The organism is Paenibacillus auburnensis (assembly GCF_927798115.1).
Classification (GTDB): Bacteria; Bacillota; Bacilli; order Paenibacillales; family Paenibacillaceae; genus Paenibacillus_AQ; species Paenibacillus_AQ auburnensis.
The window spans coordinates 288,358-403,700 of record NZ_CAKMMG010000002.1 but is presented as its reverse complement, the minus strand read 5'-3'; the positions used below and the strand labels follow the sequence as shown (position 1 = coordinate 403,700).

General features: G+C 51.9%; 94 protein-coding genes, 1 pseudogene, 2 riboswitches and 2 other annotated features (2 of these 99 only partly in view). Of the genes and pseudogenes, 75 read left to right on the top strand and 20 right to left on the bottom strand.

Annotated features, from left to right (window positions below; translation table 11 throughout):
* The 6 genes from L6H70_RS13640 to L6H70_RS13615 form a co-directional block, all read left to right on the top strand.
* Window positions 1–330 carry the end of a carbohydrate ABC transporter permease gene (locus L6H70_RS13640; protein WP_236334056.1) on the top strand. The gene continues 552 nt to the left of window position 1, outside the view, so only the last 330 of its 882 coding nucleotides appear in the window; its start codon lies beyond the left edge, outside the window; its stop codon occupies window positions 328–330.
* 3 nt (window positions 331–333) lie between these two features.
* Window positions 334–1,167, top strand: a complete 834-nt coding sequence (locus L6H70_RS13635) for a carbohydrate ABC transporter permease (RefSeq protein WP_236333884.1) — start codon at window positions 334–336, stop codon at window positions 1,165–1,167.
* Window positions 1,168–1,234: 67 nt separating this feature from the next.
* Window positions 1,235–2,257: a glycoside hydrolase family 130 protein gene (locus L6H70_RS13630; RefSeq protein ID WP_236333882.1), complete on the top strand. Its 1,023-nt coding sequence runs from the start codon at window positions 1,235–1,237 to the stop codon at window positions 2,255–2,257.
* 136 nt (window positions 2,258–2,393) lie between these two features.
* Window positions 2,394–3,353, top strand: coding sequence for an acetylxylan esterase (locus tag L6H70_RS13625; RefSeq protein WP_423802819.1), 960 nt, complete (start codon window positions 2,394–2,396; stop codon window positions 3,351–3,353).
* A gap of 46 nt (window positions 3,354–3,399) precedes the next feature.
* Entirely contained in the window at window positions 3,400–5,466 is a 2,067-nt protein-coding gene (locus L6H70_RS13620; RefSeq protein WP_236333880.1) for a methyl-accepting chemotaxis protein, read from the top strand.
* 199 nt (window positions 5,467–5,665) lie between these two features.
* Window positions 5,666–7,405 carry a peptidoglycan D,D-transpeptidase FtsI family protein gene (locus tag L6H70_RS13615; RefSeq protein ID WP_236333878.1) on the top strand — a complete coding sequence of 580 codons (1,740 nt, stop codon included), beginning with the start codon at window positions 5,666–5,668 and terminating at the stop codon, window positions 7,403–7,405.
* Here L6H70_RS13615 and L6H70_RS13610 read toward each other — a convergent pair.
* Entirely contained in the window at window positions 7,366–8,562 is a 1,197-nt protein-coding gene (locus tag L6H70_RS13610; RefSeq protein ID WP_236333876.1) for an AI-2E family transporter, read from the bottom strand. The genes L6H70_RS13615 and L6H70_RS13610 overlap by 40 nt on opposite strands.
* 297 nt (window positions 8,563–8,859) lie before the next feature.
* Between L6H70_RS13610 and L6H70_RS13605 the strand changes: the two genes are divergently transcribed.
* The 3 genes from L6H70_RS13605 to L6H70_RS13595 all read left to right on the top strand — a co-directional run bounded on the left by L6H70_RS13605 (window position 8,860) and on the right by L6H70_RS13595 (window position 12,274).
* Entirely contained in the window at window positions 8,860–10,242 is a 1,383-nt protein-coding gene (locus tag L6H70_RS13605) for a polysaccharide deacetylase family protein (protein WP_236333875.1), read from the top strand.
* Between the two features lie 191 nt (window positions 10,243–10,433).
* Window positions 10,434–11,027 carry a chloramphenicol phosphotransferase CPT family protein gene (locus L6H70_RS13600; protein WP_236333873.1) on the top strand — a complete coding sequence of 198 codons (594 nt, stop codon included), beginning with the start codon at window positions 10,434–10,436 and terminating at the stop codon, window positions 11,025–11,027.
* A gap of 74 nt (window positions 11,028–11,101) precedes the next feature.
* Window positions 11,102–11,340, top strand: a binding site (T-box leader).
* Between the two features lie 40 nt (window positions 11,341–11,380).
* On the top strand, window positions 11,381–12,274 hold the full coding sequence (locus L6H70_RS13595; RefSeq protein ID WP_236333871.1) for a GNAT family N-acetyltransferase: 894 nt from the start codon (window positions 11,381–11,383) through the stop codon (window positions 12,272–12,274).
* A gap of 128 nt (window positions 12,275–12,402) precedes the next feature.
* On the opposite strand, the gene ilvD is transcribed toward L6H70_RS13595, so the two are convergent.
* Window positions 12,403–14,088, bottom strand: a complete 1,686-nt coding sequence (gene ilvD / locus L6H70_RS13590) for a dihydroxy-acid dehydratase (protein WP_236333869.1) — start codon at window positions 14,086–14,088, stop codon at window positions 12,403–12,405.
* 408 nt (window positions 14,089–14,496) lie between these two features.
* On the opposite strand from ilvD, the pseudogene L6H70_RS13585 reads away from it, so the two are divergent.
* A pseudogene (locus L6H70_RS13585) lies at window positions 14,497–14,961 on the top strand (transcriptional regulator); the annotation flags it as partial.
* 91 nt (window positions 14,962–15,052) lie between these two features.
* Here L6H70_RS13585 and L6H70_RS13580 read toward each other — a convergent pair.
* A complete protein-coding gene (locus L6H70_RS13580) occupies window positions 15,053–16,093 on the bottom strand; it encodes an acyltransferase family protein (protein WP_236333868.1) in 1,041 nt (346 codons plus the stop codon).
* A 198-nt stretch (window positions 16,094–16,291) separates the two neighbouring features.
* Between L6H70_RS13580 and L6H70_RS13575 the strand changes: the two genes are divergently transcribed.
* The 4 genes from L6H70_RS13575 to mgrA all read left to right on the top strand — a co-directional run bounded on the left by L6H70_RS13575 (window position 16,292) and on the right by mgrA (window position 19,687).
* Window positions 16,292–17,032 (top strand): alpha/beta hydrolase, encoded by a 741-nt coding sequence (locus tag L6H70_RS13575; RefSeq protein ID WP_236333866.1) that lies wholly within the window; start codon window positions 16,292–16,294, stop codon window positions 17,030–17,032.
* A gap of 25 nt (window positions 17,033–17,057) precedes the next feature.
* Window positions 17,058–17,822: an HAD family hydrolase gene (locus L6H70_RS13570; RefSeq protein ID WP_236333864.1), complete on the top strand. Its 765-nt coding sequence runs from the start codon at window positions 17,058–17,060 to the stop codon at window positions 17,820–17,822.
* Window positions 17,823–17,854: 32 nt separating this feature from the next.
* Window positions 17,855–18,592, top strand: a complete 738-nt coding sequence (locus L6H70_RS13565; RefSeq protein WP_236333862.1) for an NAD-dependent protein deacylase — start codon at window positions 17,855–17,857, stop codon at window positions 18,590–18,592.
* Between the two features lie 90 nt (window positions 18,593–18,682).
* A complete protein-coding gene (mgrA, locus tag L6H70_RS13560) occupies window positions 18,683–19,687 on the top strand; it encodes an L-glyceraldehyde 3-phosphate reductase (protein WP_236333860.1) in 1,005 nt (334 codons plus the stop codon).
* 168 nt (window positions 19,688–19,855) lie between these two features.
* Here mgrA and L6H70_RS13555 read toward each other — a convergent pair whose 3' ends face one another.
* On the bottom strand, window positions 19,856–20,713 hold the full coding sequence (locus L6H70_RS13555) for an AraC family transcriptional regulator (protein WP_236333858.1): 858 nt from the start codon (window positions 20,711–20,713) through the stop codon (window positions 19,856–19,858).
* A 235-nt stretch (window positions 20,714–20,948) separates the two neighbouring features.
* Between L6H70_RS13555 and L6H70_RS13550 the strand changes: the two genes are divergently transcribed.
* The 13 genes from L6H70_RS13550 to pulA all read left to right on the top strand — a co-directional run bounded on the left by L6H70_RS13550 (window position 20,949) and on the right by pulA (window position 39,113).
* On the top strand, window positions 20,949–22,127 hold the full coding sequence (locus tag L6H70_RS13550) for a galactokinase (RefSeq protein WP_236333855.1): 1,179 nt from the start codon (window positions 20,949–20,951) through the stop codon (window positions 22,125–22,127).
* Window position 22,128: 1 nt separating this feature from the next.
* Window positions 22,129–23,115 (top strand): UDP-glucose 4-epimerase GalE, encoded by a 987-nt coding sequence (gene galE / locus L6H70_RS13545; RefSeq protein ID WP_236333853.1) that lies wholly within the window; start codon window positions 22,129–22,131, stop codon window positions 23,113–23,115.
* A gap of 38 nt (window positions 23,116–23,153) precedes the next feature.
* Complete coding sequence (locus L6H70_RS13540) at window positions 23,154–24,734, top strand: UDP-glucose--hexose-1-phosphate uridylyltransferase (RefSeq protein WP_236333851.1); 1,581 nt, start codon at window positions 23,154–23,156, stop codon at window positions 24,732–24,734.
* Window positions 24,735–24,890: 156 nt separating this feature from the next.
* Window positions 24,891–26,054, top strand: a complete 1,164-nt coding sequence (locus tag L6H70_RS13535) for an iron-containing alcohol dehydrogenase (RefSeq protein ID WP_236333849.1) — start codon at window positions 24,891–24,893, stop codon at window positions 26,052–26,054.
* A gap of 218 nt (window positions 26,055–26,272) precedes the next feature.
* Complete coding sequence (locus tag L6H70_RS13530) at window positions 26,273–26,809, top strand: NfeD family membrane protein (protein WP_236333848.1); 537 nt, start codon at window positions 26,273–26,275, stop codon at window positions 26,807–26,809.
* Window positions 26,809–28,344 (top strand): flotillin family protein, encoded by a 1,536-nt coding sequence (locus L6H70_RS13525; RefSeq protein WP_236333846.1) that lies wholly within the window; start codon window positions 26,809–26,811, stop codon window positions 28,342–28,344. The genes L6H70_RS13530 and L6H70_RS13525 overlap by 1 nt, the downstream gene beginning before the upstream one ends.
* Before the next feature lie 163 nt (window positions 28,345–28,507).
* On the top strand, window positions 28,508–29,218 hold the full coding sequence (locus tag L6H70_RS13520) for an ABC transporter ATP-binding protein (protein WP_236333844.1): 711 nt from the start codon (window positions 28,508–28,510) through the stop codon (window positions 29,216–29,218).
* Window positions 29,211–30,827: a hypothetical protein gene (locus L6H70_RS13515; RefSeq protein WP_236333842.1), complete on the top strand. Its 1,617-nt coding sequence runs from the start codon at window positions 29,211–29,213 to the stop codon at window positions 30,825–30,827. The genes L6H70_RS13520 and L6H70_RS13515 overlap by 8 nt, the downstream gene beginning before the upstream one ends.
* A gap of 133 nt (window positions 30,828–30,960) precedes the next feature.
* Window positions 30,961–31,830 carry a glucose PTS transporter transcription antiterminator GlcT gene (gene glcT, locus L6H70_RS13510; protein ID WP_236333840.1) on the top strand — a complete coding sequence of 290 codons (870 nt, stop codon included), beginning with the start codon at window positions 30,961–30,963 and terminating at the stop codon, window positions 31,828–31,830.
* A gap of 291 nt (window positions 31,831–32,121) precedes the next feature.
* The gene (ptsG, locus tag L6H70_RS13505; protein WP_236333838.1) at window positions 32,122–34,179 is read left to right on the top strand and encodes a glucose-specific PTS transporter subunit IIBC; all 2,058 of its coding nucleotides are present in this window, start codon (window positions 32,122–32,124) and stop codon (window positions 34,177–34,179) included.
* 113 nt (window positions 34,180–34,292) lie between these two features.
* A complete protein-coding gene (locus tag L6H70_RS13500; protein WP_054939643.1) occupies window positions 34,293–34,568 on the top strand; it encodes an HPr family phosphocarrier protein in 276 nt (91 codons plus the stop codon).
* The gene (ptsP, locus tag L6H70_RS13495; RefSeq protein ID WP_236333836.1) at window positions 34,561–36,273 is read left to right on the top strand and encodes a phosphoenolpyruvate--protein phosphotransferase; all 1,713 of its coding nucleotides are present in this window, start codon (window positions 34,561–34,563) and stop codon (window positions 36,271–36,273) included. Before L6H70_RS13500 ends, ptsP begins: the two co-directional genes overlap by 8 nt.
* 443 nt (window positions 36,274–36,716) lie before the next feature.
* Window positions 36,717–39,113, top strand: coding sequence for a type I pullulanase (gene pulA, locus L6H70_RS13490; protein ID WP_236333833.1), 2,397 nt, complete (start codon window positions 36,717–36,719; stop codon window positions 39,111–39,113).
* Between the two features lie 100 nt (window positions 39,114–39,213).
* Here the strand turns inward: pulA and L6H70_RS13485 are convergent, their stop codons facing one another.
* The 5 genes from L6H70_RS13485 to L6H70_RS13465 form a co-directional block, all read right to left on the bottom strand.
* Window positions 39,214–40,818 (bottom strand): sensor domain-containing diguanylate cyclase, encoded by a 1,605-nt coding sequence (locus L6H70_RS13485; RefSeq protein WP_236333831.1) that lies wholly within the window; start codon window positions 40,816–40,818, stop codon window positions 39,214–39,216.
* Window positions 40,819–41,296: 478 nt separating this feature from the next.
* Entirely contained in the window at window positions 41,297–42,469 is a 1,173-nt protein-coding gene (locus L6H70_RS13480) for an ABC transporter permease (RefSeq protein ID WP_236333829.1), read from the bottom strand.
* Entirely contained in the window at window positions 42,469–43,170 is a 702-nt protein-coding gene (locus L6H70_RS13475) for an ABC transporter ATP-binding protein (protein WP_279306755.1), read from the bottom strand. Before L6H70_RS13475 ends, L6H70_RS13480 begins: the two co-directional genes overlap by 1 nt.
* Complete coding sequence (locus L6H70_RS13470; RefSeq protein WP_236333827.1) at window positions 43,167–44,582, bottom strand: efflux RND transporter periplasmic adaptor subunit; 1,416 nt, start codon at window positions 44,580–44,582, stop codon at window positions 43,167–43,169. Before L6H70_RS13470 ends, L6H70_RS13475 begins: the two co-directional genes overlap by 4 nt.
* Window positions 44,583–44,632: 50 nt before the next feature.
* Complete coding sequence (locus tag L6H70_RS13465) at window positions 44,633–47,212, bottom strand: hypothetical protein (RefSeq protein ID WP_236333825.1); 2,580 nt, start codon at window positions 47,210–47,212, stop codon at window positions 44,633–44,635.
* Between the two features lie 269 nt (window positions 47,213–47,481).
* Window positions 47,482–47,752 (top strand) — a binding site (T-box leader).
* Between the two features lie 59 nt (window positions 47,753–47,811).
* Between L6H70_RS13465 and pheS the strand changes: the two genes are divergently transcribed.
* From pheS to L6H70_RS13415, 10 genes are all read left to right on the top strand, one after another.
* Window positions 47,812–48,846 (top strand): phenylalanine--tRNA ligase subunit alpha, encoded by a 1,035-nt coding sequence (gene pheS, locus L6H70_RS13460; RefSeq protein WP_206103924.1) that lies wholly within the window; start codon window positions 47,812–47,814, stop codon window positions 48,844–48,846.
* A gap of 44 nt (window positions 48,847–48,890) precedes the next feature.
* The gene (locus L6H70_RS13455; protein WP_236333823.1) at window positions 48,891–49,157 is read left to right on the top strand and encodes a hypothetical protein; all 267 of its coding nucleotides are present in this window, start codon (window positions 48,891–48,893) and stop codon (window positions 49,155–49,157) included.
* A gap of 21 nt (window positions 49,158–49,178) precedes the next feature.
* On the top strand, window positions 49,179–51,623 hold the full coding sequence (pheT, locus tag L6H70_RS13450) for a phenylalanine--tRNA ligase subunit beta (RefSeq protein ID WP_236333821.1): 2,445 nt from the start codon (window positions 49,179–49,181) through the stop codon (window positions 51,621–51,623).
* Between the two features lie 204 nt (window positions 51,624–51,827).
* Window positions 51,828–54,140, top strand: a complete 2,313-nt coding sequence (gene zapA, locus L6H70_RS13445; RefSeq protein WP_341482745.1) for a cell division protein ZapA — start codon at window positions 51,828–51,830, stop codon at window positions 54,138–54,140.
* Between the two features lie 124 nt (window positions 54,141–54,264).
* A complete protein-coding gene (locus tag L6H70_RS13440; protein WP_236333817.1) occupies window positions 54,265–55,248 on the top strand; it encodes a sugar-binding protein in 984 nt (327 codons plus the stop codon).
* A complete protein-coding gene (locus tag L6H70_RS13435; protein ID WP_236333816.1) occupies window positions 55,245–56,678 on the top strand; it encodes a sensor histidine kinase in 1,434 nt (477 codons plus the stop codon). The genes L6H70_RS13440 and L6H70_RS13435 overlap by 4 nt, the downstream gene beginning before the upstream one ends.
* Before the next feature lie 29 nt (window positions 56,679–56,707).
* Window positions 56,708–58,288, top strand: coding sequence for a helix-turn-helix domain-containing protein (locus L6H70_RS13430; RefSeq protein WP_236333814.1), 1,581 nt, complete (start codon window positions 56,708–56,710; stop codon window positions 58,286–58,288).
* Window positions 58,289–58,494: 206 nt separating this feature from the next.
* Entirely contained in the window at window positions 58,495–59,583 is a 1,089-nt protein-coding gene (xylF, locus tag L6H70_RS13425; protein WP_236333813.1) for a D-xylose ABC transporter substrate-binding protein, read from the top strand.
* A gap of 84 nt (window positions 59,584–59,667) precedes the next feature.
* Complete coding sequence (locus tag L6H70_RS13420; protein WP_236333810.1) at window positions 59,668–61,179, top strand: xylose ABC transporter ATP-binding protein; 1,512 nt, start codon at window positions 59,668–59,670, stop codon at window positions 61,177–61,179.
* Window positions 61,180–61,181: 2 nt separating this feature from the next.
* A complete protein-coding gene (locus tag L6H70_RS13415; protein ID WP_236333809.1) occupies window positions 61,182–62,375 on the top strand; it encodes a sugar ABC transporter permease in 1,194 nt (397 codons plus the stop codon).
* A gap of 88 nt (window positions 62,376–62,463) precedes the next feature.
* Here L6H70_RS13415 and L6H70_RS13410 read toward each other — a convergent pair whose 3' ends face one another.
* Window positions 62,464–62,847 carry a cupredoxin domain-containing protein gene (locus L6H70_RS13410; protein ID WP_236333806.1) on the bottom strand — a complete coding sequence of 128 codons (384 nt, stop codon included), beginning with the start codon at window positions 62,845–62,847 and terminating at the stop codon, window positions 62,464–62,466.
* Between the two features lie 234 nt (window positions 62,848–63,081).
* Between L6H70_RS13410 and L6H70_RS13405 the strand changes: the two genes are divergently transcribed.
* On the top strand, window positions 63,082–64,197 hold the full coding sequence (locus L6H70_RS13405; protein WP_236333804.1) for a GGDEF domain-containing protein: 1,116 nt from the start codon (window positions 63,082–63,084) through the stop codon (window positions 64,195–64,197).
* A gap of 83 nt (window positions 64,198–64,280) precedes the next feature.
* On the opposite strand, the gene L6H70_RS13400 is transcribed toward L6H70_RS13405, so the two are convergent.
* On the bottom strand, window positions 64,281–64,628 hold the full coding sequence (locus L6H70_RS13400; protein WP_236333803.1) for a phage holin family protein: 348 nt from the start codon (window positions 64,626–64,628) through the stop codon (window positions 64,281–64,283).
* A gap of 141 nt (window positions 64,629–64,769) precedes the next feature.
* Here L6H70_RS13400 and L6H70_RS13395 point away from each other — a divergent pair, with 141 nt between their 5' ends.
* The 6 genes from L6H70_RS13395 (at window position 64,770) to L6H70_RS13370 (ending at window position 71,916) form a co-directional block, all read left to right on the top strand.
* The gene (locus tag L6H70_RS13395; RefSeq protein ID WP_236333801.1) at window positions 64,770–67,133 is read left to right on the top strand and encodes an endonuclease MutS2; all 2,364 of its coding nucleotides are present in this window, start codon (window positions 64,770–64,772) and stop codon (window positions 67,131–67,133) included.
* A gap of 29 nt (window positions 67,134–67,162) precedes the next feature.
* On the top strand, window positions 67,163–67,582 hold the full coding sequence (locus L6H70_RS13390; protein ID WP_236333799.1) for a DUF350 domain-containing protein: 420 nt from the start codon (window positions 67,163–67,165) through the stop codon (window positions 67,580–67,582).
* A 132-nt stretch (window positions 67,583–67,714) separates the two neighbouring features.
* On the top strand, window positions 67,715–68,263 hold the full coding sequence (locus L6H70_RS13385) for a hypothetical protein (protein WP_236333797.1): 549 nt from the start codon (window positions 67,715–67,717) through the stop codon (window positions 68,261–68,263).
* Window positions 68,264–68,335: 72 nt separating this feature from the next.
* Window positions 68,336–69,547, top strand: coding sequence for an MFS transporter (locus L6H70_RS13380; RefSeq protein WP_236333795.1), 1,212 nt, complete (start codon window positions 68,336–68,338; stop codon window positions 69,545–69,547).
* A gap of 36 nt (window positions 69,548–69,583) precedes the next feature.
* Window positions 69,584–71,188, top strand: a complete 1,605-nt coding sequence (dcuS, locus tag L6H70_RS13375) for a DcuS/MalK family sensor histidine kinase (protein ID WP_236333793.1) — start codon at window positions 69,584–69,586, stop codon at window positions 71,186–71,188.
* Window positions 71,185–71,916 (top strand): response regulator, encoded by a 732-nt coding sequence (locus L6H70_RS13370; RefSeq protein WP_236333792.1) that lies wholly within the window; start codon window positions 71,185–71,187, stop codon window positions 71,914–71,916. The genes dcuS and L6H70_RS13370 overlap by 4 nt, the downstream gene beginning before the upstream one ends.
* Window positions 71,917–72,015: 99 nt before the next feature.
* Here the strand turns inward: L6H70_RS13370 and L6H70_RS13365 are convergent, their stop codons facing one another.
* Together L6H70_RS13365 and L6H70_RS13360 are read right to left on the bottom strand one after the other, a co-directional pair.
* Complete coding sequence (locus L6H70_RS13365) at window positions 72,016–73,713, bottom strand: methyl-accepting chemotaxis protein (protein ID WP_236333790.1); 1,698 nt, start codon at window positions 73,711–73,713, stop codon at window positions 72,016–72,018.
* Window positions 73,710–75,023 carry an ABC transporter substrate-binding protein gene (locus tag L6H70_RS13360; RefSeq protein WP_236333788.1) on the bottom strand — a complete coding sequence of 438 codons (1,314 nt, stop codon included), beginning with the start codon at window positions 75,021–75,023 and terminating at the stop codon, window positions 73,710–73,712. Before L6H70_RS13360 ends, L6H70_RS13365 begins: the two co-directional genes overlap by 4 nt.
* A 304-nt stretch (window positions 75,024–75,327) precedes the next feature.
* Between L6H70_RS13360 and L6H70_RS13355 the strand changes: the two genes are divergently transcribed.
* The gene (locus L6H70_RS13355) at window positions 75,328–76,881 is read left to right on the top strand and encodes a flavocytochrome c (RefSeq protein ID WP_236333786.1); all 1,554 of its coding nucleotides are present in this window, start codon (window positions 75,328–75,330) and stop codon (window positions 76,879–76,881) included.
* Window positions 76,882–76,967: 86 nt separating this feature from the next.
* Here L6H70_RS13355 and L6H70_RS13350 read toward each other — a convergent pair whose 3' ends face one another.
* Window positions 76,968–78,206 (bottom strand): NAD(P)/FAD-dependent oxidoreductase, encoded by a 1,239-nt coding sequence (locus L6H70_RS13350; protein ID WP_236333784.1) that lies wholly within the window; start codon window positions 78,204–78,206, stop codon window positions 76,968–76,970.
* Window positions 78,207–78,385: 179 nt separating this feature from the next.
* Here L6H70_RS13350 and L6H70_RS13345 point away from each other — a divergent pair, with 179 nt between their 5' ends.
* From L6H70_RS13345 to L6H70_RS13325, 5 genes are all read left to right on the top strand, one after another.
* Complete coding sequence (locus L6H70_RS13345) at window positions 78,386–78,619, top strand: hypothetical protein (RefSeq protein ID WP_236333782.1); 234 nt, start codon at window positions 78,386–78,388, stop codon at window positions 78,617–78,619.
* A 49-nt stretch (window positions 78,620–78,668) separates the two neighbouring features.
* Window positions 78,669–79,061: a spore coat protein gene (locus L6H70_RS13340; RefSeq protein WP_236333780.1), complete on the top strand. Its 393-nt coding sequence runs from the start codon at window positions 78,669–78,671 to the stop codon at window positions 79,059–79,061.
* Window positions 79,062–79,247: 186 nt separating this feature from the next.
* Window positions 79,248–79,748 carry an Lrp/AsnC family transcriptional regulator gene (locus tag L6H70_RS13335; RefSeq protein WP_054941998.1) on the top strand — a complete coding sequence of 167 codons (501 nt, stop codon included), beginning with the start codon at window positions 79,248–79,250 and terminating at the stop codon, window positions 79,746–79,748.
* 13 nt (window positions 79,749–79,761) lie between these two features.
* Complete coding sequence (locus L6H70_RS13330; RefSeq protein WP_279306754.1) at window positions 79,762–80,982, top strand: aminotransferase class I/II-fold pyridoxal phosphate-dependent enzyme; 1,221 nt, start codon at window positions 79,762–79,764, stop codon at window positions 80,980–80,982.
* Window positions 80,983–81,170: 188 nt separating this feature from the next.
* Window positions 81,171–81,422, top strand: coding sequence for an aspartyl-phosphate phosphatase Spo0E family protein (locus tag L6H70_RS13325; RefSeq protein ID WP_236333778.1), 252 nt, complete (start codon window positions 81,171–81,173; stop codon window positions 81,420–81,422).
* Between the two features lie 127 nt (window positions 81,423–81,549).
* On the opposite strand, the gene L6H70_RS13320 is transcribed toward L6H70_RS13325, so the two are convergent.
* Entirely contained in the window at window positions 81,550–82,257 is a 708-nt protein-coding gene (locus tag L6H70_RS13320; RefSeq protein ID WP_236333775.1) for a hypothetical protein, read from the bottom strand.
* Window positions 82,258–82,463: 206 nt separating this feature from the next.
* On the opposite strand from L6H70_RS13320, the gene L6H70_RS13315 reads away from it, so the two are divergent.
* The 4 genes from L6H70_RS13315 to L6H70_RS13300 are packed head-to-tail and all read left to right on the top strand — an operon-like array spanning window position 82,464 to window position 85,436.
* Window positions 82,464–83,027 (top strand): cob(I)yrinic acid a,c-diamide adenosyltransferase, encoded by a 564-nt coding sequence (locus L6H70_RS13315; RefSeq protein ID WP_236333772.1) that lies wholly within the window; start codon window positions 82,464–82,466, stop codon window positions 83,025–83,027.
* A gap of 1 nt (window position 83,028) precedes the next feature.
* On the top strand, window positions 83,029–84,084 hold the full coding sequence (locus tag L6H70_RS13310; protein ID WP_236333770.1) for an RluA family pseudouridine synthase: 1,056 nt from the start codon (window positions 83,029–83,031) through the stop codon (window positions 84,082–84,084).
* 22 nt (window positions 84,085–84,106) lie between these two features.
* Window positions 84,107–84,472: an arsenate reductase family protein gene (locus tag L6H70_RS13305; RefSeq protein WP_236333768.1), complete on the top strand. Its 366-nt coding sequence runs from the start codon at window positions 84,107–84,109 to the stop codon at window positions 84,470–84,472.
* Between the two features lie 28 nt (window positions 84,473–84,500).
* Window positions 84,501–85,436, top strand: coding sequence for a 5'-3' exonuclease (locus tag L6H70_RS13300; RefSeq protein ID WP_236333766.1), 936 nt, complete (start codon window positions 84,501–84,503; stop codon window positions 85,434–85,436).
* Between the two features lie 169 nt (window positions 85,437–85,605).
* On the opposite strand, the gene L6H70_RS13295 is transcribed toward L6H70_RS13300, so the two are convergent.
* Window positions 85,606–86,016 (bottom strand): peptide deformylase, encoded by a 411-nt coding sequence (locus L6H70_RS13295; RefSeq protein ID WP_279306753.1) that lies wholly within the window; start codon window positions 86,014–86,016, stop codon window positions 85,606–85,608.
* A gap of 253 nt (window positions 86,017–86,269) precedes the next feature.
* Here L6H70_RS13295 and L6H70_RS13290 point away from each other — a divergent pair, with 253 nt between their 5' ends.
* Together L6H70_RS13290 and L6H70_RS13285 are read left to right on the top strand one after the other, a co-directional pair.
* Window positions 86,270–87,766 (top strand): alpha-N-arabinofuranosidase, encoded by a 1,497-nt coding sequence (locus L6H70_RS13290; protein ID WP_236333763.1) that lies wholly within the window; start codon window positions 86,270–86,272, stop codon window positions 87,764–87,766.
* 14 nt (window positions 87,767–87,780) lie between these two features.
* Window positions 87,781–88,056: a DUF6171 family protein gene (locus L6H70_RS13285; protein ID WP_236333761.1), complete on the top strand. Its 276-nt coding sequence runs from the start codon at window positions 87,781–87,783 to the stop codon at window positions 88,054–88,056.
* A 132-nt stretch (window positions 88,057–88,188) separates the two neighbouring features.
* On the opposite strand, the gene L6H70_RS13280 is transcribed toward L6H70_RS13285, so the two are convergent.
* A complete protein-coding gene (locus L6H70_RS13280; protein ID WP_236333759.1) occupies window positions 88,189–89,130 on the bottom strand; it encodes an ArsR/SmtB family transcription factor in 942 nt (313 codons plus the stop codon).
* Window positions 89,131–89,264: 134 nt separating this feature from the next.
* A riboswitch (cobalamin riboswitch) is annotated at window positions 89,265–89,454 on the top strand.
* Between the two features lie 34 nt (window positions 89,455–89,488).
* Window positions 89,489–89,638 (bottom strand): hypothetical protein, encoded by a 150-nt coding sequence (locus tag L6H70_RS13275; protein ID WP_236333757.1) that lies wholly within the window; start codon window positions 89,636–89,638, stop codon window positions 89,489–89,491.
* Window positions 89,639–89,737: 99 nt separating this feature from the next.
* Between L6H70_RS13275 and cobJ the strand changes: the two genes are divergently transcribed.
* From cobJ to L6H70_RS13215, 12 genes are all read left to right on the top strand, one after another.
* Complete coding sequence (cobJ, locus tag L6H70_RS13270; protein ID WP_236333755.1) at window positions 89,738–91,705, top strand: precorrin-3B C(17)-methyltransferase; 1,968 nt, start codon at window positions 89,738–89,740, stop codon at window positions 91,703–91,705.
* Window positions 91,706–91,709: 4 nt separating this feature from the next.
* Window positions 91,710–92,516, top strand: a complete 807-nt coding sequence (cobK, locus tag L6H70_RS13265; RefSeq protein WP_236333753.1) for a precorrin-6A reductase — start codon at window positions 91,710–91,712, stop codon at window positions 92,514–92,516.
* A gap of 34 nt (window positions 92,517–92,550) precedes the next feature.
* The gene (locus tag L6H70_RS13260; protein WP_236334048.1) at window positions 92,551–93,210 is read left to right on the top strand and encodes a precorrin-8X methylmutase; all 660 of its coding nucleotides are present in this window, start codon (window positions 92,551–92,553) and stop codon (window positions 93,208–93,210) included.
* A gap of 31 nt (window positions 93,211–93,241) precedes the next feature.
* Complete coding sequence (locus L6H70_RS13255; protein WP_236333751.1) at window positions 93,242–94,369, top strand: cobalt-precorrin-5B (C(1))-methyltransferase; 1,128 nt, start codon at window positions 93,242–93,244, stop codon at window positions 94,367–94,369.
* Window positions 94,362–95,591 (top strand): precorrin-6y C5,15-methyltransferase (decarboxylating) subunit CbiE, encoded by a 1,230-nt coding sequence (gene cbiE / locus L6H70_RS13250; RefSeq protein WP_236333749.1) that lies wholly within the window; start codon window positions 94,362–94,364, stop codon window positions 95,589–95,591. The genes L6H70_RS13255 and cbiE overlap by 8 nt, the downstream gene beginning before the upstream one ends.
* Before the next feature lie 172 nt (window positions 95,592–95,763).
* On the top strand, window positions 95,764–96,474 hold the full coding sequence (cobI, locus tag L6H70_RS13245; RefSeq protein WP_236334046.1) for a precorrin-2 C(20)-methyltransferase: 711 nt from the start codon (window positions 95,764–95,766) through the stop codon (window positions 96,472–96,474).
* 5 nt (window positions 96,475–96,479) lie between these two features.
* Window positions 96,480–97,274: a precorrin-4 C(11)-methyltransferase gene (gene cobM, locus L6H70_RS13240; protein ID WP_236334044.1), complete on the top strand. Its 795-nt coding sequence runs from the start codon at window positions 96,480–96,482 to the stop codon at window positions 97,272–97,274.
* Window positions 97,267–98,361, top strand: coding sequence for a cobalt-precorrin 5A hydrolase (locus tag L6H70_RS13235; protein ID WP_236333747.1), 1,095 nt, complete (start codon window positions 97,267–97,269; stop codon window positions 98,359–98,361). Before cobM ends, L6H70_RS13235 begins: the two co-directional genes overlap by 8 nt.
* Window positions 98,362–98,408: 47 nt before the next feature.
* Window positions 98,409–99,923: a cobyrinic acid a,c-diamide synthase CobB gene (locus L6H70_RS13230; protein ID WP_236333745.1), complete on the top strand. Its 1,515-nt coding sequence runs from the start codon at window positions 98,409–98,411 to the stop codon at window positions 99,921–99,923.
* A 198-nt stretch (window positions 99,924–100,121) separates the two neighbouring features.
* Complete coding sequence (locus L6H70_RS13225) at window positions 100,122–101,003, top strand: ROK family protein (protein WP_236333743.1); 882 nt, start codon at window positions 100,122–100,124, stop codon at window positions 101,001–101,003.
* Window positions 101,004–101,216: 213 nt separating this feature from the next.
* Window positions 101,217–102,233 (top strand): HRDC domain-containing protein, encoded by a 1,017-nt coding sequence (locus L6H70_RS13220; protein ID WP_236333740.1) that lies wholly within the window; start codon window positions 101,217–101,219, stop codon window positions 102,231–102,233.
* An 89-nt stretch (window positions 102,234–102,322) separates the two neighbouring features.
* Window positions 102,323–103,264 carry a 1-phosphofructokinase family hexose kinase gene (locus L6H70_RS13215; protein ID WP_236333738.1) on the top strand — a complete coding sequence of 314 codons (942 nt, stop codon included), beginning with the start codon at window positions 102,323–102,325 and terminating at the stop codon, window positions 103,262–103,264.
* Window positions 103,265–103,380: 116 nt separating this feature from the next.
* Here L6H70_RS13215 and corA read toward each other — a convergent pair whose 3' ends face one another.
* Entirely contained in the window at window positions 103,381–104,316 is a 936-nt protein-coding gene (gene corA / locus L6H70_RS13210; RefSeq protein WP_206103960.1) for a magnesium/cobalt transporter CorA, read from the bottom strand.
* 397 nt (window positions 104,317–104,713) lie between these two features.
* A riboswitch (SAM riboswitch) is annotated at window positions 104,714–104,846 on the top strand.
* Window positions 104,847–104,954: 108 nt separating this feature from the next.
* Between corA and metA the strand changes: the two genes are divergently transcribed.
* The 4 genes from metA to L6H70_RS13190 all read left to right on the top strand — a co-directional run bounded on the left by metA (window position 104,955) and on the right by L6H70_RS13190 (window position 113,231).
* Window positions 104,955–105,872, top strand: coding sequence for a homoserine O-acetyltransferase MetA (gene metA, locus L6H70_RS13205; protein WP_236333736.1), 918 nt, complete (start codon window positions 104,955–104,957; stop codon window positions 105,870–105,872).
* A 47-nt stretch (window positions 105,873–105,919) separates the two neighbouring features.
* Window positions 105,920–107,104, top strand: coding sequence for a PLP-dependent transferase (locus tag L6H70_RS13200; protein WP_236333734.1), 1,185 nt, complete (start codon window positions 105,920–105,922; stop codon window positions 107,102–107,104).
* Window positions 107,105–107,290: 186 nt separating this feature from the next.
* Window positions 107,291–108,427 (top strand): cyclic dehypoxanthinyl futalosine synthase, encoded by a 1,137-nt coding sequence (gene mqnC / locus L6H70_RS13195; protein ID WP_236333732.1) that lies wholly within the window; start codon window positions 107,291–107,293, stop codon window positions 108,425–108,427.
* A 499-nt stretch (window positions 108,428–108,926) separates the two neighbouring features.
* Window positions 108,927–113,231, top strand: coding sequence for a bifunctional 2',3'-cyclic-nucleotide 2'-phosphodiesterase/3'-nucleotidase (locus tag L6H70_RS13190; protein ID WP_236333730.1), 4,305 nt, complete (start codon window positions 108,927–108,929; stop codon window positions 113,229–113,231).
* Between the two features lie 156 nt (window positions 113,232–113,387).
* Here the strand turns inward: L6H70_RS13190 and L6H70_RS13185 are convergent, their stop codons facing one another.
* Window positions 113,388–113,570 carry a transcriptional regulator gene (locus L6H70_RS13185; RefSeq protein WP_236333728.1) on the bottom strand — a complete coding sequence of 61 codons (183 nt, stop codon included), beginning with the start codon at window positions 113,568–113,570 and terminating at the stop codon, window positions 113,388–113,390.
* 191 nt (window positions 113,571–113,761) lie between these two features.
* On the opposite strand from L6H70_RS13185, the gene L6H70_RS13180 reads away from it, so the two are divergent.
* The 3 genes from L6H70_RS13180 to thrS form a co-directional block, all read left to right on the top strand.
* Window positions 113,762–114,604, top strand: coding sequence for an SPFH domain-containing protein (locus tag L6H70_RS13180; protein ID WP_236333725.1), 843 nt, complete (start codon window positions 113,762–113,764; stop codon window positions 114,602–114,604).
* Window positions 114,605–114,617: 13 nt separating this feature from the next.
* Window positions 114,618–114,791, top strand: a complete 174-nt coding sequence (locus L6H70_RS13175; RefSeq protein WP_236333723.1) for a type II toxin-antitoxin system antitoxin — start codon at window positions 114,618–114,620, stop codon at window positions 114,789–114,791.
* Between the two features lie 495 nt (window positions 114,792–115,286).
* Window positions 115,287–115,343, top strand: the beginning of a protein-coding gene (gene thrS / locus L6H70_RS13170) for a threonine--tRNA ligase (RefSeq protein ID WP_236333721.1). The gene runs 1,881 nt beyond the window's last position; the window shows 57 of its 1,938 coding nt (coding positions 1–57); the start codon lies at window positions 115,287–115,289; its stop codon lies off the right edge, out of view.

Sequence of the window (115,343 nt, the reverse complement as noted above, 5' to 3'; positions counted from 1 at the left end):
ATTTCTTCGATCGGCAGTGATATTTATGAGGCTTCGGAAATTGACGGCGCCAACCGCTGGCACCAGTTCAGACATATTATCATTCCAAGCATCAAAAAAATTCTGCAGCTCAATCTGATCCTCGCGGTGAGCGGAGCGATCGGTGTGTTCGAAATTCCGTACGTCATGACCGGGGGCTCTAATGGCAGCGGTACGTTTGTCATTCAGACCGTCGATGTGGCCTTCAAATACAGCAAGCTGGGTCTTGCTTCGGCGATGGCTGTGGTGCTGCTGGGTATCGTTGTTATTGTGACTATTCTGCAGCGTGTGCTGATTAAGGAGGAGAAGTAAGATATGCATACTTTTAAATACACCGCAGCTTCTTTCTTCAAATATCTTACCTTAGTCTTAGGCGCGCTCGCCGCACTGATTCCGATTCTGGTCGTCTTTTTCGCATCGCTCAAGACCAATGCGGAGTACGCCAGTACCGGCCCGCTTACCCTGCCGGAGAATTGGCTGAATTTCAGCAACTATACCAAGGCTTTTGTCGACGGCAATATGCTGCTCGGCTTCATGAACACCATTATCATCGTGCTTATTTCCATTGCCGGAGCTACGCTGACCGGATCAATGATGGCCTATATTCTGGCTCGCTTCAAATTCAAAGGCAGCAAGCTGCTGATGGGCGCTTTTCTGCTGGCAACCCTGATTCCGGGTGTAACCACCCAGGTCGCTACCTTCCAGATCATCAACTCGCTGGATTTGTTCAATACGCGCTGGGCGCCGATCCTGATGTATCTCGGTACCGACATTATCGCGGTTTATATTTTCATGCAGTTCCTGGATTCGATTTCTGAGTCGCTGGATGAATCGGCCATGCTGGACGGCGCATCGTACTGGACGATTTACTGGAGAATTATTTTGCCGCTGCTGAGTCCTGCGATTGTCACGGTCATTATCGTGAAGGGTGTCAACATCTACAATGACTTTTACACGCCTTTCCTATATATGCCAAAAAGCAGCCTCCAGGTCGTTTCCACCGCACTGTTCAAATTTAAAGGGCCTTACGGCTCGCAGTGGGAGGTTATCTGTGCCGCGATTATGATTGCGATCATTCCGACGCTGATTGCCTTCATCGCCTTGCAAAAGTACATCTATAACGGCTTTGCACAAGGCTCGGTAAAATAAGGCTGGTTATTTGATTAGGTAAAATTCACCGCAGCGTAGGCTGCACTATTTTGAGAGGAGCATAACTATGAAAGAAGTACAGCTAATCGGCAATCATCTGCCGAATATTCCCTGGCAGGACAGACCCGCAGGAAATGACAATCCGGTATGGAGACATAATGACAACCCGGTCATCAAACGCAATCCGGCCAAAGGCGTTGCGCGGATCTTTAACAGTGCCGTTATTGCCTATGAAGGCAGCTTCCTCGGCGTGTTCCGTGTAGAGGATAATACTACCCGCCCTCACCTTCGGATGGGCCATAGCGCAGACGGCCTGGAGTGGAAAATCGACGACGAGCCGATTCAGTTTACCGACGAAGAAGGCAAGCCTTACGCACCGCGTTATGCCTATGACCCTCGTCTTGTGAAAGTAGAAGATACCTATTACATCATTTGGTGCACGGATTTCTACGGTGCAGCCATCGGGGTAGCCAAAACCCAGGATTTCAAAACGTTCGTTAGCCTGGAAAATCCGTTCCTGCCGTTCAACCGGAATGGCGTATTGTTCCCTAAGAAGCTGAATGGCAATTTTGTAATGCTGTCCCGTCCGAGCGACAGCGGTCATACCCCGTTCGGTGACGTATTCCTGAGCGAAAGCCCAGATTTCGTCTACTGGGGCAAACACCGTCATGTTATGTCCAAAGGCGGTCAAGGCTGGTGGCAAAGTACGAAGATCGGCGGCGGCCCTGCACCGATTGAGACTACCGAAGGCTGGCTGATGTTCTATCACGGCGTAACCACAACCTGCAACGGCCTTGTGTACAGCATGGGTGCGGTGATTCTCGATAAGGACGAGCCGTCCAGAGTGAAATACCGCTCCAGAAACTTCGTGCTTACACCGGAAGAATGGTATGAGGAAAGAGGTTTCGTTAACAACGTGCTGTTCCCTTGTGCAGCACTTACCGACGCCGAAACCGGCCGCATCGCCATCTACTACGGCGCCGCTGACACCTATGTAGGTGTGGCCTATACCACCGTGCAGGAAATCGTTAACTATGTCATCGAAACCCATGAAGAAGTTGGCGACGACGCGGGTCCCGGCAAGATCTAGGACGGAATAGCTATTATCCGCAGCCGAGTTGCTGCACAGAGCGAAAACCCATTTACAATGGGTTTTTCGTTCTGTTCATCTTCCAAGCTTCATCTCCCATTTACCTAATCTAAAATTAACCCTAAGGAGAATCATCATGAACGAACGATCCCTGTCCCAATTACAAGCCTATAAAGGCATCAGCCCGAAGCCGGCTGATTTCGACCAATACTGGGAACGAGCGCTGTATGAGCTGGATGCCCAGCCGCTTGACTATGAACTGGTACCGGCCGAATTTACGAGCGAGCTGGCTGAATGTTTTCATCTGTATTTTAGAGGCGTAGGCGGAGCCAGAGTGCATTGTAAATATGTAAGACCGAAGAAGGCGGCCGGTGAGAAAGGGCCCGGAGTGGTCATGTTCCACGGTTACTCCTGCGACAGCGGTGACTGGCTGGAGAAGGTTGCTTATGCCGCTCACGGATTCAGTGTGCTGGCAATGGATTGCCGCGGTCAGGGCGGACTGTCCGAAGATAATCTGACAGTTCAGGGGACAACCATCCGCGGACACATTATCCGGGGGATTGATGACCCTGATCCGGACAACCTGTATTACCGCAATGTATTTCTTGATACCGTACAGACGGCGCGTATTCTGATGGCGATGCCGGAGGTGGATCCTGCACGTGTCGGTGCATCCGGACTGTCACAAGGAGGCGGACTTACAGTTGCCTGCGCTTCCCTGGAGCCCCGTATTGCGGTCGCTGTCCCGGTCTATCCGTTCCTCTCCGATTACAAGCGGGCTTGGGAAGCGAATATTACAACCTCCGCGTATGAGGAAATTAACTATTATTTCCGCTTCTTTGATCCGCATCATCTGCGGGAGGATGAGATTTTTAACCGCCTCGGGTACATTGATATTCAGAATCTGGCAGACCGGATACAAGGCAAGGTGTTATGGGTGACCGGACTCGTGGATACGATCTGTCCTCCTTCGACACAATTCGCTGCATACAACAAAATCACAGCACCGAAAGACCTAATGGTATATCATGAATACGGTCATGAGTATTTGCCATATCTTGCAGACCGGATGCTTCAGATGCTCATGACCTTGTAACGGGACTAACCCTTACAGGAATAATGTGGATCTGGCGGTGAGTTTTTTGAGTAAATCAAGAGCAAGCGGTAAAGGATTAACCTGGCTGCGCCCCTCCAAGTCGATAGGGATGCGGCTTTTTTTGGTGTTTTTCATTTCCACGATGGGAATCGTGCTGTCACTCGGCTATACTTCTTATTCCGTGGCCAAACAAACGATAGAGAACAATGCGCTGTTAGCTAACGAGCAGACGGTGAAGCAAACAGCAGAGAAGCTGGATGTAACTTTGCTGCGTTTTGAAGACAGGCTGGGAGAGCTGTTCTATAACAAGACTATTCGGCAGGCTGTGGAGTCCGGTACTGCATCCGGTGCAGACCAAGAGGAACGCCAAGCCGAAGCCGGCCGGATCCAGGCTGAACTGGACAGCTGGCTGGAAGCAGCGGGTAATATTCAAGCGGTTTATCTCGTCCCCCGGAATGAGAGTCTTTCTTCCTCTTCGGCAGGGGCTACGGATAGTGCCTTTATGGAGGGAATCCGGAAGAACAACTGGTTTAAGCAACTGCTGGAGAAGCCTCAGAGTCTATGGATTACTCAGGGGTTGAAGCAGGGAGCGGCTGATGGTGTCGTCCATTTTGCCCAATCGGTATCCGTTGATTCCGGCAAGGCGGACTATGTGGCGATTTGCGATATCCGGACGACAGAACTGGAAGACCTGCTGAGCAAAGTCAGTCTCGGGAAGGATTCCTACATTCAGCTGCTGACCGGCAAAGATGAGTTGATTGCTACTTCCCAGCATCAGGAGGCGGATTCTTATCTGCGTCTGGGCGGAACCCTGTTCAAAGGGGTAAGCCAAGCTTCAGGCTCTTTGCCAACCAAGGATGAAGAAGGCAAATCGATTCTGGCGGTGTATGGAACACTCGCGAGTTCGGGCTGGAGAGTGCTCGGTGTGGTACCTTCGGAGAATCTGACCAAGGATGCAGGACGTATCCTGAATACGACGTACATTGCCGTTGCTGCTGCAGCACTTATTGCCGTATTAATCGGTCTCTGGATGGTAAGGATGGTCTCAAGTCCTCTGGTCCGGCTTAAGAATCTGATGTTTCATGGTGCGGAAGGAGATCTGCGGGTACGTACCCAAGTGACTTCCCGGGATGAGATCGGCCAGTTGTCCGGTTCGTTCAATATTATGATGGAACGCATTAATGAGCTGGTTGTTCATACGAATGAGACAGCCCGTGAAGTGCTTGAGACTGCGGATGCCCTGGGAAGCGCATCACGCAAGACCGCCTCAGCGGCAAAGGATATTGCCTCGGCAACTGAGGAGATTGCCGGCGGCGCAGGCAGTTTAGCCTTGGAAGCAGACCGGGGAAATGAAATGACGGAGCAAATCTCCGGACGGATGAGCAACGTCATTGCCGCTGCTCATGAGATGAGCAGTACTGCGCATAGTGTTGGACAATCCAGTGAAGAAGGCATGGTTAAGCTGCAGGAGCTGCTGGACAGAACGGAGAGTACAGGGGAGATGACAGGCCGCCTTGTTGTGAAAGTGAATGAGCTCAAGGAAACCGCCTCCTCGGTAATTAAGGTTCTGGAAGTCATGCAGAACATTACGCAGCAGACCAATATATTATCACTTAACGCAACAATTGAAGCAGCGCGGGCAGGTGAAGCAGGCAGCGGCTTCATGGTGGTGGCGGACGAGATCCGCCAGCTGGCCGAGCAGTCCAAACGCTCCATCGCCGTGGTTGCTGAAATTACCGATACCATTATGAAGGATATGAATGAGACCGTAGCCGCACTGTCGGAAGTGGCACCGCTCTTCCAGGAGCAGAGGTCTTCCGTACAGCATACGAGCGAAATCTTCGTGTCTGTACAAGGACAGATGGATCGATTCATTGACAAGCTTGATTCCGTGTCGGATTCCATTGAGGGATTGAACCAGTCACAAAGGGTGCTGTCGGAGACGATTAGTAATGTCAGCTCCTTTGCCGAGGAATCCTCAGCAGCCTCCGAGGAGGTTGCTTCACTTAGCGGTGAGCAGCAGAATGTAAGTAATCATCTGGTCGAGCTGTCCTCCAAGCTGGAGAATGCTTCGCTGATCCTTAAAGAACGATTGTCTAAATTTAGAATGTAGCTCTGGTTAACGAATATTGGCCGCTCTTTCCTTCGGGACAGGGCGGCTTTTTATATTCATGCATTACATCCATGTAATTATTCTGTAAGGTGGGCATAATAAATGCCATGAGTCTTGACCAGCATATGTACCCGCAAATTCAGGAGGAATGGCATTGCATAAGCTTATTCATAAACGCATATTCTGGGGCTTGGTAATTATGTCGGCTTTCATTGGGATACTGATTATCAGGCTTGCCTGGGTTCAATTACTGCTGAAGGACCGTGAGGTTCCGGGAGCGGAGTACACGCTGGCCCAGATGGCCGAAATACAAAGTGAACGGGAAACCATACTCGACAGCGGCCGGGGACGCCTCTATGACCGCAGCGGGAAGCCGCTTGCCGGAGAGACGATATGGACCGCAGCGTTTTTTCCGAAAAATGAGCGGGAGGGTGGGGCGGCCGGTAAGGATTTGCGGCGCCTGGCCACAGTGCTGGATGTTACTTATAGTGAGCTGGAGAGCCGGATTACAGGGCTAAAAGAACCGCTGCTCTGGCCGGTCTCCGGAGGCAAAACTCCCAAGGCGCTGTCTCCCGCGCAGGCTGAAGAAGTGGAGAAGCTTGGCATCGACGGGGTCCGGGCACTGCCTTTTACCCGTAGATATGGGAATGCCGTTTCGGGCCGCCAATGGCTGGGCTATTTGTCTGAGGTTTCACCGGCGGCAGCGAAGAAATCACCCACCGGGCTTAGAGTTCCTTTGGCCGGAACAGACGGACTGGAGAAGACACTTGAACCGCTGCTGCAGGGGGTAGGACATACGGAGGCGTATGCGCAGGTGGATGCGCACGGAAACAAGCTTCCCGGCAGCGGAATTAAAGTCAGAGCTCCAGGCAATCCGTATTATCCGCTGTCAGTCTATACCACTATAGATAAAGGGCTTCAGGAGGGAATAGAGCGGCTGACGGCGGAATCGGGGGTAAAGGAAGGGGCGGTTGTTGTGCTGGACAGCCAAACCGGGGATATCGAGGCGATGGTGTCGCTGCCTTTTTACGATCCGGCGAAGATTTCACCTGAAGGCGGCGAATGGAACAACCGGGCGCTGCAGGCGGCGGTGCCCGGCTCGATCTTTAAGGTTGTCACCGCGGCTGCCGCCCTGGAGGCAGGGGTTACTTCTCCGGAGGAGAAGTTCTATTGCTCCGGGCAATTCGGCAAATACGGCCTGTCCTGTCCCCATGGCAAAGGACACGGCCCCCTTACGCTGGCGCAAGGGTTTGCCGTGTCCTGTAATACGGTTTTTGGGGCGCTGGCTGAGCGGCTAAGCGGAGCCCAGCTCCAGGCGGCAGCGCTGGCACTTGGCCTGGGGAGGGATATCGGCTGGCAGGCGGAGAATACGCTGGGCCAGCCGCTGCTCCGGCCGCTGGCTGGTGAGCAGCGGGGGACGATCTTCAGCACGCTGCTACTCGATGATGCGGGAGCCAGAGTGCAGACAGCCATAGGGCAGCGCGATGTAACGGTAACGCCGCTCCAGGCGGCGAACCTGGTCGTTACGCTGCTCCATAGCGGCGAGGTTAGAGCGCCGCGGATTCTGCAGCGGGTAGCGTTCAAGAACGGCCAGACGCTGCAGAATCTGCCGGCACATCTGGCTCCGGCCACTGCTGGAGCAATCTCGGCAAACACGTCCAAACTGCTGCTCTCTTGGATGCGCCTTGTAGTCACCGAAGGAACAGGGAAGCGGCTGCAGAACAGTAAATGGCCGGTGGCCGGCAAGTCAGGCACTGCTCAGACAATGGTCAAGGGGGTTCCCCGTAACAACCAGTGGTTTATCGGATACGGCCCGGTGGATCATCCCCGCTATGCGGTCTCTGTTGCGGTGGAGAATGTTGCCCCCGGCAGCGCTCATGCCGCGACTAAGCTGTTCGGTCAGATCTTTGATTTGCTGTCCGAATCTTCCGGAGCCTGAGTTTCTGTGGACGATTCACCAGGTACGGCTCCTCCGGCAGTAGAAGGCTCTGAAGCTGCGAACGGTGACACAATGAACTCTTCCTGGGGAAGATAAATCCAGCGCTGCAAATACCCCTGCTGGATCAGCTCTTTGATCAGAATAAGCAGGATAGGCGACAGAATCAGCCCGGCAACGCCGAAGGCTGACATGGAGAAAATCACGAATGCCAGCATCAGAAAGGCAGAGGATACACCGATGGAATTGCCAGTGATTTTCGGTTCCAGCAGCTGTCTGACAATAAGCACTACAGCGAGCAGTATTAAGAGGCCGATGGCAAGCGAAGTGTTGCCCACGATGAACAGATAGACGATCCAGGGTATCAGGATCGTGGATACACCCAGCAGCGGCAGTACATCGAATACGGCGCAGACCAGCGCCATGGTGATTTCATTTCCGGTTCGAAGAATGAACAGGCCGACCAGGACGATGACGAAGGTGATGCTGATCAGGATCAGCTGGGCCTTCAAATAGGAGCCGATCGCTTTAAATACATTTCCCTGGACAAAAGCGTAAGCTGTTTTGAACGTCTTGGGCATTTTGTCATGGGCAATTTTACGCCAGTCCTTAATCTCCATGCTGAGGAAGAATGCCAATATGATGGCGATACCGAAATTCCCCATAAACGAAGAGAAGGAACCGAGCACTCCGATCATATATTTAAAGAAAACGATCAGCCACTTGGAAAGAATATTGGTGGCGTCGGTGAAATAGCCGTTTATTTTGTCGGTCAGGTCAGCTGGCAGGGCATCAATCTGCTGCTGGAGATAGGTGGTGGCTTCTGTGAAATGCTGCTGCATGATTGCGGTATAACGCGGCAGACTATCCTGAAAGTGCAATGCCTGTGTGGCGATCAGCAGCCCGGCACCGAACAAAATACCAAGAAGGATGATCAGGAAGAGCAGAACGGAAATAGCTGAAGCGAAGGGTTTGGCCATTCCCTTCCGGTTCAGGAACCGGGCCAGTGGTTCGATCAGCAGGAAAACAAAAAAAGACAGGAATACTGGTGCAGCCAATTCGTACAGCTTGCTGAAAACGAGCATCACAAGATACACCGTCAGCACGACCAGCCCGATATCGAAGAATGTTCGCCAATATTTTTTGTACAGCGGCAGCATAGATGAACACGACTCCTTTTTCAAATAGCATAATTTAGCTGTTTTTACGTTGCTGCATATCAATGCGTTTCTTTTTAGAGAAAATGACAAAATTACCTTCCATTCATTGTACACGATTTTAATAAAAATGCGTCTTTTTCTTTGGCAGCTGTGTTAAAATAGGGGGTAACGTTTTTTGTGGGACTTCTGCCCGCTAAAAAACCGCGAGACTTCGTTCACACTACTTGGCCGTACCCTAATATCTGCTTGCAGACGTAAGACGAGCCAAAGTCAACTCTGGAAAAGCGGGGAATTTACATGCAGACTTTGCTGCTCTGGTTATTTTATATTTCTTCCTTCTATGCTTTCATTCCCGGAATGATCAGCAGGATTTTCGGCTATCGCGTATTTCGCAAAGGCATTGGGCGTACCGAATTCGCCCTGACTTTTGATGATGGTCCGGACCCGCGCTATACACCGCAATTGCTGGATCTTCTCAAACAGTATGATGCGAAGGCTACCTTCTTTGTCGTTGGGGCCCATGCGGAGCAGAATCCGGAGATTATCAAACGGATGTATGATGAAGGACATCTCATCGGTATTCATAACTATGTGCACAAGACGAATTGGCTGATGCGGCCTGCAACCGTCAAACAGCAAATTAAACGTACGGGTGACATTATTTACAGTATTACCGGAGAGCGGAGCACCTATTACCGTCCGCCTTGGGGGATAGTCAACCTGTTCGACTTCTCCAAGCGCAGACAGGTGCAGATCGTCTTGTGGTCGGCCATGTTCGGCGACTGGAAAGAGAAGCTAGGCGTAGAACGGCTGACCGAGAAGCTGCTCACCAAGCTGGGCCCGGGTGAAGTCATGCTGCTGCATGATTGCGGCACAACCCTGGGGGCTGACCCCAAAGCTCCTGAGCATATGCTGATTGCACTGGAGCGGATGCTAGAAGAGGCTAAAAAACGGGGGCTGCGCAGCATCAGGGTAGATGAAATGATTCAGCACATGCAGAATTCACCGATTCAGCAGCTATCCTTCAGCAAACGGCTGGTCGTTGGATTATGGCTGGTCTGGGAGCAATGTTTCCAGTTTATGTTCCGCATCAAGACCATTGCTCCGGCGGATCCGTTTCTGCATTACCGGCTGCGCAAGTATCAAGGGGATCCGGTGCAGATGGATAACGGTGAACGTCTGATAAAAGGTGACAAGATTATTGAGCTGCATATCGATAACAGGCAGTTGTTTGAGCTGGGTGTGCATTCCCGGTCATCGGCACAGCTTGCGATCCGTATGATTCGCCGTATGGAGAAGGATCTGCCGGTTCTTGCCGAAAGAATTGCCGAGGATATTGACCTGGCTGAGGCTAAAGCGCTGTACGGGGTAAGCATGCTTAACCGCGGTCCGGAGAAATTCGGATTCATGGTGCTTGACCTGCCGGACGGCTGGTTTGCCCGTTCGACCAAGTTCTATTTGAGCATTCTGCTGAGTGTCATTCATCCGGCAGGGGGGGCGCGGCTGAAAGTCCGCAGCGAGGTTCTCGTGCCGAAGATGATGCTGATGCCGGTATCGCAGCTGCTCGACCAGATGAACAAGCAGCGCCCGCAAAAACAGGTGAAGAGCCGTGAGCGCATTCTCGAAGAGGAGCAGCTGTCCCTGGAAGCTGAGCTGCCGGGAGTGACGGTTGTACATTAAACTTCAAGAAGTGAATCTCTATGCTATTATTATTTAATAACTGCTTGAACCCCATATAAGACAGATGCAGGACAGAGGCTCCTTGAGCCTCTGTCTTTTTTATGCGCTGTGTTAGTGATCAAAAGGAGTTGATAAGGCTGTGCAGCGCATCTTAATATAGTTGTATTATCTTATATGAGAGGGTGATTCGTTTGAACCAAGGGCTTATTGTGTTGTTGAACGGAACTTCAAGTTCGGGAAAGACTAGTATTTCTATGGAATTGAAAAACCAGAAAGAGATTCTTTTTCATCATTTGTCTATAGATGATTTTTTTGTTAATTACAATGATTTTATTGATACTAAATTTCCGGATATTGAACCTACAAGAGAAGTTGAAGATGTCGGGCGAATACTTTTTGATCCCATAAACTCACTGTACTATGCAACCATTAAATTGTTTTCGGAAATGGGTTTGAATGTAATCGTCGATACTGTAATCGATAATGACAAGCGGTTTAATGATTTCCTTGATCTGTTTTTCGATCATTCTATATTGTTTGTAGGTGTATTATGCTCGAAAGAAGAACTCGCGAGAAGAGAGCAAATCCGGGGAGACCGTAAGATTGGACTGGCAAATTCCCAGTACGATAAAATATATTCTTTTAATGAATATGACCTTGAAGTAAATACTGAAGAGTTGAGTCCAACAGAATGCGCCGGAAACATATTAAGCTTTATTAAATCGGATCAGGATTACTCTGCATTTAAGAAATTAAGTAGGAAAGTTACGAACAGGATTGTTTAATAATGGGAGCTGTTGTTGTTTGAGTAATTGACAGAATATTGCAAAAATCTTATATTGAGCGTAATTAATAATTACCAAATGCGAGGAAGAGGACAAGACAAGTAGATACGGATACGCCGTTCAGAGAACTGCCGGTTGGTGCAAGGCAGCGGATATCCGAATCCAAAAATCACCTCAGAGCAGGCCCCCGAATTATAGTAGATGGGCTCGGAATTCTACCGTTACATAAGAGCATCGTTGTTGGACGATGGCTAAGAGGGCGTTTATTATAACGTCAATGAGGGTGGTAACGCGGAGCAGCTCCGTCCCGAATGGGATGGAGTTTTTTTGCGTCTTCATACATTGGAAAAACGTTGAGCAGAAGAAAGGGTGAAAATATAATGCAATTCAGGTTGTATACGGATGTGCATGAGTTTTACACGGATACCTATGATGTGCTGATGCGTCATGAAGCGCAAAATTTAATTCCTCTTGGCAATATCATCATCGGGCATGAAGGAAAAGACAAAACAGACTGGCGTGACCCTGTAAATTGGCTTATGGCAACGATTTCGGATGCTAAGGGCGTACGGCTTACCGCCGTAATGACACCGCCACACAATATTACGCTTTATGCAACAGACAACAACATTAACCCGGAAGCTATAAACTGTCTGATAGATGGGCTGAAAGACTATGAAATTCCAGGTGTGACAACCGAAAAAAACTTGGGAGAATATTTTGCCAAAGAATATACCTTGCGCAAGGGAATGACTTTTACAACAACCATGAGCCAGCGTATATATGAACTTACGGCAGTAAACCCTGAACTTCAAAAGGTTGGTATCGTTCGATTGCTGGATGAAAAGGATATTCACTTTTTCCCATACTGGGCTGAAGCCTTTTATGCAGCGGGGAGTTATGGCAAAACAGAAATGTCCATTCCGCAGGATGCAGATCCTTACCTCTATCGAATCGCATCGAAAAAACTCTATATTTTAGAGGACAACGGGATTCCCGTTTCTATGGCAGGATTTACAAGGGTGATGCAGACGGCTATTGGCGTGGCGTTTGTATATACCCCTCCATATGAGCGCAGAAAGGGTTACGCTACTTCCATTGTGGCGCAAATAAGCCTACTTGCATTGAATAAAGGATTTACGAAGTGCGTCTTATATACGGACTTAGCAAATCCTACATCTAATAGCATCTATCAAAAGATTGGCTATAAGCCAGTTTGTGATTCGCTCCAGTTAAAATTTGAATAGAGATGTACCGCCGTTTTTACGTGAGCTATTTCTCGCTTGCTGTCGCTTTTGCAATTTCAGGTGGCATACTAAAAAGAGACCCGGACGCATTACGCGCCCGGGTCTCTTTATATGCGGAGAACTGAGAATTAGATCTTCAGCACGCCGCCTTTGCTTGCGTTGGTAACGAGCTTGGAATAACGGGCCAGGTAACCTTTTTTAACCTTCGGTTCGAAGCCTTTCCAGCCGGTGCGGCGGGTAGCCAGTGTTTCTTCATCGACCAGCAGCTCAATCTTGCGGTTGTTAAGATCCAGTTCGATGATGTCACCATCTTCAACGAAAGCGATCGGGCCGCCTTCTGCTGCTTCCGGCGAGATGTGGCCGATGCTGATCCCGCGGGATGCGCCGGAGAAACGTCCGTCAGTGATCAGGCCGACTTTGGCGCCGAGACCCATACCGACGATCTGGGAAGTAGGAGCGAGCATTTCCGGCATGCCGGGTCCGCCCTTCGGACCTTCGTAACGGATAACTACGACATGGCCTTCTTTAACCTTGCCGGTCGCAATGCCTTCAAGCGCCTGCTCCTGTGAATCGAAACAGATGGCAGGGCCTTTATGATAGCCGCCGACTGAGGCGTCAACCGCACCGACTTTGATGATGGAGCCTTCCGGTGCTAGGTTGCCGTACAATACTGCCAAACCGCCAACCTCGGAGTATGGCTGGTCGAGCGGATGAATAACGGTCGTATCAAGAATCTCGTGGCCGCGGACGTTCTCGGCCAATGTCTTGCCGGTAACGGTCATGCAATCGCCGAAGATAGCGCCCGGTTTCTTGAGCAGCTCGTTCAGTACGGCGCTTACGCCGCCTGCGCGGTCGACGTCTTCAATGAAGATATCGGAGGCTGGAGCGAGCTTGGCCAGGTAAGGTACGCGGTTAGCTACTTCGTTGATGCGTTCCAGCGGATAGTCGATTTCAGCTTCCTGAGCCAGTGCCAGGGTATGAAGCACGGTGTTTGTGGAGCCGCCCATCGCCATATCAAGGGCAAAGGCATTGTCCAGCGATTCCTTGGTTACGATATCGCGCGGTTTCAGATCCAGCTTGATCAGCTCCATCAGCTGGGTCGCTGATTTGCGGACAAAGTCTCTGCGTTCTTCGGCAACGGCCAGGATCGTGCCGTTACCCGGAAGGGCGAGGCCCATAGCTTCGGCCAGACAGTTCATGGAGTTCGCGGTAAACATACCGGAGCAGGAGCCGCAGGTAGGACAGCCGAATTGTTCTAATTCAAGCAGTTCAGCATCATTGATCTTACCGACCTGATGCGCGCCTACACCTTCGAATACAGAAGTAAGGGAAAGCTTTTTACCTTTGCTGTCTACGCCGGCTTTCATCGGTCCGCCGCTGACGAAGATGGTCGGGATGTTGACACGCAAAGCGCCCATCATCATGCCCGGTGTGATTTTATCACAGTTGGGAATGCAGACCATGCCGTCGAACCAGTGAGCGGAAACAACGGTTTCCAGGGCATCGGCGATGATCTCGCGGCTTGGCAGGGAGTAACGCATGCCGATGTGGCCCATGGCGATTCCGTCGTCTACACCGATGGTGTTGAACTCAAATGGCACACCGCCAGCTTCGCGGATGGCTTCCTTGACGATTTTGCCGAATTCCTGCAGATGCACATGACCCGGTACAATATCAATATAGGAGTTGCAGACCGCGATGAACGGTTTGCCGAAATCCTCCTCTTTTACTCCGGCGGCACGCAGCAAACTGCGGTGCGGAGCCCGGTCAAAGCCTTTTTTAATCATGTCTGAACGCATTTTCTTGGCTGCCATAATGAAAATTCCCTCCTGAATGTTTGGTAGTCTAAAAAATTGCAGAACGAATATAGTGTCGCATTAACGCATTGCAATCCCGAAATATGCGTGTCTGCGGTTTATAGAAAGAACGGGGTCCAGCTTCGGGTAGCAGAAGGAGGGCGGAGCCGTTTCTATAAAAAACAAGGTTTGTAGTAAACAAAGCTGGATGATCCTGCTGGAGGAAGCAGCCAGCTTTGTTATAAGAGAGTCTATCACAAAAGGCCTATTTTTTCTACCGGACAATGTGAAGTTTGTCGCACCGGGGGAACCGGGCAGCGGAATGTTGGAAAAAGGATTCTTCCGGCGTATAAGGGAAGTGAATGACAGAAGGTTATTTGGTAGCTCGAAGCTTCATATCATTTGTTACAAAAATATTGTAATAAACTGCCGGTGGATATCCCTGCGCGGGCACGGATAGAATCCCTTGAGCTATCTATGGAGATGTGCTCCGAAGCACCAAATTATGACCAGAATTGGCCCTCAGATATTTCAGTATGGGTAAATGGCGTAGAGATCGGCATGTGGACCAGCCCCGGCGATTTCGGTGACCGGCGCGGCAAGCTGAATCCAAACTGGTGGGTTGAAAGCTCTACCCAATACGGGTTCCTCAAAACATGGCGTGTGGACCAGGCGAAGACGACGCTGGATATGGAGAGCGTCTCTAATGTCGTCTTGGATGATCTTCTGATTAATCAGAGTCCCAAATTACGGCTGCGCATCGGCATTAAGCCCGATGCAGTTCATCAGGGCGGATTGAATCTGTTCGGCCGCCAGTTTGGCGATTATGAACAGAATATTATGATGCGTGTTAAATATACATTGGATCAGGACGGAGAATTTACGGCCTGAAATTACAAAAACGCCCTGCTTCGAGAGCGGATACTCACTCCTGAAGCAGGGCGTTCGTTTATTGAAAGGGGGAAGGTATAGCTAGGTATTGTCAGGGTGTACGGCGCAGGGCGGCGCGCTGCAGCGTGATCATCCAGTTCACAGACGGTTCAACCAGCGGGTGAAGCAGCCGTTTGACTGCCGGCTGGGCCAGCAGCACGGTGAAGAGTACGGCAGTAAGCAGTACAATAGCGGCCCCTGCAGCATTGCCGACATAGTCATAGATTCCGGAAGCGGCGGCAAGACGGACAACAAGGCCGTGAAGCAGGAAGACGTACAGCGTACGGCGGCCCCAGTCAGTCATCCGGCTCAGCCCGTAAGGCACGAGTCCCAGAAAGGCAAGCGAAGCAGTAATCTGCACAGCATACAGTGCAAGGCGGTACACACCTGCGTACCATTCCTCCGCTCCAAGCTGCATATAAGTCATGTTGCCATACAGCCAGCCGAGCGGAATATCCGGGCCCGATATAGCCAGAACAGCAAGGATTAGAAGGGAGGCTGCTGCTGCTGCGGCCTTAATATATTTCTGGTACAGCCTGGCGAAGGCGGCGAAGGAAAAATGATAGCCGATTACGAAATACGGCAAATATACAAAGGTGCGGCTGATGCTGAACCATACCCCGTCAACCTGTAAATATCCAACAGCAACTCCCGCAGCTACGGCGAAGGCGATTTGAGCGGTTTTGGACCATTTGCCCATGCCGAGCATCAGCAGACGCCAGCAGGCATGACTGGCCAGGAACCATAAGAGCAGATAAGGTGCGAATATAGAATGATGTATGCCGTTTACGTGAAAGAGGGAAACATCGAGAGCTGAATACAGGCTTTGAAAAATCAGGTACTGCATGCCGATCTGAAGCAGCACTTTGCGGCCTGCGGCCCCGTTCAGGCTCTGCTTCGCGAAATATCCGGTGACAAGCACGAACAGCGGCATATGAAAACTGAAGATCCACATATACAGCCCGTGCATGCCATTCATTCTGGTGATTAGAGGTTCGATAGCATTGCCGGCAAATACAGTGATGATAAGCATAAAACGCAGGTTGAGAAAAAAGGTTTCCCCACGCGCCTCCAGCGGATTTTCCCTTACCATAACCTAACCCCCAAAAGTTGATCTATAAAAAATAAATTAATTTAATTTTAAAATACATGATTTCAGGTTTTGATATTGTGAATTCAATCACAATAGAAAGCGCTATCAGGCGGATTAATTGTGGCGATCTGTTGAAGGTTGTTTGATTTCTTTGATTACTCTATAATTTTCTGTATGCAGTACACGGGAGTGAACCTATTGAAGAACTTAATATCCAGACGAAGAGTCCTCCTCTCACTTGCAGTGCTTCTGGTTGTCGCGGGACTGCTGCTGTGGAGATATTTAACCCCGTATGCCCCGGCTGAGAATGCCGAGTCTGCGCTGATCTCCGCAGGAGGAGTTACAGTAGAACAGAATGATAACTGGATTTCGTTTGAACCATCGGTAATATCGGGTACGGCAGTGATTTTCTATCCTGGCGCACTGGTTGAGGCCGAGGCTTATGCGCCGCTGGCCCACAAGATCGCTGCCGCAGGACATCCGTTTTACATAGCCAAAATGCCGCTCAATCTGGCGGTCATTAAGGGAGATGCCGCGGATGAAATGATCCGTTTGCATCCCAAGCAGTCTTTTGTGCTGGGCGGCCATTCTCTTGGCGGAGTAATGGCGTCGCGTTATGCTTCCGGGCATGCGGATCAGCTGGAAGGCGTGTTTTTCCTGGCCTCTTATCCGGATGAGAAGGGTAACCTGAAAGATACTACACTGTCAGTATTATCTGTGCTTGGAACGGAGGATAAGGTAGTCGACAGAGAAAATTACAATGAAGGCCGGGCTTATTTGCCGGGCAATACGGTATATTACTCCGTCACCGGCGGTAACCACGCCCAGTTTGGAAGCTACGGTCCCCAGAAGGGTGACGGGGAAGCGAAGATTACAGAAGAAGAGCAGCAGAACCGCACAGCGCGGGCGATGCTGGACTGGCTGGGTAATCTTCGTTAGCCAGTAACCTGAGAGGAGGCGGAGGATGCCGCTGCTGCATGTGAATGATTTATCTGTACCCTGCCAAGCCATTTTATTCGACAAGGACGGCACGCTGCTGGATCTACTTGCAACCTGGGGAACCTGGGCAGAGCTGGTCCTGAAGGGGCTGGGCAATCAGCTGGCGCTGATTGGAGACGGTGTCAGCAGTGATCTGTCCGGCGTACTAGGTACCCGGCATGATGCTTCCGGCCGGGTGATTGGCTACGATCCGGCCGGGCCGCTCTCCATGGCTACCGCCGAGGAGACTTACGGCATTTTGGCCTGGCATCTTTACAGCGCCGGGGTTCCCTGGAACGAGGCGGTAACGAGGGTCAGGGCCATTGCCAAAGAGGCGATGAACGAACTGCGGACCCGCCGCATTGCAGCGCCTTTGCCGGAACTGCTGCCATTCCTGCAGCAATGTGCCGCCGCCTCCTTAAAGCTTGGAGTCGTCACTTCGGACGGCTCCGGAACGACTGGCGAGCAGCTGGAGTGGATGGGGATTACCGGATACTTTCAGACTATAGTTACAAGGGACCGGGTTAGCCGCGGCAAGCCGGATCCCGAAATGGCTGAAACGGCTTGCCGTGAGCTTGGAATTCCACCGGAGTATACAGTCATCATCGGCGACAGCAATGCAGATATGCAGCTTGGCAAAGGAGCAGGCCTGCGGCTCTCCATCGGGATTTCCCCGGAGGGATCCGCCGGTCATTTACTGGATGCTGACACTGTGATTACCGGTTATCATCAGCTTCGCCTTACATGTTGAACTCTTGCTTAGAAAGGATGCGTGTGTAAACCATGGATCAATTGCAGACACTGGTTTCCTGGATCAAGGACAGCGGCAACATTGTATTTTTCGGAGGGGCAGGCACCTCCACCGAAAGCGGGATTCCGGATTTCCGCTCCGCAGCGGGCTTATATCAGACTGAGCATAACTCCCCGTATCCGCCTGAAGTGATGCTCAGCCGCAGATTTTTTATGTCCTCACCGGACGTTTTTTTTGATTTCTACCGCAGCAAAATGATCCACCCGGAGGCACCGCCGAACGGTGCCCACCTGCTGCTGGCAGAGCTGGAGCGCCAAGGCAGGCTGAAGGCGGTAATCACTCAGAATATCGACGGGCTGCATCAGCTTGCAGGAAGCCGCACTGTACTCGAGCTGCATGGCTCGATACACCGCAATCATTGCATGAGCTGCAGCCGGTTTTACGATCTGGATCAGATCATAGGGTCGGCTGAGCGGGTGCCTCGCTGTCCCGAATGCGGCGGCATCATTAAGCCCGATGTGGTGCTGTATGAGGAAGAGCTGAATCATGATGTGCTGTTAGGCTCCATCGCGGCAATAGCCGCTGCTGATCTGCTGATCATCGGCGGAACCTCACTTACCGTGCAGCCGGCAGCCAGTCTTGTCACGTATTTCCACGGACGGCATACCGTCCTGCTGAACGGTGAGCCGACTCCCTACGACCATCATGCGGATCTGATCATAACAGACCGGATTGGCGAAGTTATGGGGAGAATTCAAGAGCAGCTTTGAACGGTTTTTTAGGATGTGAGATTACAATGGAGGCGTACGGTTTAAAATAGGGTAATGCAGCACAGAGGAAACGAGAGGCAGGGATCAGCAATGGTATATGTGGCTAGCGATGAACGGTATGAAATTATGCGATACAACCGCTCGGGCAGATCGGGCCTCAAGCTTCCGGCCATATCACTTGGACTGTGGCATAACTTCGGCGGGATCGATGCCTATGAGAACGGCCGGGAAATGATTACACGCTCGTTTGATCTCGGGATTACCCATTTTGATCTGGCTAATAACTATGGTCCGCCTGCCGGTTCGGCAGAGGACTTATTCGGCAAAGTGCTTGCCCGTGATCTTTCTGCCTACCGTGATGAAATGGTGATCTCTACTAAGGCGGGATATTATATGTGGCCGGGACCTTACGGTGACTGGGGATCACGAAAATATATGCTGTCTAGCCTGGATCAGAGCCTGAAGCGGCTGGGGCTGGACTATGTCGATATTTTTTATTCGCACCGCCCGGATCCGCACACCCCGCTGGAAGAGACAATGGGAGCGCTTGATCATGCCGTGCGTACCGGGAAAGCGCTCTACGTTGGAATATCCAATTACACGGCGGAGCAGACCCTGGAGGCCATCCGGATTCTGAACGGGCTGGGCACGCCGCTGTTGATTCATCAGCCGAGATACTCCATGCTCGACCGCTGGATTGAAGGGGGCCTGCAGCAGGTGCTGGAGGAGAACGGAGTCGGCAGTATTGCCTTCACTCCGCTGGCCCAGGGGTTGTTAACCAATAAATATATGAACGGGATTCCCGAGGACTCCAGAGCCGCCGGCCCGTCCACTGCGCTGAGTGAAAGCCGGATCACGCCGGAGGTGCAGCGCAAAATCCGCGCACTCAATCAGCTGGCCGTCTCACGCGGCCAGAGTCTGGCACAGCTTGCTCTTCAGTGGACGCTCCGCGGCGGTAAGGTGACTTCGGCGCTGATCGGCGCCAGCCGGGTGACCCAGATTGAAGAGAATATCGCCGCCTTGTCCCATGCCGAATTCTCGCAGGAAGAACTGGACCGGATCGAAACGATTCTCAGAACAGAGAGTGAAGCCTGACGGTCTGGCTACTTTCTATAAATGGATAATCTGACATAGTAAAGCGGGGTAACCCCGGGCAGCCCGTTCCTGATAAGGAAACGGGCTGTTGCTCTGAATAAAGATAAAGCTCGTAGAAAAATATAGGAACCGGCCCCTTTATCGGCCTCACCCAAAGAGTGTGCAGGTCTATTTCTCTCCATGCCTGGCAGTTGCCAGGCGGTAGGACGTCGGGGATTGGCTGCAGAAACGTTTGAACTGGCGCGAGAAATACAGCGCATCGGTCAGGCCGACAGAAGCGGCAACCTGTTCGACCGACAGTTCCGGACGCTCGCGCAGCAGCTGGCGTGACTTCTCAATGCGCAGCTTGAGCAGGTAGGTTACAGGCGACAGGCCGGTCTCCTGCTTGAAAATCCGCGACAGGTAGGCGCGGTTATAGCCTAGGCTGCCGCACATTTGCTCAATGGACACCGGATGGGCATACTGGGAGGCCATGTAGTGGATCATTTGCTTTACTGTACGTTTGACCTGCGATTCCGCCCCCGCCAGCCGTGAGGAAGAGAGGTGCCGTTCAGCAGCTTCTCCGATAATCAGATACAGATAGCCGAGTGAAGTGAGATGGGCACTCTCCTTATTGGCATAGAAGGACTGCATCATCCCGGCTACAGCTCCGGGGATCACCGTGCCTTCTGCGGTGGTGAGCACCGGCTGCTGCGGCGAAAAGCCGGCCTGCAGCACAAGCTCATCCGCATCTGCTCCGGTAAATGCCGCCCAGCGGTAGCGCCAGGGCTGCTGCTGATCTGAGACGTAGCTGACGAGCTGGCCCGGGTGGATCAGGAAGCAGTCTCCCGGACCCAGCGCGTATTTGCGGTGCTCAGTGGTAAAGTGGCCGAAGCCGGATTCGATGAAATGGAGCAGATAATAATCGTAGATCTTCGGACCGGCCTGATGCACCGGCAGGGTCTGGCTTTCGCCGGCAAACAGTACATGCAGATTCTGTTTATCATAGTAAACGGGGTTTGAGCCTACGGAATAGGTATGTTCCACACTGACAAATCCTTTCTTTAAGTTAACGCTATCAATGCCCTATATGCGGGCGGAGGGGGAGAATGCTGCTTATCCTGACATTACAAAGTATAACGTGCGAAGTCACATTTATCCATACATTACACACATGATTGCATTATCAGGGCAAGTCTGATTTTATTATAATGTAAGCATAAAGAACGCATTAATATTCCAGCAAGCCAAGTGAGAACAGCGAAAGGGTGGAGTGGCATTAATGAGCATACAGGAACTTAACAGCAAATTTATCGAGAAGTACGGCGAAAGCACCGAGGAGGCGCGGGTATTTTATGCTCCGGGCCGTGTGAATCTTATCGGAGAGCATCTGGATTACAACGGTGGTTACGTGTTCCCGGCAGCACTGGACTTCGGCACTACCCTTATCGTGCGTCCGCGCAGCGACGGTAAGGTACGGTTCGCTTCCACGAACTTCCCTTATGAAGCTACTATCGACTACAGTGAAATCGGCAAGGCCAAAACCGGAGAATGGGTGGATTATCCAGTCGGTGTGCTGGTGGAGCTGGCGAAGAAGGATCTTCCACTCTCCGGCGGCTACGATCTGCTGTTCCACGGCGATATTCCGAACGGCTCCGGCCTTTCCTCTTCGGCTTCCATCGAAGTCGTGACCGGCTATGCCTTCCTGTCGCTGCTGGGCGGAGATACGGATACTGTAGAGATTGCCCTGCTGTCCCAGCGCGCTGAGAATCAGTACGTGGGTGTCAACTCGGGGATCATGGATCAGTTCGCAGTAGCCAACGGCAAACGCGACCATGCGATTCTCCTGATGTGCGACACGCTGGAATACAGCCTGGTGCCATTTGCAACCGGCGCTTATAAGCTGGTAATCGGCAATACGAACAAGAAGAGAGGGCTTGTAGACTCGAAGTACAACGAGCGCCGCAGCCAATGCGACGAAGCGCTGGCTATTCTCAAGCAGGAAGTGCCTTCCCTGTCCTATCTGGCAGAGCTTAAGCCCGAACAATTCGAGCTCCATCAGGATAAAATTGCTGACGAAACCGTCAGACGCCGCGCCCGCCATGTTGTGGAAGAGAACCAGCGTGTGCTTGATTCTGTGGAGGTGCTGAAGAACAACGACCTGAAGCAGTTCGGCCTGTTCATGAACGACTCCCACACTTCGCTCCGCGATCTGTATGAAGTGAGCTGCGAGGAGCTGGATGTTATGGTTGAAGAAGCACAGCGTATTCCCGGCACGCTCGGTTCCCGGATGACCGGCGCAGGGTTTGGCGGATGTACAGTATCGCTGGTGCATGAAGATGATGTGGAACGCTTTATCCGTGAAGTAGGCGAAGCTTATACAGCAAGAACCGGTCTTACCGGCGAATTCTATGTATGCGGCATCGGCAACGGTGTAGAAGAACTAGAAGGAGTGAAATAAGATGGCGATTCTAGTAACAGGCGGAGCAGGGTATATCGGATCTCACACAGTGGCGGAGCTGCTGGAGCGGGGCGAGGAAGTTGTAGTGATCGACAATCTGCTGACAGGGCACCGTGAGGCGCTGCTGGGCGGCAAGCTGTATGAGGGCGATCTGCGTGATAAGGAGCTGCTGGCGAAGCTGTTCTCCGAGAACAAAATTGAAGCGGTAATTCATTTTGCCGCCAGCTCGCTGGTCGGCGAGAGCATGAAAGACCCGGTTAAATACTACGATAACAATGTGTACGGCACCCAATGTCTGCTGGAAGCCATGCAGCATGCCGGTGTGGACAAAATCGTCTTCTCCTCGACGGCAGCAACCTACGGCGAACCGGAAAAGGTACCTATCGAAGAAAGCGACCGCACAGAGCCGGCGAATGTATACGGTGAAACCAAGCTGACCATGGAACGCATGATGGCCTGGTTCGACAAAGTACTCGGCATCAAATATGTGGCACTCCGCTACTTTAACGCTGCCGGGGCACATAACAGCGGCAAAATCGGCGAAGACCACCGTCCGGAGAGCCACCTGGTTCCGCTGGTGCTGCAAACAGCACTTGGCCAGCGCGAGAGCATTGCTGTCTTTGGAGATGACTATCCGACGGAGGACGGAACCTGCGTACGCGACTACATCCATGTCAGTGATCTGGCCGATGCCCATATCCGCGCGGTAACCTATCTGCGCAGCGGCAGTGCCAGCAATATTTTCAACCTTGGTAACGGTCTAGGTTTCTCGGTGAAGCAAGTGATTGAAGCTGCCAAGAAGGTGACAGGCCGGGATATTCCGGTTGTGGTTCAGGAACGCCGCGCCGGTGATCCGGCGGTGCTGGTGGCTTCCTCCGCAAAAGCACGTTCGGTTCTCGGCTGGAATCCGCAGCGTGCAGACATCGAAGATATCATTCAGAGCGCCTGGAACTGGCATTCTGCGAACCCTCAGGGGTACGGAGAATAATATACAGATTACGCTAGACCACATGAAGGAGAATTAACATGCCTAACGATAACCATGCCGCTCCCGCAGGGCAGCAGGCGCTGTATGCGATTGAACAGCTTGTCCTGTTCGCTTCGCACCACCAGCTGATCCAGCCGGCGGATGTCGATTACAGCCGCAATGAACTGCTCGACCAGTTCGGATTCAGCGAGCCTTATGCTCTGGAGTTCAACGAAGCTCCGCTGACCAGCCCGCAAGCACCGCTTGATGTGCTGATTGATTACGGCTTCGAAACCGGGCTGATTCCGGAGAACACCGATACGTACCGCGATCTGCTGGATGCCAAAATTATGGGGCTGCTGATGGCCCGGCCTTCGGAAGTTAATGCTGAGTTCTACAGCCTCGCTGCCGAGCAGGGCATAACTGCAGCTACAGACCGCTTTTACAAGCTGAGCATCGATTCCAACTATATCCGGATGGACCGTGTCGCCAAGAATGTCTACTGGCTGCAGGATTCGCCTTACGGTGACATTGAGATGACGATCAATCTGTCCAAGCCGGAGAAAAGTCCGAAGGAAATCGCCATGGCCCGGCTGCTGCCGCCGCCGGTCTATCCGAAATGCCAGCTCTGCCGCGAGAATGTCGGTTATGCCGGCCGGGTGAATCATCCGCCGCGTCAGAACTTGCGCATTATTCCGATGGAGCTGAACAACGAGAAATGGTTCTTCCAGTATTCACCGTATGTGTACTATAACGAGCATTGCATCGTCTTCCATCATGATCATGTGCCGATGAAGCTGACCAAGGATACGCTGAAGCGGCTGCTCTCCTTTGTAGAGTCATTCCCGCATTATTTCATCGGCTCCAATGCGGATCTGCCGATTGTCGGCGGGTCGATTCTGACCCACGATCATTTCCAGGGCGGACGGCATACCTTCCCGATCCAGAAAGCGCCCAAGGAGGACAGCTTCACTCACGCCTCTTATCCTGGGGTAAGCCTGAGCATCGTCAAATGGCCGATGTCGGTGCTGCGTCTGCACGGGGAAGACCCGGCAGTGCTTCTGGAATGCGGAAACGCGCTGTATGAAGCCTGGCAAGGCTACAGTGACCCTGAAGCCGATGTGCTGGCGTTCAGTGACGTAGATGGAGTGCAGACTCCGCATAATACGGTTACTCCTATTGTGCGCCGTGCAGAGGACGGAGGCTTCGAGATGGATCTGGTGCTGCGCAACAACCGGACCAGCGAGGAGTATCCTGAAGGAATCTTCCACCCGCACCGGGAGATGCACCATATCAAGAAGGAGAACATCGGCCTGATTGAGGTAATGGGGCTGGCGATTCTGCCGGGACGCCTGAAGGAAGAGCTTGATGCGGTTGCCGGCATTCTTGCCGGAGATCAGGCGCTGCAGCAGGCAGTGAAGAATGAAGAGGGCCACGCGCTGGCACTGCATGCCTCCTGGATCGACGAGCTTGTGGAACGCTTCGGCACAGGACTTGGCCGTGAGGAAGCTGTTAAGGTTGTACAGAATGAGGTGGGCATCAAGTTCACACATATTCTGGAGCATGCCGGAGTATACAAACGGACACCAGAAGGACAGGCTGCCTTCCGCCGGTTCGTCCAAAGCTTCGGTGCAGTATAAATAAAAAGTACAAACTCCTGATGAAATGTCCCGGCCCTTGCGGCCGGGGCATTTCTTATGTGACGGAGGAAGATTGCTGCGCCGATTTGTATGCGGCCCGCCGGAGGTTTATAATATACTATTGCATCCTATTATCTAAACTACGGAGGTACACATATGCGTAAATTTGATTTTTATAACCCTACCAAGCTGATATTTGGACAAGGAACATTGCAGGCGCTGCAAACGGAAGTGCCAAAATACGGAAAAAATGTCCTGCTGATGTACGGAGGCGGCAGCATCAAACGCAGCGGGCTCTACGATAATGTGCTTGCTGAGCTGAAGGCAATCGGAGCGGTCGTTACAGAATTGGCCGGAGTTGAACCTAATCCGCGCTTGTCCACTGTACATAAAGGCGTGGAGCTGTGCCGTGAGCACAATATTGAGCTGATTCTTGCTGTCGGCGGCGGAAGCGTACTGGACTGTGCCAAAGCTGTAGCGGTAGGAGCGAAATATGAAGGCGACATGTGGGACTTTGTAGAACGCAAGGCTGCTCCGCAAGGCGCACTGCCGCTGGGCACGGTGCTGACAATGGCAGCTACGGGTTCGGAAATGAATAATGGTTCGGTAATCACGAATGAAGTTACCAAAGAAAAAATGGGCTGGGGCAGTGTACATGCCTACCCGGCATTCTCTATTCTTGATCCTGAGAATACCTTCTCTCTACCGCGTGACCAGACCGTCTACGGCATGGTGGACATCATGTCCCATACGCTGGAGCATTATTTCCACACTGACGGTAACACGCCTGTACAGGACGGCTTCTGTGAGACGCTGCTGCGTACTGTCATTGAAACGGCTCCGAAGCTGATCGAGGACCTGAACAATTATGAGCTGCGTGAAACAATCATGTACTGCGGAACGATGGCGCTGAACGGTATGGTGAGCATGGGCTTTGCCGGTGACTGGGCTACGCATAACATTGAGCATGCTGTCTCTGCAGTGTACGATATTCCGCATGGCGGAGGATTGGCGATTCTTTTCCCGCAGTGGATGAAGTACAATCTCAGCACGAATCCAGCCCGCTTCCGCCAGCTTGCTGTGAACGTGTTCGGAATTGATCCTTCCGGCAAAACGGATGAAGAAGCAGGACTAGAGGGAATTGAAGCCCTGCGCAGCTTCTGGGATTCCATCGGCGCTCCGAAGACGCTCGGTGATTATGACATCGATGACAGCGAAATCGGCAGCATGGCCGATAAAGCAGTGCGGTTCGGGCCTTTTGGCAACTTCCGCAAGCTGCAGCGCGAGGATGTTGTGGAAATCTACAAAATGGCGCTATAAGAGCTGGAGACCTTCTTCCGCCAATAGCGGCGCATAATATCAAGGCAAGCCGTTCCGTAAAAGGAGCGGCTTGTTTTTTTGCCCATGAAATTTCAGGATTCCATCTTGCCGGAAGATCCAATTATGAGATAATAATCCAACTTTGTGAAACCAAGGACATGATTTGAACGTTTATAGTAGTATGACAGTCCGGAACTACGAGACGGGAGGAGTAAAATATGCAAACGCTGTATTTGGGCTGTTTGGCGCTTGGCGTAATTTTTACGGTGGTCAGCGTGCTGGTGGGGGATCTGATCGGGAATGCGTTGCACGGGATTTTTGATTTCGTCTCGTTCGATTTCCTGAATCCTGCCGTGCTGACAGGAGCAGTTACGGTATTCGGAGGAGCAGGAATACTGCTTACGCGCTACAGCGGGCTGGAAGATGGTGCAGTTCTTGCCTTGTCACTGCTGATAGCGGCGTTTATGGCGGTGGTCCTGTATCTCGCAGTGATCAAGCCAATGGATAAAAGCGAGATGTCCACGGGCTTCTCTATGAATGATCTGCCCGGTAAGATTGGGGAAATTACGGTCCCGGTTCCGGCGGCAGGCTATGGGGAGATCATGGTGAAGTTTGGCGCGGGCAATAGCCTGCATACGGCGGCAAGCTTTGAGCACCAGTCCCTCCCTGCCGGGATCAAGGTAGTTGTAGTGGAGGTCCGTGAAGGCGTTGCTTTTGTATCGGAATTTGAAGAGAGAAAAGGAGCGGATATGTGATGGTTGATATTCCTGATTATTTGTTAATTCCTGCAGTAGTTGTTGCTGTACTGTTTGTGCTGGGGATCGCATTCTGGGCCCGCTACAAGACAGTAGGACCTGATGAAGGGATGATTGTTACCGGTTCGTTTCTTGGCAGGAATCATATCTCCGATGACGGCTCCGGCCGCAAAATTAAAATTGTCCGCGGGGGAGGTGCCTTCATCCTCCCGGTGTTCCAAAAGGCAGAATTTATGTCGCTGCTCTCCCATAAGCTTGATGTGACAACCCCGGAAGTATACACCGAGCAAGGGGTTCCCGTTATTGCTGACGGCGTGGCGATTATTAAGGTGGGCAGCTCCACTGAGGATGTGGCAACAGCTGCCGAGCAGTTCATGGGGAAACCGATCGATGCGCTGAAAAGTGAAGCCCAGGAGGTGCTTGAGGGCCATCTGCGGGCTATTCTCGGTTCAATGACCGTAGAAGAGGTGTACCGAAACCGGGACCGTTTTGCCCAGGAGGTGCAGGGCGTCGCTGCGCGTGATCTGAAGAAAATGGGGCTGCAGATCGTCTCGTTCACGATTAAGGATGTGCGCGACAAGCACGGTTACCTTGAAGCACTCGGGAAGCCGCGGATTGCCGCTGTGAAGCGGGATGCGGAAATCGCTGAAGCGGAAGCGCTGCGGGATGCGCGGATCCAGAAGGCGAATGCGGAGGAGCAGGGACAAAAGGCTGAGCTGTTGCGTGATACGAACATCGCTGAAGCGTCGAAAGACAATCAGCTCAAAGTCGCTGCGTTTAAGCGAGACCAGGATACAGCCAAGGCGGAAGCCGACCAGGCGTATCACATTCAGGAAGCGCGTGCCAAGCAGACGGTGGTGGAAGAGCAGATGAAGGTCGAGCTGGTCCGCAAAGAGCGCGAAATTGATCTGCAGGCTAAGGAGATTCAGGTCCGCGAGAAGCAGTATGATGCGGAAGTGAAGAAAAAGGCGGAAGCTGACCGCTATGCGGTAGAGCAGGCGGCGGAAGCCGACAAGGCCAAGCGGATGCGCGAGGCGGATGCCCTGCAATACAGCATCGAAACCCAGGCTAGAGCGACATCCGAGCAGAAACGGCTGGAAGGCCAGGCGGTGGCTGATGCGGAGCTGGCCAAAGGTAAAGCGGAGTCCGAGGTTATCCGGCTGCGCGGTCTTGCCGAAGCAGAGGCTAAGGAGAAGCTGGCCGAAGCCTTCCAGAAGTTCGGTGAAGCCGCAGTCCTCGACATCATCGTCAAAATGCTGCCAGATCTGGCCGGCCGGATTGCCGAACCGCTGGCTTCCATCGATAAGCTTACAGTGGTGGATACAGGCAACGGCGAAGGAGCAGCCCGGGTCAGCAATTATGTGACCCAGCTGATGGCCACCGCTCCAGAAATGCTGAAGAGCGTCTCCGGCATTGATGTCGAGGCACTGATCAAAGGACTCACCAAGAAATCCGTGCCAGCACCTGCAGGCAGTATCATTCAAGCTGTGCCGCAGCCGCAAAGTCCGGCTGAGAGCAAAGAGTTAACCGAATAGCTGATACCATGAAGTGCTAATATAGGCGGAGGTGCCAGAATTTTTCTGCTGAGGCTCCTTATGAATCAGCACGTCTCCTGCAACAGCAGACGTGCTGATTCTTCTGTATTCAGGCACGCTGCAAACTTTGCGAGTAGAATCAGATCGATCGGAGGGGAACAGAGTGGAGCTGATACTGGATAATATAAGGAAGAGCTATAGCGATAAGCAAGTACTGAAAGGCATCGACTTTACTTTTGAAAAGGGTAAAATCTACGGCCTGCTGGGGCGTAACGGCGCAGGTAAAACCTCATTGTTCAACTGTCTGAGCGGAGAAACCCCGATGGACAGAGGAGGCGTATTTCTGCGGAGAGAGAATGTCAGCCTGCCGCTGCGCGAGGATGAAATCGGCTATGTCTTTTCCCTGCCCATTCTTCCAGAGTTTCTGACCGGCTATGAATTTGTGAAGTTCTATATGGATATCAACCGGGACAAGATAGAGCCGGGGAGAACCATCGGGGACTATTTTGATATCATCCGGTTTGAGGAGGAAGACCGCCACCGGCTGATCAAGGGCTATTCTCATGGTATGAAGAATAAAATTCAGATGCTCTGCTTCATTATCACCAGGCCGCCGCTGATTCTGCTGGATGAGCCTCTGACCTCGTTTGATGTCGTAGTGGCACTTGAGATTAAGAAGCTGCTGCGGGAAATGAAGCAGGACCATATTATTATCTTTTCCACCCATATTCTGCAGCTTGCCGCCGATCTGTGTGATGAGCTGGTTATTTTGAACCAAGGAGTGCTTCAGGAAATCCCCGCAGATACGCTGCACAGCCCGGAATTTGAGGAGCGGATCATCGCCCTGCTGAGGGACGGGGACGGCCATGATTAGTACGCTTAACAGTATTGTTGGGATCCGTGGGACCTCCGGCGCGAACCGGCTGATGTACTATTTTGGAAGAATACCTTTGCTCGGAAAGGTAATGGATGACAGCGTATATTCACGCCATGGGCTCAAAAAAACATTTACTGTAGTTGCGGTTATCCTGAACATTCTGTATGGCTTTCTGTCCAAGTTTGCTTATTTGGGACTGGTTGTGTTCTTGCCTGTTATGCTCGCCGGTAAAGAGCTTCCGCTGCCTCAGCAATACGATTTGTATCTCCACGTGGTGGTGGTGCTGAGCTTTGGGGTCAGTGCGGTTTCGAGTGCCGTTATTTTGGAGCCCAGGCGGGATAAATACATCTGTGTCAAACTGATGAGGCTGCCCGCCGATAAATACATGCATGCCATAATGACCCTTAGGGGGCTGACCTTTTTTATTTATTTTGTGCCGGCGATGATGGTCTTTGCGGGTGAGTATGGCGCGCCCCTCTGGCATGGTCTGCTGCTGTCCCTGCTGCTGACACTCTGGCGGACAGCCGCGGAAGCGCTGCATTTGTGGATTTTTGACCGCAAGGCAATCGTGCTGGTTAAACAGACGGCCCTGGTCTGGATTGTAATTGGAGCTGGCTATCTGCTTGCTTACGCGCCTCTCTACACAGGAAATGCCTTGCTGGATATGGACGCCATGTTATTTAATCTGCCGATGAGTCTGGCGCTGCTCTTATTAGGGACGATCTCGGCAGTTTATATTGCCAGATACCCGGGGTACCGGAACGCAGTCGATGCGGTGACCAAAATTGATGATCCGCTGCTTGATATGGGACGGATGATGAGAGAGGCAAACCAGAAACAAGTAGAGACCAAGGAGCAGGACTTCACGGCAGAGCAGCTTCGGCGTGATCAATTTGCGGGAAAGAACGGTTATGCTTACTTGAACGCGATCTTCTTTTCACGGCATCGGCGTTTTCTGGTGGAGCCTGTTAAACGGCGTTTGGTGATTATAGGGGCGCTTTTTGCCGCCGGGCTGCTGTTACAGTTCTCCACACCGGATTTGTTCGCGAAGCTGGCCCGTTATTTGATCGGTGGTTTGCCTGCATTTATTATCATTATGAATTTTTGTTCCATCGGGGAGAGGGTCTGTAAGGCGATGTTCTTCAACTGTGATCTTAGTTTGCTGCGTTACGGGTTTTACCGGGAGCGGTCGGCTATTCTCACTAATTTCCGCATTCGTCTGCTCCGCATCAGCGGGCTTAATCTGATTCCGGCTGTGGCCATCTGTCTGGCCTTGAATCTGCTGATTCTTTTGTCCGGAGAGACCTGGGGTGCGGCGGAAGCCCTTGCTGTCTGCGGAACGATTCTCGGGTTGTCATTGTTCTTCTCGGTGCATCATTTGTTTATGTACTATATCTTCCAGCCTTACAGTACAGAGCTGAATGTGAAGAATCCGTTCTTCAGCATCGTCAACAGCATTATCTTAGCGGCAGGGATCATTTGTATGCAGTTCCAGAGTACACCAGCGTATTTCGCCGTGACTGTACTACTGACAGCAGCAGCCTATATGGGGATTGCTCTTTTCCTGGTCTACAAATATTGCGGAAGAACCTTCCGTGTAAAATGACTGCTCTCCCGGCACTCTTCTAATAACCGATTCTTGATGTTATGATGGTAGCTCAAGTATAATCTACACATGCTGCTAGGATAGACAGGCTGCTCGAAGAAACAGGTATTCAGAAGTAAAAGAGGTGTCAGAATTGGGCAGCATAACAGTGGCCAAGGTTCTCAATAACAATGTAATTATTGCCCAGCACCCCCAATATGCCGAGGTCGTCGTGATTGGCAAGGGAATCGGGTTTAACCGTAAAAGCCGTGACAAGATCAATCTGTCCTCCGTGGAGAAGATGTTTATTCTCCGCAACCAGGAGGAACAGGAACAGTATAAGCAGCTGGTTCCCCAGGTAGACGAGAAGCTCATTGAGGTTGTGCAGGAAATCGTGCTGCATATTATTCAGAGCAGCAGTCAGCCGCTCAATGAACACATCCATATTGCACTTACAGATCATATTTCATTTGCCATTCGCCGTAATGAGCAGAATATCGCGATTCACAATCCTTTTCTGTATGAGACCAAAGAAATTTATCCGGAAGAATACAGGCTGGCGGAGTATGCGATAGAGAGGATTAACGAGATAATGGCGGTAACTTTGCCGGTGGATGAGATTGGTTTCGTTGCCCTGCATATTGTCAGTGCGCTCAGCAACCGGGATATCTCAGAGGTGAAGCAGCATTCGCTGCTGATCGGAGATTTAGTGAGCCTGGTGGAAGATAATTTGAATTACCGTGTTCCGCGTGATTCGCTGGATTATTCAAGGCTGGTCACCCATCTGCGTTTCGTGCTGGAAAGGCTGCGCCGCGGTGAAACAGTGCGGGAAACCTCCTCTCTGGACGGTCTGATGAAGCGTGAGTATCCGGAAATGTACATGCTTGCCTGGAAGCTGACCAAGGTCATTGAACAACGGGTCCGCATTCCGGTATATCCGGCAGAAGTAAGCTATCTGACGATTCATTTGCAGCGCCTGGCCCAGAAGAAAGAGGATGAGGCGGATATGGAGCAAGAGCGGTAAGCACTGATGCCACAAAGACTTTTTTTGGGGTTAATGTATAAAAATCATTTTATTCAAAATCATGCTTGCAACTTTAAATTATCGATGCTACAATGAACCCTGTTATCCATGAACAGAATACCAACGTGTAACTGATACGATCAGGCATGAGTGATTTACAGTATTTATGGTTGTAATCCCCTAAGTCGGGGTAATCTAACTTTAGTGTTAGAAGGCAACCTGTATGCTGTATTGCTCATGCCTTTTTTGGCGTTTTGTTTGGGAAGAAATTTGATTAAGGAAGTGACCTCAATGTTCAAAAAGTTGTTTGGCGTTTTGCAGAGAGTCGGTAAGGCTCTGATGCTTCCTGTAGCAATTCTGCCTGCGGCGGGTCTGCTGCTCGGAATCGGCAATATGCTGGTTAACCCTGACTTCCTTCAATATGTACCGGCATTGGAAAACGATGTGGTTCAAGCCATTGCTAATGTATTGATGAACTCAGGACAAATTGTCTTTAGTAACCTGTCACTCCTGTTTGCAGTCGGGGTAGCCATCGGGCTTGCCGGCGGTGAAGGGGTAGCCGGACTCGCAGCAATTATCGGTTTCCTGGTCATGAACGTGACGATGGGTACCGTGCTTGGAATCAATGAATGGGTGCTGAGCAAGCAGGACTTTGCTTATGCCAGCGTCCTGGGGATTCCAACCCTGCAGACCGGTGTGTTCGGCGGTATCCTCGTCGGGATACTGGCAGCGTCTATGTACAAGCGGTTCTTCCGCATTGAGCTGCCGTCGTACTTAGGCTTCTTTGCAGGAAAACGGTTTGTGCCGATTATGACGGCTGTAACCTCACTGATCCTCGGTCTTGCACTGACGATCATTTGGCCGCCAATCCAGCATGGCCTGAACTATGTGTCGCAGAGTATGATCAACACGAATCTGACGCTTTCGGCCTTCATTTTCGGGGTCATTGAGCGTTCCTTGATTCCTTTCGGTCTGCATCACATTTTCTACTCGCCATTCTGGTATGAATTCGGAAGCTACATTGATAAAGCCGGCAACTTGGTCCGCGGGGACCAGCGGATCTTCATGCAGCAGCTGCGTGACGGTGTAGAATTCACAGCGGGTACCTTCACAACTGGTAAATATCCGTTCATGATGTTCGGTCTGCCGGCAGCGGCACTGGCGATTTACCATGAAGCCAGACCCGAGCACAAAAAAGTTGTCGGAAGCTTGATGGTATCTGCAGCGCTCACTTCCTTCCTGACAGGGATTACGGAGCCGCTGGAATTCTCATTCCTGTTTGTTGCACCGCTGTTGTTTGCAGTACATGCGATTTTTGCCGGATTGTCCTTTATGACCATGCACATCCTGAATGTGAAGATCGGGATGACCTTCTCCGGCGGTTTCATCGACTATGTATTGTTCGGTATTATCCCGAACCGTACAGCTTGGTGGCTGGTTATTCCGGTAGGTCTGGTGATTGCTGTAATTTACTACTTCGGATTCCGCTTCGTTATCCGCAAGTTCAACCTCAAAACTCCGGGCCGTGAAGATCCTTCTGATGATGCGGACGAAACGGATGGAGCAACCGTCTCTACAAGCGGTGACGATCTGCCGCGCAATATTCTCTCTGCACTAGGCGGCAAAGAGAACATCACGCATCTGGATGCATGCATCACCCGTCTCCGGGTTGAGGTTAAGGATAAAGCGGGTGTCGATAAGAACCGTCTGAAGAAACTGGGCGCTTCTGGGGTGCTTGAAGTCGGAAACAACGTTCAGGCGATTTTCGGAACCCGTTCCGATACCATTAAATCGCAGATTCAGGATGTTATGAACGGCAGAACACCTTCTCCTGCCCCGGCTGCCCCGCAGCCTGAGCTTGAAAAAGCAGCAGGCGAACAAGGAACAGCGATCATTCCAGAGGACATTGTATCTCCGGTTAATGGCGAGCTGCTTGATATCACGCAGGTTCCTGACGCTGTCTTCTCGCAAAAAATGACAGGCGACGGCTTCGCCTTCCTGTCCAATGACGGCAAAATTGCTTCGCCGGTATACGGTAAAGTATTCAATGTATTCCCAAGCAAGCATGCGATCGGCATTATGTCCGACGGCGGCAAGGAAGTACTTGTACACATTGGCGTAAATACAGTGAAGCTGAAGGGTCAAGGATTTACGGTTCTTGTCGAAGAAGGCGACCTGGTGGCAGCCGGACAGCCGATTATGGAAGTGGATCTGGAGTATGTGAAAGCCAATGCGCCTTCCGTAATTTCACCGGTCATCTTCTCCAATCTGCCAGAAGGATCTACGGTTACCTTGAAAAAGCCGGGCAAGGTTGTTATCGGCGACAAGGATATCATCACGATTCAGTAAAATGTGCAATGGCGCAGCGCATCCATTATAATCTAGTGGAGGCGCTGCCCTCACTTATAAATATATGTGATTAATAACAATACCAAAATGAACAGAAAGCGAGTTGGATTATTATGCAAAAAACTTTCAAAATTATTGACGAAGATGGAATTCATGCACGTCCAGCAACTGCCCTGGTAAATACAGCTACTAAATTTAAAGGTACAGAAGCTTTTGCAGAAGCAAAAGGTAAAAAAGTAACTCTGAAATCCATTCTTGGTGTATTGTCCCTGGGTCTTGAAGCAGGTGACACCCTCAGCCTGATCACTGAAGGCAGCGAGGAAGCCGAAGCACTTAGCGCATTGCAAGATGTGATGATCAAAGAAGGGCTGGGAGAGATTCATGAGTAAAATTTCAGGAATCGCGGCTTCAGCAGGTATTGCAGTAGCCCGTGCATTTATCCTGGAACATCCGGATTATACGATTACGAAGTCTGCTGTAAGCGATGTGGAAACCGAACTGGCCAAACTGCAGGACGCCCTAGAGAAATCGAAGGGTGAGCTGCAGGCCATCAAGGAACGTACACTTGCTGAGCTTGGCGAGAAGAAAGCGGAGATTTTTGAATCTCACCTGCTGATTCTTGAAGACCCTGAGCTGATCAGCCCCGTAATGGATAAAATCCGTGAAGAAGCGGTTAATGCAGACTACGCTTTGAATGAAGTAGCTACGCAATTTGTAGAAATGTTTGAGAATATGAAAAGCGCGTACCTTCAGGAGCGCGCCGCCGACATGCGCGATGTAACCAAGCGTGTGCTGAACCATCTGCTCGGTATTCATTACGTGAGCCCTGCAGAGATCAATGAAGAAGTTATCGTTATTGCGCTGGATCTGACTCCATCGGATACAGCACAGCTGAACCGCAAATTCGTTAAAGGTTTCACAACGAATATCGGCGGCCGTACCTCTCACTCGGCGATTATGGCCCGTTCTTTGGAAATCCCGGCAGTTGTCGGCACCAAAAACGTTCTGTCCCTGGTTAAAGCTGGAGATCTGGTTATTGTCGACGGTTTGAGCGGCGATGTCTTGATTAACCCTAGCGATGCTGAAGTGGCAGAGTATAAAGCGAAGCAGGAAGCATACGATCTGCAGATTGCCGAGTGGAAGAAGCTCCGCGATGAAGCAACCGTATCTGCTGACGGCAAGCATGTAGAGCTGGCTGCCAATATCGGTACTCCTAATGATGTGACAGGTGTAATTGAGAACGGCGGCGAGGGCGTAGGCCTGTACCGTACGGAATTCCTTTACATGGGCCGCGATAAGCTTCCTTCTGAAGAAGTTCAATACAACGCTTACCGTACTGTACTCGAGAACATGAACGGCAAACCGGTTGTTGTGCGCACACTGGATATCGGCGGCGACAAGGAGCTGCCTTATCTGGAGCTTCCGAAGGAAATGAACCCGTTCCTCGGCTTCCGCGCTATCCGCCTGTGTCTGGACCGTCAGGATATTTTCCGCACCCAGCTGCGCGCTTTGCTGAGAGCAAGTGCCCACGGCGATCTGCGGATCATGTTCCCGATGATTGCCACACTGGGTGAATTCCGTGCAGCCCGCGATCTCCTTCTTGAGGAAAAAGCGAACCTGCGTGCAGAAGGCAAGGAAGTCTCCGACAATATCCAGCTGGGCATCATGGTAGAGATTCCTTCTACCGCTGTATTGGCTGACCAGTTCGCCAAGGAAGTTGATTTCTTCAGTATCGGAACAAATGACCTTATTCAATATACTATGGCTGCCGACCGTATGAATGAACAGGTATCGTACCTGTACCAGCCATACAACCCGGCGATCCTGCGTCTGGTCAAAATCGTGATCGACGCAGCGCATGCTGAAGGCAAATGGACCGGCATGTGCGGTGAAATGGCTGGTGACTCCACCGCCATTCCACTGCTGCTTGGACTGGGTCTTGATGAATTCAGCATGAGTGCTACTTCCATCCTGCCGGCACGCAGCCAGATTTCCAAGCTGTCCGCTGCGGACATGAAGGAAATGGCGGCTAAAGCGCTGCAGCTCGGCACTGCCGAGGAAGTTGCTGCACTTGTGCAGAGCAGCGTACAATAATTCGGTTCAAGAGCAAGATCCGTTTTGGCAAGTTCACTTTTCCAACTACTCTATGCCGGTCTCCTAACAGGAGGCCGGTTTTTTTATGACCGCTGAAATTAAGATATATACATCAATTTACAGTGGCTGTTTGACCAATAGCAGGTTATACTTTCTTAAGAATAGCAACTTTCCCTTTATTAGCTTAAGTGTGAACTCCCACTTACCGATATATGAAGTGTAGGATGCAGAATAGGCTGTTGGACCCAAACCTGTGAACATAGTGTTACATATACTATTTTGAGCCAAGTTATTTGGTTGAATCCGGAGTAAAGATACTCGATGCAACTCACTTGCAAAAAGGTGCAAGTATTATTTTTGAATGATGTGGAAATAGTTGGAATTAAGTTAGCAGATCCGTTTTCCGGCGTTTTTCACGGTGAACAGTGGGATGGTGATAATGTATGAGCAGCAATTATATAAATGCAGAGACCGAATTAGAAACTTATGCAGGCAATGACCTTGGATTGACCTATACCGCAGCATACAGCCAGTTCAAAGTATGGGTGCCGTCGGCCTTTACCGTATCGCTTGTGTTGTATGAAACCGGAGGGAACGGTAGTGCCAACGCATTCCTTAATAGCAGTGACAGCGGAAGAATCATTCCTATGCAGCGTGAGGCTGGCGGGGTTTGGCAGGCACGGATTTCCGGTAATCTGAAGGGCAAATATTATATGTACCGCGCCGTATTTGAAGATGGAACAATGCGCGAAGCCGCCGATCCTTATGCAACCGCTGTTTCTGCGAATGGCGTACGTTCAGCGATTGTAGATCTGCGGGATACCGACCCGGCGGCTTGGGATGGGGATAAGTCTCCGCAGCTGCAGCACCCTGCCGATGCTGTAATTTATGAGCTGCATGTGCGGGATTTCTCGGCCCATGAGAGCTCCGGCATGCTGAACAAAGGCAAATTTAAGGCGTTTACCGAAACCGGTCTGACGGATAAGGCCGGAAATGCGCTGGGTATAGACCATTTAGCTGAACTCGGAATTACTCATGTACATTTGCTGCCGGTATTTGATTTTCAGACGGTGGATGAACTGAAGGCTGACGGTGAAGCCTCCCGTGCGGAGTATCACACGGAGTATAACTGGGGTTATGACCCGCAGCATTATAACGTTCCGGAGGGCTCTTACAGCACGAATCCGAATGACCCGGGGACCCGAATCCGCGAGTTCAAGGAAATGGTGCAGGCGCTGCACAGCAAAGGGATCGCCGTGATTATGGATGTCGTGTATAACCATACCTATTCGGTGGAAAAAGGGCCATTTGAGCCGCTGATCCCTGATTATTTTTACCGACATGATTATTTAGGCAGATTGTCCAACGGTTCCGGCGTAGGCAATGAAATTGCCACGGAGCGGCCGATGGTCCGCAAATATATCAAGGATTCCCTGGCTTACTGGGCCTCTGAGTATCATATTGACGGGTTCCGCTTCGATCTGATGGGTCTGATGGACAGTGTAACGATCCGCGAGATCACCGAGGAATTACGGCTTAATATCAATCCGAACCTGCTGATTTACGGGGAACCCTGGACAGGCGGAGATTCGCCGCTGGCTACAAAGACCCTCAAAGGTGTGCAGCGCGGCAAAGGTTATGCTGTATTTAACGATAATTTCCGTTCGGCGATCAAAGGTGACAGTGACGGATGGGGCAAAGGATTCGTAACCGGTGAATACGGCAAGGAAGGTGCAGTGGCATCCGGAATAAAAGGCGCCATTCATGAATTCACCGACTCACCGGTGGAGACGGTCAATTATGTGACCGCTCATGATAATTTAAATCTCTGGGATAAGGTGCTTGCGTCACAGGGCTTACGGCAGGCGGCTAATCTGCCGGAGCTGGAGAACGGAGGGCTGAGAGGCGGGGGAGACGTTGAGGCGGCAGTCCATGCAGCTAATCCGTATTTCGGCATCGATCAGCACAATATTTTAGGCAATGAGACCGTCCGCCGCTCCTTGCTGGCCAATGGTCTGATTCTGACCTCGCAGGGGATTCCTTTTCTGCATGCCGGGGATGAAATTCTGCGCAGTAAATACGGTGATCATAACAGCTACCGCAGCCCAGATGCCATCAATGCCATACGCTGGGAGAATAAACAGACATTCATGCCTGTCTTCCAGTATTACAAGGGTCTGATTGAGCTGCGCCGCACGCACCCTGCCTTCCGCCTGCATGGACGCCAGGAAATCGAACGCTCGCTGGAATTCCTCCGCTGTGATAGCGGTGTAGTTGCTTATATGCTGAAGGATAATGCGGGCGGTGACGTGTGGAACAACATTATAGTTATATTTAATGCCAATCCGGAGCCGGTCACACAGAGTCTTCCTGACTCAACGGACTGCTGGAACGTAGTAGTTGACCATACCTACGCCGGAACTGAGGCGTTCCGCATCGTTACGGGTCATGAAGTGCAGCTTGAAGGGCTATCCATGATGGTGCTGTATGATGGATACGGAGAGCCCGCACCAAGGGCCAAGATCATTGAGGTACATTATGACCGTCCGGACGGCGATTACAGGGGCTGGAATCTATGGGTCTGGGGTACAGGTATCCAGGATGGCCAATGTGATTTCCGGCAAATGGAGAATGGACGCGCAGTAGCAAGGATTGAGGTGGTTCCGGGCACGGAATCAGTCGGCTATATTTTGCGGCTTAATGATTGGGAAGAGAAGGAAGCAGGCGGTGACCGGTTCATTGATTGCTCCGGAAGTGAAGAACTGATTAAGGTTCTGGTGAAGGACCGGCAGCAGATGGATGGCGGCGATACGGATGGGCCGCTGCAGCTGACCAGTTAAAATCGATATTGAAGTTGAAGATACAAAAGCAAGAGGCTGTGCTCTCCCTTAAAAGGTGGCACAGCCTCTTTGCATATATGAGATTGGGTATTCCTTGTATTTATTTGGATTGATCCGAAAATTCCTCATCCACCTGTTCATTATACATGTTGGCCTCGTTACCGCCGTGATTCTTGGAGCGGTACATCGCAAGATCCGCAGCCCGCAGCAGTTCATTGATGCTGCTTCCATGCTGGGGATAAAGGGCTACTCCGATGCTGGCCGAGGTGTGGAAGCTGGACCCTTTGCTGACGGACCAGGTTTTATTAAACAACTGCAGCAGCCGTTCTAGTATCTCATTCAGCGTCTCCGTACTTGTGAACCGGTGAAGCACCACTGCAAATTCGTCGCCGCCTATACGGAAGGCCTGACCGGAGCCCTTAACGGTCTGCTGTAGTTCACGGGAGAGCAGCTGCAGGAATTCATCACCGGCCAAGTGGCCAAGGGTGTCATTCAGCTGCTTGAACCGGTCGCAATCGAGCAGCGCCAGTGCAATATCCTGTCTGCGTTCCTCCGGCTGGTTAATGAGATTCTCCATGTACATTTTAAAGTGAGCCCGGTTCGGAATAGCTGTTAGATGGTCATAGAAGGCCAGCTTGTGCAGCCGTTCTTCATATTGCTTACGCTGTGTAATCTCTCGGGAAATGAGCATGAACTGGGCCGGAAAAACCTTGTTACCGCTGATAGGTGAGACTTTGGTCTCCAGCCATACCCAGTTTCCTGCAGAGGATCGCATACGCAGCTCTGAAATACGTGATGTCCCCTGTACGGCGCTCTTCAGCTTCGCCCAGGTAATCTCCGCTTCGCGGATATAGTTGGAGAGCGGTGCACCCTTCTCCGGAATATAGCCAAGCACACTTGCATGAGAAGGTGAAGCATACAGGATCAGACCGTTGGGATCGGTCAAAATAATGAAGTCCGACATGGTCTCCCCGATGATCTGGTAGAGCGATTTCTCCTCCAGCATTTCCTTCTGCATCGAGATCAGCCTACGGCTGAGATAAATGATGACCATGATTAGCAGGAACAATAATAGCGAGTATACGGCGAATAGAGTGCTCTTCTTCTCGCTAAATTCCACGGTGATCTGCTGGGCATAATTGTCGATCAGATTCTCCGCCTGGTCCAGATTACTGCGCGTTTCATTCAGCCGGGTATTGATAAGCTCTGCTGAGAATGCCTTCGGGTCCCAATCGCCTTGCACCCGCCGGGAAATAAGTTCCCTCCCGGTTTCTTTCCACAGTTTGAAGGAGCTCTCGAAGTTTACCAGCTTATCGTTTAATTCACTGAGCAGCAGCTCACTCTGCTTCATTCCCTTGTGAGGATTCTGCAAAGCGTTGATATTGTAGCTGGCCATGTTAAGACGCTGCTTGATTTGTGTGTTATTGTCTTCAAAATCTTGCGCGAACAGACTAAGCTGCTCACCCGAAACATCCGGATTCATTGCTCCATGGAGTGCGACTGCCCCCTGATAAAGATCCCGGTCAGCATTCAGAATCAGCTCCGAGTTCTGATAAACATCGCTGTATAAAGAATCTGAGAGTCTATTAATTGTTGAATTCAGATACAGTAAGGAGGCGATGCTGATTACTACCAGAAGAATTGAGATAGCAGCAAAGACAAGAATTAATCTGCGTGTGCTTTTAATATCGGATAAACCTGCCACTGTCATCCTCTCCCCGCATCAAACTTTGAGAAACGTCATTGCTGTGTGCAAGAAACATGCGGTACGGATCCACTGCGGAGCTTGGCCCTTCAGGGCTAGAGGAGGGGTCATTCAAAAGTTACAGGAAAGCAAAGCTTCCGTTACAATTTACGATTCTGCCCATCTGTCTAGGATTTCCCGCTTGTACTGCTAGGGTGGAATTGTTATCTATGTCTTTGAACAGCCACGTCAACGTTCGAAGGCCGGGATGCGGCAGTTTCCGGATATTCCGGGTCAGCAAACGCGGCAGAAGGAGGATGTAGACATATCTTACAACATACCTGAAAATTATGTATAAAACCCTGCAAATTATTTATATTCCAGCCCTTAAGTCCTATTACCCAACTTTTCTGTGAACGATACCCCAGACGGCATATAAAAAAATCCGCAACTCTCCAGATTGGAGATTTGCGGATTTCCATTACAATAATCGGATTCGTTATTCGTTGCGGAGCGCGTAAATGGGGCGCATTCTAGCCGCTTTGTTCGCAGGAATCATCCCGAAGACTACACCGATGATCAAAGAGAACGAAAAGGAAATCAGGACCATATTCCAGGATGTCGCCACATTCATAGTGGTGTAATTTCCGACGGCCCAGCTGGCTCCGAGGCCTAAGCCAACACCGATTAGACCGCCTACACCGCTTAGAACGACAGACTCGATCATGAACTGCATCAGAATGTTCTTTTTCTTAGCCCCGATCGCTTTGCGGATCCCGATTTCTCTTGTCCGTTCATTCACGGAGACAATCATAATGTTCATGATGCCTATGCCGCCGACAAACAGGGAAATACCGGCGATTCCACCGAGTGCCAGTGAAAGCGTATTGCTGGTCTCATTCACCGTCTCAAGCATTTCCTGGGAATCAAATACAGAATACGAATTTTCTGCACCGCTGAACTTGGCATCCAGGGCCGACTCCAGCTTCGTTTTGACATCCTCAACATTGTCATTGGAGGTCGTAGTGATCGTAATGGAGCGGACCCCTTTACTCTGCAGGAAACGTTCAGCAGTAGAGATCGGAATCAGAATTTTCTCATCACTGGAGCCGCCGCTGGTGCTGCCTTTGCTCTCCAGCAATCCAACAATTTTGAAGCTGGTTCCGTTAAGCTGGACTTTTTCACCGACAGGACTATCTGTACCAAACAGATCCTCAGCGGTGTCCGTACCAATCAGGGCAACCTTCTGACGGTACTCTGTATCAATATCCAGCAGGAAACGTCCGGACTGTACATGGAAATCCTGAACATCCTCATACGCGGGAATGATTCCTTCAACGGATACAGATACATTTTCTGTCCCATGCTTGGCAGTAACATTGCCGCTGATTACAGGAGAGACGTTCTCAACTCCTTCGATATCTCCAAGTGCCAACGCTTCTTCAAACGTCAGAGAGGTCGTCGCTCCGCGCCCCATAATGTTAACGGTCAATTGGTTGGTACCCAATGAACTTAATGATTCCGTAATTTGTGAAGTGGTTCCTTGGCCCACAGACACAAGTGCAATGACAGAAGAAACACCGATAATGATCCCGAGCATGGTCAGGAAAGCTCTGATTTTACTGCTGAGTATGCTCTTAAAGGCCATTTTCATGCTTTGATATAGCATCATTATCTGGCAATCCTCCGATCCTCGACGAGACTTCCATCCTGAATGCGGATAATCCGTTTTGCTTGTTCAGCAATTTCAAGATCATGCGTGATCAGAATAATGGTATGTCCCTGTTCGTTCAGTTCCTTGATCATCTGCAGGACTTCTTTCCCGGTTTTGGAGTCAAGGGCGCCGGTAGGTTCATCGGCCAGCAGGATCGGAGGTGTGCCGGCCAGGGCCCGGGCGATGGCTACGCGCTGTTGCTGGCCCCCCGACAGCTCCGCCGGACGGTGATCTATTCTTTCTTCAAGGCCGACCCTGATCAGTGCATTGCGGGCAATTTCTCTGCGTTCCCGGTGGGAAACCCCCCGGTAGATCAGGGGGAGCTCCACATTCTCTACCGCAGAAAGCTTTGGCAGCAGATTGAAGTTCTGAAAGATGAATCCGATTTTTTCATTGCGGATTTGTGCCAGCTTGTTATCAGACAATTTCCGGATTTCCTGACCGTCCAGGTAATAGTCCCCTTCATTAGCTACATCAAGACATCCTAGCATGTTCATCAATGTGGATTTACCGGAGCCGGAGGGACCGATAATGGCTACGAACTCCCCATGCTCAATCGTAAAGCTAAGGCCTTTGAGAATGGTCATTGTCTCTCCGGCCATTACATAGCTGTGAATCATATTCTCAACTTGTATCAGCGGCTGAGGCTTGCTGCTCATTGGCGCCCACCGCCAGTGCCGCCACCGGAAGGCGGTCCGCCGGTAAAGCCGCCGCCAGTGCTGAATCCGCCGGTGCCGAATCCGCCCATACCGCCCATTTGGTTCATCTGGGTCTGAGTGGAAGAGGAGGAGCCTGTGCTGATCACAGTCGGAATGATAACTTCATCACCTTCGGAAAGTCCGCTGACAATTTCGATATTGCTCTCATCATGAATACCGACAGTGACTTCTACTCTTTTCTGCCCGGATGCCGTGCTGGTGCCGCTTCGACCCCCTCCCGGGAACCCGCCGCCAGGCGCACCACTCGGAAAGGCGCCGCCTCTGGCCTGGCCGCTGCGGCCTTGCCAGCCGCCGGTAGAACCGTCACCCGTAGTCTGTCCGGCTGCAGACTCGCCGCTAGGGGCTTTACTGTCCGGAGCCTGCCCGCCTGCAGGAGCTTGTACTGCTGCGCTATCTGTGCCATTTGCACTGGTGTCTTCTGCTGTTGAAGGTACGTTAACGTAGTGTTTTCCATTGATTTCAGAAACAGCTTCAATAGGTACGGTCAACACATCGTTTTTCTTTTCAATCGTGATGGCCACCTCTGCTGACATTCCGACCAGTACGCCTGTCGAATCATTCAGACCTACAGTAACATCAAAGAGGGAGACCCCGTTGGAGGAAGTTCCTTCTTTGGCGATATCGATAACCTTACCCACAAATTCCTGATCTTCAAGGGCGTCCAGCGTAATTGCAGCTGTCTGCCCAAGCTTGATATTCGGGATATCCAGCTCATCTACTTGAACAGTTACGCTCAGATTCACATAATCGGTCATTGTAAACAACTCTGAGCCGTTTTGCGCCTGTTCGCCGTCAGTGATATTTACGGCTGTAATTGTACCGTCGATCGGGGCAGTTAACGGATCAGGAGGAAGCATATCCTCTTCAATCGTAGCAATGGAATCCTGCTGGTCGGCTATATCGCTTTCCGCTTTTTCAATCGCTGTTTTTGCCGATGCCAGCTCATCTTCTGTAGCATTGTTCATAGCCAGGGTTTTGTAATTCTCCTGTTTATCTTCCAGGGTGGTCTTCAAAGAGGCCAGTGTTTTCTCGGCTTCTTTCATCTTGTCGCTTAAATCGTTCGGCACAAAGGTAATCAGCACATCGCCTTTTTTGACGACATCGCCTTTGGCGACCATAACCTGATCGACTTCTCCGGCCTCTTTGGTACGGATACTTTCAGAATGAATAGCTGAGACGGAGCCTGAGCCCGAAACACTGTTTAGAATATTGCCCTTTGCAACAACCGCTGTGTTCAGCGGGGCCGCACTAGCCTCCTTGCTGCTGTCCGGCCACAGCACATAAGTCAAGATGCCTGCAACTGCCAAGACAACGATACTTGAAGCGATAATTACTGTTTTCTTCTTTTTCATTCCGATCCTCCATCTTGCTCAATATAAAAACCTGATATAATCTCACAAATTTAAGATGCGCTGTCTGTTGCAGTATCGCTGCTGTCTGTTTCTGTATCAGTATCTTTGTCATTTGTTGAGGCGGCCGGCTTAGTGACGGTAATATAATAGGTCTGACTGCCCAGCTCAATCCGCTGGCCCTGGAATTCATCGTAGAGCGTCAGGCTGTAACTTCCGCCACCCAGGGTTTGGAACAGGGAGCTTGCGATCGTCGTTGAGTACTGGCCGTTACTTCCGACAACCAGGTCGCTGCCGAGCGCCAGTGTTTTTTCATAGAATTGGCCAAAAGGATCAACGAAGCGCAGAACCAGCTTATGGCCGTAAGTGCCGGTCTGATAAGTAGAATCCTGAGACAGGCTATAATTGAATGAGAGTGTAAGATTGCTGCTGCCTGCGACCATGCTGCCCGCTGAGCTGTTAACCGCCAGGAAGTAAGGGAACATGGAAACCCCGCTTGCCAGATTGGTCTGAGCGGTTACCGTCTTGACATTCAAGGACAGGGCATTCGTATTCACATATCCGGTTGCTACCGTTCCGGCCGTAGTCAGCTTGCCGCCTGACACTCCCTGTCCGATGTACAGCTGAAGAGCGGAGGTATCCACCGTGGATGGAATATTCGCCCAGAAGGTGACCAGTGTTTTGCCCGATGCGCCCGTCGGCAGTTCCGACTGGTTGACGGTGGCTTCAAATGACTGTCCATCCGCGGTTCTGAAAGTTGCATACAGCCTGGTCAGATTCGTCTGGCGGGTTTCTGTACTGTTCATTTCCACTTCACTGTATACGGTCTTGGAGCTGCTGCCGGTATACACGGTGGTTAGACGTTCCTGGATGCTTGCTTTTTTGCCGGTTGTCGTGATATTGATGGCTGAGCCTGCCGCAAGCGGGGGAAGGCTCGTTACAGCTCCGTCAGTTGTACTTAAGGAAAAGAATTGTCCGGATGGTTCCTGCAAAATAATTTTCGTCTGGCTGTAATCAAGGGTGTACGGTACATGGGCCAGCACAGTGACCTGTGCACTTTCCCCCGGAGCAAGGATGGAGACGTCGTTGTCGACCACGGCTTGTGAAGAGGAGGTAAGGTCGTTCAGATCTGCCTTCAAAATACCGGTCAGCTTAGGCAGGGTGACTGTTTTGGAGGTGCTGTTTCGGATGCTGAGTTTAGCCTGAACCAAATCTTCATCGCCCCAGGGCAGACGCTGCAGAGACTGCAGGGAGACGGCGAAAGTGCCGTAATTATTGGTTACGCTGCTCTCCGAAGCCACATGGATATTGCCCTCCAGCTTGTAAGGGATTTTGAAATAGGCTACCGGGAGAACGATTGTGCTGGAATCTTCACTGCCGGTTGGAGGAATGACCTGAAGCTGCAAGTTATCCTGCGCCAGCTCAAGCGGTATGCTGGTGCTGAGTTCAATCAGCTTCTCTTCCAGCGGCTTCAGCGTAAGACTGTTAAAGGCTGTTGTAGTAATCGGGAAGGTATAACCCTCGGCAGATTTGACTGAAAGCTCGTAGGCTGGCAAAGTCACCGCCTTACTGCCCGTGTTTTTTACCCGGAACTGGTAAGTCCAGATTCCATTCTCATTCTCGGCATAGACGGCAGAAGATTTCAGCTGCATGTCAACCATATTGCTGTCGATGGAGACCTTCTTGATGGCACCGGCAGCAACTGTGAAGTCAGCCGTAACTGCTGCAGGCAGCGCATAGGAAACGACCGGAAGATTGAGCTTGAGGCCTTCGTCCAGCTTGGCAATCTGCAAGGTCATCTTGGTAACGTTTATATAGGCAGGGATTTCCGTAATGAAATACAGCGTCTTTTTCTCCTGCGGCTGAATCTTATATTCCGAGCTGCTCTCATCCAGTGTCAGTGTAAATACCGAGCCTCCGGAAGATTTGAGATACATGCTGTAGCCCGGATCAGTTAGCACCTTGGTACCCAGATTCGTCAGGCTGAGTCCTACTTTGGCATAAACCTTGCCGTTATATTTGTAAATTTGCAGCGAACTGGCCTGGCTTGTCACGGGAACGCTGTTCAGTTCGATCTTTTTGCTCTCAGCCTGAAGCGCAGACAGTGAATAATTAGCCGGAACGGTGAAGGTCCCGATGCGCTGTTCATAGTTGGCGCTGCTAAAATTCCAGCCGAACATGCTGATTTTGAGCCCTTTTACCGTAGCGGCTTTTCCGATATTAGCGTAGTATGTAATACTTTTTGTTTCTTTGCCGGCGATTTTTTTGACCGCGCTGTCTGCGGAAACGGGAGTCCCCTTGATTACGCTCCCTCCGGATGTCACCACTTTGGAGAAATAATCGACCAGATTGGCACTGGTGCTTGAGGTATTGGTGTAAGTAAGGGTATAGGTTAGAATGTTTCCGCTGTCCTGGGCGAATACCCCGATATCGCTGAGCTTCACGCTGAGTGATGCCCCGAGATTCATGGAGCTGAGCTTGGCAAGTGTTGAGATTTCCGTAGCGGCTGCGGCATTGGCAGCAGTTCCCCCCGCTGCAGCCGCATAGGCCGCAGTTCCGGCATATCCCGGGATCTGACTTACGGCAAATGTGCTGAGAAGTAACAGAACATAAGCCTTACTTCGTTTGTGCATGAATTTCCCTCCCTGTTTAAAAACCTCTGATATCCATAATCCATCCGGAAAATAAGATAGCCAGGCCTTCCTAATAAGGAAAAATATCAAGCGCCGCTGAACGTTAGCTGAAAAAAATTCCATAAAACCAGGCTGAAACTTAAAGGGAGATTAAAAACAGATAAAATTAGCCTAAAATCGGATCCGCTTGTCAAACTGGCGTTTTCTGCGTATAATGTGAAGACATATCTTCTGAAACTAATGATGTAAGATATTGAGTTCTCATGATCCGAAATGCAGTGATGGAGACGAGTACGCAGTGCCTGGCTTACAGGGAGGAGACGCCGGAGATTGAGAGCGTTTCTAAGAGAGCAGAGCTGCCGAAGTTCACTCCGGAGCAGTTCCCTGAATGTTTTGCTTAAGTAGGGGAAACCGGCCGCAGACCGTTATTTCTGTTAAAGTGAGATAGTCTTTACCGTACCGAAAGAGGGAATACCACTCTTAAGGGATCCGGTACAGCCTGTCTAACAAGGGTGGTACCACGGTCTTTTCGTCCCTTACCGGGAGGAAAGGCCTTTTTTTGTTGTACACTACGAAGATTGAAGGGGGCAGTGCATGCCATGAAAGAAAAGCTGGAAGCATTGAAGGTCGAGGCCTTGGCTAAGCTGCAGGAGGTTACCGATCCGCAGGTTCTGAATGATTTACGCGTGAAATACCTGGGCAAAAAGGGCGAGCTGACTGAGGTTCTGCGTGGAATGGGAGGTCTCAGTGCAGAGGAGCGTCCGGTGATCGGCCAGGTAGCGAATCTGGTGCGCAGCGCGATTGAAGAGATTATCAGCACGAAGCAGGAGGCATTCCAGCAGCAGGAGACGCTGGGCCGCCTGCAGGCGGAGAAAGTAGATGTTACGCTGCCGGGACGCAGTTTGCCTCAGGGCGGAATTCATCCCCTAAACCGGGTTGTCCAGGAGATCGAGGATATCTTCATCGGTATGGGCTACAAGGTCGCTGAGGGACCTGAGGTAGAGACAGATTATTATAACTTTGAAGCACTCAATCTGCCGAAGGACCATCCGGCGCGCGACATGCAGGATTCCTTCTACTTAACAGATGATCTGCTAATGCGCACCCAAACCTCCCCGGTGCAGGTCCGTACGATGCAGGCAATGAACGGAGAAGTTCCGGTCAAAATCATCTGTCCGGGCAAAGTGTACCGCCGCGATGATGACGATGCGACCCACTCCTTCCAGTTCCATCAGATCGAAGGCCTGGTCATCGGCAGCAATATCCGCATGAGTGACCTCAAAGGCACGCTGAACCAGTTCGTCAAAGAAATGTTCGGACCAAGCACGGGCATCCGTCTTCGTCCCAGCTTCTTCCCGTTCACAGAGCCAAGCGTTGAGGTGGATGTCAGCTGCTTCAAATGTGGCGGCGACGGCTGCCGTCTGTGCAAGCAGAGCGGCTGGCTGGAAATTCTCGGCGCAGGCATGGTGCATCCGAATGTACTGAGAATGGGCGGCTATGATCCGGAGAAATACAGCGGCTTTGCCTTTGGTATGGGCGTGGAGCGGATCGCGATGCTGAAGTACGGAATCGATGATATCCGTTATTTCTACACCAACGATATGGGCTTTGTGAAGCAGTTCAAGGGGATTTAGATTTTTGGCGGGTTAGTGGGCTGGTGGATGAAGGAGCGGCGGTTGTGGATGTTCTGTACCTGTTTTATTACCTGTTAAAAGGACCGGAGGGGAATTTTGGAACTGGAGGAGCGGTAGCGTCCGCCTTTGTCTTCGGATTTCTACCGCTTATAGCGGTTAAAATCAAGAAATCTGAAGACAACAGCGGCCGGAAGTCCAAAGATTCTCTGCAGGGACACTATGAACAGGGCTTTAAAAATGGGGATCAGAAGATCCATTCGCAGTCTTTTACATGCAGCATGCGAAACCGACAGGTAGATAAATACATCTGAAACAAAAGGAAGTGAGCGGACATGAAAGTATCAACCGGATGGCTGACCGATTATATATCTCTAGAGGGAGTAACCGCTGAAGAGCTGGCGGACAAAATCACCACCGCGGGCATCGAGATCGATGGTGTCGAGCGCCGCAACAAAGGACTGTCCGGGATTGTAACCGGATATGTGAAATCGAAAGAAAAACACCCGGATGCCGACAAGCTGAACGTGTGTATCGTAGATGCCGGACAAGGCGAAGATCTGCAGATCGTCTGCGGCGCGAAGAACGTGGCTGCGGGACAGAAGGTTCCCGTTGCACTGGTTGGTGCGAAGCTGCCGGGTCTGGAGATTAAGAAAGCCAAGCTGCGCGGCGTCTTGTCGCAGGGCATGATCTGTTCGGCCAAAGAGCTGGGTCTGAACGACAAGCTGCTGCCGAAAGAGCTCCAGGAAGGTATTCTCGTATTGCCTGAGAACACAGAGGTAGGCCAGGATATCACGAAGGTGCTGGGACTGAATGATGAGATCCTGGAATTTGACCTGACCCCTAACCGTTCCGACTGCCTCAGCATGATCGGTGCGGCGTATGAAGTCAGTGCGATTCTGGGACGCGACCTCAATCTGCCTGACCCGGCTGCGGAGCTGGTAGAGGCCGGCGGAACCGCTGCAGACTCGATTTCGGTTAAGATTGAAGATGAGGCTTTCTGCAGCCATTATGCAGTGCGCTATATCTCGGGAGTCAAGCCTGCTCCGTCACCGCTCTGGATTCAGAACCGTCTGATGGCCGCAGGTGTGCGTCCGATCAATAATATCGTGGATATCACCAACTATGTAATGCTTGAATACGGCCAGCCGCTGCATGCGTTTGACGGTGATCAAGTGGAGGGCGGCACGCTGGGTGTGCGCTTTGCCCGTGAAGGTGAAGTGCTGACTACGCTTGACGGCCAGGAGCGCAAGCTGGAGCCGCAAATGCTTGTCATTGCTGACGGCGTGAAGGCTGTGGGCTTGGCGGGAGTTATGGGCGGACTCGCTACCGAAGTAACGGGAGAAACCGTTAATATCGTACTCGAATCGGCCAAATTTGATGGCGGCACCGTCCGCAAGACTTCGCGCCAGCTGGGCCTGCGTTCCGAAGCTTCGCTGCGGTTCGAGAAGCAGGTGGATCCGAAGGCAGTGATTCCGGCACTCAACCGTGCCGCTGCCCTGATTGCCCGCTATGCCGACGGTACTGTACATGAAGGAATTGTGCAGGCAGGCAGCGATGCTGTTCCAGATAAGATTCTGACTTTGTCGCTTGAGAAGCTGAACAACTATCTCGGTACGGAGCTGTCGCTTCTGGAGGTGAAAACCTTGTTCGGACGCCTCCGCTTCAAATGCGGGGATGCGGCTCAAGGTGTTGTAGAGGTGCAGGTACCATCCCGGCGCGGAGATATAAGCTACGATGTGGACCTGATTGAAGAGATCGCCCGCCTGTACGGGTACGACAACATTCCGACAACATTGATTGAAGGCGTTACGACTCCGGGTGCACTGACCAGAAAACAGTCCGTGCGCCGTGAACTGCGCCGGATGCTCGCGCTTGGCGGCTATCAGGAAGTGATGGGCTATTCCTTCATTCAGCCGGAGCAGAGCAAGCTGTTCCCTGCGTTCTCGGAAGGCAGCCTGCCTGTGAAGCTGGCTATGCCGATGAGCGAAGAACGCAGTGTGCTCCGCACCAGCCTGCTGCCGCAGCTGCTGGATATTGCCCTGTATAATACGAACCGCCGGCAGAGTGATCTGGCCCTGTTCGAGATCGGTAATGTATTCTTCACCGATGAAGAGCAGCTTACCCGCCAGCCCCGGGAGCTTCCGGTACTCGGACTGCTGCTGAGCGGAAGCCGCACCGCCAAGCAGTGGAACATGACTGCGGAGCCTGTGGACTTCTTCGATCTAAAAGGCGCACTGGAAAGTGTATTTGCCTACCTGGGTCTAACCGGACGTGTGGTCTATGAAGGTGATGCGCCTCAAGACTATCACCCGGGCCGTTCCGCTTCCATCTATCTGCTGGCAGAAGATGGACGTACAAGAATCGGGACGATGGGCCAGCTTCATCCGGAGCTTCAGCGCAAGCTTGATCTGGAGGATACTTACGTAGCTGAACTGCTGCTGCAGCCGCTGTATGACAGTGCCCGGATCAGCCTGCAGTACAGTGAACTTCAGCGCTTCCCGGGAATGGAACGGGACATCGCGGTTGTTGTAGATTCTGCGGTTCCTGCGGGAAATCTGCTGACTTCGATCCGTGAAAACGGGGGAACGCTGCTGCAGAATGTGCAGGTATTCGACGTCTACACCGGCGGTAAGATGGAAAGCGGAAAGAAAAGCGTGGCCATCTCGCTGCTGTACCGCCATACGGAACATACACTGACCGATGAAGAAGTCTCAGAAGTGCATGAAAAGGTAGTCGCTGCACTTCAGCAAACTTTTGGTGCAGAATTAAGAAAGTAGCAGGAATTGTGCAAAGCCGCAGCGAATCCATTTAGAAACCGAGATTCGCTGCGGCTTTTCTTTTGGAGAAAAGTGCGGGGTTTCCGGTTGAATCGATAGAATGATGTCGTTTGTTTTGCCAAATGTTCAGGAATCACGCTACAATAGAAGCAGAGCAAACAGCTTAGAATCCGCACACATACAAAGGAGGGCACAACTGTGGCTATGGACCGGACCCGTGTCGCCGTGGAGATATATGGAACTTCCTATAAATTAGTCGGAAGCAGCACTGAATATATGAAGCAAGTTGCCCGTTATGTGGACGAGCATATGCATGCCATTTCAAAATCTCATTCCAGACTGGATACACCGCGGATTGCGGTGCTTGCAGCCGTACATATGGCGGAGCAGGCTATTCAGGTTCAAAATTTTAAGAACGAGTTAAATATGCTGACCGGCGAGCGCACAGAATTGCGCGTGGAGGTATCACGCCTGCTTGAAGTGCAGCGTGAACGGCAGGAAGAATATGAACGGCTAAGCGAATCGGCCAAAGCAGAAGCTGCAAGGCTGCTGGCTCAGGCCGAAGAGGAACGCAAGCGTCATTTGGACATTCAGGAGCAGGAGCGCAAAGCTCACGCCGCCCAACTGGAGGAAGCGGAGCAGGCAGCTGCTGCTGCGCGGGAGAAGCTTGCTGAAGAGCTGCAGGCCCGCGAGACGGAACTGCAGGCACTCCGGGCTACCTATGAGCAGGAGCAGGCTTCAGGCCGTGAAAGCCACAGGCAGGAGCTGGCAGCGCTTGAAGCGGCCCGTCTGCAGCAGCTGGAGGAACTGAAGGCTGCACATGCGCAGGAGGTGGAGAATCTCCGCGAATCGCTGCTCCGGGAGAAAGCGGAAACGTTATCCCAGCTTGAGCAGGAACTGGCGCAGACCCGGGAAACACTCGGAAACGAAGTGGTAGAGATCCGGACCTCACTCAGCAAGGAGCTTGCAGAGACGAAGGCAGCGCTTGATAAAGAGTTAAGCGCAGAACGGGAAGCGCTGCAGAAGGAGCAGGCCAAGACCAAGGAGCTCCGGCAGTCCCAGGGCACGCAGGAGCACCGGCATAAGCAGCAGCTCCAGGAACTGGAGAAGCAGCTTGCCGAGCTGCGCGGCGGTACAGGGCAGCTGCAGTCGCGGCTGCGTGCGGCCGAAGCTGGCCTTAAGGGTGAGCGCGATGCCCGGCTGACGCTTCTGTCGCAGTATGAAGCTGTGCTGGGCCGTGAGGAGCAGCTTACAGAGGAACTGCGTGCTGCCGGCGAGCAGGGGACGCTTTTGAATGAGCAGCTGGAAGAACTCCGCCAGCGTTACGATGAGGCACAGAGCGATGCCGCCGGCCTTAGAGATGCACTGCAGGAATCATCTGAACGGCTGAGCCTCACCGGGGAAGAGCTGAACGCGGCTAATGAGCTGAGTGAGCTGCTGAGCGGCGAGCTGGAAGAGCTGCGTCAGCGCTACGAGCTGACTCTAAGCGAGACGGCCGAGCTCCGCATGCTGGTGCAGGACAAGGAAGAGCTAGTCAGCCAGCTGCAAGCCGAGCTACAGACGGCTACCGAACTTGGAACGCTGCTACAGGAAGAGCTGGAGGAGCTGCGTCAACGTCTGGAGCAGTCCCAGGCGGAAGCTTCCGCCCTGCGCGGAGGACTTGATGAAGCGAGATCCGGTTTGAGCCGTGTTCAGGATGAGCTTACCCGCAAGGAAGAAGAAGCCCGTAACTGGCAGGAGCTTGCGGACAAGCATATGGAAGATATCAGCGAACTGGAAATGAATCTGCTGGAAGCAGAAGAGAAATCTTCTTCGCTGCAGCGCGAGATCGAAACCCTGCGCGGGCAGGCGGATGGCATGGTGCAGCAGCTGGACCGCGAAGCTTCCCTGCGTGCAGAAGCTGAGCTGGAATGCGCTGCACAGCGTGAAGAGTCGGCGGAGGCCCGGAAGGAGCTGGCTGCCCTGCGCGGCCGGTACGAGGACTTGATCGCACAATATGATGAGCTTCTGCAGGAGAGTGAACAGCTGCAGGAACGTTACGGATTGCTGGAGGCTGAAGGCGAGGAGGCGGCGCGGCGTCTTGAAGAGCTGTACGAAGCTGCCCGTGAAGCTGCGGCTACAGCGGAAGAGCAACGGGAAGCGATCCGGGAAGCGCGCGAGGTCGAGGCATCCTGGAAGCACCGGTACGACGAGCTGCAGCAGCGTGAGGCTCAGTGGAACGAGACGGAGGCTGCTCTGCGCGAGGAGATTGAAATCTGGCAGCAGGAAGCCGGAGAAGCAGAGGCGCAGGCTGAGTCTGCAAACCGGGCGCACAGCGAAGTGCAGCAGCAGCTTGGCGAGATCGGGGAAAACTACGAGCTGGCTCAGGGCCAGCTGCGTCTGATACAGGCCCAATTCGAGCTGCGCCAGGGCGAGCTGGATAAGCTGGCTCAGGAACATCGCAATCTTCAGGCGGAATATGCCAAGCTCCAGAGTGAATATAATGAATGGATTCAACTGATCGAACAGGATAGTTGAATGGCGGATGCAGTACAGAAACGGGTGCTACCCTCTAGGGGCGGCATCCGTTTTTGATGTAAGGATAAATTATTATTGCAACCGTTTTCAACCCTTGTTAGGATGTTGAATGAGGTGAATAACAATGGATAAGAAATGGCTTGGTGTTGTCATTGCTCTATTCCTGCTGCTGGCATATTTTTTTATCGGTTTCGCAGGCCATTCCTCCCGCATGGGGAGTATTGTCAGGGAGCTTAGCGGGCAACCCGGTGATGTGAATCCCGGCTATCATATCGTATTGATTGAACAGGAACGGTATCACCCCTATTGGGAGATGGTCGAGAAGGGTGCCAAAGAAGCCGCAGAGACATACGGGATAGATATTGAGTTCACCGGTCCGGTCCGCAATAACATGGAGGAGCAGATCAGCCTGCTGGAAAAAGCCATTGCAGCGCAGGTGGATGCGATTATTGTACAAGGACTGAATGATGAGAAATTCACGCCAGTGATCGATAAAGCCGTGAACCGCGGCATCCCGGTGATCACAATAGATACCGATGCTCCTGCCAGCAAGCGCCTGGCATATGTGGGAACCGACAATGCGGCAGCAGGTGAGATACTGGGACGAATGGTTGTCAAGGCAAGCGGAGGCAAAGGGAAAATCGGGGTGATTATTGGCAGCGATCTGGCCAAAAATCAGCTGCAGCGTCTGAACGGCTTAAGCCATGTAGTTAAGAAGTACAGCGGTCTGGAGATAGTGGATGTCCGGAGCTCTAATATATCCCATATGGAGGCGATCCAGCAGGCGGCCGAGATGCTGCAGCTGCACCCGGAAATCGATGTGATGGTCGGCACGAGTTCAACGGATGCGCTGGGGATTCTTCAAGTCTCCAAAAGACTGAAGCGGGAGCCTATGACGATCATAGGCTTTGACAATCAGGCGGATACACTCGCCGCTATCAGTAGAGGAGACATCAAGGCTACCGTGGCGCAGCAGCCATTTTTGATGGGAGAATTAGCTGTAAAGCTGCTAAATGAGCATTTCCAGGGGCGCACGCTGCAGTCTGAATATTTCACCGAGGTTAAGGTGCTGGACAGAAGTAATGTTCAGGAGGGGGAGAGCCTGTGAGTATCCGGAGAAAGCTGCTGATTTGCATTCCCCTGCTTGTACTGCTAATGAGCTCTGTTTCCTTTGTCTTGTTTGAGAGCGGGAAAAATGTCCAGGAAAGCTATCACCTGATGATAAACCGGATTTTATTGTATAAGGAAGTGTCCTCAGAGGTCGGGGAGAATATGCGTTCCTTGAACCGCTTCATCATGCAGGTGGATGCTGACAGCTATCCAGAAGTAGACAAGCATTTGAGTGCTGTACAGGAGCTGCGGAAGAAGCTTGACGGGGTAGAGACGATCGGGGGGAGCGAACTCCCGCTGATGAATTACCGCCACATCATTGATACCTTTCTGGAGCAGGCCGGGCAGATGATTGACGAGATAGACGATCAGGACTCCAAAACGCTGGCCGGTGCTTATATTGAGGCGGAGCAGACGGAAGGGTTCATCCGTGAGGAAGCGCAGGAACTGGTTGACCTGGAACTGGAGCAGTATAAGCCGATTTATGAGGAGATCATGTCCACGACGGGCAAGCTGAACCAGCTGGGGATTCTGTTGGTGATTACGGCAGCGGTGCTTAGCATATCTATGGCCATCTGGCTGTCCAGCAGTATTACGGGACCGATCCGCCGCCTGGTGGCAACGGCCAAGCAGATCTCGAAGGGCCGGATGGACACCAAGGCGCCGGAGAGTATCAACAACGATGAGATCAGTATTCTTTGCCGGGCCTTTAATGGAATGATCGATAATATCCAGCAGCTGATGGAGGAGAATATCAAGAGCGTGGAGAAGGACCGCCTGGTCAAGGAGCTGGAACTGAAAATGCTGCAGAGCCAGATCAATCCTCATTTTTTGTTCAATACGCTGAATTCTATCGCCAAGCTCGCGTATCTGGAAGGAGCGGCGAAAACAAGTGATCTGACCGTATCCGTATCACGTCTGCTCCGGTATAACCTTCAGAAGTTGGACCAGGCGGTACCTCTGCGTGAGGAAGTGGAGCATGTGACGGAATATATCAATATTCAGAAGGCGCGTTTCCGTGACCGGATTACCTTTGTGATGGATATTGACGAACAGGCATTAGGCGGAATGATTCCCTGTCTGACCCTGCAGCCGATTTTCGAGAATGCCTTTGTGCACGGACTGGAGGAAATGGAGGAAGGGGCTGTACTGTCGTTGTCGATCCGATATGACAGCGGACTCATGGAAATAGGGATCAGCGACAATGGTGCAGGCATGAACCCTGAGACTGTGGCAAGGCTGATGGGTTCGATCCGGGAGGAGGCACCGCGTTTCAGCGGAAAGGGGCAGTCTACCGGGCTTGGTACACATAATGTGTTTAAACGGCTTCATTTATTTTTTGACGGGGAACAGCAGATTGAGATCGACAGCAGCGAAGGAGTTGGGACAGCTGTACTGTTCAGGCTGCCTTGCCGGCCATCGGCTTAAGACTTAGGAATGACGAAAGGAGACTAACCATGTACAGTTTGCTGATAGCCGATGATGAGGCGCTGGAACGGGAAGGGCTGGAGCTGATGATTAGGCACCTTTTTCCCGATACCTTTGAGTTTCTGCATGCAGAGAACGGGCGGAAAGCGATACAGCTTGCGGAGGAACACCGGCCGGATATTGTCTTCATGGATATTAAAATGCCGGGTATACAGGGATTAGAGGCGGTGCGGCAAATACTCCACAAGCTCCCTTCAGCCAAAATTGTGATGATTACCGCCCATGATTATTTCTCCTATGCCAAGGAAGGGCTGCTGCTGGGAGTAAAGGATTATTTGCTGAAGCCTGCCAGACGCGAGGAAGTGGCTGATGTGCTGAAGCAGCTGATTACCGAGATTCAGGAGGAGAAGCGCCGCAGGCATGAGCAGCTTGAGCAGCAGGAAAGGCTTGCCCATCTGCTGCCGTTGGCTGAAAATGAGCTGACTCTTATGCTAATGCTGGAATATGTGCAGGAGATTGAGCTGGAACAGCTGGCCGGACTTCTGAACCTGCAATGGAGCAAGGGCTATGCTATGGTACTGTCGTTTCCCCGGCAGGCGAGTGGAGAATGGACGGATTTCCAGCTGGTGAAGCGTGAAATCTATGAGGCGGTTAAACAGCTGGTGAAGTCTGGTCTGGGCTGTCTTGCCGGTCCTTTAATCGGATATCAGATGGCTTTGTTTATTCCCTTGCCGCCGGGTAGGACCGGATACTCTCAGAGGGTGCTTTCCCTCGATTGGGGTGAACGGCTCCGAAGCCTCGCTGAGCAGCGTTTTGGACTGCCGTTAAATGTCGGCATCGGCTCGATCAGGGAAGGCTGGGACGGACTCAGCCGTTCCTACCGGGAGGCGGTACGTGTCTGTGCCGACAACAATGACCTTTTCAGTGTGCGGCATTATGATGATATCACCCAAAGCTCGGGCCAGACCGCCATATCTTTGGACGAGGAGAATAAGTTGATTGAGGCTCTGCTGCGGCGGGACAAGCAGGAGGCTATTGAGCGCTTTGTCAGGCTGTATACAACCTTCGGAGAGGCGGTGGAGCAATCTTTTTCAACGTTGCGGGGGGAGATTATCGGTCTGCTGCTGTTCCTGGCGAGGGCGGTTCAATCCAAGGCTGGAGCGGGGATCATTGCCGATTTGAACACTGTGGAGGATTCCCAGTCCCTGAAGCAAGGGGCAGAGCATTGGCTGGAAATGCTGATCGACAGCTTGAATGAAGAGCGGGAGTCCAGCCGTTCCCATGTGCACCAGCGGGCCCTGCTCTATATCAACCAGAATTATAAAGAGGACATTTCGATGGAGCAGGCGGCCGAGTATGTGAATCTGAGCCCGCATTATTTCAGCAAATTGTTCAGGCAGCAAGCCGGTGAAACCTTTATCGACTATCTGACACGGCTCAGGATTAATGAGGCGAAGCGGCTGATAGCCGGGGAGGAACTGAGCCTCAAGGGAATCTGCTATGAGGTAGGGTATAAGGACCCGAATTATTTCAGCCGTGTGTTTAAAAAAGCAGTCGGCATTACACCAAGCGAATTCAGGCAGCAGTACGGGAAGCAAAGTCCTTGCTAACACAGCGAGGACTTTTTTGTGCTGTATCCCCGCTTTTTCCTATGAAAAGAGGCCGGAAGAAATTCATTACAGCTAAGGATAACGGAATGCAGGCGGAAGGTAAAAAAATGCTGGGAATAGGTGCATCCGCTCCGGAAAATCCATGCTACTATTTTATTTGTAAGCGCAAACAAAAAAGTTGAGTCAGGAAAAGGGGCGAAGAATAAGTGGGGAAATACGGAAGAGTAATTTCAGCAGGATTGACTGCTATCGTACTGGCAGCTACCTTGTCAGGCTGCGGATTGGTCTCAAACGGAGATAATCAGGAAGCGGAGAAACCAGCCGGGGCGAAGGACGGGGATAAGATTGTCATCGGCATGTCGATGGATACGCTGAAAGAAGAACGCTGGCAGAAGGACCGGGATATTTTCACCAAGAAAGTTGAGGAGCTCGGCGGAGAAGTGAAAGTGCTGGCTGCCAACGGAGATGATGCGACCCAATTAAGCCAAGCTGAACAGCTGATTTCTCAAGGCGTGGATGTGCTTGTGGTCATAGCCCACAACGCCGAAGCTACGGCTCCCATTGTGGAAAAGGCCCATAAAGAAGGCATAAAGGTGATCGCTTATGACCGCTTGATCAATAATTCCGAAGTTGACTACTATATTTCTTTTGATAATGTGCGTGTCGGAGAATTTCAGGCTCAGGCTGTGATCGACCAGGCGCCAAAAGGAAATATAGTCTATATCGGGGGGGCGGATACCGACAATAATGCCCACATGTTCAAAGAAGGTGCCATGAATATTCTGAAGCCGCTGGAAGAAAAGGGCGATATTAAAATCGTTTATGACCAGTTCTCCAAGGACTGGAAGCCGGAAGAAGCCCTGAAAAATATGGAAAATGCGCTGACTGCGAACAATAACGACATTCAAGGCGTTGTTGCCGCGAATGACGGGACGGCCGGAGGATCGATCCAAGCGCTGACCGCTCAGGGAATGGCCGGAAAAATCCCGGTCTCCGGGCAGGACGCCGACCTTGCCGCTGTGCAGCGTATTGCTGAAGGCACACAGCTGATGACCGTGTATAAGCCGATCAACGCCATCGCGACTAAGGCTGCTGAAATGGCGGTTGCAGCTGCTAAAGGCGAGAGTATTTCGACAGAAAAATCAGTTAACAACGGTAAAATTGATGTTCCATCCATACTTCTGGATCCGATTGCAGTCAACAAGGACAATTTGGACGTGCTGATTAAGGACGGCTTCCATACGCTTGAGGAAGTATACAAAAATGTGCCTAAGGATCAGTGGCCTAAACAATAAGACAGCCTTTGCGGCACAGCGATGCGGAGCCCTAACATGCTCCGCATCGCTGCTGCTTAAGGACCGGAAGGAGGAACGGCAATCATGTATGTACTTGAAATGGCTGAGATCAGCAAGGAATTTCCCGGAGTTAAAGCACTGGACCATGTGAACTTCAAGGTGAAGCAGGGAGAAATCCATGCGCTTTGCGGTGAGAACGGCGCCGGTAAATCTACGCTGATGAAGGTCCTGAGCGGATTGTATCCGGCGGGTTCTTACGGCGGAGAAATCATTATAAGCGGCGAGAAGAAGGAATTTCACAAAATCACGGATGCCGAGAAGGCCGGCATTGCTATCATTCATCAGGAACTGGCGCTCGTCAAGGAGATGACTATAGGGGAGAATATTTTCCTCGGGGCTGAACCGACAAGACGGGGAGCGATCCAGTGGGATGAGCTGTACCATCAGGCTTCGCTTTGGCTGAAGAGAGTGGGACTCCATCATTCGCCGGATACGAAGATCGGAAATTTAGGAATTGGCCAGCAGCAGCTGGTGGAAATTGCGAAGGCGCTCTCCAAGCACACCAAGATTCTGATTCTGGATGAACCTACGGCAGCCTTGACGGAAAGTGAGGTGTCCATCCTGATGGGTATTCTGAATCAATTGCGGAGTGAGGGGGTAACATGCGTCTATATCTCCCACAAGATGCCAGAGGTATTTGCTTTGGCGGACTCCATCACAGTGCTGCGCGATGGCCGGACCGTAGCTACGCTTGATCGAAATGAAACGGATGATGACAAGGTTGTCTCTCTGATGGTTGGCCGGGAACTGACAGAACGTTATCCGCGGGTAGAGCATACACCCGGAGATGTGGTGCTCGAGGTTCGGAATTATAATGTATGGCATCCTGAAAAAAAACACCACAGGGTACTTCGCGACATTGAATTTACACTCCGTAAAGGGGAAATCCTCGGGATAGCCGGACTGATGGGGGCGGGACGCACAGAATTAGTCAGCAGCCTGTTCGGAGCCTACGGGGGCAGGGCTGAAGGAACCGTGCACATTGAAGGGAAGACAGTACGAATCCGCGCGATTGCAGAAGCCATTAAGGCGGGCATTGCCCTGGTCAGCGAAGACCGCAAGCGCCAGGGGCTCGTAATGGGGATGGATGTGAAAAGAAACACTACACTGGCTACATTGCACAAGGTCTCTAGACTCGGAGTCGTGAATGAGAATGAAGAAATCAGATGGGCGAGCCGGTATGTGCAGGAACTGAAGACGAAAACAGCTTCACTGGAAACGCCAGTGGGGACACTTTCTGGCGGGAATCAGCAAAAGGTCGTTATTGGCAAGTGGCTGATGTCCAGTCCGAAAATATTGATTATGGACGAACCTACTCGGGGAATTGATGTGGGAGCGAAATATGAAATATATAATTTGATGAATCAACTGGTAGAGCAGGGAGTGGCTATTATTATGATCTCATCGGAGCTGCCGGAGGTACTGGGAATGAGCGACAGAATTCTGGTGATGAGTGAAGGGCAGTTCGTTAGAGAATATGATTGGCGCGAAGCAACGCAAGAGAAGATCATGCTGGCCGCTACAGGAGGTAAATAGTTATGCAACTGCAAAAAGAGCTTCAGGAACATGGTGCGGCCCCTGCTGCGGCACAATCCCGCTTCAGTGTTTTATTCGGGAAAATGGATGTACGCGCGTATACGATGGTAGGAGCACTAATTTTGATTTGGGTGCTGTTCGGGATTTTAAATCCCACATTTTTAACTTCACGGAATCTATCGAATCTGTTTACACAAATGTCAGTCACCTCCATCCTGGCAATCGGCATGGTGCTTGTTATTGTAGCGGGGCATATTGATCTCTCTGTCGGTTCTATAGTCGGCTTGACCGGCGGCATGGCCGCTATCCTCAGCAACTGGCTGGAGCTTCCGGCTATTGTGGTAATCTTAGGCACGCTTGCCGCCGGTGCCGTACTCGGATTGCTTCAGGGCTGGCTGGTGGCCTATAAAATGATTCCCGCCTTCATCGTTACGCTGGGGGGAATGATGGTTTTCCGTGGCGTGCTTATGGGGGTGACGGAATCCATGACCATCCCTGTATCTGATCCAGTGCTGGCACTGCTCGGGAACGCTTATTTTGCCCGGGGGTTTGGCATCATTCTTGGAATTGTGGCAGTCGGCTTCCTGTTCTGGAGTACATTCAATAAACGGCGTTCCCGCAAGAAATATGATTTCGCCATCGCTCCTCTGAGTATTGATATCTTTAAGGTGGCTGGGCTATCCCTGCTTGTAGCGGTATTTGTAGCGGTGATGAACAATTACAAAGGCATTCCGTTTCCTATTATTTTTGTAATTGTACTGGCGGCGATTTTCTATTTTATCTCGACCAAAACAACGTTCGGCCGTCATATTTATGCGATTGGCGGTAATATTGAGGCCGCTCGTCTCTCCGGCATCAACATCAAGCGTAAGACCATGCTGATATTTGTGCTGAGCGGGCTGCTCGGGTCCATTGCGGCCATCGTGCTTACCTCACGTCTGGCTTCGGCAACCATCACTGCCGGCAACATGGCGGAGATGGATGCTATCGCCGCCTGCGTTATCGGAGGAACTTCATTGATGGGCGGAGCCGGGACAGTAATCGGAGCCATTATAGGGGCACTCGTGATGACTTCGCTTGATAACGGAATGTCGCTGATGGGCCTGGAATCGTTTTGGCAGTATGTGGTTAAAGGTTCGATTCTGGTGATTGCAGTATGGCTGGATATTTCCAACCGCAGCAAGGGTGTAAAGTAGCAGCTGTGGCTGTATAACGACGAAGCAAAGAGCCGGTAAGGGGATTGCCCCTTGCCGGCTCTTTGCTGTATTTTCCGAACGGCTTTCGTTATTCCACAATCACCTTGGCGCTCATGGAGCTGTGCCCGGAGCCGCACATAATTGCGCAGGTCATCTCAAAGGTCCCGGCTTCCTCGGGGGTAATCACCCTGGAGGAGGTTTTGCCATCTAATCTCAGCTCCAGCTCAGGAACCAGTATGCCGTGATTGCCTTCCTCATTCTTAAACACGATTTTGACAGGCACACCCTTTTTCAGATGATATTCCTTCTGGTCGAAGCTGTAATTTGTAGCCGTAATGATGAGTTCATCTTCTGCTGCGACAGTATTCTCAGCTGCTCCGTCAGGAGCCGTCGATGTTTCATTCCCCCCGCTGCAGGCAGACAGGATGAGCAGACATAGGATTGACAGTAATAAGGCAGGTCTTTTGAACATGATGATCCTCCTCCGGGTTTCGATAGACAGGCTAGAGTTATGACCCTAGCATAGCTTACTTTTTAAGTGAAGTCTTGAATAAACTTTATAAAAATTTATTAAAAGAGTTAATCGGCGGAGGAAAGTCGTTGTTTGTCGAAATTCGCAAAAAAATGGTGCAAAGATAATTTAAATTTATTATAATTAAAGCTACTATATATCGGTAAGAAGTAGGGGATTCACATTAATCTAGCAATGGATACACAAAATGCGGAGGTTTGGCACCGCAGAATATTAAGCGGCTATTGGATGCTGGTGTTTTTAATGCTGGCTGTCCAGTTCATCTTTATGCTGTCCGCGCGCATTCCTGAGGTGAAGTCGGTGCTTCTCCCGGGCCAAGGCCACTTATTTATTGCCTGCAACATAATGATCGTCATTGCAATGAGCCTCGCGGAAATGTGGCTGCGCACAACCGTCCAATTCCATAAGCAGGCTGTGGTCGGATGCGGTTTTGTTGTATCGTATTTGATGTATTTTGTACTGGAGCCTTTTGTAGACGGGGCTCAAATGACCCTCATGATGCCGATAATGATTTCGCTTATCTATTTCGACCAGAAGCTGCTCAAATGCTTGGGCGTGTTCAGCCTCTTGTTTTATGCTGCACTTTATTTCGGTTTGGAACGGACAGTGCTGGACAAGCCGCTGTTGGAATTTCTTCTGGTTGAATGTGTGTTTATAGTATTCGTAGTGATGGCTCAGGCGGTCATTGTCCGTGCCTGGGAGGTCCGTGAACATCTGGAGCAGTTGACCAAATCGGAGCAGGGACTCATGGTGGAACGGGCGATTTCGGATAAGCTGCTCAAAATAGAAGCCCTTACCGGCCTCTACAATCATAAAACCTTCCATGAATACCTGGATTCGCTGCTGGAGCAATGTGAGAGCAACGGGCTGCGTCTACAGCTGGCGCTTTTTGATATCGATAATTTTAAGCGTGTGAATGATACTTACGGACACTGGGTGGGCGATCTTGTGCTCAAAGAGGTTGCAGCCAAGGTTGCGGGGCAAATCGGCTTGAATGATTTTGCTGCCAGGTATGGCGGGGAGGAGTTCGCAGTCATCTTCACCGACAAAAGCTTTCAGGAAGCATACGCTGCTGCAGAAGACATGAGGCTGGCCATCAGCCAGATGGAACATCCTTACGCCGGAGGTAAGCCGATTACCGTCAGCATCGGACTCTGTGATTATCAGCTGGGTGACGGCAAGGAGCTGCTGTTCCGCAAAACGGATGATGCCCTGTATACAGCCAAACGAGGCGGCAAAAATAAGGTCGTTACCGCTTCCCAGGTGCACGGCAAGGTCACAATCGCGTAAAATAATACAACAAACCCCCTATTTCCGATATAATCCGGAGATAGGGGGTTTCATTGTCTGAACGCTGCTGAAGCAGGTCCAGGTTATTTGCCGGCTTCAAATGGGGTAGATACCGGCAGGAACAGGTCGATAATACCGATGACCAGAGCAGCCAGTAAGGCTCCCAGAATCGATACGCTGACACCGCTCACGACGAATTGCGCGATCCAGATGACCAGGGCGCTGACCAGGAAACCAACGATACCACGGCCGAAGGGAGTCGCTTTTTTGCCGAAGATCCCTTCGATCACCCAGCCAAGCAGTGCAATGACCAGAGCGAGGATCAGAGCGCTCCAGAACCCGCCAATCGTGAATTGCGGAACAATCCAACCGACAACGAGCAGTACAATCGCTGCTACCACGAAACGGACCACATGACCTAAAAATCTCATTGAATGAGCCTCCTTTGGCCTTCACATAAGAATATGTGCAGTTGTTATTATGGTCTCGCCCCCCAGTTTCTATGCCCAAATAGCGAAAATGGGCCGAATTAGGTATAATGTAAACATCTATGAAGGGAGCTGTGACGGTAATTGGACGACAAAATTTTGCATACGCTTGAATATCGCAAGATTTTAAATAAATTGATGCAATATACGCAGACCCCGATGGGAAAACTTGCGGCGGAAGAATTGAAGCCCTCCGGAGATTTTGAAGGCGTGAAGCGGCTGCTGCAGGCTACAGATGAGGCGGCAAATGTTGACCGGCTCAAGGGTATTCCTTCGTTTGGCGGGGTCAGCGATATTCGTCCTGCACTGAAACGTGCATCGATCGGCGGCATGCTGGGAACGCCGGAGCTGCTCTCCGTGGGCAATACGATCGGCGGAGCACGCAGAGTGAAGCGGTTTCTGGCCGCCATGCATGAGGATGAGAAAATTCATTCCCTGTTTGCCTTGAGCGACCTGCTCTCAGAACAGAAGCATGTAGAGGATGCCATCCGTTCATGTATTGATGAGGACGCTAATGTGCTTGATTCAGCCAGTCCGGAGCTGGCTTCAATCCGCCGGGAGCTGCGCGGCGGAGAGACCCGGATCCGCGAGAAGCTGGATTCAATGATCCGGTCTTCTTCCGTGGCCAAGATGCTCCAGGATCAGCTTGTGACGATCCGTGGTGACCGCTTTGTTATTCCGGTCAAAGCAGAATATCGTGCTCACTTTGGCGGAATTGTGCATGACCAGTCCGGCTCGGGAGCCACACTGTTCATTGAACCGGAGTCCATTGTGGCGATGAACAACAAGCTGCGCGAGACGCGGCTGCGCGAGGAACGGGAAATTGAGATTATTCTCCACAGGCTGACAGCAATGGTTGGCGATATTGCCGAAGAAATGGCTTACGACGTCGATATACTCGGGCAGCTGGACTTCATCTTCTCCAAGGCTCGTCTGGCCCGTGAGATGAAGGCAACCCAGCCGCGGATGAACGACCGCGGTTACCTTAAGCTGCGCAAGGGCCGGCATCCGCTGATCCCTGCTGAGCAGGTGGTGCCGCTGGATGTGGAGCTGGGCAATCAGTACAGCTCGATTATTGTTACCGGTCCGAATACCGGCGGTAAGACAGTAACGCTCAAGACGATTGGGCTACTGAGTCTGATGTCGATGTCCGGTTTGTTCATCCCGGCGGAGGAAGGCAGCCAGATGTGTGTATTTGATGCCATTTATGCCGATATTGGGGATGAACAGAGTATCGAGCAGAGTCTGAGTACCTTCTCCAGCCACATGACCAATATTATCTCTATCCTGAAGCGGATGACTCCGAAAAGTCTTATCCTGCTGGATGAGGTAGGCGCAGGAACTGACCCCGCTGAAGGCTCGGCGCTGGCTATTGCTATCCTGGAGCATATTCACCGGATCGAATGCCGGATGGTCGCCACGACACATTATAGTGAACTGAAGGCATATGCGTATGAACGTAAGGGTGTCATTAATGCGAGTATGGAATTTGATGTGCAGAGCTTAAGTCCCACCTACCGCCTGCTGATCGGCGTGCCGGGACGAAGCAATGCCTTTGCCATTGCTGAGCGGCTTGGACTGCCGAATGCGATTCTGGATCACGCGCGCGGCGAAGTGAAGGAAGAGGATTTACGCGTCGAGCATATGATTGCTTCGCTCGAAGAGAACCGGCTCACCGCAGAGAACGAACGTGAGCGGGCAGAGGTTATCCGCCGGGAAGCGGAGGAATTCCGCAAGCGGCAGCAGCAGGAGCTTGAGAAGCTGGAAAGCCAGCGTGATAAGCGGCTGGAGAAGGCGGAAAAGGATGCCACCGCCATTCTCGACAAGGCGCGCAAGGAAGCGGAGGAAATCATCAGTGATCTGCGCCGTCTGGCGATGGAGGAAGGAGCTTCCGTCAAGGAGCACAAGCTGATTGAAGCCCGACGCCGTTTGGATGAGGCAGAGCCGGCGCCGCGCAAGAAAACCGTATCCCGGAGCAGCAAGGCCCCGCGGCAGATACAGCCCGGCGATGAGGTAAAGCTGCCTAGCGTGAATCAGAAAGGCTATGTGGTTGAGCTGAGCGGGACTAAGGAAGCGCTCGTGCAGTTTGGCATAATGAAGATGAAGGTCAATGTAAGCGATCTGGAGTTTTTGGCATCTGCACCGGATAATCCGGCACCTGCACTCCGCCGTGCAACGACCGTCAAACGAACACGGGATGAGAATGTCCGCAGTGAGCTGGACCTTCGCGGCGCGAACCTGGAAGAAGCGATTATGGAAACGGACCGTTTCATCGACGAAGCGTTCCTAGGCAATCTTGGACAAATCTCGATTATCCATGGCAAAGGAACCGGAGTACTGCGGACAGGTATTCAGGAATATCTGCGTAAACATAAGCATGTCAAAAGCTACCGGCTAGGAAATTATAACGAGGGCGGCGCGGGTGTAACCGTGGCTGAACTGGAATAGCGGCGGAGCCCGGCAGAAAGAGGGGAACAATGCAAGGAAATATTGATCTTTTGCTGGATCATCCGCTGGGTGCACTGCTGGGCTACTTCACTGTGGCCATTCTCGGCCTGGTGATATTCCTGTCCTTCTTCGAAATGGTGACCAAGTACAACTGCTGGGAAGAGATTCGTAAGGGGAATATAGCGGTAGCGATGGCAACCGGCGGCAAAATATTCGGCATCTGTAATATTCTGCGCTTCAGCATCCAGGCTGGAGCCTCCATATATGAGACCATGAAATGGTCGCTTGTCGGTTTTTTATTGCTGCTGCTTGCGTATTTCCTGTTCGAATTTCTGACTCCCGTCTTTTCAATTGATGATGAAATTGCAGCAGATAACCGGGCGGTGGGACTTACAGCTATGCTGATCTCGGTTTCACTGTCCTATGTGATCGGCGCCGCTATATACTGACTTAGGAGTAGGAACTGATGAAAATTCTGATCCGGGTGCTATTTATCTCCGCCGTCGCTTTTATAACGGCAGGAATTATTTATTTAGTGGTGAACTGATTTTTAAATGTGAGGTAAGAAGGAGAACGTGAAGATGGAAACAACTGTATGCCCTTGGTGCCATACCGAAATTGTGTGGGACGAGGAATTCGGGCCTGAGGATACCTGCCCCCACTGCAACAATGAGCTTAGCGGATACCGTACGATCACGGTAGGCGTAGATGATCTTGAGGATGAAGAGCTGGAAGAAGATACACCGGATATCTCCGAAGAGGATGAACTCAGTGATGATAACCTGTGGGACGACGATGACAAAGAAAGCGTAGTGCCGATTTTCAACACCCTTGACCAGTTTGGGGACGACTATGATCTGAAAAAGTATGAACAGAGCGTAGCAGCAATCCTGGCTGCGCAGCTTGAGGCGCCGGAATGTCCGCAGTGCCATGAACTTTTGGTATTGTCCGGTACGCAAAAGGTAACCAGCTTTGAACCGTCGTCTCCGGAGGCACTGGGCGGACCTGTCCTGAAGGCGCCATTTTCGCTGAATCTGTATGTATGTCCTTCATGCTTCCATGTTCAGCAGAGTCTGGCGCAGGAAGACCGGGCGGGATTTGTGCGCAACCTGAGCAACGGAAACAAATAGGCATTGTTCATAATTCGCCCTCCTTCCGGGAACGATAAGCAAGATTGTTCAGAAGGCAAGGAGGGCGTCATATTGAAGAAAGCACCACAAAGTCAGGCGGTATTGCTGCTGGCGGTGAACGGATTGTATTTGCTGGCCAGTGCACTGGCAGGTACTTTTTTAAATGTATACTTGTGGAAAAGCCGTCAAGATTACGTCATGATCGGCTGGTTTGCGCTCAGCCAGCAGGTGGCGGTGGGCCTTAGCTTTTGGCTGGCCGGTAAGTGGGTGAAGGAACATAATAAAATGAATGCCCTGCGGCTGGGACTCGCCGTTTCGGGCTTTTTTTATTTGCTGGTGCTGTTGCTCGGCGGGAGGGCTTCCAGTTACATTTGGCCGTTAGGCCTGACCCTCGGAATATCCATCGGCGTATTTTGGCTCGCCTATAACATTATCTATTTTGAAATTACGGAAGCGGATAACCGGGATTTTTTTAATGGCTGGATCGGTCTGCTGGGTTCGCTCGCCGGGATCATCGGCCCGTTTCTCTCCGGGTGGATGATCTCCAGGCTGCAGGGGGAGCGCGGGTACAGAGTCGTGTTTATGCTCTCTCTGGGTATTTATGCAGTGGCGGCCGTCCTGAGCTTTTTTCTGAAGAAACGCAAAAGTGAAGGCGAATATCTGTGGCTGGAGCCGTGGAGGGAGCTGCGGCGTTCCGGCAGCCGCTGGCGGCCTGTCGCGGCTGCACTGTTCTTTCAAGGCTTAAGAGGGGGAGTCTTCGCATTTCTGATTGATCTTCTGGTCTACATCGCGGCGCAGACAGAGAGTAAGCTGGGACAATTTGCGCTGATTACATCAGCGGTGTCGCTCATCAGTTATTTCGCTGCAGGCAAATGGTTCAAGCCCCGCTACCGCTCTGCGGGTATGCTGGCCGGGGGGATTTTGCTGCTGGCTGTTATCGTGCCGCTTGTCTGGAAGGTAAGCTATGGGACATTGCTGGTGATGGGAATCGGAACCGCGCTCTTCATGCCGCTATATATGCTGCCGATGACTTCCATCAGCTTCGACCTGATGGGTGAATCAGCGGAGAGTGTGAGTAAGCGGGTCGAATTAGTGGTGCTCCGCGAGCTGAGCCTGATGAGCGGGCGGATGCTGGGGATGTTTGCTTTTATTGGGGTCTTGTCCGTTAACAGCTCCCAGCTGGCGATCATTGTACTGCTGCTTGTATTGGGGGCGGCGCCTTTAGGCAGCTGGGTCGTCCTCAGCCGCAAACTTCATCGCAGCCGTGCCGGCAATATGCAATAATTGAAGGAAGACAAGCTGGAGAGGGTTTTTGGATTCATGGCTAAAAAAAGATTGATCGGATTAAGAACTCAGGTGGCCTTTATGGGATCGGCTGTGGTGCTGCTGGTCCTGCTGGTACTTTATTTTATTTTTAGCAATCAGATTATTCCGCAGACCCGTCATGCACTGGAGGATAAGGCGAATGCGATTGCCCGCACAATTGCCCTTATGCCGCTGGTATCAGAAGGCTTAAGTGAAGGGCGCAGCAAGGAGATCCAGGCCTATACCTCCAAAATTACCCGCCGCAATGATATTATGTTTGTAGTTGTAATTGATATGAACAGCATCCGCTATTCCCATCCTGATCCCTCGATGATCGGTAAGTCTTTTGCCGGGGGAGGGCAGCAGGCTGCACTCCGCGGAGAGGAGAGCATCTCCGAAGGTGAAGGAATGCTGGGCAAGTCTCTGCGTGCTTTTGTTCCCGTGTATACAGGCCAGGGATACCAGGTGGGAGTAGTTGTAGTAGGCCTTTCCATGGAGAAGGTTCAACGTCTGGTGAGGCAGAATGAATGGACGCTTATCGCAATTCTGCTGTCTGGTGCATTGCTTGGTGCCGGTGGGGCAATCGTTCTCGGCCTGAGGATAAAGCGGATGATCTTCGGCATGGAGCCTGCAGACATATCCAAGCTCCTGCAGGAGCGCAGTGCTATGCTGCAATCGACACGTGAGGGGATTATAGCCGTGGACCATGAAGCTACGGTCACAATGGTCAACTTGGAAGCAGAGCGGCTTCTAAACACGGCAGGCATTAAGGGTAATGGCATGACCCGCAATATAGCTGACTATTGGCCGGAGCTGGGTCTGGAGCAGGTACTTGCTGCCGGTGAACCAAAACAGGACCAGGAGCTAGAGCTGAACGGCATCACTCTGCTCGTTAGCAGTGTGCCGATCCGGGTTAACGGGGAGGTTGCCGGGGCGATTGCCACGTTCCGTGACAAAACCGAGCTGGCTGTCCTGGCGGAGCGGCTGTCGGGCATCTCGGTCTATGCAGATGCGCTGCGGGCAGGTGCGCATGAGTTTATGAACAAGCTGCACGTCATTATGGGAATGACGCATATGGGGCTGTATGATGAGCTGCAGCAGTATATCTCCGGGACAGTCAGCAACTATCAGAACGAGATCGGATCCATCACCCGCATGATCAAGGACCCTGTGATGGCCGGATTTCTGCTGGGGAAGCTCAGCCGGGCAAGGGAAGCGGGGATAGATCTGCTGCTGGCAGAGGACAGCTATCTGCCGGAAGCTGCTGAGCCGCAAACGATCCATGAGCTGATCACTATCGCCGGCAACCTGCTTGACAACGCTATGGAGGCGTTGGAAGGGCAGGAGGTTAAGGAAATTGAGCTTGCTTTTCATTATGAGCACGGGAGTTTGTGCTGCACGGTGGAGGACAGCGGTCCGGGAATTCCTGAGCTGATGCAGAAGCAAATCTTTGAACAAGGGTTTTCGACTAAGGGAGAACAGCGGGGGATCGGACTGTACCTGGTGCGTAAAAGTGTGGAGAAACTGGAGGGACGCCTTCAGCTCATTTGCGGTAAGGAAACGGGGACTACCTTCATCGCGATAGTGCCATATGCTGTTAAGGGTGAGGAGAATGTATGAACATTAAGGTACTGATTGTTGAGGATGATCCGATGGTAGCCAAATTCAACCGCCACTATCTGGAGCAGGTGGAGGGCTTTGAATTCGCAGGCTGGGCCTCTACGGGTGAGGCGGCGGTGGAGATGCTTGCAGCACAGGTAATTGACCTTGTTCTCCTGGATATATATATGCCCCGAACCAGCGGATTGCAGCTGCTGTCCACTCTCCGCGAGAAGGGGAGTTCGGTGGATATTATCGTCATCTCCGCTGCCAGCGACAAGGCCAGCATCCGCAAGGCGCTGCAGCTCGGAGCCGTAGATTATTTAATCAAGCCATTCGAGTTCGCCCGGTTTCAGGCTGCGCTGACTGCCTACCGGGAGGATTATACTTTGATGAAGCAGCAGGAGCCGCTCAGCCAGCAGCAGCTCGATAAGCTGCTGCGGCATCCGCTGGGAACAGAAGAGGACAAGACGGCAGCGCTACCTAAGGGACTGTCCGAAGGTACACTGGAAAGTATCTGGAACACTATACAGCAACTGGAGCGCCCTATATTCTCTACGGAGGATATTACGGAGGATGCCCCAATTTCGCGGATTTCTGTACGCAAATATCTGGCGTTTCTTAAAGACGCTGGAGTACTAGACATGGAGATCAGCTATGGCGCAGTGGGGAGACCGGTGTATATGTACACAGTTACTCCTGTCGGGCATGACATTATTACGAAGTACATCAGCGGCAGCAGCCGTTAACCCCAAGGGCCCTCACGGGTCCTTTTTTGCTGTCTATCCATACAAATAAGAAAAACGTTACCTCCCTAATAGGGAAGTAACGCATCTGGGATTGATCTGTTAGACTGAGAACTTTGAAATACTTTCCTGAAGCTCTTGCGCAAGCTCGGACAGCAATCTTGAAGCCGCTGCGATTTCCTCCACGCTGGCCAGCTGCTCCTGCGCCGAAGCAGATACATCGTAGGTTCCCTCGGAGGATGCTAAGGTAATTCTGTTAATCTGCTCAAAGGCAACGACCAGCTCATGGGTTTCATGCGACATTTGCTGGGAAGCATCAGATACGCCGCTAATCTGTTCATTGATATTTTGGATAGAGCCTTCGATCTCGGCAAAGGACTGGCCGGCGGTCTGGACGGCATGAATGCCGACTTCGACTTCCTTCTCCCCCTGACTGACCATTGCGATGGTCCGGCTTGTCTCCGACTGAATGGAGTGAATCACCTCAGAGACACGTTTACCGGATTCTGCAGTTTTCTCCGCCAGCTTGCGAACCTCACTGGCTACAACCGCGAAGCCCCGGCCATGCTCGCCGGCTCTTGCTGCTTCAATCGCTGCATTCAGCGACAGCAGATTCGTCTGATTCGCTATATCCGTAATAATCGCAATAATCTCACCGATTTCTCTGGAGCTTTCAGCCAGAGCACTGACCACAGCTGAAACCTCACCTACATTTTTGGAAACCGCAGACATTTGGTGAACGGCAGATTCAACCGCCAGAATTCCTTTGGAGGCCAACTCGGATGCTTCGTCCACAGATTCCTTGACATGAATGGAAAGATCAGCAATTTGCGCAGCTTCTCCATCCATCTTATGAACAAGCGCAACGCTGGCTTCAATGCTGTTCACCTGCGTCTGCGCTCCTTCTGCTAATTTTTCTGTAATGGATGCAACATGCTCCGTAGCCTGCCCGGTTTGTTCAGCGCTGGCTGTCAGTTCTTCTGAGGAGGCGGCAACCTGCTCCGCATTAGTTCCCACTTCCTGGATCAGCTCACGCAGATGGTTGCCCATGTTGTTGAAAGCCTCAGCCAATTGACCAATCTCATCCTTATTCTTAATCTCAACCAGGGTATTCCGCAGATCCCCTCCGGCAATTTGAATGGCCATCTTTTGGAGCTTACGGATTGGATTGGAAATAGCGCTGCTGATGAAATAGGATGCTAAAGCTCCCAGAATCAAAGTTGCAACGGTCAAAGCCAGAACCAGCTTCTTAATATCCGAGACGTCAGCGAAGGTGGATGTGGATTCCACGGCCAATTCATCCTCCTGGAGCTTCACGAAACGTTCTGCCGTACTGCTGAACTTGTTCAGCACTGGACCCTGGGTTTGGATAATCTCCAGATAATCGCTGTTATTCCGCAACTTGCTGTCGATAATCTGCAGGGCTGTACTGCTGTATTGCTCCTGCAAGAGATCAAGGCCGGCGAGAATTTGTTTATCATTCCGGTCGGCCAGAACTGATATTAATTGTTCATGTGAGGTATGGAAATGCTCCTTGGCCAACTCAAAGGATTGTATATTGGTTTCATCTCCATCAACCAGGAAACTATTAATGCTTGCTCGTTCCTGTTCTACTGCGATCCGCAAATCCTTGATCAATTGTACAGAGAAGGCTTTATTCTTTATTAATTTGGTATAAGATTCATTAACTCTGGAAAGATACGAGTAGCTGGTAAAAGCTACAACAAGCAGGAGGATCAGGATCAATCCGAAACCGCCGTATAATTTCTTCCGGATCGTTATGCTGCCAAGTCTATTCATTTCGCTTCCTTCCCCTCTGTAACCTGCAGGATTGATGCAGCTTCTGCCCGGAATTGCTCTGCACCATGCTCCGGTGTGATACTGCCGGCAATCACTTGATCCAGAATGATTTGATACGCATTGTTGACAATAATCGAATTGCCAGGAGCAGGCGGGTCGATCGGTGATGAATGGGTTTTGAGATAGTCAAGCAGTTCATATTGCTGTTTCCCTGCTTCTCCAAGATTAGCGGAGAGATGATCTGCAATCACGCTGGATACAGGAACTCCCCGTTCGCCTATAAGAATGTCATTGGCCGCTTCATTATTGATGAAGAAATCAATAAATTTAGCCGCCTCTTCCGGATATTTAGAATAGGAAGACACTGCGAGGAACATGGATGGTTTAATGAACCGTCCTTCTTGTTCACCCGTTTTCGGAAGCGGCAGCAGCTTGATGGTACGTCCTGCCTTGCTGCTTAAGATAGTGGCTGCGTTACTGTACACAGGGTAGAAGGCTGCTTTATTCGTTATTACCGGGTGATTCTCATCATTGTTGACGTCCTCAAAGGAGCCTAACAAGCCTTCATCTGTCCATTTTTTATACAGGGCGAAATAATCGGCAAGATCCTTGTTATCTTCATAACCAAGAGCGGTTCCTTCCGTATTGTACATGGATACGCCTCGAGTTCTCAGGAAATAGCTCGCATTAAACATAGCCCCCATCGGATAGAAATCGGGATCATCTATAGATTCTTTTAGTTCTACAAGGGTCTTATATAGCTCATCGATTGTATAGTCGGGAGAAGGGACTTCAATGCCCGCTTCCTGAAAGAATGCCGGATCATAGGCGATAGCTTCGGAATTAACACCGATATTGACTGCATATAGCTCATCGTTCTTCTTGCCTGGAGCGAGATACTCCGGGGGAACATTTGAAACGGAAAGACTCTTATCTTCAATATAGGAATTTAGGGGCTCAATGAGATCCCGGTTAATATAATTGAATATAAACGTATAATCCCCCTGGATAATATCTGCGGTATTCTGATCCGCGGTCTCCATAGCCAATTGGGTTGCTACTGCATCCGCATTGGGGAAATCTTCCGTCACAATTTTAACGCCCGGATGCTCTTTCATGTATAGGTCGATGACCTTCAGCGTAGCCTCTTTCCGCTGTTCCTTTCCCCACCAAATAAACTTAAGTGTAACTCCCTGATCTTTACTCGCTTTCTTGGCTTCCCCACCTGAGCTGCTGCAGCCCATAATTCCTGTTAGGAGCAAAAGTCCCGCGAATACCTTCAATAACCCCCATAACTTGCTGTTCGTCATAAAAAAAGCCCACCGCCTATTTTGTCTAATGTTGTCGAATTAACAAAAATAATGTTGTAATTTGTATATCCGACAACTATTTTCTTTATCGGATGACGACACAACTTTGTGAACATGAACGGGATAAAAAATTACATAAAATGTTATTATATAAAATTTTCTGAAATACTTTTCTTGAATCCTGGCAGGGAAGACCGGTTACTTTAGTTACTAAACGTTTTCTTTAGTTACGTAAGCTTCCAAGGAGAGTGGCAATGCCATTATGATAATTGTGAAAATATGCACAAGGGGGCAGGGTTTACAGATGAAAAAGAAAACAGCAGCCGCTCTTCTTCTCGTTCTCTCCGTTATACTTATTATCGCGGGATGCGGTAACAACAGCAGCAATACCAGCAATAGTGCAAGTGAGAGCAAGAGCAAGAACAGCACGGCAACCGCAACTAACGCGCCAAAAGAAACAGAAGCCGTTTCGGGGGCATCCGAAGCCAGCTATACACCGCTCGATCAATTGAAAGATAACTATGACATTATCATTGTCGGCGCAGGCGGGGCAGGCATGTCTGCAGCGCTTGAAGCGAAAGCAAAGGGCATGAATCCGGTTATTTTTGAAAAAATGCCGGTTGCCGGCGGGAATACTACGAAATCCTCTTCGGGAATGAACGCTTCCGAAACGAAATTCCAGAAAGAGCAGGGGATTGAAGACAGCAATGATCTTTTCTATGAAGAGACACTAAAAGGCGGTCATGATACCAACGACAAAGAAATGCTCCGTTTCTTCGTTGATAATTCCGCAAGTGCGATTGACTGGCTGGATTCTATCGGAATCCGTCTGAATAATATTACGATTACCGGCGGTATGAACGAAAAACGCACACACCGTCCTGAGGACGGGTCTGCGGTAGGCCAATATCTGGTTAAAGGTCTGGTGCAGAATGTTCAGGACCAAGGCATTCCGCTGTTTGTAAATGCCGATGTGAAGGAAATTACTCAGCAGGAAGGCAAGGTGAACGGCGTCAAGGTCCTGTTTAACCAGGCTGACGAGAAAACGATTACTGCAGCAGCAGTTGTTGTGACCACCGGCGGTTTCGGTGCCAACACGGATATGATCACTGAAGTCAGACCCGATCTGGAAGGATACGTGACTACCAACCAGATCGGCAGCACGGGTGACGGCATTAAGATGATTGAGAAGGTTGGCGGTACGACGGTGGATATGGACCAAATCCAGGTTCATCCGACCGTGCAGCAGGAGAAATCCTATCTCATCGGGGAAGCAGTTCGCGGCGAAGGTGCTATTCTTGTTTCAAGTGAAGCCAAACGGTTCACAAATGAACTGGACACCCGTGATAAAGTCACTGCGGCAATCAATACACTTGCTGAAAAGTCTGCATATCTTGTGTTTGATTCCGGTGTTAAATCCCGCGTAAAAGCAATCGAGCAGTATGAGAAAATGGGTTTTGTTATCCAGGGGGATACACCTCAAGCTTTAGCTGAGGCCATGAAGGTTCCGGCAGACCAGCTGAAGACTACAGTAGACACATGGAACAGCGCTGTGAAAAATAAACAGGATTCCGAATTCGGCAGAACAACAGGCATGGACAACGACCTCTCCGCAGGTCCTTACTATGCTATCAAAATCGGCCCGGGAGTTCACTATACTATGGGCGGTGTTAAGATCAACACCAATACCGAAGTGCTGGATAAAGACGGACATCCGATTACCGGCCTGTTTGCAGCAGGTGAAGTAACGGGCGGGCTGCATGGCCAGAACCGGATCGGCGGTAACTCTGTTGCCGAAATCATTATCTTTGGCCGTCAGGCAGGAATTAAATCCGCTGAATTCGTAAAAGCACAATAAGATCTGACATCTGCCGCCTGTTAACCGGCAAAACGGCAAACACCACCCGCCTGGGCTCAAAGGAGCCCGGGCGGGTGGTGTTTTTTTTAGGTCTGGACTGCAGGAGCAGGGGACGGCTTGGTCGTCCGTGTCAGCGAGAACAGTTCAAGCTCGGGCCGGTATTTGCCGGCCAGGGTATCGGCGAGCAGTTCAGAGGCAATCATGCTGTAGACCGTTCCGTTACCGCCATAGCCCTCAATGAAATAACAATGGGGGAACTCCGGATGCGGCCCCACAAACGGCAGCCCGTCGCGGGTGGAGCCGAAAACTCCCCCCCAGCAGTATTCCGCTTCCACTCCCCTGATCTCCGGGAACAGCGCTTCAAGCTCTTCTAGCAGCCGCCGGCTCTGTGAAATAATACGTACCTCCCGTCGTTCCGGAGTTGTCAGCTGCTCATCTTTGCCTCCGGCAATAATGCATCCGTCCGGGGTCGTGCGGAAATACAGGTAAGGTCGGGCCGTTTCCCAGATCAGACTTTGTTCATGCCACTTGGGAAGCTTCTTCAGGGGCCGAGTCTTAATCGCATACGTGTTGATCAGCTCGGCCCCCCGGTCTTTTTTCATCTCCTGTGTCTCATACCCCATCGCAAAAATCACATGCTTAGCAAAGATCCGCCCATGGTCAGTATGGCAGGTAACTCCTTCCGCGCTGAACTCATAATGCCGGGCTCTAGTGTGCTCAAATATGTTAACTCCGCCGGAATGTGCCTTGCTGATCAGACTGTGGACAGTACGGAAAGGGTTGGTTTCCGCATCACCTCGGGAATACAAAGCCGCAGGTTTGGAAAAAGCGTAATGGGCACGCACCTTGTCCTCATCCCAGAATTCCGCGTCAAAGCCGTGTGTCGTCAGGGTTTCGTATTCCTGCAGAAGTAGAGGAACATCCTCCGGAGTGCTCGCATACAGCAGGGAGCTGCGGGGAATAATCAGCGGATCAATGTCCAGCTGGTCCGGCAGCTCCAGAATCTTCCCTAAGGCCCTCTTGCACAGCTTATAGAACAGTACACCTTGTTCTTCACCGAACGTGTTGATGCAAGAGGTTAGCGACTTGTCATTGGCGATTTGCAGCAGGCCGGTGTTAGCGTGGGAGCTGCCGTTGCCGATGGCTCTTTTATCAATGAGGACAATATCTGCCCCGCTGAGGGATAAACGGTAAGCGGTCATAGCTCCGCCCATGCCTGCGCCGACGATCAGACAATCGCAGGTGATATCTCCTTCCAGTGAAGGATAAGCCGGCGGATTAGGTAATGTCGATTCCCAGGGCAGCAGCCCGCTGATAAGGTTCATCTGTTGATCTCTCCTTAATGAGATTCCGGTAGGGTAGTATTGGCGGAGATGCCTGTTCTAATACAACGGACATACCCCAGTTCATAAAGAGGTCGGGCTGTTCCAAAAAGCACATAAAGCATAGGCTGCCGCGGCATAATAAAGACTGCTTGTACATCTAGAAGGAGGGAATTTAGAACATGCAATCAACCCAAATGCAGGCACTCAGCGGCAAAGAGCTGGAATACATCGCAGACTCCATTTCCAACGAGGATTTGCTCATTAAGCAGCTGGCTGCTACCGCAGGCACGACCCAGAACTCTACGGTTCACCAGATTTGCGTTCAGCAAATCCAAAGCCACTCTCATCACATGAGCACGCTCATCCAGCTGCTGCAGCAGCATCAGCAATATGCACCGACACAGCCTCAATAATGAGCTCTGAATGGAAGCAAGGTCTAAAAAAAAATAGGAGGTAATGCTAGTGTACGCACAAAACGGATCAGCATTTATGGCAGATGAGGATTTACTTTACACGGTATTGGCGGATTTGAAGCGCACGGTACGTGAATATACGACCGCTGCCACGGAATCCAATTGTCAGGCGGTACGGCGGGTATTTAATGACCTGACCATGGATACGCTTCGTCTGCAAGGGGAGCTCTATACCCAGATGTCACAGATGAACATGTATACCCCGCCGGGAAAAGCGCTGCGCCAGGATTTGGACAAGCAGATTCAAACTGCACAACAAACCCAGCAAAAATGCCAGCAATTCGTACAGCAGAAGATAGGCGGGGCCGGAAATTATACTCAGGCGGCGAATGTACCGCTGCACCAGGCAAATGTGCATAGCCAAAACCCTTACTATATGTAACCCTTCTCCCCTTGAGGTGAAGCACAGCAAGGTAATGCTTCCGGTTATTGAAGTGATGACCCCGCCCCGGCGGGGTTATTTTGTTTGCAGAGCGGACCGTTTCATGTCATATTAGTATTAAACTCTTTTCGCTATTGCCGCGCTGATTCAGAAAGGCGGCTAACGCGAACTATCCGGGGGGAAGGCATGAAAGAAATGGACGAATTAAAGCGGAAAGTGCTGGAACTGCTCAAGGAGGACGCTCGAAGCTCTACGGCGCTGATGGCGACCCTGCTTGGAGCGGAAGAAGAAGATATTAAGACCGTTATTGCGCAAATGGAAAAGGACCACGTTATTGTAAAATATGCTACCGTTGTGAACTGGGATAAGGTGGACGACGAGCGGGTAACCGCACTGATCGAGGTGCAGATCACACCGGAACGCGGCCGCGGCTTTGAGGGCATTGCCGAACGGATCTACCTGTATCCGCAGGTGAAATCGGTCTATTTAATGTCAGGGGCATATGATCTGCTGGTGGAAGTGGAAGGACGCAACCTCCGTGAGGTCGCTAATTTTGTCTCTGAGAAGCTCTCCCCGATTGATTCTGTACTCTCGACCAAAACCAACTTTACGCTCAAAAAATACAAACAGGACGGTATCATCTTTGAAGAGCATGAAGAGGACAATCGTCTGCTGATATCTCCGTAAAGGAAGTAATCATATGATCACGAATAACCAGAAGCAAACCGGAGAATCAGGCAAATCCATGAATTCGTATCTGGCACCGCTGGTTCAGCAGATCCAGCCGTCGGGTATCCGCAAGTTTTTTGATCTGGCGGCAGGGAGTAAAGACATCATCTCACTGGGTGTCGGCGAACCGGATTTCAAGACGCCATGGCATGTCAGGGAAGCGTGTGTCTATTCGCTGGAAAGAGGCTTTACCGGCTATACCTCGAATGCGGGTATGCCGGAGCTGCGCGAAGGCATTGCGAATTATCTGCATTCACGGTTTGCAGTAGAGTATAATCCCGCTAATCAAATTATTGCTACGGTCGGCGGCAGTGAAGCAATCGATTTGGCGCTCCGCGCCTTAATCTCGCCGGGTGATGAAATCCTGATTCCCGAGCCTTGTTATATTTCTTATTCTCCGATTACCGCAATTGGTGGCGGGATACCGGTCGGGATTGAAACCTTTGGCGAGAATCACTTCAAATTGACGGCTGAAGCGCTTGAAGCGAAAATTACGCCGCGTTCCAAGATTCTGATACTCTGTTATCCAAGCAATCCGACAGGAGCGATTATGAGCCGGGAGGATTGGGAACCGATTGCCAAGGTTGTGGAGAAGCATGATCTTATCGTGATTTCAGATGAAATCTACGCCGAGCTGACCTATGGAAGCAACCATGTAAGCTTCCCTTCACTTCCGGGCATGATGGACCGGACAATTCTGGTCAGCGGCTTCTCCAAGGCCTTTGCCATGACCGGATGGCGGATGGGATATGCCTGCGGCCATCCCGATCTGATCTCCGCCATGCTGAAGATCCACCAGTACACCGTCATGTGTGCCCCTTCCATGGGCCAGGTTGCCGCCTTAGAGGCCCTGACCAACGGCATGGAGGAAAAGGACCGGATGACCGATTCGTACAACCAGCGGCGCCGTCTGATCGTCAAAGGCCTGCGTGATGCCGGATTGGACTGTCATGAACCGCAGGGTGCGTTTTACGCTTTTCCGAGCATTCAGCGGACTGGGCTTACCTCCGATCAATTTGCCCAGCGACTCCTGCTGGAGTATAAAGTTGCCGCTGTGCCGGGCAGCGTATTCGGCTTAGGAGGAGAAGGCTATCTGCGCTGTTCCTATGCAACCTCTGTATCGCAGCTGAATGAAGCCATCGAGCGGATAGGTGCTTTTGTCTCACAGCTGGAACGGGAACGGACGGAATAGACGGTTAAGAGGAAGTAAATCGGGCTATAGCGGATATCCCTGCTTTATGGTATTATTTTACTTTAAGAACAAGAAACACCTGTATTTATTACATGGAACTCTTATTCTGGTAACCAGGCGATTGCGCAAAAAGGGAGACTCCTCATACTCCTGGGCAATTAGCAATAATCCATTAGGAGGGATGACCAGTGCTCATCGGCGATTATTACTTGCCTTCCTACAGCGGGGATTGTTATCCGGGAAGCGGACAACGCTCCTCGGACACTGATGCTGCTGCGCGCAAGTTGTCTCTGGAACATGAGATTCTGATCCTCCGCAGCAGGATGGAGCAGCTCTTCATGCAGGAGCAATCCTTCACTTCGCAGCATGTGATCGAAATCAGCTGTCTGCTGGATCTCAAAATCAATGAATATATGAAGAAATCATACCGCAGCCTCTAGCTGTGTATATTTTTTGACCAAGGGCCCCAGGGCCCTTTTTTTTGTGCTGAAAATTGACTGTATGAGGGCAGCGTTTCAAGAGCTGGATATTGAAACTTCTTGCGATTTTCGCGGGTAGCCCGTAGGATCACTTTCCGCCTTCTCGTGCGGCTCTGCGTCTGCCTGTGTACAAGGCCACACCGTAACCCGCTCCGGTAACCATAAAGAACAGAAAATGATAGATAAATTCCCGTTCGGGAGCATTTAGGTAGCTGACAATATTGACGCCGATGAACAGCAGCATTAGAGTCGCCTCCCTAAGCGGCAGCTTGCGCTGGTTAGTACCATAGATACTGCCGGTAAAGCTTTTGAAGCCGGTAAAATCCTCATGCGGAGTCCCATTTTCTCTGGAGGTGTTATCCACGCTGTGCTTGTACAGAAGCGAATGCAGGAGGGTGGAATCTTTATAATAACTGCCGATGGACTTTCTGGAATGCTGCGGACTGTAGAGAAAAAACGCATCGTCCATGAGCTCAACATGAATCTGGTTCAAATGAAACGTAAAAATTGTGCGGTATTCACGATAGCGCATCGTATCCTTACCGAGTTCAACAAAAGCATTCTTAACCAAAATGATATACATCACGCTGAGCCCCAGAAAAAGCCCACCAATCGTAATTAGCAGCAGGGCGGCTGCAATTTCGGCTTCATAGCAACCTATCCAGATGAAAAAAAGCGACGTGGCAACAGTAAAAGCAGCGACGACATAATTCCATCTCGACATGCGGAATACCAGCGGATGGTGCTGGCCCTCAGGATCGGCAGATTCCAGCTTCGGATTGATTCTTCCATGCATACCCTTCAGCCTCCTTTTGGCAGGATCGGTAAAGGTCTATTCCCTCTATTACCCCTAAACCGTGAGTATACATAGACGAAATCCCGTATTTCCCGCGCCCAGGCAGTTATTGACATGGCAGAAATGCCGGGCTTCATTTGCCTAATTTGTATAGTTGCGATTAAACTGTAATTATGTGATTTAAGTGTAGGGGGAGGAAGAACACTATGGCGATTTATACGCGTACGGGAGATAAAGGAGAGACATCGGTGATCGGCGGCCGGGTAGGCAAGGACGATGTCCGCGTCGAGGCTTACGGTACGATCGATGAGCTGAACAGCTTTGTAGGGCAGGCCCGCAGCCTGATGGAGGATGACAGATTCACCGATGTGCGTGAACAGCTGCTGGAGATTCAGCATGAGCTGTTTGACTGCGGCTCGGATCTGGCTTTTGTGAAGCTGAGCGAGAATAAATTCAAGGTCAAAAGCGAAATGGCAGAGCGTCTGGAAGGCTGGATTGATCAGCTTCAGGCGGAGAATCCGGTGCTGGAACGGTTTATTCTGCCGGGCGGAAGCCAGCTATCTTCTGTGCTCCATGTCTGCCGTACAGTCTGCCGGCGTGCGGAACGGCGTGCGGTTACCCTCGGGCGGAGTGCGGATATCAATCCGGAGGCGGTTATCTACCTGAACCGGCTGTCGGACTATTTCTTTGCGCTCGCACGGACGGCAAATACACGGCTGGGGATTGCTGACGTAGAATATGTGCGCAGTAAAAAGGTGTTCCGCAACTAACATGAGCAGCTATTATTCACCGATTACGTATTTAGTGCCGCCGCAGGAAGACGGCTGGCTGCTTAAAACCATTCTGCAGAAGCGGATGGATGTCTCCCGCAAGCTGCTGTCCCGGCTCAAGATGACGGAGCAGGGCATCATGCTGAACGGGGAACGTGTCTATATCAGTGTACGGGTAAGCAGCGGAGACCGGGTGGAAATCCGCATGGAGCAGGAAACGTCGGAGGATATTTTGCCGCAGGATATCCCCTTTGACATTCTGTATGAAGATGAGCATCTGCTGGTGGTGAATAAAGCCGCAGGCATCATTGTGCATCCGACGCACGGACATTACACGGATACGCTGGCGAACGGAGTCATGCATTACTGGGCGGCAAAAGGGGAGCAGTACCGCTTCCGTCCGGTTCACCGTCTGGATCAGGAGACCTCCGGAGTACTGGTGATTGCCAAGAACCCTTACAGCCACCAGCATATTTCCGAGCAGATGATTGCCGGCACGGTGGATAAGCGTTACGCCGCCTTCGTGCACGGCGTGCCTGCGCTTCCTGCGGGTGATATCGACGGCCCGATCGACCGGGACCCGGCAGAGCCGCACCGGCGGATCGTGACGCCGGATGGTTATCCCTCCTTGACCCGGTACGAGGTTAAGGAGGTTTTCCCGGGCCGCGCAGCCCGGGTCGAGCTGAAGCTGGAGAGCGGACGCACCCATCAGATCCGGGTGCATATGAGCTCGATCGGCTGCCCGCTGATCGGCGACGGCATGTACCGCCACCGGCTGTACGGCCGGGGGCCGGTGGAGGCGGAGCTGGCAGCACCGGCGGCAAAGACGGAGCTGGAGGCAGAGCTGTTGCCTCCAGCAGAGGGCGTGCTGACGCCGGAGGAAGCGGCGCAGCTTGCCCGGATCGCCGAGCTGGATGCGGCGATCCCACGTCAGGCGCTGCACGCGGTGCGGCTTTCCTTCAAGCACCCGGTAGGACTAGCAGAGCTGATCTTCGAAGCGCCGCTGCCGCCTGATATGGCGCTGCTGCAGCAGAAGCTGCGGCAGGAGCAACTTTAACTTAATACCGAAGGAGTCAGTTATGAGTCACTTAAAAGTCTATCAATACCCGAAATGCAGCACATGCCGCAGTGCAGTGAAATGGCTGAAGGATCAAGGCCATGAGCTGGAACTGCAGCATATTGCCGAGCAGCCGCCCACAGTGGAGGAGCTGCGTGTGCTGCTGGCGAACAGCGGACTGCCGCTGAAGAAATTTTTTAATACAAGCGGGGAAGTTTATAAGGAACTTGGGCTGAAGGACAAGCTGGCCGGTCTCAGTGAAGACGAGCAGCTTGAGCTGCTGTCCAGCCATGGAATGCTAATCAAACGTCCGGTAGTGACAGACGGCAAGAAAGTCACCGTCGGCTTTAAAGAAGAACAATACGGCGAAGCCTGGAGCAACGCCTAATCTGATTGAATATAAGGAGAGGTTACACATGAGTTCAGCAACAACGGGCCGGGTAATGATCGTCGATGGAATGGCTCTGCTGTTCCGGGCCTTTTATGCAACCTCGTATGGAGGATATATCCGCAAGACAAAGGCCGGTCTGCCGACCAATGCGGTGTACGGATTTTTGCAGTATTTTTTCGACGCGGTGAGCACGTTCGAGCCTTCCCATGTTGTCTGCTGCTGGGATATGGGCAAGGGTACCTTCCGCACTGAGAAGTATGACGGTTATAAATCTAACCGGATCGATGCGCCGCTGGAGCTGATTCCGCAGTTCGATCTGGTCAAGGAAGTAGTGGCCGAGCTGGGCGTGCCGAATATTGGGCTTGTGGGCTACGAGGCAGATGACTGCATCGGCACACTGGCTGCCTGCTACGGCGGGGAGTCTGAGGTATACATCCTCACCGGTGATCACGATATGCTGCAGCTGGTCAATGATAACGTCAAGGTCGTCATTATGAAAAAAGGCCGTTCTAACTATAAAGTGTACGATCCGGCGGAGCTGCTGGAGGAAAAAGGGCTTACGCCCAGACAGGTCATTGACCTGAAGGGCTTCATGGGTGATACGAGTGACAATTATCCCGGCGTAAAAGGCATCGGCGAGAAGACAGCGCTGAAGCTGCTGACTGAATACGGCACCGTCGAAGGTGTAATTGAGAATCTGCATCTGCTGCCGAAGGGCGTGCGCTCTAAGATTGAGGCGGATCTGGATATGCTGCATTTGTCGAGGGAGCTGGCGGAAATCCGCTGTGATGTGCCGGTTGTCTGCACCCTGGCTGAATGCCTGTGGGAGCTGCAGCGTGATACGGCGGCGCGCAAATTCCAGGAGCTGGAGTTCGGCAGCCTCATGCATCTGATCGGTGAGATGGGTGAGGTGCGTGATGAGCGGGGTATCGTGCAGATTGAACTTGGGGATCTGGGTTAACGCTAAGGATGCCGGGCAAAAAGCTTCCCGGAATTAAGCATGACTGTTCCATAATAGTTTTCTGACATTCAAAAAGCGCCTTTGGACCGTTTACGGTCCGAAGGCGCTTTTTCCATGTGGAGGACAGATACAAGCCACCGGTTAGCACACCAATAGCATCATACCAGACTCAAATTATGATCCCCTCGCAGTGATCGACCTCATGCTGAATGATCTGCGCAGTCAGGCCGGTGAAAACCTGCTTATGCTGCTTGAAGTTACGGTCGAAGAACTCTATCTCAATGCTCTGATAACGGAGAGTCTGGCGTACGCCTTCCAGTGAGAGGCAACCTTCCTCTGTTTCATAGGGCCCGGTACGCTTGGTGATGACCGGATTGATCATGGGGATGTTCATTGGCCCGATGCTGAACACAATGATGCGCTTGTTGACACCAATCATGTTGGCCGCCATACCGACACACCGGTCTTCATTTGCCCGAAGTGTATCCAGCAGGTCATCTACCACCTGCATATCTTCTCTGGTTGCCGGAGCGGACCTCTGGCTTAAAATGTTCATATCTTTACAAATAGGTCTGATCATCATACTCTCCATGTCTGCTTTATTTTGTTGTTAGCTGTCCCTGCCATAATATCATCTGGGGATTAGTCAGGACAATGAAATTAATCTTTCCGATATGCAAAGGAGATACGACTTTCATCGCTTCCCGGGCCCCTGCATACGGTCAGGAGTGCTTAATATAAAGATTGACGAATACGAAGAATCTTGATTATAATATTAATATAACTGTTAAGTGATTAATATATTTATTAACTTTTAGAGGAGCGATAACCAAATGGCTAAACGCATGGTATTGAACACGGACATCCGCAAAGGAACCATTAACCGTAACATCTACGGACATTTCGCTGAACATCTGGGACGCTGTATCTATGAAGGCATCTGGGTGGGCGAAGATTCGCCGATTGCCAATACGAAGGGTATCCGCAACGATGTTGTGGAAGCGCTTAAGGAAATCAAGATTCCGGTGCTGCGCTGGCCGGGCGGCTGCTTTGCGGATGAATACCACTGGAAGGACGGCATCGGTCCGCGCGAAGGCCGCAAACGGATGATCAATACACACTGGGGCGGCACAGTGGAGAATAACCATTTTGGCACCCATGAATTTATGGAATTGTGCGCCATGCTGGAATGTGAACCTTACATTAACGGCAATGTAGGCAGTGGAACCGTTCAGGAAATGTCCGAATGGGTGGAATATTTGACGTTTAACGGAGTTTCACCGATGGCAGAGCTGCGCCAGGAGAGTGGACGCGAGGAGCCTTGGAGCGTGACTTATTTTGGCGTGGGGAATGAGAACTGGGGCTGTGGCGGAAACATGCGTCCAGAATATTACGCCGATCTGTACCGCCGTTACCAGACGTATGTCCGCAATTATGGCGACAATAAGATTCACCGGATCGCCTGCGGTGCGAATGCAGATGACTATAACTGGACAGAAGTGCTCATGCGTGAAGCCACCCGGTTCATGGATTCGATCACACTGCATTATTACACGCTGCCAACAGGCGAATGGCAAACAAAGGGTGCGGCTACCGGTTTTGAGACCAAAGAATGGTTCTCTACGCTGGAAAAGGCATTACACATGGATGAGCTGGTTACCCGACACAGCGTCATTATGGATAAATATGATCCGGAGAAGCGCGTTGGCCTGATCGTCGATGAATGGGGAACCTGGTATGATGTCGAGCCGGGAACCAATCCGGGCTTCCTCTATCAGCAGAACTCCATCCGGGATGCGCTGGTTGCGGGCTTGACTCTGAACATTTTCCACAAGCACAGTGACCGGGTGCGGATGGCTAACATTGCCCAGACGATCAACGTGCTGCAGGCTGTAATTCTTACCGAAGGGGAGAAAATGATTCTGACGCCTACCTACCATGTTTTCAACATGTATAAGGTGCATCAGGATGCAGAGCTGCTGGATTTGGCGCTGGAGAGCGGAACCTACAGCTTCGAAGGACGCGAAATTCCGGAGGTGTCGGCCTCTGCTTCTGTTACCGCAGAAGGCGTGATTCATGTCAGCTTGTGCAACTTGAACCATGCAGCAGCAGCTAAGCTTCCGCTGGAGCTGCGCGGACTTGCCGGACAGGCGGCAGAAGTGACCGGAACGACGCTAGCCGGAACGGCGATTGATGCCCATAATACCTTCAGTGAGCCGGAAGCGGTAGCGCCACAGCCGTTTACCGCCTTCCAGCTGGAAGACGGTGTCCTCAGCCTGGAGCTGCCTCCGATGTCGGTTACCGTACTGGAAATTAAGACGAAGGCTTAAGGCGGAGATCTAAGATGAGTACAACAACTGCCTGCAAAGGCTGCCGGGATGATTACAAAGTGACAGAGGCGCAGATTGCCCGGATTCTGGCTTCCTCGATGTTCACGCCGGACAATACAGCGCCGGAAGAAGTATACGCGGCCCGCTTCGCACTGTGTTCCGCGTGTCCCAAGCTTCAAGACGGCGTGACCTGTACCGCCTGCGGCTGTATTATTCCGGTTGTCGCCCGGCTCAAAGCCCGCGGCTGCCCGTTGCCGGGAGGCGGGCTGTGGCAGCCGGTCGTTGATTAAACCGTGTGGGTGAAGCCATGCGATGAATAAGCTTAACCTGTGCATAAGGATTTCCCGCTGCACGAGGGCATAATAGAACAGCGGCAGTCATGGACGATTGAAAATGTCCTTGGCTGCCGCTTTTTTTGTGCCTTATTCGGCTGCTTCAGCCGGCTCTGCGGAGCTGGCGCTATCGGTATAGAACAGCTCAACGACCAGATCGTCATTGTAATTGCCGAATCCCTTGCCGAATAGGGTAAGGCCGCCGATATGTTCAGCATCTTCATCTACGGAGAGACGGAAGGTCCACTGCTTGTCCCTGATGCCGACTTGCTCAAGCGTGATGTCAGATAGCTTAAGGCCGTCCATGAATGTTCCTTTTGGTGTAATGCGCAGCTGCTTAAGCAGGCCGTATTGGTTGGTATACGCAGGCCACCATAAGGGTGTGTATTTCCCCAGGCGGTCACCGTAGTCACCCGGACTTGTCCAATAACCCAGCTTATGGCCATTCAGGGTGAAGGCGATGTCTGACGGCCAATTGTTGTTGGTTGAAGGGGCTTCGGAGGCAATCTCCATCGTAATGACGAGCTCCTCCGGCTGCTGGCTGGTTAACAGGAAGTTCGGGATTTTGTATTCAACATATCCTTTTCCAAACCACAGAATACCGGCATTTACCCGTTCCATATCCCAGAAATAACGCGGGTCGTCGAAGTTGCCGATCACCTGCTCCGTAGTCGCCAGCCCGCAGGTGGGTTCGATCTGGAAATCGGAGTAGTGGCCGACGGGGATATCTTTGCGGTAAGCCTTACGTTCAGCTTTGGCCTGTGCAGGGAAGATGATTTCTACATTCTCGGCAGCAAGTGAACAGATCTTCTGTAAACCGCTTCGTCCGGGAGCCATGTGGGTGCGGATTAGCCCGGCAGCTTCCAGTTTGCGCACATGCATCGTCATAATCGCGCTGCTCAGATTGACTGCTCCCGCCAGCTCCTTGACGTTCATGGATTGAACAGCAAGCAACCGGAGCATATGAAGGCGTACGCTACTGGATAATGCTTCGTACACCGGTAAAGAGTCTTCGGTAAGATCAAGTTTCATGAGAACCTCCGGTTCATGTTATATAGTTAATAATTATATTATTTAAATGTCTTCGGTACAAGCTAAAAGACAAGAATGGCGCTTCACTTTTATCACAGACAAGGTCTGGTAGGGGCTTCTATAATGGATTGGATAAATTAGCGAACGAACAAGGTGCCCTTGTCAGGCAAGGGGTAACAGGGAATCGGGTGAAACTCCCGAGCGGTCCCGCCACTGTAAGAAAGAGCTGAACTTCAGGATGTCACTCGGCAAGGCTGCCGGGGAAGACGAAGATTTGGCGTTTGTATTTCGAGCCAGGAGACCTACCTTGTTGGCGCACACCACGACTCTACGCGGATAAGAGCGGTGTACGAACGGGTTAATGAAATAGAGGCCGGGTGGTTGCCGCGGACGGGAATCCTGAGATTTGTTGCGGTATCCGCCGGGATAAGCTGCTGTATTGCATTCCTGTGAAGATTCCATGCTGCAGCAGACCGACATCCTCTCTTGCATAACTGATGACGTACATAGCACTCCCACCCCTTAGGGCCGGGAGTTTTTGTTATGGACCAGAAAAATTGCGTTGGCGCATGTTCTGTCTGATCTACATATGAACGGGGGAAAAGGAATGGAGAAACAAGGAAAGCTGCTGATTATCGGCTTTGGCCCCGGTGCCCTGGAACAGATTACAGGCCGAGCACTCGCTGCGATTGAGGAGAGCGAAGCGGTCATCGGCTACAACACTTATGTCGAGCTTATTAAGCCGCTGCTGAAGTATCAGGAAATAGTCGGCACAGGGATGACCGAAGAAGTCAGCCGGGCTCAGGAAGCTGTACGCCGGGCGGAGGCGGGCCAGACGATAGCCGTCATCTCCAGCGGGGATGCCGGCGTGTACGGAATGGCCGGACTGGTCTATGAGGTGCTGATGGAACGCGGCTGGAACCGTACAGAGGGTGTAGAGGTTGAGGTGATCCCCGGAATATCGGCGATTCAGTCCTGCTCATCCCTCCTCGGAGCACCGATTATGCATGATTCGTGCACGATCAGCCTAAGCGACCATCTTACGCCATGGGAGAGCATAGCCGCGCGGGTTGATGCAGCGGGTGCTGCGGATTTTGTAATTGCCTTTTATAATCCGCGCAGCGGCAAGCGGACGCGCCAGATCGAAGAGGCGCGCAGTATTCTGCTCCGCCACCGAGATCCGGCCACGCCGGTAGGCATTGTCAAGAATGCCTACCGGGACCGCCAGCAGGTCATTGTAACGACGCTGCAGGAGATGCTGGAGCATGAGATCGGCATGCTCTCTACAGTCGTGGTAGGCAACTCTGCTACCACTGTGTATGACGGCCTGATGGTGACGCCGCGCGGTTATGAGCGCAAGTACAATCTTGGCGCGGAGACCCAGGCGCTGAAGCCGCACGAGCGGCTGCGGACCGCAGCGGAGCCCTGGTCGCTGGCGGCAGCAGCGCAGAGTACTTCCGGCAGCGGCGGGACCAACAGCACTGCGGATAGCAGTGCCCCTGCTGTCCTGCAGAAGAGGAGCGGGGAGAAGAACAGGATGACCCAAAAAACCATACTGCTTGTAGGCCATGGCAGCCGGATTGAAGAGGGCAATGAGGAATTGCGGAATTTTACAGCTCAGCTTGCTGCCCGTAAGCCTGAGTTGAACATTGAAACCTGTTTCATCGAATTGGCTTCTCCTTCGATTGCCGGAGGGATTGAACGATGTGTAGCCGGCGGTGCCGGGGTGGTGTATGTTGTGCCGATTATTTTATTTGCAGCAGGACATTCCAAGCTCGATATCCCACTGGCGATTGACCAGGCCAAAAAGCAGTATCCCGAAGTGGAGTTTATCTACGGTCGTCCGGTTGGTGTGCAGGAGAGAGCGGTGGATATTTTACTGGACCGGATTACGGAGGCTGTGCCTCTGGGACTGCGGGATAAACCTGAGACAGAGCCGGTAGCTGCAGAGGATACCATCGTGCTTGTCATGGGCCGCGGAGGCAGCGATCCTGATGCGAACAGTGATTTCTACAAGCTGGCAAGGCTGCTGTGGGAACACACTGCTTATAAAAGCGTTGAGAGCTGCTTTATCGCCATTGCCCGGCCATCGCTGAACGAGGGCCTGGAACGCTGTCTGGCACTGGGTGCGCGCAAAATTGTAGTGCTGCCGTATCTGCTCTTCACCGGAGTGCTGATGAAGCAGTTTACAGAGAGGGTCGCAGAGTTCGCCGCAGCGCATCCGGAGGTCGAGGTGGAGCTCGGCAGCTATATCGGAAATCATCCGCTGCTGGCGGATATGCTCGCAGAGCGTATTGAGGAGACGCTGGAAGGTAAGTCCTTCGCCAACTGCGATAACTGCAGATACCGGGTTGCAGCAGGGTTGTTGCATCACCATCACCATCACCATCATGGTGAAGAAGGACACGGGCATGACCATGGACATGGACACGGACACATCCATGAGCCTCATCATGGTGATGAACATGACCCGCACCAAGGTCACAATCATCATCACGGGCATTCCCATGCACATGATCATGGACATGATGATTCTGTCCCGACGGCTGCTGCGGGCAGCCCGAAGGAGCTGTAACACGATGATTCTGATGCTCTGCGGGACAGGCGACGCGCGGGAGCTGGCGCTGGTCTTGTCACGCCGGGGGCTGCCCCTGCTGGCCTCGGTAGTGACTGTAAGCGCGGCGGAACGGCTGGAGGAGGCTGGAATCCGCACCAGGACCGGGCGGCTGGATATGCAGGGGATGATCACGCTTTTGCAGGAAGGTAACTATCGCGCTGTGGTGGACGGCAGCCATCCCTTTGCGCTTGAGGCGCATGCCAATGCAATTCAGGCTGCGGCAGCGCTGGGACTGCCATACTTCCGCTATGAGCGGCGGAGTCTTGCGTTTGACAGTCATCCGAAGCTTATTCCTGTACATTCCTATGAGGAAGCGGCCCTTGCAGCGAAGGTGATCAAAGGCTCGGTGATGCTTACGACCGGAGGCAAGACACTGGAGGTTTTTGCGCAGGTACTGCTCGGTGACCCGAAAGTGCGCCTGACGGTCCGGTTGCTGCCCTGCCTGGAGAATATAGAGAAATGCCTGAGACTGGGAATTGAACAGCGGAATATCATTGCGCTTCAGGGACCTTTTTCGCGGGAAATGAATGAAGCCATGTTCCGGCATTACGGTACACAGGTCATGGTTACCAAGGAAAGCGGCGCACAGGGAGCTGTGGATGAGAAGCTGCGTACAGCGCTGGATATGGGGCTGTATGTCATCCTCATCACCCGGCAGCAGCTGTTGTTTGATGGGAATGGCGGAGTGTATGATTCCTTTGATGCGCTGGCAGAGGCGGTCCAGGCTGAGCTGGCGGAAAGGCCGGAGTACCGTTCGGTTACACGCTGAACAGGTGCAGGAACGAAAAGAAAGGGGAATGGACGTGGACTTCGGGACGGAGTTTAAGCCGCTGACGGTACAGCCGCAGGAAATAGAAGGTCTGAGCTTCCAAATGATTACGGAGGAACTTGGCAGTCATAATTTTAGTGACGAGCAGTATCCGGTGGTACAGCGGATCATCCATGCTTCGGCCGATTTCGAGCTGGGGCGGAGTCTGGTGTTTCATCCCCAGGCGATTGAAGCGGGAATCAACGCGATACTGCAGGGAATGCCGGTTATCGCTGATGTGCGGATGGTGGAGGCGGGCATCGCGAAAGAGCGGATTCAGCGGTATGGCGGGGAAGTCCGTGTGCATATATCGGATCCGGATGTTATCGAAGAAGCAAAAGCGCTGGGACTGACCCGGGCGATTGTCGCCACACGCAAAGCCTTTGTGGCTGCCCCGGGGGGGATCTATGTCATTGGCAATGCGCCAACGGCCCTGCTGGAATTGATACGTCTGATCAAAGAAGGTACAGCCCGGCCGGCGCTGGTTATCGGCATGCCGGTCGGCTTCGTATCCGCTGCTGAATCCAAGGATGAACTGCGCAAGCTGGATATTCCTTATATAACGAATACCGGGCGCAAAGGCGGCAGCACTGTAGTTGTGGCAGCGGTGAATGCCCTTAGTCTGCTGGCCGTCCGTCAGGCTAGAGGGAAATAAGAACCTATTAATCGGCAAAGAAGGGAATGCCATGACCGGAGAGAACGGAATGGACGGGCAGGCAGCGGCTGGGAGTCCGGGTCCGATGCGCCGGGGTTATACGACTGGTGCCTGTGCAGCGGCAGCAGCCAAAGGGGCGGCACTCTTGCTCATAACAGGTGAAGCGCCGGATAGCGTAGAGCTGTATTTACCAGCGGGATTCCACCACCGATTCGAATTGACCGGCTTCAAACGTCAAGGTGACATTAGCGCGACCTGCGCAACAATTAAGGATGCCGGGGATGACCCCGATGCGACACACGGGGCGTGGATTGAAGCTACGGTGAGCTGGCTGGATCACCCCTCGATCGAGATTGACGGCGGACGCGGCGTCGGCCGGGTAACGAAACCGGGCCTGCCGGTGGCAGTCGGCGAAGCGGCAATCAATCCGGTACCGCGGCGGATGATCTTGGAGGCTGTCTCCGAGGTGCTCGAGGAACATGGTGCAGCGCGCGGGCTGCGTGTTGTTATCAGTGTACCCGAAGGCGAAGCGATTGCCCGAAAGACACTCAACCCGCGGCTCGGCATCCTGGGTGGCATTTCCATTCTTGGTACGCGCGGCGTAGTGACTCCGTTCTCTACTGAAGCTTATCAGGCGAGCATTGTACAGGCGATTTCGGTCGCCGCCGCTACCGGGAACGGCCACTTGATATTGACCACCGGAGGCAGCAGTGAAAAACATGCGCAGGCGATGTTCAATGAGCTCCCGGAGGAAGCTTTTATCCAAATGGGTGAATATGTAGGGTTCTCACTCGGCCATGCCAAAGCTTACGGATTTCAGAAAGTGACGCTGGTGGGCATGGCCGGTAAATATTCCAAGGTGGCGCAAGGTGCGATGCTGATCCATTCCAAAAATGCGCCTGTAGACTTCGGCTTTCTCGCCGCCGTTGCCGCTGAGGCAGGGGCTGATAAACGACTGGTACAGGAGGTTGCAGTCGCAAATACCGCCTCTCAGGTCGTGGATCTGATGACTGAGGCGGGGCATTTGGAGTTTTTTGAACAGCTGTGCCGCCATGCCTGCAGCCAATGTCTGAAGCAGGTGAATGGAGGCATGACGGTGGAGATGGTGCTGATTACGATGAAGGGCAGGCTGCTGGGGAGGGCGGAGATCCGTGGATAAAATAATATATATCATCGGCATTGGTGAAGACGGCGCCGGGGGATTGACGCCGCAGAGCCTGAGCAGAGTGCAGGAGAGCGAAGTACTGTTTGGCGGAGAACGGCAGCTTTCATTCTTCAGCCGGTACTGCGGGGAGAAAATCGTCCTGCAGGGCGGACTGGAGGCCTTTGCCGACAAGCTGGAGGGGCTCTATAGAGAGCGTCAGACGGTGGTGCTTGCCTCCGGAGATCCGCTCTTTTACGGAATAGCCGGCTTTCTGGTCCGGCGGTTCGGGCCGCAGCATGTTGAGGTGGTTCCGCATTACAGCAGTGTGCAGCTTGCTTTTGCCCGGCTTGGCGACAGCTGGCAGGATGCGGAGCTTGTCAGTCTGCACGGGCGGCCGATTACAGGACTGGCCCAGCGGATTGACGGCAGACACAAGGTGGCGCTGCTGACCGATCCGGTCAATAATCCGGCGGTCATCGCCGCCTACTTGCTGGAGTTCGGCATGCTGGAATATGAAGCCTTTGTTTGTGAGCGGCTGGGCGGTCCCGAAGAAGTCTGCCGGTTCTGGGAGCTGGACGATATGGCCAGGCATGACTTTGCAGCGCTGAATGTAGTGATTCTGCGCCGGAAGCCGGAAAGCACTGCCGGTGTGCGGCGCGGGTTTGCTTATCCGGACGAAGCGTTTAAGCAGCGGAAGCCGGAGAAGGGGCTGATCACAAAGCGCGAAGTACGCGCTCTGGTGTTATCCGAGCTGAATCTGGCGGAGAATGCGGTAGTCTGGGATATCGGCTCCGGTTCCGGGGCGGTTGCTGCGGAATGTGCGCGGATTGCCCGTCTTGGTAAAATTTTTGCATTGGAGAAAGAGCAGGTTAATCTGCCGAACATGGAGGCGAACCGGCGGAAATTCCGCGCCGATTATACGATTGTTCACAGCAAGGCGCCGGAGGGGCTGGACAAGCTGCCCGATCCGGATGCTGTATTCATTGGCGGCAGCGGCGGCGAGCTTGCCGATATTATTGCACAATCGGCTGGACGGCTGCGGCCGGGCGGAGTGATTGTCGTTGCTGCGATCACGATTGAGACGTTATATGGAAGTATGGAGGCGCTGAGGGCGGCCGGTCTGAATCCGGAGGTTACGCACCTTCAGGCTTCTCGGGGCAAGCCGATTCTAGGCATGACCCGGCTGGAAGGGATGAATCCCGTCTATGTCATTAGCGGGACGAAGGCCGATTTCTAAACTCAAATTAAAGGAGGAAGCGTGGATGAGCACAATGGAGCAGGAGACACAGCCGCAGCTTGCAGGCGGGGACAATTCAGCCGGGACACAACGGATAGAGGCAATGGAGCAGACGGCAAGCGCAGGATATAGGCTTTTTGAAGAAGATTTGCTTCCCGAGGATGAGCCTGCCCTGCTGGCAGTCGGAACGCTGTATGGGGTCGGTGTTGGCCCGGGCGATCCGGAGCTGATCACAGTCAAAGCTTGCCGTCTGCTCAAGGAATGTCCGGTTATCGCGTATCCCGCCGCCAAAAAAGGGGGCAAGTCCTACGCCCATGAAATCGTGGAAATATATGTGGATGCGGAGCAAAAAACGATGCTGGGCCTCGTCTTCCCGATGACCAAGGATCCGGTGCAGCTGGAGAACGGGTGGCGCTGGACAGTTGAGCTGTGCTGGAATGAGCTGCGTCACGGGAATGATGTTGCTTTTGTGACCGAGGGTGATCCTAACCTGTACAGCACGTTTATCCATTTGGCCCGGCTGATGCAGGAGCTTCATCCCGGGGTGCCGGTTGTGTCCGTTCCGGGAATCTCTTCGGTGCTGGGTGCAGCCGCTGCGCTCGAACAGCCGCTTGCCGACGGCAACCAGCGGGTAGGCATTATTCCTGCCACCGAAGACCGTGAGGCGCTGAAGGAGGCGCTGCTCCATCACGACACCATCGTTTTCCTTAAAGTAGCGAAGGTACTGGATACCGTGCTGGATGTACTGGACGAATTAGGCCTGGGCGGTAAAGCCTCGGTTGTCACCAAAGTGACTTCACCGTATGAAACGGTATGGCGGGATGCCCGCAAGCTGCGCGGTACGGAACTGGAGTATTTGAGCCTGATGGTGGTGAGCAAATGACGGACCTGCTGCTGGAGCCAAAAGTATACATCGTCGGTGCTGGACCCGGCGACCCGGAGTTGATTACCGTCAAGGGCAGCCGGATTCTGCGTTCGGCGGATCTTGTGCTCTATGCGGATTCCCTGGTAAGCGAAGCGCTGATTCACAGTGCCAAGGACGGGGCTGAAGTGCTGCAAAGCTCGGGCATGGACCTAGAGCGGCAGGTGGAGCTGATGGTGCAGGCTGTCCAGGCCGGGAAAAGTGTCGCCCGCGTGCACACTGGTGATCCCTCCATGTACGGGGCGATCCTTGAACAGATGTCGCTTCTGAAACTGTGCGGCGTCAGCTATGAGATCGTTCCGGGCGTCAGCTCCGTCTTCGCTTCGGCAGCGGCACTGGGTGCGGAGCTGACGGTGCCGGAACTGACGCAGACGGTGATCCTTACCCGTGCCGAAGGGCGCACACCGGTACCGGAACGCGAGCAGCTGCGGCGGCTTGCCGAGCACCACTGCACGGTGGCGCTTTTTCTCAGTGCATCGCTGGCCGGGCATGTCGCCGGCGAATTTCTCGCCGCCGGCTGGAGCCCCGATACACCTGTGGCTGTCGTTAAGCGGGCTACCTGGCCGGATCAGCAGATTCTGCGGACGACGGTGGAGCGGCTGGAGGGAGACTTGCAGGAAGCCGGGATTACGATGCATGCGATGATTCTGGCCGGACGGGCACTGGATCCGCAGCTGGTTGACCATGGTGCGCCCCGCTCGAAGCTTTACGATAAGACCTTCACCCATGGGTTCCGGGAGGGGACCAGCCAGCATGGTTAGGAAGGTTGCGGCTGTAGCCATTACGCGAAACGGAATCGAATTGGCCCTGAAGCTGGGCGGGCTGCTCGCAGATACTGAGGTGTATTGCTATGCGAAATACAGCGGGGAGCTGGAAGAGATTCCTGGTGAACGCCGGATTTTTGCCGGTTCTGTCAAAGAGCTGCTGCCGAATCTCTTCCGGCGGTATGAGGCGGTTATTCTGTTCTTCTCGCTCGGCGCGGCCGTCCGGCTGATCGCACCGCTTCTGGAGGACAAAAAAACCGATCCTGCGGTCATCGTCATTGATGAGGGCGGAGAACATGTCATCAGTGTGCTGTCCGGCCATCTGGGCGGGGCGAACAGGCTGACGCTGCAAATAGCCGAACTGCTTCAGAGCCGTCCCGTGATTACTACAGCTTCGGATGTGCAGGGCACCTTCGCCGCAGATCTGCTGGGCCGCGAATTCGGCTGGCGGGCGGATAGCTTCGCCCCGATGAAAAGTGTCAGCGCGGCTATCGTCAACGGTGAGCCGGTAGCCTTCCTGCAGGAGAGCGGCGAGCGGGACTGGCTTCCGGCAGGAGCTGTGCTGCCGGATCATATCCAGCTCTGCGCGGACATGCTGGAGCTGCTGCAGGTGCCCCGCAGCGCGGCAATTGTTGTAACCGACCGCCTGCTGAAGCCGGAGGAAGTCGCGGCGCTTGGAGAACGGACCGCCGTGTACCGGCCCCGTAGCCTGGTGCTCGGCCTCGGCTGCAACCGCGGGACACCGGCAGCAGAGCTGGAAGCCGTGGTTATGGAAACCCTGGCTGAGCTGGGGCTGTCTCTTTTAAGCGTCCGGAATGCCGCAACCGCCGCTATTAAAGGTGATGAAGCAGGACTCCTTGCGCTATGCGGGAAATATGGCTGGGAGCTCAGTCTGTATTCTCCGGAGCAGCTGAACTCCGTGCCGCTGGACTGTCCTTCGGAGATTGTTTTCAAGGCGACCGGTGCATATGGCGTCTGTGAACCGGCAGTATTGCTGTCTTCCGGCAGCGGTCAGCTGCTGTTGCCCAAGAAAAAAAGCGGCAATGTAACGATTGCCGTAGCCAGGGTAACTTATACCGGATAAGCCGGATATAGCGGTAATGCGAATTTTGGGATCGGAGGGGAAGGCGGATGGATGAAAAGGAAGAGAACGATAACCTTAGGAAACAGCTGAGCCAGTCGCAGCACCGTCCGCGCCTCATCGTAGCCGGCACCGGCAGCGGTTCGGGCAAAACGACGGTGACACTGGGGCTGATGCGGGCTTTTGCCCGGCGCGGGCTGAAGGTGCAGGGCTTCAAATGCGGCCCGGATTATATTGATTCGGCCTATCATGCTGCCGTAACGGGCTATCCTGCCCGCAATCTTGATTCCTGGATGACCCCGGACAGCTACCTGCTGGAATATTTCCTGCGTTCCTCCGAGAATGCTGAGCTCTCGGTGATTGAAGGGGTTATGGGGCTTTATGACGGTAAAGAAGCAGCAGCGCTGACCGGGTCTACTGCCGAGATTGCGCTTCTCACCGATAGCCCCATTCTGCTTGTAGTGGATGTGCGCAGCATGGGCCGCAGTGCGGCGGCGGTAGTGCTTGGCTTTCAGCAGCTGGAGCCGCGTGTGCGGATTGCCGCTGTAATGGTGAACCGATGCGGAAGCGCCAGCCATTTCGGAACGGTCAAAACGGCCATCGAAGCTGCCTGCGGAATCCCTGTTATCGGCGGGCTGCCGCGGGACGGCGGGCTGGACATTCCGGAGCGGCACCTGGGCCTGCTACCCGCCGTGGAGCGCGGGGAGCTGGAGCCCTTGTTTGATCACGCCGCCGATCTGCTGGCGGAGGGTACGGATCTGGAGATGCTGCTGGGCATTGCACAGGCAGCGAATCCGCTGACTCTTGGTGCAGCTGACAAGGACTGTTCCTGCATAGTAGCTTCATCCACTTCTGGGTGTGCAGCGGAGGAAGTGCAGGCTGGCCCGGCTGCTGATGGCAGGAAGCTTCCGCACCCGGCTCCGGTCATCGCCGTCGCCCGGGATGCCGCATTTAATTTCTACTACGCCGACAATCTGGAGCTGTTAGCCCATGCCGGAGCGCGGCTGGTTGAATTCAGCCCGCTACGCGGTGACGGCATCCCGCCGGAGGCGGACGGCATTTACCTCGGCGGCGGTTTTCCGGAGGAATTCGCTGCGGAAATTGCCGGCAATGAGAGTTTTCTTGCCGGCCTTAGAGCTGCTGCAGGACAGGGAATGCCGCTGTATGCAGAATGCGGTGGATATATGGTGCTGGCCCGCACACTTACCGACCGTGCCGGAGCTGTGCATAAGATGGCGGGGGTAATACCAGCCCATGCGGTCATGCAGGAACGCCGTGCCGCACTCGGCTACCGTGAGGTTACAGCGCTGCAGGACAGCCTGCTGCTCAAGCAGGGAGAGCGCCTGCGCGGCCATGAATTTCATTACTCCGTGATGAGCTACGAAGCAGGGGAACCCCGGTCCTATGCCTATGAGACCAAGGGAAGGGGAGGCGTTCATCCTGAGGGGTATCACCAGGGGAATGTCATGGCCGCCTATACGCATATTCATCTGGCCTCTTATCTGCCGGCGGCGGCAAGGCTGGTGGCGGCATGCCGCAGCTATTTGCGCGGAAACAGACTTTAAGTGAAGGATACAGCAGTCTGCCCGGGTATTCCGGGTATGGGGCGGTATCTTTTTTTGCTTTTAAGAGATGTATGTCAACCGCTTGTCATATGAACAGTAGCCACGTATAATTATTTCAGTAGAGCGCTTTATTATCGGAATTATAACGGAGAAGCCGGTGATCCGGCTTGCCGCTCATAACGAAGGGAGACTGCTGCAGTGAGAAGACTGGGAGCAATTGAAGCAGGGGGAACAAAGTTTGTATGTGGAGTCGGGCATGAAGACGGTACAATTATCGAGCGGGTAAGCTTTCCTACGACAACCCCGCAGGAGACGATGAGTCTGGTGCTGGACTATTTTACCGGCAAGAATATAGAGGCGATCGGAATTGGTTCGTTCGGACCGATTGATCCGGTGCTTGGCAGCCCCACCTACGGACACATCACCACTACACCTAAACCCCACTGGGGAGGGTATAATCTTGTTGGCGCTGTTTCCGGACAATTTCAGGTGCCGGTTGGTTTCGATACGGATGTGAACGGTGCTGCGTTGGGTGAATATACGTGGGGCGCTGCGCAAGGACTGGACAGTTGTCTATATATTACTGTCGGAACAGGTATTGGAGCCGGTGCGGTTGTCGGAGGAGAGCTGATTCACGGCTTGTCCCATCCGGAAATGGGGCATATTCTCGTTCCCCGGCATCCCGAGGATACCTACGGCGGCTTCTGCCCTTATCACGGGGATTGCCTGGAAGGCCTGGCTGCGGGTCCGGCTATCGGTAGCCGCTGGGGTAAGCCTGCCGGCGAGCTCCCCGCGGATCATCCGGCCTGGGCGATGGAGGCCCACTATCTGGCCCATGCACTGATGAACTATGTACTGATCCTGTCTCCGCAAAGAATCGTTATGGGCGGCGGTGTTATGAAGCAGAGCCAGCTGTTTCCCCTGATTCATACCAAGCTGCAGGAGCTGCTCAGCGGGTATGTCCAGCATCCTGCACTGAATGCAGAAATCGGCAGCTATATTGTTCCGCCGCAGCTTGGCGACAATGCCGGGCTTTCCGGAGCACTGGGTCTTGCCAAGCTGGCACTCGCCAGAGCGTAGCATAAAAAGAGATTGACTGTACGGAAATTTATGGTATTGTAGGATTCAACAGTATAGCATTCAGAGGAAGCACCTCTTTCACGATTATCGTGAAAGAGGTGCTTTTTGTGCGTTCAGGAGATGTATTGGAGCTGTGGAGGCTCTGGTTACACCGTGGCCTCCGGCCGGCGCAGCGATCATGCTTGCTGTAAGACGAGGAAGGTAGGGATTCATATGCAGATTGTATTTATGAACCGGTTATCCAGAATATCTGGAGTAGAACAGGAGATTTTTGCCCAGCTTTGGATTGGCGAGGAGGAGGGAGTATGGCGCCTGGGCTGGAAGGATTTCGCGGGCAATCTTGAAACAGATGAGCATATCTGGTATGAGGGCGGCTCGTGGAATGAAATGCTCTGCGTCTACAGGCATGAGCTGGCGGTGAAGATGGGTGCCGGTTACCGTCCGCTGATTGACGGTGTGTTTCATGACGAGGAGAATCTGGCCCAGCGCAGCCGTGAGCAGCTGCAGCTGCAGTATTACAGTGAACATCACGGCAATGAGGCTGTCTATGAGGAACTGTGTGCTTGGCGCCGGGGTAAGGCATCTAGCGAACGGAAAGCGCCGTATATTCTCGCCAGTAACCGTCTGCTGCGTATGCTCAGCGCCTACCTGCCCCGCACGCCTGAGGAGCTGCTGCAAATCCCTGGTGTCGGGGAAGGAAAGGCTTCACAGCATGGTGGGGATTGGCTGAATATCACCTCTGCTGTACCCCGGGAGCACAATTATCCGCTGAATTGGGTGTTTGAAGCGGTGGATGATGAGGAATTCTCTTCTTGGCTCTTTAAGCAGAAAGAGATCAAATATAAGAAGCAGCTGGAACGTTTGCGGCTTCGGCGGATCCTGCTTCAGGGCATTGAGAACGGCCTGGATATGGAGCAGCTGAAGGTATCCAGCGGAGTCAGCCGCCGCGAAGTGCTCGAATCTGTTGAAGAGCTGGAGAAGGAGGGATATTCAGTGGAGAAGCTGATCGAGCTTGAGCTAAGGGAGGTTACGGCGGAGGAGCAGAACCGCATTTGGACTGCCTATGAGCTGATGGGTGATTCGTATCTGAAGCCAGCGCTTTATAAAGCTTACGGGGAGAATTTCTCGCCGGCAGAGGGGCTGGATTTGTATTATGAACGCCTGCGGCTGATCCGTATCCGTTTCCGCCGGATACAGGATGCCGGAATGGGAATCGCGACGAGTTTTTAATCAGAGAAAAATGGATCACCGCCCCTTTAGGAATCAGCACCTATTTGCGTTATGATACTGGTAAGCGCGATTACAAAGGAGCGATTCGTATGATTGTGACATTGACAGTTAATCCAAGTGTGGATGCCAGCACGAGTATTGAAAAGGTAGTTCCTGACCACAAGCTCCGCTGCCGGGAAGCCTCGTATAAACCGGGCGGTGGCGGGATCAACGTGTCCCGGGCGATCCGCAGATTGGGTGGGGAATCACTGGCCCTTTATGCCTCGGGCGGTCTGCATGGACAATTGCTGCATCATATGCTTGAGCAGGAGGGCGTGCGCCATCAGGAGATCCGGATTTCAGGGCAGACGCGCGAAAATCTGATCGTCGTTGAGGAATCAACGGGCCAGCAGTTCCGTTTTGACATGCCGGGCCCGCATTTTATTGAAGGGGATTGGTTGCAGTGCCTGGAGCAGCTAAAAGCCTTAACGGAGAAGCCAACCTATGTTGTCGCCAGCGGCAGCCTGCCGCCGGGATGTCCGGCGGATTTCTATGGGCGCGTAGTAGAAACTGCGAAGCAGTGGAATGCCCGGGTAATTGTGGATACTTCAGGAGAAGCGCTGCAATACGCTGCAGATGCCGGTGTCTACCTGCTGAAACCGAATGCGCGTGAACTGGAAGAGCTTGTCGGGCACGGCATCGCTGGTGATGAAGAATTAAAGGCAGCTGCGCTTGAGCTGATTGAACAGGGACGGACCGAAGTGGTGGTGGTCTCTTTAGGCGGACAAGGCGCACTGCTGATTACCAGGGAAGGCTGTGAGCATTTGAATGCTCCTGAAGTTCAGGTGCTTAGCGTCGTTGGTGCAGGAGACAGTCTGGTAGCAGGGACCGTATATAGCCTGGAGCGCGGAAGGCCTCTGCGTGAAGCCGTCCAGTTCGGAATTGCTTCCGGCAGCGCGGCCGTGATGAATCCGGAGCGGGAGCTGTGCAAGCGTGAAGATACAGAACGTTTATTTGCTGAGATGAAGGAAGCGGATGAGGCGGGCCGCTGATCAGCGTCATGCCGTAAATGTGCTATTTGTGTTTGTGACCTAACCAAAAAGGCGAAGGTTTCCTCTTACCTTGCGGTAGCGGTAACCTTCGCCTTAGCGTATTCGTCCGTTAGTGCTCATAGCCAATCCTTTTTGCGGAATATAACCAGCATTCCACAACCGAGTGTTACCATTACTGCAATTACGCCATAGTAGCCGTATTGTGAATGAGTCTCGGGTATATTGTCAAAGTTCATTCCGTAGATACCGGTGATTACGGTCAGCGGCATGAATATCGTAGTAATTGCGGTAAAGACTCTCATGATCTCATTGGCGCGGTTAGCGATACTGGATTGGTAGGCTTCGCGTAAGTTGCCCATGAGGTCGCGGTAGGTTTCGAATGTTTCAGAGATTTTAACCGCATTCTCATAAATATCGCTGAAGTACTTCTGCAGCTGATCATCGATCAGGCGGAGGTCCTTTTTGTTTAGAGTGTTGATAACTTCCTTCTGTGGCCCCAGCATCTTCTTCAGCCACAGAATTTCACTGCGCAGACCGATGATCTCGCTTAAGTGCGATTTCTTGGTGTGCATGAGGATATCCTCTTCAAGCTTTTCGATCCGTGCTTCGATCCGGTCGCCGACCGAGAAGTAATTATCTACTACGGTGTCGATCAGATGGTAAAGGAAGCGGTCAGGTTCGCTGACCTCCTGCTCCCACAGAATGGGCTTCAGGACACGCAGCTCATGAATTTTCTGTTTGGTGACGGTAATTATGAAATGTCTGCCCAGAAAAACGTTAAGCGCCCGGAGGAAAATCTCCTCATCATCAAAACGGATGCTGTTGACTACAATAAAATAATGGCTCTCATAAATTTCAATCTTCGGCCGCTGTTCCTCTTCGCTGAGGCAATCCTCAACAGCCAGATCATGCAGATTATACAGAGGCTGAAGCAGCTCCAAATCCTCGTCATCGGCATCGATCCAGTAGAATCCCTCTAAAGGGGCGGTAAGTGTTTCCTCAATATCATCGATCGGTGTAAAAACCCCTGCATTCACCAGCCGGATTTTCATCTGATTCACTCCTTCTGTCCCCGTTCTTCTCCAGGGGTATGCTAATTAAAGCACACGGAAAAAATCAGCTTGGCCGGTGGTACAATCAATGAATCGGCCAGAATGACGTTTCGAGGACATAAAGAAGAAATGCTCCCGCCGCCGGCAAGCTGATGTTAATCCTGTGTGGTTGCTCACTTTGTACGCTTAACTGCGCACCCGGGTCGCCTTCCATTCTTTACTCACCTCTTCTTTTCGTCAATTGTGCTGTGAAACACTTGTCTAGTATAACGCCGGGATATGCCTCTTACAAGCTAAATTCTTTACAGTTTAGGGGCTCTTCAGCATTGTATGGACTTGACGAAAAGCAGGTTCATGATTTAAAGTGAATTTTAAGAAAATAATTGAATACAGCTAAATCTTATCAAGAGCAGGTGGAGGGACTGGCCCGATGAAACCCGGCAACCGGCGTGTAAACGCACGGTGCTAATTCTTGCGGAAGCTATGCAGGGGAAGAAGATATCCCGGCATCGTTCTCTGGCAGATGAGAGAGGCGCATATGACTACAGCTATATGACCTTTCTCGTGCGAGAAAGGTCATTTTTGCATGCTTTTCAGCCAATGGAAGGACACTAATTCGATTAAGGAGTGGACACTCAATGCCAATCAAAATTCCCGACAGCTTACCGGCCAAAGAAGTATTATCCGGAGAAAATATCTTTGTAATGGATGAGAGCCAGGCTTTTCATCAGGACATCCGCCCCTTGCGGATTGCTATCCTGAATTTAATGCCTACCAAGGAAACGACAGAAACGCAGCTGCTGCGCCTGATCGGGAATTCCCCGCTCCAGGTCGATGTGATCCTTTTGCATCCCAGCTCGCATACCTCAAAAAATACTTCGCCGGAGCATTTGAAGAGTTTCTATAAAACGTTTGATGAAATCAGCGACCGCCGTCTGGACGGACTGATTGTCACCGGTGCCCCCGTAGAGCAACTGGAATTTGAGGATGTGAATTACTGGGAAGAGCTGAAAGAAATATTTGAATGGAGCAAGCACAACGTCACCTCGACGATGCATATTTGTTGGGCGGCACAGGCTGGATTATACCACCACTTCGGCGTACGCAAGGTCAGTCTGCCCGAGAAATGCTTCGGCGTCTTCCCGCACACCTTGAGCCATAATAACTTCAAGCTGCTGCGCGGTTTTGATGAGGTGTTCCATGTTCCGCATTCCCGCCACACCGACGTTTCCCGGGAAGATATCGAAGCGAATCCCGATCTGCAGATTCTTGCTGAATCCGAAGAAGCCGGAGTCTATCTTGTGTCAACACATGACGGCAGGCAGATTTTTGTCACTGGTCACTCCGAGTATGACCCATTCTCCCTGAAATGGGAGTATGACCGCGATATAGCCAAGGGAATGGATATTGCACTGCCGAAGCATTACTATCCAAAGGATGATCCTCAGCGTACCCCGCCGGCCGTATGGCGTGCCCATGCTAACTTATTGTTCGCCAATTGGCTCAATTACTATGTATATCAGGAGACCCCTTACGATATTGGTCCCATCATTTAATCATAGATGAGCAGAGAATGCTCAACACCACATTTAGGAGGCTTACCATGGACGAGAAACTAAGGATTGAAAGCAGACTGGCGCAGATTGGCTCACAGGAGGATCCTGCTACCGGTGCAGTGAATTATCCGATTTATAATGCAACGGCATTCCGCCACCCGAGACTTGGACAAAGCACAGGGTTTGATTACATCCGCACCAAAAACCCGACCCGGTCGGTGCTGGAAACGGCTGCGGCCGAGCTGGAATCCGGCGATGCCGGCTTTGCCTGCAGTTCCGGTATGGCAGCGTTAACCACCGTGTTTGCTTTGTTCGGCCAAGGCGACCATCTGGTTGTTTCGCTGGATTTGTATGGCGGCACCTACCGGCTGCTGGAACGGATTCTCTCGAAGTACGGCATCAGCGCCTCCTATGTGGATACTAATGACCTGGATGGCCTGGAAGCGGCACGCCGTCCGAGTACGAGGGCTGTGTTCATTGAGACTCCGACCAACCCGCTGATGATGATAACCGATATATCGGCTGTTTGTACGTGGGCCCGCCGGCATGGGCTGCTCACAATTGTAGACAATACGCTGCTCACTCCGTTCTTCCAGCGTCCGCTGGAGCTGGGCGCAGATATTATTGTCCACAGCGCGACCAAATATCTGGGCGGCCACAATGATGTTCTGGCGGGTCTGATCGTGACTAAAGGAGCTGAGCTCTCCGCAGAAATGGCCATCCTGCACAACTCTCTTGGAGCTGTTCTTGCTCCTAACGACAGCTATCAGCTGATGAAGGGCATGAAGACCCTGGCCCTGCGCATGGAGCGGCATGAGAGTAACGCGCTGGCTATTGCCCGTTATCTCCTGGAGCATCCGGCAATCGGGGAAGTATTCCATCCGGGGCTGCCGGATCATCCGGGCTACGAGATTCAGAACCGCCAGTCCTCCGGGAATACCGGAATCTTCTCTTTCAAGGTAAAAGACGCCAGATATGTGGAGCCGCTCTTGCGCCATATCCGTCTGATCGCTTTCGCTGAAAGTTTGGGTGGTGTGGAATCGCTAATGACCTATCCGGCAGTGCAGACCCATGCCGACATTCCGGTGGAAATTCGCGATGCAGTCGGTGTGGATGACCGTCTGCTGCGCTTCTCCGTCGGCATTGAGCATGTAAATGATCTGATTGCTGACCTTGCCCAGGCACTCGAAGCGGCGCGGATCGAGCTGGAGCAGGCTGTGACAGCTGAATAATTATTTAAGGAAGACGGCAGCGAGGTTCATGCGCTGCCGTCTTTTTTGTGGGAGCCGGCGGCAAAAGATTTTTCAAGCCGGCGGGATTTATGTTACGATGGGAGAATGAATGCAATTTATAAGATTCCTATTAACAACTAGAATTTATCAACCATATTGTATGGACTTTAAAGGAGGCTGCGAACGATGAGTGCGATAGATCTTATTCTGGATAAGACGCTGAAAGGCGAACGTCTCGGGCTGGAAGACACTATCCGGTTGTTCGAGAGCAACGAAATTGAGAAAATGGGAGCTGCCGCAGACGTCATTATGAAACGTTGGCACCCCGATCCGATCGCTACATTTGTAATTGGACGCAATATTAACTATACCAACGTATGCGATGTGTATTGTCGGTTCTGCGCGTTCTACCGCAGACCTGGTTCGGAAGAGGGGTATGTGCTTCCCGACGAAACCATCTATCAAAAAATCGCCGAGACGATTGCTGTGAACGGCACCGAAATCCTCATGCAGGGCGGGACGAACCCGAATTTGCCGTTCAGCTACTATACGGATATTCTCCGCGGCATTAAACAGCGTTTCCCGGAAATTACGATGCATTCCTTCTCCCCGGCGGAGATTATGAAGATGGTCGAGGTATCGGGATTACCGCTGGAGCAAGTGGTCCGCGAGATTCATGCCGCAGGCCTGGATTCCCTTCCGGGCGGCGGAGCCGAGATTCTTGATGACCGTACCCGCCGCAAAATCAGCCGGCTCAAAGGCTCCTGGCGCGAGTGGATGGATGTCATGCAGACTGCGCACAAAATCGGCATGAACACTACGGCAACCATGGTTATCGGTCTTGGCGAGAGCATGGAGGAGCGTGCGCTGCATCTGTTGCGTGTTCGCGAAGCCCAGGATGAATGCATTGCGAATAAATATGATTCCGAAGGCTTCCTGGCGTTTATCTCCTGGACCTTCCAGCCGGATAACACCAACCTGAAGCTGGACAGACAGACTCCGGAAGAATACCTGAAGACGGTGGCTATCAGCCGCCTTGTCCTGGACAACATCAAAAACTTCCAGTCCTCCTGGGTAACGATGGGACCGGAGGTAGGTAAGCTGTCACTCCAATACGGCTGTAATGATTTTGGCAGCACCATGATTGAAGAAAACGTGGTCTCATCGGCCGGTGCCACCTACAAGGTCAACATCGAATCGATCACCCAGTTGATCCGTGAAGCAGGCAAGATTCCGGCACAGCGCAACACGCGCTACGACATTCTGCGTACCTTCGAGGACGGGAACACGAAGATCGACAATGATTTTGTAATGCAGAACTAATATATACAAATGCGCATAAACCCCGCCAAGCAGTGATCCACTGTTTTGCGGGGTTTTATTATGCACGGTTTGTCGAATTGTGACGTAAGGCGACACAATGGAGGTAAGGGGTATTAATTCAAATATTTGGTGTTTAATTGAAATAAAATCCACAAACTTATATGTTATCTAACACGATATGAAGGTTGTGGGTTATTTTTGATCAAAATTTTACTAAAATAAACTATATTTAAATCAACGAGTAATTGTATTTGAGTATTTGTGTGATGTTATTTTACTTATTGAGTCATAAGAATTACCTTTTGAATTAAAGTTAGGGTGACTCTTTTGCCATATGTTTACTTTTAAATGAGGCGTCACAACTAAATTCAATGCTAAAAATGTGATATTTTACACAACTATTGAACTTAGTTTATGATTTTCGCTAGATTCATATATTCCCATATGATACAATCTTCCTCGGTCACTATAAAGAAAAAACTGGGAGGATTAATCGCTTATGGGAGAAAGACGATGGAACAAGCCGGTAGCTTCTATACTGGCAACCACGGTTCTGACTGCGCAAGTTTTGGGAGGGGTATTCGCAGGTTCAGTTTTGGGAGCAGATACAGCACAAGCTGCCGCGGCAGAAGCCTCTCCGGTGACAGTGGATCTGCGTCTGATGAGCACTACGGATGTGCACACCAATGTATACGGCTGGGATTATTACAAGAATGCTGAATCCTTGACGGTAGGACTTGATCGTACGTCAACGCTGGTTAAAGCAGCCAGAGAACAGAACAGCAATAATCTTTTGCTCGACAACGGAGATTTGATTCAAGGAACTCCGCTGGGAACATATATGGCGATCAAGTCGGATCTACTTACTAACGATGAACGGATTCATCCTCTCATTGCAGCTATGAACGTTATGGGCTACGATGCAGCAACCTTCGGTAATCATGAGTTTAACTACGGGTTGACGTATTTGGACCGTACCATTAATGGCAGCGACAAAGATAATACAGGTGCGAATTTTGATTATGTAAATGCCAATATCTATAACATCAATGGTTCAAATAAGTATCTGCCTTATGAAATCATCGATAAAGTAGTCAAGGGTTCTGATGGTCAAAACCATACCGTAAAGGTGGGTTTGCTCGGTCTGGTAACTCCGCAAATTATGGAGTGGGACAAAGCGAATCTGGATGGCCAAGTGAAAGTTGAGGATATCAGCGAAACAGCCGAGAAGTTTGTTCCTGAGATGAAGGCTAAGGGTGCTGATGTCATCATCGCCATGGCTCATTCAGGCTTTGATGCTTCTGCGACTGGAGAAGGCGCAGAGAATGATATCAACCAGCTGAGTAAAGTGGCAGGCATCGACGCTATTACTTTCTCTCATACACACAAGGTTTTCCCGACTAACGGTGTGGATTCTGCGTTGGATGCTTCGTTCAAGGATCCTGCGACTAAGGCTCCTTATAATAACGATGTTGCCAAAATTGACAATGTTAACGGTCATATCAACGGTACTCCAGCAGTACAAGCCGGTTACGGCGGCGGGTATCTGGGGCTGATCGATCTTAAGATTGTTCAAAACGGCAGTGCGTGGAAAGTGGATAAAGACAGCTCTAAGGCATCCACGGTTTCTATCGCTGGCGCAAAAGTGGATCCGGCGATTGATGCCGTAACTTCTGCAGACCATGAAGCAACCAAAGCCTATGTGAATCAGCCGCTGGGTAAAACCACTGCTCCGATGAACAGCTACTTCGCTATGGTACAGGATGATCCAACGGTTCAGATCGTAACTTACGCCCAGCAGCGTTATGTTTCGAACCTGATCAATTCCGACCCGGCGTTGTCCGAATACAAGGATTATCCTATTCTTAGTGTGGGTGCTCCGTTTAAGGCTGGACGCAATGGTCCGGCAGAGTACACTGAGATTAACGAAGGGAATCTGACTATCGCCAGTGCAAGCGACTTGTACTTGTATGACAATACGCTGAAGGCAATTGTTGTTAACGGCGAGACAGTGAAAAATTGGATCGAAATGAGTGCGGGTGCATTTAACCGGATCAAACCGGCAATTTCCACACCGCAGCCTCTGCTGAACTCCGGATTCCAAGTTTTCAACTTCGACGTAATTGACGGTGTTCAATACACTATTGACGTAACTAAGAACGCGAAATACAAACCGGACGGTACGATCAACGATGCATCCTCCAGCCGGGTAACCAGCGTAACTTACGGTGGAAAACCGCTTGATTTGAACCAGAAATTCGTAGTTGTTACTAATAACTACCGCGCGAGCGGCGGCGGTAACTTCCCTGGCGTTAAGGGTTCGCCTATGATAATCGATTCCCAAATGGAAAACCGCCAGGTGCTGATGGACTACATCAGAGAAGCTGGTACGGTTGACCCGACTGCAGACGGCAACTGGTCGATTGCACCAATCAAGGGAAATGTGAATGTTACCTTCACTTCTTCTCCTAAAGCGACGGCTGTACTGCCGGGCAATATGACGGATACTGGTGTTAAAGATGCGAAGGGCTTTGAGGTTTACGGCCTTAATCTGAAAGAAACACCGGTGAAACCAACCCAGGATGTTGAGGTTCACTTGCTGGGGATCAATGACTTCCACGGTCAATTGGATACTACTTCGATTATGGACGGCAAAAATGCGGGTACGGCTGCGATTCTCGCAACTTACCTGAAAGAAGCACGTGCTAAATATACGAATTCGCTACTGTTCCACAACGGGGATTCCGTTGGTGCATCCGCTCCAGTGTCCTCACTTGAACGTGATGAGCCAACACATGTGTGGATGAACATGATGGGATTTGATGTCGGAACACTGGGTAACCATGAGTTTGACCAAGGTGTTCCAGCACTGAAAACACAGATTTTCGGTGGTGTTGATCCTAAGAACAGTAAAATAACCCATGCTGGTGCTGATTTTGATTACATCAATGCCAATGTGGTAGACAGTACTTACAAACAACCGATCATCAATCCTTACGTCATTAAAGAAGTAGGCGGCGTAAAAATCGGATTTATCGGCGTTGTAACAAAGGCGACACCTAGCAAGGTAGCCCCTTCCGGCCTGGTAGGTGTAAACTTCCTGTCTGCTTCGGAAGAAGTGGCAGCAATTGAGAAATATGCAAAAGAGCTTAAGCAAAAAGGTGTAGAGACGATCATTGTGCTTGCCCATGATCCTGCTACAACTAAAGGCGATGCAACTTCAGGCTTTGTAACAACAGGTGAAGCGGCTGATCTGGCCAAAGCCCTGCCGGCTGACTCGCCGGTTGATGTGATCGTGGCCGGAGATAATCACGGTTATGCTAACGATACTGTGAACGGTAAGCTGGTAGTTCAGGCTTACTCTTACGGTTCGGCATTTGAAGATATTAAGCTGATTATTGACCACAACACAGGTGATGTTAAAGCGAAGTCTGCAACTGTTACTAAAACTTTCCAAGAGGGTGTAACACCAGATCCTGAGACGGTAGCTCTGGTGAACAAGTACTTGGCTCTGCATCCTGAGCTGACGCTTCCTGTAGGTACAACTGACGGCACAATCACCCGTACCGATGTTTACAACAATGAGGCTGCCCTGGGCAACCTGATTGCTGACGCTATGCGGCAGGCAGATTTCGGCGATGGAGTCCCTACTGCTGATTTCGCCTTTATGAATCCGGGCGGTATCCGTGCCGATCTTCCGAAGGGAAATGTATCTTTCGGCGATCTGGCCAAAATCCAGCCGTTCGGCAACACACTCGTGAAGCTGAAGCTTACCGGTGAGCAGATCAAAACCCTGCTGCAGCAGCAATGGGCTGTGAAGGCTGACGGAACGCCGGATACGAAAACCCTGCAAATTTCCGGCCTGAAGTATACAGCTAATATGTATCTGCCGGTTGATCAGCGGATTGCCAGCCTGACCAAAGCTGACGGCACACCAATCAGCATGACGCAGACCTACACCGCAGTCGTCAACAACTTTATGGCTGCCGGTGGAGACAACTACATCGTGCTGACTCAAGACAAAAACCCGCTGGCCGGTCCGATCGATCTGGATGTATTCTATGATTACATCGTAGACACATTCAAAGGCGGCGCCATTACAGCCAAAATCGAAGGCCGTATTACGAATAATGTGAAGCCTCCTGTAGCCATCCCAGGCGGAACAGTAACACCAACTGCAACACCGGCACCAACAACAAGCCCTGCTCCTTCGGCAACACCGGCACCAACAGTGAAGCCGGTTCCTTCGGCAGTACCGTTCAAGGATCTGAGCAAGGTGGTATGGGCTCAAGAAGCCATCACCTCCCTGGCTGCAAAAGGGATCTTGAAGGGACTTGAGGACGGTAACTTCGCACCAATGAAGAACGTTACCCGTGCTGAATTTGTTACGATGCTCGTTCGTGCTCTGAACCTGAGCAACTCCGGTCCATCCGCAAGCTTCAAGGATGTGAAGCAGGGAGCATGGTATACCGACTCTATCGCTGCTGCTGTCCAAGCGGGCCTTGTCAAAGGCTCCGGAAACGGCAAATTCGAACCGGGACGTGAAATAACCCGCGAAGAAATGGCGATTATGATCGTTAATGCTCTTGGAGCTCAATTGCCTAAGATTGACACTTCGGCAGCCCTTGGACAATTTGCTGATAAGTCCTCCATTGCCTCTTACGCTCAGGAAGCTGTTGCAAAGCTGACTCAGGCGGGAATTGTAAATGGTGTAGACGGCGGTAAATTCGCACCGAAAGCGATCGCGAACCGTGCGCAAGCTGCAGTCATTATTTATCGTATGCTGAATAACAAAGCTTCCTAATCTTTCAATTGTACAAAAGGTGTTTCGTCAGTCATCTCCGGATGGCTGGCGGAGCATCTTTTTTATTATCTTCATTAAATGCAGTTTCGTTGCTCATGTGAAAAAGCCCGGTGCGTATCACACCGGGCCTTTCACATTTCTTGCCTGTAAGCCATTTTATTTTACAGCAGCTTCCCATTTGCAGCGGACCGGAGAAACAATTGCGCTTTCCTTCTTAAGCTCTGTAAAAGCCTTGTCGATGGCTTTACGTTCCAGTCCGGAGAGCTTTTCTACTTCGCCTGCGCTGAGCGGATTTGCTGAAGCTTTGAGAATATCCAGCACCTGATCTTTTACACTCATGTGTACACTTCCTAACCCTATAATTTTAATTGAAAGAATGACTTCTTAGATTTGTAGTATAGAAGAGTGTCGGGGGAAATGCAGTGATGTTTGTGGGATCGAGCACAAAAAAATTCACAGAATCCATTTACATATAAATCCAAAAGTGATATCATAATTATATCAAATACATATCTTATGGAGGTGCCATTATGAAAGAAAAAGTATTGCGTCCGGTAAGTGGTTTCTGGGTGATTGCACTGATCGCCATTTGTATCGGAGGCGGGGTTTACGGAGCAGTTCAGGCGTATATCACGGTGCCGATTATTCTTTTTGTCCTTGCTTCGGTGTTGTGCACCAGTATTAGTGTGGTACAGCCCAATAAGTCGGTTGTGGTAACATTCTTCGGGCAATACGTCGGAACCATTGTGCACAGCGGTTTATGGGCAGTTATTCCTTTTAGTATCCGCAAGACAGTGTCCCTTCGGGTACGCAACTTCAACAGTGTTAAGCTTAAGGTGAATGATGTAGAGGGAAATCCGATTGAGATTGCAGCAGTAATTGTTTTCAAAGTCATCAACTCCGCTAAGGCGCTGTTCGATGTCGATAAATACATGGCCTTTGTGGAAATCCAGAGTGAGACAGCGCTGCGTCATGTAGCCAGTAAATATCCGTATGACAACTTTAACGAGTCCGGGATGTCGCTGCGGGCCAACGCTGACGAAATTGCCAAAGAGCTGGCAACGGAACTGCAGGAACGCCTCTCCTTGTCCGGGGTAGAAGTGATTGAAGCACGTCTGACCCATTTAGCGTATTCAACTGAAATTGCCAGCACCATGCTGCAGCGCCAGCAGGCTTCTGCGATTCTCTCTGCGCGGCAGATTATTGTGGAAGGTGCAGTCGGCATGGTGGATATGGCTATCCGCCAGCTTAAAGAGAGCGGTGTGGTGGAGCTCGACGAAGAACGCAAAGCGGCAATGATCAACAATCTGATGGTGGCGATTGTGTCGGAGCGCGGAGCGAGTCCGGTCATCAACGCCGGCTCGTTGTACTAGAGGACGGTCCATTATGGCGGCCAAAAAAAGCTTTCCGCTGCGGATCGATCCTGAGCTGCACGAAGCGTTGGAACGCTGGGCGGGAGAGGAGTTTCGCAGCGTTAACGGACATATTGAATACTTGCTGCGTGAGTCTTTGAAGCGGGCGGGCCGCTTGCCGGGCAAAAAAAGCCGGGAAGAGGAGTGACTGGTACAGGAAACTTCACCTGCGCTAAGCTGCTTGAATGTCATATTTTGAATGTCGACCGCCGTCAGGCTTGACGGAAGCTGGCGACAGATTTATAATTACTCCATAATTCACGTTAACAGCTTCGACAAAGATATGGATCGTTGATTCAGGACCGCTTCAGAGAGAGGGAACAAGGCTGCAATTTCCTCCGGTATCCGGCATTCGATCTACCCCTTTATAGCTGCGGTTATGAACTCCTGGTACGTTGTCTGCCCGGGACTGTAAGAACCGCCGGTTCATGGCCGTTATTCCATGCTGACGAAGGATTCTGTTACTGGAATCGAATTTGGGTGGAACCACGGGTGCAATCACTCGTCCCTTTGCGGGACGGGTGTTTTTTGTATGCGTGGATTCTTCCGTTCCGCAGAATCCGCCGCCGCGCGCGGGCTCAACAAATGAAGTTTTCGCCACGGTAATTAGTGATGGCTAATCAATCCCTTAGGAGGAACAACAATGTCAGTAAGTATTAAACTGCCGGACGGATCGGTCCGGGAATATGAGAACGGAAGC

Coding starts and splice junctions, on each gene's coding strand:
- L6H70_RS13635 (WP_236333884.1), top strand. CDS start 334: ATGCATACTTTTAAATACACCGCAGCTTCTTTCTTCAAATATCTTACC.
- L6H70_RS13630 (WP_236333882.1), top strand. CDS start 1,235: ATGAAAGAAGTACAGCTAATCGGCAATCATCTGCCGAATATTCCCTGG.
- L6H70_RS13625 (WP_423802819.1), top strand. CDS start 2,394: ATGAACGAACGATCCCTGTCCCAATTACAAGCCTATAAAGGCATCAGC.
- L6H70_RS13615 (WP_236333878.1), top strand. CDS start 5,666: ATGTCGGCTTTCATTGGGATACTGATTATCAGGCTTGCCTGGGTTCAA.
- L6H70_RS13610 (WP_236333876.1), bottom strand. CDS start 8,562: ATGCTGCCGCTGTACAAAAAATATTGGCGAACATTCTTCGATATCGGG.
- L6H70_RS13605 (WP_236333875.1), top strand. CDS start 8,860: ATGCAGACTTTGCTGCTCTGGTTATTTTATATTTCTTCCTTCTATGCT.
- ilvD (WP_236333869.1), bottom strand. CDS start 14,088: ATGGCAGCCAAGAAAATGCGTTCAGACATGATTAAAAAAGGCTTTGAC.
- L6H70_RS13580 (WP_236333868.1), bottom strand. CDS start 16,093: ATGGTAAGGGAAAATCCGCTGGAGGCGCGTGGGGAAACCTTTTTTCTC.
- L6H70_RS13570 (WP_236333864.1), top strand. CDS start 17,058: ATGCCGCTGCTGCATGTGAATGATTTATCTGTACCCTGCCAAGCCATT.
- L6H70_RS13565 (WP_236333862.1), top strand. CDS start 17,855: ATGGATCAATTGCAGACACTGGTTTCCTGGATCAAGGACAGCGGCAAC.
- mgrA (WP_236333860.1), top strand. CDS start 18,683: ATGGTATATGTGGCTAGCGATGAACGGTATGAAATTATGCGATACAAC.
- L6H70_RS13550 (WP_236333855.1), top strand. CDS start 20,949: ATGAGCATACAGGAACTTAACAGCAAATTTATCGAGAAGTACGGCGAA.
- galE (WP_236333853.1), top strand. CDS start 22,129: ATGGCGATTCTAGTAACAGGCGGAGCAGGGTATATCGGATCTCACACA.
- L6H70_RS13540 (WP_236333851.1), top strand. CDS start 23,154: ATGCCTAACGATAACCATGCCGCTCCCGCAGGGCAGCAGGCGCTGTAT.
- L6H70_RS13535 (WP_236333849.1), top strand. CDS start 24,891: ATGCGTAAATTTGATTTTTATAACCCTACCAAGCTGATATTTGGACAA.
- L6H70_RS13530 (WP_236333848.1), top strand. CDS start 26,273: ATGCAAACGCTGTATTTGGGCTGTTTGGCGCTTGGCGTAATTTTTACG.
- L6H70_RS13525 (WP_236333846.1), top strand. CDS start 26,809: ATGGTTGATATTCCTGATTATTTGTTAATTCCTGCAGTAGTTGTTGCT.
- L6H70_RS13515 (WP_236333842.1), top strand. CDS start 29,211: ATGATTAGTACGCTTAACAGTATTGTTGGGATCCGTGGGACCTCCGGC.
- ptsG (WP_236333838.1), top strand. CDS start 32,122: ATGTTCAAAAAGTTGTTTGGCGTTTTGCAGAGAGTCGGTAAGGCTCTG.
- L6H70_RS13500 (WP_054939643.1), top strand. CDS start 34,293: ATGCAAAAAACTTTCAAAATTATTGACGAAGATGGAATTCATGCACGT.
- ptsP (WP_236333836.1), top strand. CDS start 34,561: ATGAGTAAAATTTCAGGAATCGCGGCTTCAGCAGGTATTGCAGTAGCC.
- pulA (WP_236333833.1), top strand. CDS start 36,717: ATGAGCAGCAATTATATAAATGCAGAGACCGAATTAGAAACTTATGCA.
- L6H70_RS13480 (WP_236333829.1), bottom strand. CDS start 42,469: ATGATGCTATATCAAAGCATGAAAATGGCCTTTAAGAGCATACTCAGC.
- L6H70_RS13475 (WP_279306755.1), bottom strand. CDS start 43,170: ATGAGCAGCAAGCCTCAGCCGCTGATACAAGTTGAGAATATGATTCAC.
- L6H70_RS13470 (WP_236333827.1), bottom strand. CDS start 44,582: ATGAAAAAGAAGAAAACAGTAATTATCGCTTCAAGTATCGTTGTCTTG.
- L6H70_RS13465 (WP_236333825.1), bottom strand. CDS start 47,212: ATGCACAAACGAAGTAAGGCTTATGTTCTGTTACTTCTCAGCACATTT.
- pheS (WP_206103924.1), top strand. CDS start 47,812: ATGAAAGAAAAGCTGGAAGCATTGAAGGTCGAGGCCTTGGCTAAGCTG.
- pheT (WP_236333821.1), top strand. CDS start 49,179: ATGAAAGTATCAACCGGATGGCTGACCGATTATATATCTCTAGAGGGA.
- zapA (WP_341482745.1), top strand. CDS start 51,828: ATGGACCGGACCCGTGTCGCCGTGGAGATATATGGAACTTCCTATAAA.
- L6H70_RS13440 (WP_236333817.1), top strand. CDS start 54,265: ATGGATAAGAAATGGCTTGGTGTTGTCATTGCTCTATTCCTGCTGCTG.
- L6H70_RS13430 (WP_236333814.1), top strand. CDS start 56,708: ATGTACAGTTTGCTGATAGCCGATGATGAGGCGCTGGAACGGGAAGGG.
- L6H70_RS13420 (WP_236333810.1), top strand. CDS start 59,668: ATGTATGTACTTGAAATGGCTGAGATCAGCAAGGAATTTCCCGGAGTT.
- L6H70_RS13415 (WP_236333809.1), top strand. CDS start 61,182: ATGCAACTGCAAAAAGAGCTTCAGGAACATGGTGCGGCCCCTGCTGCG.
- L6H70_RS13410 (WP_236333806.1), bottom strand. CDS start 62,847: ATGTTCAAAAGACCTGCCTTATTACTGTCAATCCTATGTCTGCTCATC.
- L6H70_RS13405 (WP_236333804.1), top strand. CDS start 63,082: ATGGATACACAAAATGCGGAGGTTTGGCACCGCAGAATATTAAGCGGC.
- L6H70_RS13400 (WP_236333803.1), bottom strand. CDS start 64,628: ATGAGATTTTTAGGTCATGTGGTCCGTTTCGTGGTAGCAGCGATTGTA.
- L6H70_RS13390 (WP_236333799.1), top strand. CDS start 67,163: ATGCAAGGAAATATTGATCTTTTGCTGGATCATCCGCTGGGTGCACTG.
- L6H70_RS13385 (WP_236333797.1), top strand. CDS start 67,715: ATGGAAACAACTGTATGCCCTTGGTGCCATACCGAAATTGTGTGGGAC.
- dcuS (WP_236333793.1), top strand. CDS start 69,584: ATGGCTAAAAAAAGATTGATCGGATTAAGAACTCAGGTGGCCTTTATG.
- L6H70_RS13370 (WP_236333792.1), top strand. CDS start 71,185: ATGAACATTAAGGTACTGATTGTTGAGGATGATCCGATGGTAGCCAAA.
- L6H70_RS13365 (WP_236333790.1), bottom strand. CDS start 73,713: ATGAATAGACTTGGCAGCATAACGATCCGGAAGAAATTATACGGCGGT.
- L6H70_RS13360 (WP_236333788.1), bottom strand. CDS start 75,023: ATGACGAACAGCAAGTTATGGGGGTTATTGAAGGTATTCGCGGGACTT.
- L6H70_RS13355 (WP_236333786.1), top strand. CDS start 75,328: ATGAAAAAGAAAACAGCAGCCGCTCTTCTTCTCGTTCTCTCCGTTATA.
- L6H70_RS13350 (WP_236333784.1), bottom strand. CDS start 78,206: ATGAACCTTATCAGCGGGCTGCTGCCCTGGGAATCGACATTACCTAAT.
- L6H70_RS13345 (WP_236333782.1), top strand. CDS start 78,386: ATGCAATCAACCCAAATGCAGGCACTCAGCGGCAAAGAGCTGGAATAC.
- L6H70_RS13335 (WP_054941998.1), top strand. CDS start 79,248: ATGAAAGAAATGGACGAATTAAAGCGGAAAGTGCTGGAACTGCTCAAG.
- L6H70_RS13330 (WP_279306754.1), top strand. CDS start 79,762: ATGATCACGAATAACCAGAAGCAAACCGGAGAATCAGGCAAATCCATG.
- L6H70_RS13320 (WP_236333775.1), bottom strand. CDS start 82,257: ATGCATGGAAGAATCAATCCGAAGCTGGAATCTGCCGATCCTGAGGGC.
- L6H70_RS13315 (WP_236333772.1), top strand. CDS start 82,464: ATGGCGATTTATACGCGTACGGGAGATAAAGGAGAGACATCGGTGATC.
- L6H70_RS13310 (WP_236333770.1), top strand. CDS start 83,029: ATGAGCAGCTATTATTCACCGATTACGTATTTAGTGCCGCCGCAGGAA.
- L6H70_RS13305 (WP_236333768.1), top strand. CDS start 84,107: ATGAGTCACTTAAAAGTCTATCAATACCCGAAATGCAGCACATGCCGC.
- L6H70_RS13300 (WP_236333766.1), top strand. CDS start 84,501: ATGAGTTCAGCAACAACGGGCCGGGTAATGATCGTCGATGGAATGGCT.
- L6H70_RS13295 (WP_279306753.1), bottom strand. CDS start 86,016: ATGATCAGACCTATTTGTAAAGATATGAACATTTTAAGCCAGAGGTCC.
- L6H70_RS13290 (WP_236333763.1), top strand. CDS start 86,270: ATGGCTAAACGCATGGTATTGAACACGGACATCCGCAAAGGAACCATT.
- L6H70_RS13285 (WP_236333761.1), top strand. CDS start 87,781: ATGAGTACAACAACTGCCTGCAAAGGCTGCCGGGATGATTACAAAGTG.
- L6H70_RS13280 (WP_236333759.1), bottom strand. CDS start 89,130: ATGAAACTTGATCTTACCGAAGACTCTTTACCGGTGTACGAAGCATTA.
- L6H70_RS13275 (WP_236333757.1), bottom strand. CDS start 89,638: ATGTACGTCATCAGTTATGCAAGAGAGGATGTCGGTCTGCTGCAGCAT.
- cobJ (WP_236333755.1), top strand. CDS start 89,738: ATGGAGAAACAAGGAAAGCTGCTGATTATCGGCTTTGGCCCCGGTGCC.
- cobK (WP_236333753.1), top strand. CDS start 91,710: ATGATTCTGATGCTCTGCGGGACAGGCGACGCGCGGGAGCTGGCGCTG.
- L6H70_RS13255 (WP_236333751.1), top strand. CDS start 93,242: ATGACCGGAGAGAACGGAATGGACGGGCAGGCAGCGGCTGGGAGTCCG.
- L6H70_RS13235 (WP_236333747.1), top strand. CDS start 97,267: ATGGTTAGGAAGGTTGCGGCTGTAGCCATTACGCGAAACGGAATCGAA.
- L6H70_RS13230 (WP_236333745.1), top strand. CDS start 98,409: ATGGATGAAAAGGAAGAGAACGATAACCTTAGGAAACAGCTGAGCCAG.
- L6H70_RS13220 (WP_236333740.1), top strand. CDS start 101,217: ATGCAGATTGTATTTATGAACCGGTTATCCAGAATATCTGGAGTAGAA.
- L6H70_RS13215 (WP_236333738.1), top strand. CDS start 102,323: ATGATTGTGACATTGACAGTTAATCCAAGTGTGGATGCCAGCACGAGT.
- corA (WP_206103960.1), bottom strand. CDS start 104,316: ATGAAAATCCGGCTGGTGAATGCAGGGGTTTTTACACCGATCGATGAT.
- metA (WP_236333736.1), top strand. CDS start 104,955: ATGCCAATCAAAATTCCCGACAGCTTACCGGCCAAAGAAGTATTATCC.
- L6H70_RS13200 (WP_236333734.1), top strand. CDS start 105,920: ATGGACGAGAAACTAAGGATTGAAAGCAGACTGGCGCAGATTGGCTCA.
- mqnC (WP_236333732.1), top strand. CDS start 107,291: ATGAGTGCGATAGATCTTATTCTGGATAAGACGCTGAAAGGCGAACGT.
- L6H70_RS13190 (WP_236333730.1), top strand. CDS start 108,927: ATGGGAGAAAGACGATGGAACAAGCCGGTAGCTTCTATACTGGCAACC.
- L6H70_RS13185 (WP_236333728.1), bottom strand. CDS start 113,570: ATGAGTGTAAAAGATCAGGTGCTGGATATTCTCAAAGCTTCAGCAAAT.
- L6H70_RS13180 (WP_236333725.1), top strand. CDS start 113,762: ATGAAAGAAAAAGTATTGCGTCCGGTAAGTGGTTTCTGGGTGATTGCA.
- L6H70_RS13175 (WP_236333723.1), top strand. CDS start 114,618: ATGGCGGCCAAAAAAAGCTTTCCGCTGCGGATCGATCCTGAGCTGCAC.